The sequence below is a fragment of the Mongoliibacter ruber genome, from assembly GCF_003003005.1.
GTDB classification, from domain to species: Bacteria; Bacteroidota; Bacteroidia; order Cytophagales; family Cyclobacteriaceae; genus Mongoliibacter; species Mongoliibacter ruber.
The window spans coordinates 272,831-388,173 of sequence record NZ_PVTR01000002.1; the positions used below are offsets into that span (position 1 = coordinate 272,831).

97 protein-coding genes (1 of these 97 cut by a window edge) are annotated in these 115,343 nt (G+C 39.5%); 38 read left to right on the forward strand and 59 right to left on the reverse strand.

What is annotated here, in order from left to right; translation table 11 throughout:
* The first annotated feature begins 314 nt into the window (after positions 1–314).
* The 3 genes from CLW00_RS04465 to solA all read left to right on the forward strand — a co-directional run bounded on the left by CLW00_RS04465 (position 315) and on the right by solA (position 3,920).
* Entirely contained in the window at positions 315–2,021 is a 1,707-nt protein-coding gene (locus CLW00_RS04465) for a GMC oxidoreductase (RefSeq protein ID WP_106132449.1), read from the forward strand.
* A gap of 11 nt (positions 2,022–2,032) precedes the next feature.
* Complete coding sequence (locus tag CLW00_RS04470) at positions 2,033–2,626, forward strand: gluconate 2-dehydrogenase subunit 3 family protein (RefSeq protein ID WP_106132450.1); 594 nt, start codon at positions 2,033–2,035, stop codon at positions 2,624–2,626.
* Between the two features lie 139 nt (positions 2,627–2,765).
* Positions 2,766–3,920, forward strand: a complete 1,155-nt coding sequence (solA, locus tag CLW00_RS04475) for an N-methyl-L-tryptophan oxidase (protein WP_106132451.1) — start codon at positions 2,766–2,768, stop codon at positions 3,918–3,920.
* Between the two features lie 37 nt (positions 3,921–3,957).
* On the opposite strand, the gene CLW00_RS04480 is transcribed toward solA, so the two are convergent.
* Entirely contained in the window at positions 3,958–4,659 is a 702-nt protein-coding gene (locus CLW00_RS04480) for an NUDIX hydrolase (protein ID WP_106132452.1), read from the reverse strand.
* A gap of 228 nt (positions 4,660–4,887) precedes the next feature.
* On the opposite strand from CLW00_RS04480, the gene CLW00_RS04485 reads away from it, so the two are divergent.
* The 3 genes from CLW00_RS04485 to CLW00_RS04495 all read left to right on the forward strand — a co-directional run bounded on the left by CLW00_RS04485 (position 4,888) and on the right by CLW00_RS04495 (position 10,564).
* A complete protein-coding gene (locus CLW00_RS04485; RefSeq protein WP_106132453.1) occupies positions 4,888–6,522 on the forward strand; it encodes a carboxylesterase/lipase family protein in 1,635 nt (544 codons plus the stop codon).
* 269 nt (positions 6,523–6,791) lie between these two features.
* On the forward strand, positions 6,792–8,060 hold the full coding sequence (locus CLW00_RS04490) for a carboxypeptidase-like regulatory domain-containing protein (RefSeq protein ID WP_170073169.1): 1,269 nt from the start codon (positions 6,792–6,794) through the stop codon (positions 8,058–8,060).
* A gap of 11 nt (positions 8,061–8,071) precedes the next feature.
* Entirely contained in the window at positions 8,072–10,564 is a 2,493-nt protein-coding gene (locus tag CLW00_RS04495) for a TonB-dependent receptor (protein WP_106132455.1), read from the forward strand.
* A 188-nt stretch (positions 10,565–10,752) separates the two neighbouring features.
* On the opposite strand, the gene CLW00_RS04500 is transcribed toward CLW00_RS04495, so the two are convergent.
* The 3 genes from CLW00_RS04500 to CLW00_RS04510 all read right to left on the reverse strand — a co-directional run bounded on the left by CLW00_RS04500 (position 10,753) and on the right by CLW00_RS04510 (position 15,489).
* On the reverse strand, positions 10,753–12,411 hold the full coding sequence (locus CLW00_RS04500) for an FAD-dependent oxidoreductase (RefSeq protein ID WP_106132456.1): 1,659 nt from the start codon (positions 12,409–12,411) through the stop codon (positions 10,753–10,755).
* A 99-nt stretch (positions 12,412–12,510) separates the two neighbouring features.
* The gene (locus tag CLW00_RS04505; protein ID WP_106132457.1) at positions 12,511–14,844 is read right to left on the reverse strand and encodes a M1 family metallopeptidase; all 2,334 of its coding nucleotides are present in this window, start codon (positions 14,842–14,844) and stop codon (positions 12,511–12,513) included.
* A gap of 63 nt (positions 14,845–14,907) precedes the next feature.
* Complete coding sequence (locus CLW00_RS04510; RefSeq protein WP_106132458.1) at positions 14,908–15,489, reverse strand: HupE/UreJ family protein; 582 nt, start codon at positions 15,487–15,489, stop codon at positions 14,908–14,910.
* A 90-nt stretch (positions 15,490–15,579) separates the two neighbouring features.
* On the opposite strand from CLW00_RS04510, the gene CLW00_RS04515 reads away from it, so the two are divergent.
* A complete protein-coding gene (locus tag CLW00_RS04515; protein ID WP_106132459.1) occupies positions 15,580–16,068 on the forward strand; it encodes a DUF6702 family protein in 489 nt (162 codons plus the stop codon).
* A gap of 519 nt (positions 16,069–16,587) precedes the next feature.
* Here the strand turns inward: CLW00_RS04515 and CLW00_RS04520 are convergent.
* Positions 16,588–17,103 carry a 3-hydroxyanthranilate 3,4-dioxygenase gene (locus CLW00_RS04520; RefSeq protein WP_106132460.1) on the reverse strand — a complete coding sequence of 172 codons (516 nt, stop codon included), beginning with the start codon at positions 17,101–17,103 and terminating at the stop codon, positions 16,588–16,590.
* Positions 17,104–17,198: 95 nt separating this feature from the next.
* Between CLW00_RS04520 and CLW00_RS04525 the strand changes: the two genes are divergently transcribed.
* Complete coding sequence (locus CLW00_RS04525) at positions 17,199–18,191, forward strand: dipeptidase (RefSeq protein ID WP_106132461.1); 993 nt, start codon at positions 17,199–17,201, stop codon at positions 18,189–18,191.
* Between the two features lie 21 nt (positions 18,192–18,212).
* Positions 18,213–18,830, forward strand: coding sequence for a thiamine pyrophosphokinase (locus CLW00_RS04530; protein ID WP_106132462.1), 618 nt, complete (start codon positions 18,213–18,215; stop codon positions 18,828–18,830).
* Positions 18,831–18,927: 97 nt separating this feature from the next.
* Here the strand turns inward: CLW00_RS04530 and CLW00_RS04535 are convergent, their stop codons facing one another.
* The 4 genes from CLW00_RS04535 to CLW00_RS04550 all read right to left on the reverse strand — a co-directional run bounded on the left by CLW00_RS04535 (position 18,928) and on the right by CLW00_RS04550 (position 21,049).
* On the reverse strand, positions 18,928–19,455 hold the full coding sequence (locus CLW00_RS04535; protein ID WP_106132463.1) for a hypothetical protein: 528 nt from the start codon (positions 19,453–19,455) through the stop codon (positions 18,928–18,930).
* A gap of 96 nt (positions 19,456–19,551) precedes the next feature.
* Positions 19,552–20,385: a peptide chain release factor N(5)-glutamine methyltransferase gene (gene prmC / locus CLW00_RS04540; protein ID WP_106132464.1), complete on the reverse strand. Its 834-nt coding sequence runs from the start codon at positions 20,383–20,385 to the stop codon at positions 19,552–19,554.
* 23 nt (positions 20,386–20,408) lie between these two features.
* Positions 20,409–20,765 (reverse strand): magnesium citrate secondary transporter, encoded by a 357-nt coding sequence (locus CLW00_RS04545; protein ID WP_106132465.1) that lies wholly within the window; start codon positions 20,763–20,765, stop codon positions 20,409–20,411.
* On the reverse strand, positions 20,765–21,049 hold the full coding sequence (locus tag CLW00_RS04550; protein WP_106132466.1) for a hypothetical protein: 285 nt from the start codon (positions 21,047–21,049) through the stop codon (positions 20,765–20,767). The genes CLW00_RS04545 and CLW00_RS04550 overlap by 1 nt, the downstream gene beginning before the upstream one ends.
* 82 nt (positions 21,050–21,131) lie before the next feature.
* Between CLW00_RS04550 and CLW00_RS04555 the strand changes: the two genes are divergently transcribed.
* Positions 21,132–22,319, forward strand: a complete 1,188-nt coding sequence (locus CLW00_RS04555; RefSeq protein ID WP_106132467.1) for an RsmB/NOP family class I SAM-dependent RNA methyltransferase — start codon at positions 21,132–21,134, stop codon at positions 22,317–22,319.
* A gap of 538 nt (positions 22,320–22,857) precedes the next feature.
* On the opposite strand, the gene CLW00_RS04560 is transcribed toward CLW00_RS04555, so the two are convergent.
* On the reverse strand, positions 22,858–23,160 hold the full coding sequence (locus tag CLW00_RS04560) for a GIY-YIG nuclease family protein (RefSeq protein ID WP_106132468.1): 303 nt from the start codon (positions 23,158–23,160) through the stop codon (positions 22,858–22,860).
* A gap of 413 nt (positions 23,161–23,573) precedes the next feature.
* Positions 23,574–23,732, reverse strand: coding sequence for a hypothetical protein (locus tag CLW00_RS21335; protein ID WP_170073170.1), 159 nt, complete (start codon positions 23,730–23,732; stop codon positions 23,574–23,576).
* Between the two features lie 58 nt (positions 23,733–23,790).
* Here CLW00_RS21335 and CLW00_RS04565 point away from each other — a divergent pair, with 58 nt between their 5' ends.
* From CLW00_RS04565 to guaB, 3 genes are all read left to right on the forward strand, one after another.
* Entirely contained in the window at positions 23,791–24,225 is a 435-nt protein-coding gene (locus CLW00_RS04565; RefSeq protein ID WP_106132469.1) for an ABA4-like family protein, read from the forward strand.
* A gap of 68 nt (positions 24,226–24,293) precedes the next feature.
* Positions 24,294–24,968 carry a hypothetical protein gene (locus CLW00_RS04570; RefSeq protein ID WP_245917177.1) on the forward strand — a complete coding sequence of 225 codons (675 nt, stop codon included), beginning with the start codon at positions 24,294–24,296 and terminating at the stop codon, positions 24,966–24,968.
* Between the two features lie 138 nt (positions 24,969–25,106).
* A complete protein-coding gene (gene guaB / locus CLW00_RS04575; protein WP_106132471.1) occupies positions 25,107–26,585 on the forward strand; it encodes an IMP dehydrogenase in 1,479 nt (492 codons plus the stop codon).
* Positions 26,586–27,192: 607 nt separating this feature from the next.
* Here the strand turns inward: guaB and CLW00_RS04580 are convergent.
* Positions 27,193–28,326: a metallophosphoesterase gene (locus CLW00_RS04580; RefSeq protein WP_106132472.1), complete on the reverse strand. Its 1,134-nt coding sequence runs from the start codon at positions 28,324–28,326 to the stop codon at positions 27,193–27,195.
* 211 nt (positions 28,327–28,537) lie between these two features.
* Here CLW00_RS04580 and CLW00_RS04585 point away from each other — a divergent pair, with 211 nt between their 5' ends.
* Positions 28,538–29,536 carry an SMP-30/gluconolactonase/LRE family protein gene (locus tag CLW00_RS04585; RefSeq protein WP_106132473.1) on the forward strand — a complete coding sequence of 333 codons (999 nt, stop codon included), beginning with the start codon at positions 28,538–28,540 and terminating at the stop codon, positions 29,534–29,536.
* 163 nt (positions 29,537–29,699) lie between these two features.
* Here the strand turns inward: CLW00_RS04585 and CLW00_RS04590 are convergent, their stop codons facing one another.
* From CLW00_RS04590 to CLW00_RS04680, 20 genes are all read right to left on the reverse strand, one after another.
* Positions 29,700–30,308: a hypothetical protein gene (locus CLW00_RS04590; protein ID WP_106132474.1), complete on the reverse strand. Its 609-nt coding sequence runs from the start codon at positions 30,306–30,308 to the stop codon at positions 29,700–29,702.
* 277 nt (positions 30,309–30,585) lie between these two features.
* The gene (locus CLW00_RS04595; protein ID WP_106132679.1) at positions 30,586–31,107 is read right to left on the reverse strand and encodes a MepB family protein; all 522 of its coding nucleotides are present in this window, start codon (positions 31,105–31,107) and stop codon (positions 30,586–30,588) included.
* A gap of 8 nt (positions 31,108–31,115) precedes the next feature.
* Entirely contained in the window at positions 31,116–32,189 is a 1,074-nt protein-coding gene (locus CLW00_RS04600) for a serine hydrolase domain-containing protein (protein ID WP_106132475.1), read from the reverse strand.
* A gap of 149 nt (positions 32,190–32,338) precedes the next feature.
* Positions 32,339–34,126: a UvrD-helicase domain-containing protein gene (locus CLW00_RS04605; protein ID WP_106132476.1), complete on the reverse strand. Its 1,788-nt coding sequence runs from the start codon at positions 34,124–34,126 to the stop codon at positions 32,339–32,341.
* A gap of 88 nt (positions 34,127–34,214) precedes the next feature.
* Entirely contained in the window at positions 34,215–34,889 is a 675-nt protein-coding gene (locus CLW00_RS21510) for an ATP-binding protein (RefSeq protein ID WP_211300148.1), read from the reverse strand.
* Positions 34,890–34,963: 74 nt separating this feature from the next.
* Positions 34,964–35,383, reverse strand: a complete 420-nt coding sequence (locus tag CLW00_RS21515; protein ID WP_211300149.1) for an ATP-binding protein — start codon at positions 35,381–35,383, stop codon at positions 34,964–34,966.
* Positions 35,384–35,616: 233 nt separating this feature from the next.
* Positions 35,617–37,416, reverse strand: a complete 1,800-nt coding sequence (locus CLW00_RS04615) for an acyl-CoA dehydrogenase family protein (RefSeq protein ID WP_106132477.1) — start codon at positions 37,414–37,416, stop codon at positions 35,617–35,619.
* Positions 37,417–37,570: 154 nt separating this feature from the next.
* A complete protein-coding gene (locus CLW00_RS04620) occupies positions 37,571–38,746 on the reverse strand; it encodes a thiolase family protein (protein WP_106132478.1) in 1,176 nt (391 codons plus the stop codon).
* 105 nt (positions 38,747–38,851) lie between these two features.
* Positions 38,852–39,223 (reverse strand): four helix bundle protein, encoded by a 372-nt coding sequence (locus CLW00_RS04625; RefSeq protein WP_106132479.1) that lies wholly within the window; start codon positions 39,221–39,223, stop codon positions 38,852–38,854.
* Positions 39,224–39,376: 153 nt separating this feature from the next.
* On the reverse strand, positions 39,377–41,782 hold the full coding sequence (locus CLW00_RS04630) for a 3-hydroxyacyl-CoA dehydrogenase/enoyl-CoA hydratase family protein (RefSeq protein WP_106132480.1): 2,406 nt from the start codon (positions 41,780–41,782) through the stop codon (positions 39,377–39,379).
* An 11-nt stretch (positions 41,783–41,793) separates the two neighbouring features.
* A complete protein-coding gene (locus CLW00_RS04635) occupies positions 41,794–42,273 on the reverse strand; it encodes a MarR family winged helix-turn-helix transcriptional regulator (RefSeq protein WP_106132481.1) in 480 nt (159 codons plus the stop codon).
* A 215-nt stretch (positions 42,274–42,488) separates the two neighbouring features.
* Positions 42,489–44,246, reverse strand: a complete 1,758-nt coding sequence (locus tag CLW00_RS04640; protein WP_106132482.1) for an AMP-dependent synthetase/ligase — start codon at positions 44,244–44,246, stop codon at positions 42,489–42,491.
* Positions 44,247–44,704: 458 nt separating this feature from the next.
* A complete protein-coding gene (locus tag CLW00_RS04645; protein ID WP_106132483.1) occupies positions 44,705–46,474 on the reverse strand; it encodes an Ig-like domain-containing domain in 1,770 nt (589 codons plus the stop codon).
* On the reverse strand, positions 46,471–47,373 hold the full coding sequence (locus CLW00_RS04650; protein ID WP_106132484.1) for a class I SAM-dependent methyltransferase: 903 nt from the start codon (positions 47,371–47,373) through the stop codon (positions 46,471–46,473). Before CLW00_RS04650 ends, CLW00_RS04645 begins: the two co-directional genes overlap by 4 nt.
* On the reverse strand, positions 47,373–49,238 hold the full coding sequence (gene mnmG / locus CLW00_RS04655; RefSeq protein WP_106132485.1) for a tRNA uridine-5-carboxymethylaminomethyl(34) synthesis enzyme MnmG: 1,866 nt from the start codon (positions 49,236–49,238) through the stop codon (positions 47,373–47,375). The genes CLW00_RS04650 and mnmG overlap by 1 nt, the downstream gene beginning before the upstream one ends.
* 76 nt (positions 49,239–49,314) lie before the next feature.
* Positions 49,315–49,734: an rRNA maturation RNase YbeY gene (gene ybeY / locus CLW00_RS04660; protein WP_106132486.1), complete on the reverse strand. Its 420-nt coding sequence runs from the start codon at positions 49,732–49,734 to the stop codon at positions 49,315–49,317.
* Between the two features lies 1 nt (position 49,735).
* Entirely contained in the window at positions 49,736–50,134 is a 399-nt protein-coding gene (locus CLW00_RS04665; RefSeq protein WP_106132487.1) for an ATP-binding protein, read from the reverse strand.
* Between the two features lie 34 nt (positions 50,135–50,168).
* Entirely contained in the window at positions 50,169–50,933 is a 765-nt protein-coding gene (locus CLW00_RS04670) for an exodeoxyribonuclease III (RefSeq protein ID WP_106132488.1), read from the reverse strand.
* A 30-nt stretch (positions 50,934–50,963) separates the two neighbouring features.
* Complete coding sequence (locus tag CLW00_RS04675; RefSeq protein WP_106132489.1) at positions 50,964–51,326, reverse strand: hypothetical protein; 363 nt, start codon at positions 51,324–51,326, stop codon at positions 50,964–50,966.
* Entirely contained in the window at positions 51,319–51,675 is a 357-nt protein-coding gene (locus CLW00_RS04680) for a carboxymuconolactone decarboxylase family protein (RefSeq protein WP_106132490.1), read from the reverse strand. Before CLW00_RS04680 ends, CLW00_RS04675 begins: the two co-directional genes overlap by 8 nt.
* Positions 51,676–51,755: 80 nt before the next feature.
* Between CLW00_RS04680 and CLW00_RS04685 the strand changes: the two genes are divergently transcribed.
* Positions 51,756–52,451: a ComF family protein gene (locus CLW00_RS04685; RefSeq protein ID WP_106132491.1), complete on the forward strand. Its 696-nt coding sequence runs from the start codon at positions 51,756–51,758 to the stop codon at positions 52,449–52,451.
* A 172-nt stretch (positions 52,452–52,623) separates the two neighbouring features.
* Here CLW00_RS04685 and CLW00_RS04690 read toward each other — a convergent pair whose 3' ends face one another.
* The 5 genes from CLW00_RS04690 to CLW00_RS04710 form a co-directional block, all read right to left on the reverse strand.
* Positions 52,624–53,430 (reverse strand): TPM domain-containing protein, encoded by an 807-nt coding sequence (locus CLW00_RS04690; protein ID WP_106132492.1) that lies wholly within the window; start codon positions 53,428–53,430, stop codon positions 52,624–52,626.
* Positions 53,431–53,435: 5 nt separating this feature from the next.
* Positions 53,436–53,870 carry a TPM domain-containing protein gene (locus CLW00_RS04695; RefSeq protein WP_106132493.1) on the reverse strand — a complete coding sequence of 145 codons (435 nt, stop codon included), beginning with the start codon at positions 53,868–53,870 and terminating at the stop codon, positions 53,436–53,438.
* 5 nt (positions 53,871–53,875) lie between these two features.
* On the reverse strand, positions 53,876–54,466 hold the full coding sequence (locus tag CLW00_RS04700; RefSeq protein WP_106132494.1) for a LemA family protein: 591 nt from the start codon (positions 54,464–54,466) through the stop codon (positions 53,876–53,878).
* A 77-nt stretch (positions 54,467–54,543) separates the two neighbouring features.
* On the reverse strand, positions 54,544–57,843 hold the full coding sequence (locus CLW00_RS04705) for a PAS domain-containing protein (protein WP_106132495.1): 3,300 nt from the start codon (positions 57,841–57,843) through the stop codon (positions 54,544–54,546).
* A 296-nt stretch (positions 57,844–58,139) separates the two neighbouring features.
* The gene (locus tag CLW00_RS04710) at positions 58,140–59,396 is read right to left on the reverse strand and encodes an aspartyl protease family protein (protein ID WP_106132496.1); all 1,257 of its coding nucleotides are present in this window, start codon (positions 59,394–59,396) and stop codon (positions 58,140–58,142) included.
* A 202-nt stretch (positions 59,397–59,598) separates the two neighbouring features.
* Between CLW00_RS04710 and CLW00_RS04715 the strand changes: the two genes are divergently transcribed.
* A complete protein-coding gene (locus CLW00_RS04715; RefSeq protein WP_106132497.1) occupies positions 59,599–60,069 on the forward strand; it encodes a Fur family transcriptional regulator in 471 nt (156 codons plus the stop codon).
* On the opposite strand, the gene CLW00_RS04720 is transcribed toward CLW00_RS04715, so the two are convergent.
* The 4 genes from CLW00_RS04720 to CLW00_RS04735 all read right to left on the reverse strand — a co-directional run bounded on the left by CLW00_RS04720 (position 60,062) and on the right by CLW00_RS04735 (position 63,321).
* Positions 60,062–60,502 carry an SRPBCC family protein gene (locus CLW00_RS04720; RefSeq protein WP_106132498.1) on the reverse strand — a complete coding sequence of 147 codons (441 nt, stop codon included), beginning with the start codon at positions 60,500–60,502 and terminating at the stop codon, positions 60,062–60,064. The two genes, CLW00_RS04715 and CLW00_RS04720, sit on opposite strands and share 8 nt — an antisense overlap.
* A 250-nt stretch (positions 60,503–60,752) precedes the next feature.
* Positions 60,753–61,691, reverse strand: a complete 939-nt coding sequence (hflC, locus tag CLW00_RS04725; RefSeq protein ID WP_106132499.1) for a protease modulator HflC — start codon at positions 61,689–61,691, stop codon at positions 60,753–60,755.
* Positions 61,688–62,668: an FtsH protease activity modulator HflK gene (gene hflK / locus CLW00_RS04730; protein ID WP_106132500.1), complete on the reverse strand. Its 981-nt coding sequence runs from the start codon at positions 62,666–62,668 to the stop codon at positions 61,688–61,690. The genes hflC and hflK overlap by 4 nt, the downstream gene beginning before the upstream one ends.
* Positions 62,669–62,712: 44 nt before the next feature.
* Positions 62,713–63,321, reverse strand: a complete 609-nt coding sequence (locus CLW00_RS04735; protein ID WP_106132680.1) for a cytochrome c oxidase subunit 3 — start codon at positions 63,319–63,321, stop codon at positions 62,713–62,715.
* Positions 63,322–63,462: 141 nt separating this feature from the next.
* Between CLW00_RS04735 and mfd the strand changes: the two genes are divergently transcribed.
* The 4 genes from mfd (at position 63,463) to CLW00_RS04755 (ending at position 72,335) form a co-directional block, all read left to right on the forward strand.
* The gene (gene mfd, locus CLW00_RS04740; RefSeq protein WP_106132501.1) at positions 63,463–66,816 is read left to right on the forward strand and encodes a transcription-repair coupling factor; all 3,354 of its coding nucleotides are present in this window, start codon (positions 63,463–63,465) and stop codon (positions 66,814–66,816) included.
* A gap of 180 nt (positions 66,817–66,996) precedes the next feature.
* Complete coding sequence (gene gldJ / locus CLW00_RS04745; protein WP_106132502.1) at positions 66,997–68,220, forward strand: gliding motility lipoprotein GldJ; 1,224 nt, start codon at positions 66,997–66,999, stop codon at positions 68,218–68,220.
* A 693-nt stretch (positions 68,221–68,913) separates the two neighbouring features.
* On the forward strand, positions 68,914–71,337 hold the full coding sequence (locus CLW00_RS04750) for an alpha/beta hydrolase family protein (RefSeq protein WP_106132503.1): 2,424 nt from the start codon (positions 68,914–68,916) through the stop codon (positions 71,335–71,337).
* A 677-nt stretch (positions 71,338–72,014) separates the two neighbouring features.
* Positions 72,015–72,335 (forward strand): four-helix bundle copper-binding protein, encoded by a 321-nt coding sequence (locus CLW00_RS04755; protein WP_106132504.1) that lies wholly within the window; start codon positions 72,015–72,017, stop codon positions 72,333–72,335.
* Positions 72,336–72,893: 558 nt separating this feature from the next.
* Here CLW00_RS04755 and CLW00_RS04760 read toward each other — a convergent pair.
* Complete coding sequence (locus CLW00_RS04760; protein ID WP_106132505.1) at positions 72,894–73,601, reverse strand: head GIN domain-containing protein; 708 nt, start codon at positions 73,599–73,601, stop codon at positions 72,894–72,896.
* A gap of 429 nt (positions 73,602–74,030) precedes the next feature.
* On the opposite strand from CLW00_RS04760, the gene CLW00_RS04765 reads away from it, so the two are divergent.
* The 3 genes from CLW00_RS04765 to CLW00_RS04775 all read left to right on the forward strand — a co-directional run bounded on the left by CLW00_RS04765 (position 74,031) and on the right by CLW00_RS04775 (position 79,461).
* Positions 74,031–77,324 (forward strand): VPS10 domain-containing protein, encoded by a 3,294-nt coding sequence (locus CLW00_RS04765; RefSeq protein WP_106132506.1) that lies wholly within the window; start codon positions 74,031–74,033, stop codon positions 77,322–77,324.
* 180 nt (positions 77,325–77,504) lie between these two features.
* The gene (locus CLW00_RS04770; protein WP_106132507.1) at positions 77,505–78,563 is read left to right on the forward strand and encodes an IPT/TIG domain-containing protein; all 1,059 of its coding nucleotides are present in this window, start codon (positions 77,505–77,507) and stop codon (positions 78,561–78,563) included.
* 403 nt (positions 78,564–78,966) lie between these two features.
* Positions 78,967–79,461, forward strand: coding sequence for a very short patch repair endonuclease (locus CLW00_RS04775; protein WP_106132508.1), 495 nt, complete (start codon positions 78,967–78,969; stop codon positions 79,459–79,461).
* A gap of 109 nt (positions 79,462–79,570) precedes the next feature.
* Here the strand turns inward: CLW00_RS04775 and CLW00_RS21605 are convergent, their stop codons facing one another.
* A complete protein-coding gene (locus CLW00_RS21605; protein ID WP_245917167.1) occupies positions 79,571–79,822 on the reverse strand; it encodes a hypothetical protein in 252 nt (83 codons plus the stop codon).
* Between the two features lie 29 nt (positions 79,823–79,851).
* Between CLW00_RS21605 and CLW00_RS04785 the strand changes: the two genes are divergently transcribed.
* The 5 genes from CLW00_RS04785 (at position 79,852) to CLW00_RS04805 (ending at position 82,528) form a co-directional block, all read left to right on the forward strand.
* The gene (locus CLW00_RS04785) at positions 79,852–81,195 is read left to right on the forward strand and encodes an amidohydrolase (protein WP_106132510.1); all 1,344 of its coding nucleotides are present in this window, start codon (positions 79,852–79,854) and stop codon (positions 81,193–81,195) included.
* Positions 81,196–81,493: 298 nt separating this feature from the next.
* A complete protein-coding gene (locus tag CLW00_RS04790) occupies positions 81,494–81,721 on the forward strand; it encodes a helix-turn-helix domain-containing protein (RefSeq protein WP_106132511.1) in 228 nt (75 codons plus the stop codon).
* On the forward strand, positions 81,711–81,929 hold the full coding sequence (locus tag CLW00_RS04795; RefSeq protein ID WP_106132512.1) for a hypothetical protein: 219 nt from the start codon (positions 81,711–81,713) through the stop codon (positions 81,927–81,929). Before CLW00_RS04790 ends, CLW00_RS04795 begins: the two co-directional genes overlap by 11 nt.
* Before the next feature lie 24 nt (positions 81,930–81,953).
* Positions 81,954–82,328, forward strand: coding sequence for a hypothetical protein (locus CLW00_RS04800; protein WP_106132513.1), 375 nt, complete (start codon positions 81,954–81,956; stop codon positions 82,326–82,328).
* Between the two features lie 5 nt (positions 82,329–82,333).
* Positions 82,334–82,528: a helix-turn-helix domain-containing protein gene (locus CLW00_RS04805; protein WP_281257413.1), complete on the forward strand. Its 195-nt coding sequence runs from the start codon at positions 82,334–82,336 to the stop codon at positions 82,526–82,528.
* A gap of 31 nt (positions 82,529–82,559) precedes the next feature.
* Here the strand turns inward: CLW00_RS04805 and CLW00_RS04810 are convergent, their stop codons facing one another.
* The 5 genes from CLW00_RS04810 to CLW00_RS04830 form a co-directional block, all read right to left on the reverse strand.
* Positions 82,560–82,943: a response regulator gene (locus CLW00_RS04810; RefSeq protein WP_106132514.1), complete on the reverse strand. Its 384-nt coding sequence runs from the start codon at positions 82,941–82,943 to the stop codon at positions 82,560–82,562.
* A complete protein-coding gene (locus CLW00_RS04815; RefSeq protein WP_106132515.1) occupies positions 82,940–85,183 on the reverse strand; it encodes a sensor histidine kinase in 2,244 nt (747 codons plus the stop codon). Before CLW00_RS04815 ends, CLW00_RS04810 begins: the two co-directional genes overlap by 4 nt.
* Positions 85,183–86,262: an HpaII family restriction endonuclease gene (locus tag CLW00_RS04820; RefSeq protein ID WP_106132516.1), complete on the reverse strand. Its 1,080-nt coding sequence runs from the start codon at positions 86,260–86,262 to the stop codon at positions 85,183–85,185. The genes CLW00_RS04815 and CLW00_RS04820 overlap by 1 nt, the downstream gene beginning before the upstream one ends.
* Entirely contained in the window at positions 86,246–87,517 is a 1,272-nt protein-coding gene (locus CLW00_RS04825; protein WP_106132517.1) for a DNA cytosine methyltransferase, read from the reverse strand. The genes CLW00_RS04820 and CLW00_RS04825 overlap by 17 nt, the downstream gene beginning before the upstream one ends.
* Before the next feature lie 337 nt (positions 87,518–87,854).
* Positions 87,855–88,118, reverse strand: coding sequence for a hypothetical protein (locus tag CLW00_RS04830; protein WP_106132518.1), 264 nt, complete (start codon positions 88,116–88,118; stop codon positions 87,855–87,857).
* 819 nt (positions 88,119–88,937) lie between these two features.
* Between CLW00_RS04830 and CLW00_RS04840 the strand changes: the two genes are divergently transcribed.
* From CLW00_RS04840 to CLW00_RS04850, 3 genes are all read left to right on the forward strand, one after another.
* Complete coding sequence (locus tag CLW00_RS04840; protein WP_106132520.1) at positions 88,938–90,356, forward strand: phage tail sheath family protein; 1,419 nt, start codon at positions 88,938–88,940, stop codon at positions 90,354–90,356.
* Between the two features lie 254 nt (positions 90,357–90,610).
* A complete protein-coding gene (locus CLW00_RS04845; protein ID WP_146131367.1) occupies positions 90,611–91,015 on the forward strand; it encodes a hypothetical protein in 405 nt (134 codons plus the stop codon).
* A gap of 98 nt (positions 91,016–91,113) precedes the next feature.
* A complete protein-coding gene (locus tag CLW00_RS04850; RefSeq protein WP_106132522.1) occupies positions 91,114–91,611 on the forward strand; it encodes a hypothetical protein in 498 nt (165 codons plus the stop codon).
* Positions 91,612–91,868: 257 nt separating this feature from the next.
* Here CLW00_RS04850 and CLW00_RS04855 read toward each other — a convergent pair whose 3' ends face one another.
* Both CLW00_RS04855 and CLW00_RS04860 read right to left on the reverse strand, forming a co-directional pair.
* Positions 91,869–93,572: a GMC family oxidoreductase gene (locus CLW00_RS04855; RefSeq protein ID WP_106132523.1), complete on the reverse strand. Its 1,704-nt coding sequence runs from the start codon at positions 93,570–93,572 to the stop codon at positions 91,869–91,871.
* Positions 93,565–94,119, reverse strand: coding sequence for a gluconate 2-dehydrogenase subunit 3 family protein (locus CLW00_RS04860; protein WP_106132524.1), 555 nt, complete (start codon positions 94,117–94,119; stop codon positions 93,565–93,567). Before CLW00_RS04860 ends, CLW00_RS04855 begins: the two co-directional genes overlap by 8 nt.
* A gap of 250 nt (positions 94,120–94,369) precedes the next feature.
* Here CLW00_RS04860 and CLW00_RS04865 point away from each other — a divergent pair, with 250 nt between their 5' ends.
* Positions 94,370–96,610 (forward strand): TonB-dependent receptor domain-containing protein, encoded by a 2,241-nt coding sequence (locus tag CLW00_RS04865; RefSeq protein ID WP_106132525.1) that lies wholly within the window; start codon positions 94,370–94,372, stop codon positions 96,608–96,610.
* An 89-nt stretch (positions 96,611–96,699) separates the two neighbouring features.
* Positions 96,700–97,545 carry a hypothetical protein gene (locus tag CLW00_RS04870; protein WP_245917168.1) on the forward strand — a complete coding sequence of 282 codons (846 nt, stop codon included), beginning with the start codon at positions 96,700–96,702 and terminating at the stop codon, positions 97,543–97,545.
* 316 nt (positions 97,546–97,861) lie between these two features.
* Here the strand turns inward: CLW00_RS04870 and tnpA are convergent, their stop codons facing one another.
* Together tnpA and CLW00_RS04880 are read right to left on the reverse strand one after the other, a co-directional pair.
* The gene (gene tnpA, locus CLW00_RS04875; RefSeq protein WP_106132526.1) at positions 97,862–98,308 is read right to left on the reverse strand and encodes an IS200/IS605 family transposase; all 447 of its coding nucleotides are present in this window, start codon (positions 98,306–98,308) and stop codon (positions 97,862–97,864) included.
* A gap of 982 nt (positions 98,309–99,290) precedes the next feature.
* Complete coding sequence (locus tag CLW00_RS04880) at positions 99,291–99,854, reverse strand: LLM class flavin-dependent oxidoreductase (RefSeq protein ID WP_106132527.1); 564 nt, start codon at positions 99,852–99,854, stop codon at positions 99,291–99,293.
* A 131-nt stretch (positions 99,855–99,985) separates the two neighbouring features.
* Between CLW00_RS04880 and CLW00_RS04885 the strand changes: the two genes are divergently transcribed.
* Positions 99,986–100,717, forward strand: a complete 732-nt coding sequence (locus tag CLW00_RS04885) for a hypothetical protein (RefSeq protein ID WP_146131368.1) — start codon at positions 99,986–99,988, stop codon at positions 100,715–100,717.
* A gap of 472 nt (positions 100,718–101,189) precedes the next feature.
* Here the strand turns inward: CLW00_RS04885 and CLW00_RS04890 are convergent, their stop codons facing one another.
* From CLW00_RS04890 to CLW00_RS21345, 6 genes are all read right to left on the reverse strand, one after another.
* Positions 101,190–101,756: a hypothetical protein gene (locus CLW00_RS04890; RefSeq protein WP_106132529.1), complete on the reverse strand. Its 567-nt coding sequence runs from the start codon at positions 101,754–101,756 to the stop codon at positions 101,190–101,192.
* A 60-nt stretch (positions 101,757–101,816) separates the two neighbouring features.
* Positions 101,817–103,802 carry a cell shape-determining protein MreB gene (locus tag CLW00_RS04895; RefSeq protein ID WP_106132530.1) on the reverse strand — a complete coding sequence of 662 codons (1,986 nt, stop codon included), beginning with the start codon at positions 103,800–103,802 and terminating at the stop codon, positions 101,817–101,819.
* Between the two features lie 26 nt (positions 103,803–103,828).
* Positions 103,829–106,651, reverse strand: a complete 2,823-nt coding sequence (locus CLW00_RS04900; protein WP_106132531.1) for a TonB-dependent receptor — start codon at positions 106,649–106,651, stop codon at positions 103,829–103,831.
* A gap of 190 nt (positions 106,652–106,841) precedes the next feature.
* Positions 106,842–107,813 (reverse strand): AAA family ATPase, encoded by a 972-nt coding sequence (locus tag CLW00_RS04905; protein WP_106132532.1) that lies wholly within the window; start codon positions 107,811–107,813, stop codon positions 106,842–106,844.
* Between the two features lie 325 nt (positions 107,814–108,138).
* On the reverse strand, positions 108,139–108,795 hold the full coding sequence (locus tag CLW00_RS04910; protein ID WP_211300150.1) for a pseudouridine synthase: 657 nt from the start codon (positions 108,793–108,795) through the stop codon (positions 108,139–108,141).
* A gap of 88 nt (positions 108,796–108,883) precedes the next feature.
* Positions 108,884–109,060 (reverse strand): hypothetical protein, encoded by a 177-nt coding sequence (locus CLW00_RS21345; RefSeq protein ID WP_170073172.1) that lies wholly within the window; start codon positions 109,058–109,060, stop codon positions 108,884–108,886.
* 200 nt (positions 109,061–109,260) lie between these two features.
* Here CLW00_RS21345 and CLW00_RS04915 point away from each other — a divergent pair, with 200 nt between their 5' ends.
* The 3 genes from CLW00_RS04915 to CLW00_RS04925 all read left to right on the forward strand — a co-directional run bounded on the left by CLW00_RS04915 (position 109,261) and on the right by CLW00_RS04925 (position 113,886).
* The gene (locus CLW00_RS04915; protein ID WP_106132534.1) at positions 109,261–110,394 is read left to right on the forward strand and encodes an amidohydrolase; all 1,134 of its coding nucleotides are present in this window, start codon (positions 109,261–109,263) and stop codon (positions 110,392–110,394) included.
* 94 nt (positions 110,395–110,488) lie between these two features.
* A complete protein-coding gene (locus tag CLW00_RS04920; RefSeq protein WP_245917169.1) occupies positions 110,489–111,274 on the forward strand; it encodes a hypothetical protein in 786 nt (261 codons plus the stop codon).
* 434 nt (positions 111,275–111,708) lie between these two features.
* Complete coding sequence (locus tag CLW00_RS04925) at positions 111,709–113,886, forward strand: TonB-dependent receptor (RefSeq protein WP_106132535.1); 2,178 nt, start codon at positions 111,709–111,711, stop codon at positions 113,884–113,886.
* A 45-nt stretch (positions 113,887–113,931) separates the two neighbouring features.
* Here the strand turns inward: CLW00_RS04925 and CLW00_RS04930 are convergent, their stop codons facing one another.
* Entirely contained in the window at positions 113,932–114,969 is a 1,038-nt protein-coding gene (locus CLW00_RS04930; RefSeq protein WP_106132536.1) for a hypothetical protein, read from the reverse strand.
* Between the two features lie 234 nt (positions 114,970–115,203).
* On the opposite strand from CLW00_RS04930, the gene CLW00_RS04935 reads away from it, so the two are divergent.
* Positions 115,204–115,343, forward strand: partial view of a TonB-dependent receptor gene (locus tag CLW00_RS04935; RefSeq protein WP_106132537.1) — the beginning only. The gene runs 2,359 nt beyond the window's last position; 140 of the gene's 2,499 nt are visible here — the first part of the coding sequence; its start codon is at positions 115,204–115,206; its stop codon lies beyond the right edge, outside the window.

Here is a 115,343-nt window from a genome sequence, read left to right on the forward strand (position 1 = left end):
CGACCCTGAAAGGGTCAAACCTATCAATAGCCGCGGGTGAAACCCGTGGAAAACGATGATATCAATTTTGTCCATTTACGACCCTGAAGGGGTCGAATTTACTTTGATTTTTTTATATGTGCCTATCATCCAAATCTACAGAAAATACAAAACGTTCAGCCTGTAATTCTTAAATCATACTTCAAATTTTCCTCACATATATTCACATTTTATTTCGCTCAATTGACCATCCATACAATCTCCTTTTTTCCAATTGCCTTTTTCATTACATTAAGAGGTTCATAAATACGATTAACCTCTTAAACCCCCTACAAATGAGTAACCTCAATATCAAAGCAATGGCTGAAAACACCTACGATGCCATTGTTGTTGGTTCGGGAATCAGCGGAGGCTTCGCAGCAAAAGAACTCTGCGAAAAAGGCCTCAAAACCCTGGTCCTTGAACGTGGCCGACTGGTCACACACCTCCAGGATTACCCTACCATGAGCAAAGATCCCTGGGATTTTGAAAATCAGGGAAGGTTAACCCACCAAGAAAGGGAAGACTACTATGTCCAGGCCCGCTCGGGATTTATCAATGAAGACAACAAACACTTTTACCATAACGACAAAGCTGATCCTTATATAGAAAAACAGCAATTTGACTGGATCCGCGCTGACAATACCGGCGGGCGTTCCCTGATCTGGGGAAGGCAGTGCTACCGCTGGTCTGATCTGGATTTCGAAGCCAATGCCAAAGAAGGTATCGCCATTGACTGGCCTATCCGGTACAAGGACCTGGCCCCATGGTATGATTATGTGGAAAGGTATGTAGGCGTTTCCGGGGAAGCCATGGGTTTGTCCCATGTGCCTGACGGGCAATTTTTGCCTCCAATGGAAATGAACTGCCTCGAGAAACACATCAAAAAGGAAATTGAAGCCAAATTCCCCTTCAGGAATATGACCATTGGCCGGGTAGCAAACTTGACCCGTGAACATAATGGACGTGGTGCCTGTCAGTCCCGAAACCGCTGTCACCGTGGTTGCCCTTATGGCGCCTATTATAGCTCTGTATCCGTCGCCCTGCCTGATGCAGCCAAGACGGGTAATTTTACCCTCAGGCCAAATTCCGTCGTGCACTCTGTCATCTACGATGAAGAATCAGGTAAAGCAAAAGGTGTCAGGGTAGTAGATCGCGAAAGCAAAGAAATGATCGAGTACTATGCGCGTATCATTTTCCTTAACGCTTCTGCTCCGGCTACTGCACAGATCATGCTGAACTCCACTTCCAGCCGTTTTCCAAACGGTATTGGAAATGACTCAGGGGAATTGGGCCATAATATCATGGACCACCATTACCGATTGGGTGCTTCTGGCTCTTTTGAAGGTTTTGAAGATGTGTATTACAAAGGGCGAAGACCCAATGGCATCTATATCCCAAGGTTCAGAAATATCAATGAGCAGACGAAAATGAAGGAATTCGTCAGGGGTTATGGCTATCAGGGTTCTGCTTCCAGGGCCAACTTTGGCAGAGGAGCTAATATGAAGGAATTTGGAGCTGATTTCAAGGACAACCTCATGCAGGCAGGGCCTTGGACTTTCGGGATAACAGGTTTTGGTGAGGTATTGCCATACCATGACAATCAGATGTACCTCAGCAAAGACGAAACCGATGAGTTTGGCATTCCAAAAATGGTTTTTGATGCAGGGTATAAGGAAAATGAAATGACCATGCGTGAATTTATCAAATCCGATGCAGCTGAAATGCTAGAAGCCGCAGGTTTGAAAAATGTGCATACCTATGACAATAGCGGTGCAATTGGTATTGGTGTACACGAAATGGGTACTGCCCGCATGGGGAAAGACCCGAAAAGCTCAGTGCTCAACGGCAACAATCAGCTTCATGCTGTTCCAAATGTATTTGTCACTGACGGGGCATGCATGACTTCTTCAGGTACTCAAAATCCATCCATTACCTATATGGCCCTTACCGCAAGGGCAGTAGATTTTGCGATGAAGGAAATGAACCGTAACAATATCTAACAGTTATAGCCATGAACAGAAGAGAAGCCTTAAAAGGCACCGCGATGATATTTGGGTACGCTTTAACCGGTTCTACGGTAGCGGCCCTGATGCAATCCTGCGAGTCAGGTGCAAGTCTTGGTTGGACACCCAAAGTCCTGAACAAAGAGCAAGCGCAGATCCTTTCTCAAATAGTGGATAGGGTATTGCCGGCTACTGATAGCCCTGGAGCATTGGACGTTGGAGTAGATCAGTTTATTGATAGGATGTTGGCAAATGTATTCCCTGAAGTAATCCAAAATGGATTTGCAGGGGGAATCGACAGTTTCAACGATGTGGCCAAGGAACAACACGGTAAAGACTTCGTCAAACTGGAGGGAGAAAAACAAGATGCATTGATCCGTGAGTTTGAGGAAAAATCAGGTCCATTACCCGGATCTATGTGGGGATTTTCATTCGGTGAACCGACGGAGTTTCCATTTTACAGGATGATGAAGGAATTGGCCTTGATCGGGTATTTCCATTCTGAAAAAATCGGAAAGGAGTATTTGGCTTATAACCCTATTCCAGGTCCTTATGAAGGATGTATTCCATATTCGGATGTTGGGAAGAATTGGACGGAGTAAAATTGATATTTATTGATACTAGATATTGATAGATATTAGGAAACGCTACTTTTAATCAATTGGGCACGAATTAAGAATTTATATCGCCGAAGGCATATTTCAATTCTATTTCGCGAAGCTTATATCAGTTATCAATAATATGTCCAAAATCTACGATATAGCAGTCATCGGGCTAGGGGCATTGGGTTCCTCAGCCCTTTGGCATTTATCGAAATCCGGGAAAAGAATCCTGGGCATTGACCAATTTTCGCCTCCACATGAAATGGGGTCCTCCCATGGGGAAACCCGCATCACCAGATTGGCCGTAGGCGAGGGGATGGATTTTGTGCCTTTGGTAAAAAGGTCCCATGAAATCTGGAAGGAATTGGAATCTATTTCGGGTGAAAAAATCATGCACACCACAGGGGACTTGCTCTTTGATTCGGGAGTTGATACCTGGTCCAAACATGGTTCGGAAGGTTTTTTTGATCGAACGGTAAGGTTTGCCCGTGAAGGGAATATCCCGCATGAAATCCTCGATAGCAAAGAAGTGAAAAGCCGTTGTGGGGAATTCAATTTGGAACTAACAGGAAGGGCATATTATGAACCAAGTGCAGGGTTTCTCAAACCCGAGCTTGCCATCAAAACCCAATTGGCCTTGGCTGAAAGAAACGACGCTGTTATCAAAACCCACACCAAGGTACATGCAGTTGAACCTCATTCCGGAGGGGTATTGATCCATACCAACCATGGCACTTTTGAGGCTGGAAAGGTACTCTTGAGTGCAGGTCCTTGGATCAAGGACTTTCTTCCTGCTTTTCACAAAAGCCAATTCAAAATCTGCCGCCAAATATTGCATTGGTTGCCTGCGGAAAAAGGCTGTTTTGAAATGGGCAAAACCCCTGTTTATATGTGGGGCTTTGGTGCAAGTGCGGAAGATTTTATTTATGGTTTTCCTTCACTTGATGGGCAAACAGTCAAAATGGCCTCTGAGTCTTTTGTAGAAAGTAATCACTCCGATACACTCAATCGAGAAGTAAGTCAATCCGAGCAAGGGGCCTTTTTGGAACAAAAAATCATTGACAGATTCAATGGAATTGAAAAAAAGGTGCTCAAATCGAAAGTCTGCATATATACCGTAACAGATGACGCCAACTTCGTGGTGGATGAACTACCGGATTTTCCAGAAGTAATGGTAGCTTCTGCATGCAGTGGACATGGTTTCAAACATTCGGCTGCTTTGGGAGAGGCAATAGCGCAAAAGCTTTTGGAAAAAAACACGGAAGTAAATCTTCGTCCATTTCAGTGGAAATAAGGGAGATAAAACCTGGAAGGTTTAAGTTTATCAAAAACTATTCTTTAAAACTATACAAGAAAGGAGCCTTGTGGCTTTTCCCTGTGAAAAGTTTCTCATGCCTTTCCAGAATTTCCAATCCCAATATCTTTCTCTGAAAACTACTTCTCCTGATTTTTTCCCCTAAAATCGCCTCATACACTTGCTGAAGCTCTTTCATGGTGAATCTTTCAGGCAATAGTTTCCCGCCAATCAATTTTCTATCCAGATTTTCCCTAAGCGTCTGCAAAGCTTTATCCACAATTTTGCGGTGGTCCAAAATCAAATCCGGCAATGCATCTATATCATACCAATCTATGGAATCAGAAAGGGAGTCGGGAAGTAAAGTCACTTTTTCATAATCAATCAAAGCATAATAGGCAATGGAAAGAAATCTATCCAACAGCCAAAAATCGTCTTTAACCAAATACCCATTAGCGGCAAGTATGGTCTTCATGACTTCAGGATCATGACGGTCTAGGTTCCCAAAAGTATAAAACTGATCGAGATAGATATTTTCCAATCCAGTCCTTTCTTTCAAACCTCTCTGCACTGCATGATTCAGGTCCTCATTTTTCCCTACAAATCCACCTGGAAGAGCAAACCAACCCGTATCATGGTATTCCATCAAGAGGATTTTCAATTTTCCTTTAGAAAAACCGAAAATCACAGAGTCATATGCGATATGGGGGAGAAAATCTGAAGTAGTAGGTAAAGACATGTGCAATGTTGAGTATATAAATTTGGCATTGACAGAAAGGAAATGACAGTTGGTGAAGGATCGATCTCCTACCGTTTAGACTAGGAGACCCTTCTCCCGTATAGCTATCGGGATCATGGTGACGGTTCCTACAAACCTGTCATTGGTATTTCAGTCCTAAGTAAATAGGAATTTTGGAAACAAACAATTATTATTGTCTCAATATGTAACAATAGATCTCAATAACCTATGAAAATCAAAAGTCTCTTAAACCTATGCTTATTGTTATTGATCTCGGGCACTGTTGCTGCCCAAGAATCAGGTAACTATTATCTCCCTGTCCAAGCCACAATCAGCAATGGCACCATCGAAGGAAATTACGATGTAGATTCCCGAATTGCAAAATATTTTGGGATTCCATTTGCCAAACCTCCTGTGGGAGATTTGAGGTGGAAAGCACCACAGGCAGCGGACAATTGGGAAAATGTGAAGGAAACCAAAAAATTTGGACCAAGACCGGTTCAGGCCAATGTTTTCGGCGACATGAATTCCTGGTCTGATGGCTTGAGTGAAGATTGTCTTTACCTCAATGTATGGACACCTGCCAAAAGAGGTGAAAAAGGACTGCCAGTCTTGTTTTACATTTATGGAGGCGGTTTTGTGGCCGGTGATGCTTCTGAACCAAGATACAATGGTGAAAGTATGGCCAAAGAAGGTGTGGTCGTAGTCACTGCCAACCACAGGTTGAATATTTTTGGTTTTTTATCCCATCCCGAACTCAGTGCTGAGTCGCCATACAAGGCCTCTGGAAATTATGGATTATTGGATCAGGCCATGGCATTGCAATGGGTGAAAGACAATATTGATGCTTTTGGTGGAGATCCGGATAAAATCACCATTGCCGGAGAATCAGCTGGATCTATCTCGGTCAGTTACCAAATGGCATCCCCACTTTCCAGGAACCTGATCGCAGGTGCTATTGGAGAAAGTGGTGCGGGAATTTATCCAACCTTGGCTCCTGTAAGTCTGGAAGAAGCTGAAAAAACAGGAAAAGAGTTTTTGGAAGGTAAAGGCGTCAAAAGTTTAGCTGAATTGAGGAAAATGTCCACCAAAGATATTTTTGAAATGTATACTGAATCTGGCCGTTTTGGGTTTCCTGTGGTGTTGGATGGACACTTTCTGGACAAGAACCTTCCAGAAATTTTTGAAGCAAAGGAACAAGCACAGGTTCCCCTTCTTTTGGGTTGGAACACAGCAGAAATGAATGGAATGGCCTTTATGCAAGGCAAGCCATACACCAAAGAGAATTTCATTGAAAAAGTAAAGGAAGCCTATCCGGAAGATCATGAAGAAGTGCTGAAATTGTATCCGCATGCCACTGCTGATGAAGTAGCCCAATCCGCTACAGACTTGGCTTCTGACAGATTTATTTCATACAGTACTTGGAAATGGTTTGACTTGCACAGAAAAAATTCAGCGCAGCCGGTTTATAGATATTTATTTGGCAAATTGAGACCTCCATTGGTTGACAAATCCTTGACTTCAGGATTTGCTGGAGGTACTGTAAGAGCAGAAAATCCGGAACCGGCTCCAAAAGCCATAGGTGCACCTCATGCCATGGAAATAGAATATGCCATGGGCAACTTGCATTTGGTGAAAGATTACGAATGGACAGCTGAGGATTACAAGGTTTCCAACACCATGTTTGGTTACTTCACCAATTTTGTCAAAACAGGAAATCCCAATGGGGAAAACTTGCCTGAATGGCCAAAAGCAACTGATGCCAGCAATCCTGAAATCATCAATATTGATGTAGATACCAAGTCTGAAAAAGCAGAAAAAGATGCACGATTTAAATTTCATGACAGGTTTTTCAAGCAATGAAAACAGATATTAAAGTAAGTTTTGAGCCTGTATTGAAATAATGCGCCAACCTGTTAGCCAATTCGAAACTAACTGATATTGGATATTGGTTCTAAAATATGGTTAATGCTATGATAGCGGAGAACCATAACCGTAAAATACTATAAATGCATAAAGGGCCTCACCGGCCCTTTTTTTTGTCATTATTAATAAAGAATTTAAGAAATTATGCCAATTTTGATAAACTAAAGAATTTTTGTTCCGTAAGGATGCTATACCCCAAACAAAATATGAAGAAATCCATATTTCCCCTTTTTTCATTTGCCTTTTTTCATTTTTTATTCCTGCTAGTGTTTTTGTTGCCTGCGACAAAATCCTATTCCCAATTTGTAATTCAGGGAAAGGTAATTGATGCGGAGACCATGGAGCCGGTAGAGTTTGCCACCGTTTTTATCAACAACTCTACCTTTGGGGATATATCTGATGAGGATGGGCAGTTTTCCATCACTATTCCAGCTGGAAACCACGAACTCATCATCAGCTTTATCGGCTATCAGACTTTCAAATATGACTTCAATACACAAAACCTAAGGCCTAGCTATGAGTTCAGGATCTTGCCCGAACCTATTGAATTGGAAGAAACAGAAGTTGCAGTCAAAAGAGACCGGACCTGGTACAGGAATCTTGAGGTGTTCAAAGAAAACTTCTTGGGAAATAGCATCAATGCTGAGCGATGCAAAATCCTCAATCCTGAAGTACTGGTTTTAGATACTGAAACCAAAGAAGGTATACTTCAAGCAAGGTCTAGGGAAATATTGCTTATAGAAAACCGCAATTTGGGCTATACCATCCAATATGTATTGGAAGGTTTTGAATTGGATCTTGAAAGTGGCATCTCAAGGTATGCAGGTTACCCGTTTTTTATTGAGGAAGATGTACCGCGAAGAAGGCAACGCAGCCTGCAGACCAACAGAGACCGCGCATTCCAAGGAAGTATTGCACATTTTGTCCGGTCCTTATACAATAAAAATTTGGAAGAAGAAGGCTATGAATTGTATGCCATCGACATGCTTCCTCATCCTGACTTGGTGAGCGATGAAGTAGCAGATATGGCAACAGAAGAACTGAGAAGAAGCCTGAATCCATTGGTGCGGGATAGCCTTAAAAACATAATCAGACGCAGAGACCTTCCCAAGCAAATTGAAACTGTTACAGAAAATCAACTCGCGGAAGCTGACCTGATAGAGGTTTCAAGAAACGAGTTGACTTTCCTGACTTACGACAAACCTATTTACATTGTATTTTCAAAAGAACCGGAGGAACTGGCTTTTTCAAAAAGGAAGTATGAGAATGATAAGCAACTTCAATGGACCGGAATAAATGTTCAAGCCGCAGAACCCAACAAATTTCAGGTCTCCACCATCAGGATGTTGGGCAATGCTGTGCAACTCTTTGAAAACGGCAGCTATTTCCATCCCTTTGACCTTTTTATAGAAGGTTATATGGCTTGGGAAAAAATCGGCGACCTGATGCCGATAGATTATGATTTAGACAAATAAATTTGATAAAAATGTATCCGAAACTCCTTCTTTCCCTGCTCCTCTTTTTTTCATTCGGCCTTTTACATGCTCAGGATTATTCTTCAATGCTAAAAGAAAAAGTCATTCAGTACAGCGAAGCAAATCCTTATGAAAAAGTCCACCTCCATATGGACAAAGCACATTATTTTTTGAATGACACCATTTGGATCAAAGCCTATGGGACAATTGAAAACGGTGAAGAATTACCCGCCGCCACACCATCGGTGCCCCTTTATGTCAACCTGTACAACCACATCAAGCGTGAACCTGAGGCACAAATAGTCATCAAATTGGAGAAAGGTTCTGGTCAGGGAGATTTGGTCTTGCCCAGAGATTTGAACCCCGGAATTTATTCCTTGATCGCTTTTACCAAAAGAAGTGAAGTGTCGGGCGAAAAATACCTCTTCGCCAAAGATCTTTGGATTGGGGAAATCACGGATGCCTTTATTCCCAGAACCGATTTGGAAGGGACTTTAGAAGTCAGTTTCCTTCCGGAGGGAGGCGACCTTATCGAAGGTTTGAAAAGTAAAGTTGGTTTCAAGGCTACAGGAGACAAAGGACTTGGAGAGGAGTTTTATGGATATTTGATTCAGAACGAAAAAGACACGCTATTCCAGTTTGAGTCCAACCATTTGGGAATGGGCTCTTTTGATATTACTCCTGAAAAAAACCAACAATACCATGCACATGTCAAATCCCTAAGCAGCAAGTGGAAAAAGGTCAACCTGCCTTCGGCAAAACCGAGGGGAACGGTACTGAGGGTGGATGTCCTGAGCGAGGAAGAAACAGGTGTCATTGAGGTTGAAAGTAATGCCCATTCAGAAAAGGAAATGATGCTACTGGCCATTTCCGCAGGTAAAATCGTCTGGGAGAAAAATGTGGCCTTACAAGAAGGAAAGGCAGAGGTTCAGTTCGTAAAAGATGATATACCTCCCGGAATTGCGCAAATCACGCTCATGGAAAAAAATGGCCCTCCAGTGGCAGAGCGCTTGGTCTACCTCCACCCATATGCGCAGGCTCTGGTGGAGTTTGAATCCGACAAAAACACCTATTCTCCAAAGGAATGGGTAGAATTGGATATTGTAGTCAGCGATGAGTTTGGGGCTCCGATAGCTGGTGACTTTTCAATTTCTGTGACCGATGCCGGGCAGGTCTTCTCTGAGCCTTATGCGGCAAACATACTTTCACATTTTCGCTTGAGTTCCGAGTTGAAAGGTTTGGTCGAACAGCCTTCTTACTATTTTGACCTGGAAAATGAAAAAGCCGAAGCACATCTCGATGACTTGCTCTTGACACAGGGATGGAGGAGGTTCCGCTGGGAAAAACTGGCTGATGAGAACCGCAAAGGCCCTGAATTTGAAAGAGGCTTGGAATTCAGTGGTCAAGCCGTGCAACTGGGCGGAAAGTCCATCACAGAGCCGCATAAAGTGACAGCCATGGTCAACAGCTTTTATGACCTGCCGCAAATCTTGGAAGGGGAAACCGACGCTCAGGGCAGGTTTACCTTTACGGATTTGGATTTCTTTGATTCTGTGTCTGTTTTCACACAGGTGTATCTTGAGAAAGATGGTTCTTCCAAGGTCAGCAAAAAAAATGAATTGCAATTGATTCCCAGGGATGTGAAAGCAAGGCCGGATAAATTGATTTCGGGAATTCCTTTAAATCAAAAAGATAATATTGACTTTGAGTATGTGGTCAAAGTAGGAGAAGCAAGAAATATGCTGGAACAGTTTGTCTTGGGTCAGGAAGTAATGCTACAGGAAATTACAGTAGAAGCAAAAGACCTGAGTAAGCCAAATGATTTTCGCACACTTTTATACGGAGATAGTCCTGACGCTAGCCTCCCAGTCACTCGGGAAGATTTTGTTTATGCCAATGTCATTCAATTCCTTAGGGGAAGGGTTCCCGGAGTACAAGTAATTGGAGATGTTTTTGATTTTCAGTATCCACCGAGGGTGATCATAAGGGGAGGGGTGATTACCGGAAATGCCAGCGGAAGGACTCAAAATGATAGCAACCCAATTTTAATTGATGGTCAACCCACCGATGTATTGATGGCCATGAGTCTAAATATGATAGATGTAGAAAGGGTTGACGTGATCAAATCCCAAGGGAAAGCTGCGTTGATGAGTGGTGTGCCCTATATCAATATCCTGACCAAAACAGGCAACCCTCCAACTGATTTTGAAGATGATCCGAGATTGGGTCAAGGGAATGACTACTTATTTACCAAAGGGTATCAGGCGCCGAGGGAATTTTACCTCCCTCCGGCAGAGGTAGAAGACGATGGTTTTTTCTCGGTGGACTTTAGGTCTACCTTATTCTGGAACCCACAATTGCGCTCTCTTCAGGATGGGAAAATAAAAGTTTCCTTTCCTTTAAATGAAGGCTATACCCATGTCAATGTAGTTCTTGAAGGACTTTCTAAATACAAAGAACCAGTTTATGGGCAGTTTACTTTTGATGCGGGGGGAGGAAATTAGAAACAAGATGCAAGACAAAGACGAGATGCGGGAAACGAGAGATTAGAGGCGAAAAGCAAGACAGGTTAAATAGTGGAAAATTAGAATGTAGGAAGAAAGGATGATAAAAGGAGTTTATAGTTATTGGTGAATAGTGATCAAAATGGGGGTTGATTTTAGATTTGAAATGATGTAGGTTGTGGTTGGTCTTATAACTTGCCCTCCAAAACCAGTATCTGTCCGTCTTTTTTCAACCTTTCCCTGATTCGTTCATAAGAAAGGTCCTGTACCGCTAGGTTTTGCTCTATAGCCAAAGAGGCAGCAGTAGCAGCTGATTGGCCCAAAATCATAAAAACAGGCTCCATGCGGATTGATCCAAAGGCTGTATGAGAACTGGACACACAGACAGCTACCAGTAGGTTTTCACATTCTTCTTTTTTGGGAATGATAGTACCATAAGAGATTCCGTAGGGTTCTTTGGGTTTTACACCAATGTCTCCTTCATTTTGGACAAATCCTTCCGAGGTCACAATGCGCTGCACATTATGTGAATCGAGTGAATAGGATCCCATACCGATTGGTTGTGGAACATCCTTGGCACCCAATACATCGTGTTCTGTCATTACATAATCACCTACCATTCTTCTTGCCTCCCTGACATAAATCTGATGAGGCCAGTTGTCATTGTCCACAAACTCATCTTTGGCCAATCCCCATTGAGCCATTTCTTTTCTGATTTTTTCGGGCACTTTGGGGTCATTGGCAAGGTAATACAAAAGGCCTTTTTGATAATCCACGTGATCCTCGATTATGACTTTTCGCTCCTCATAACTGGCTTCCGGATAAGCATAGTTTTTTCCTATGTAATCAGTACTGAATGGGCCATGGTTATTCGTATCGGTTTTGAGGTTGGGAATCGGGTCAAATTTGTCAAAAGTTTCATCCCATCCTGAGGCATATACTCTTGCCAACAATTCATAACGTTTGGCGTCATAACCATCCGGTTTTGGAAAAGGTATCCTGTTGTCAGGGTGCTTACTGAAACACATCCTGAAATTGTAAGCTTGAACTTTATCGTCTCCAGTCCCATTTTCAGCCAATGCCTCGGCTGAAATCTCTGGCAAGAGCCCACTTGAAGGATCGTCTTCTACTACATAAGGACTGATCGGCTTATGGAAATAATGACCATGCTGGTAAACCCCAAACTGTACACCATTCCAAGTTTCACCATAAGTATCATTAGACTCTCTTCCCACATGGTAACTCACGCCTGCAGCTGCCATAAGGTCTCCCTCATAAGTAGCATCAATAAACATTTTTCCTTCGAAAACTTTCCCTGAAATGGTTGTGATAGACTTGATTCTGCCGTTTTCCATTTTCACCCCATTTTCCCTATCGAGCCACTCATTTCTATATACTTCGATGTCGTATTCTTGAACAAAATCCTCAAAAACCTTTTCAGCCACATGCGGTTCAAAAATCCACATGGTCCGGGCATCTCCATCAATAGCAGGAGTTCCCTGGCCAACATTTCCATAATCTTCTTTATTCTGCCATTTCCAGGAATCATTATCCTGATAATGCATATAAACCCGATGGTAGAACTCCCTTGCCAATCCACCGATCACTGTTTTATCGCCAGTGTCAGTAAATCCCAGTCCACCTGAAGAAAGCCCACCAAGGTGAATTTCAGGAGAAACGACCACGACTCTTTTGCCCATTTTTTTGGCTTGAATTGCTGCTGTAATAGCCGCAGAAGTCCCGCCGTATATAATCACTTCGGGTTCAAATTTGTTTTTCGTTTCATTCTGACAGCCTAGGCACACCAACAATAAGGCAAATGCAAAGAAATGTATCGTTTTGGACATGGGGATATCTTGATTTTTTTGAAGGATAAATCAATTTAAAAAAAAATCCCCTGTCTAATAAAAATTAGGCAGGGGATTTTACTTTAAATAAAATACAATTTATCTCTTTCTGGCTCTCTTCATAGGATTGTCTCCCATGGAGGCTCCCCTTACACCACCAGCACTTTTGAATAATTCAAATCTGCTTGGGGTAAATTGTCTTGGCCAGAAATTGTTTGACTCATCGATATCTGCTGTTTCCCTGTATGGATCCAACACGATATTTTTCACTTCTTTTTTCTTGGCAAAGACCTTGGTTACTTCCCACTCATTCAATCTCCAGATTTCGGCTGGAATTCTTTCAACCTCAGAAGTACCATCTGTATAATTGAACTGTATGATCAATGGCATCACCAATCCACCATGGTTCCTGAAAGTCATTTCGTAGAAGTTCAAACCTGAATTCAACAAGTCTTTTTCTTTTTGTGACAACCTGTCCATAAAATCCTTATACGCTTTTTCGTCTTCCGGAGTCACTGAGAAAGGGTTGTAGGAATTGTAAAAATCCCTAGCTGCCGGATCTGCCTCCACTACTGTTTGCGGAATGTCCTCTTTGTTGTAGTCTTGACTGATATGATAGGCTTCTCTTTCAGCTTCTTTTTGAAGGTCAGCCTTTTTCTGAGCAGGAGTCCTGTTGTCCAATTTGTACCAGCTTACATTTTCAATGGAGATATCTACAGGATCTGTACCGAAGAACCAACCCCTCCAGAACCAATCCAGGTCAACACCTGAAGCATCTTCCATAGTCCTGAAGAAATCCTCTGGTGTTGGATGCTTAAACATCCATCTTAATGCGTACTCTTTGAAGGCAAAGTCAAAAAGCTCTCTGCCCATAATTGTTTCTCTTAGAATGTTCAGTGCAGTGGCAGGTTTTGCGTAAGCGTTTGGACCAAACTGAATGATGTTTTCTGAATTGGTCATAATTGGCTCAAGCAGGTGTCTTTCACTAGCCATGTAAGGTACAATTTTGTGTGCTGCTCCTCTTCTTGAAGGGTAATCTCTATCCCACTCTTGTTCGGCTAAGTATTGCATGAAGGTATTCAGCCCTTCATCCATCCAAGACCACTGTCTTTCGTCAGAATTGACAATCATCGGGAAGAAGTTGTGTCCGACCTCATGGATAATTACTGAGATCATACCGTATTTGATCGCGTCAGAGTAAGTACCATCTTCATCAGGTCTGCCATAGTTGAAGCAGATCATTGGGTATTCCATACCATTTGTAGCTTCTACAGAAATGGCCACTGGGTAAGGATAGTCAAAAGTACGTGCTGAGTAAGATTTGATGGTATGGGCTACTGCTCTGGTAGAATACTGCTCCCAAAGTGGGTTCGCTTCTTTGGCATAATAAGACATCGCCATGACATTGTTACCGCCTTGTTTGACTGCCATTGCATCCCAGATGAACTTTCTTGAAGAAGTCCATGCGAAATCTCTAACATTTTCAGCATGAAAAACCCAAGTTTTCTTGTCTTTGGCTTTTTGCTTTTCCAATCTTTCAGCTTCCGCTTGAGTCCTGATGATTACCGGTTTGTCAAAAGTTGTTTTTGCTTTGTTCCACCTGTCCATCTCGGTAGCGCTAAGAACCTCATCAGCATTTTGAAGCACACCTGTTGAACCTACCATATGGTCAGCTGGTACAGTGATTTTTACTTTATAGTCTCCAAAAGTCAAGGCAAATTCTCCTCGGCCTACAAACTCTTTGTGCTGCCAGCCTTCAAAGTCAGAATAAACAGCCATTCTAGGGAACCACTCTGCCATCGTGTACAGGTAGTTTCCATCTTTTTCAAAATACTCATAACCCGGACGGCCACCGATAAAACTCATTCTATCGTGTACATTGAAGGTCCAGTCTACGGTAAATTCGGTTTGCTCTCCTGGCTTAAGTGCTTCAGGCAGGTCAACTCTCATCATCGTTTTCACAATGGTGACAGGAATATCATTTCCAGAGAGATCTTTAACTGAAAGGATTTTGAAACCCAAATCCTGGTCATGCCAAAGTATGCTTTCCAATTGTCTGAGGTTCATTCTGGGGTTGATACGGCTTTCAGCAATTTTAGGCGTGTTGGAATCAGCTGCTCTTTCATTTTGATCAAGCTGAATCCAGAGGTATTTCAATTCATCGGGAGAATTGTTGAAATAAGTGACTTTTTGCCATCCTTTGATAGACTGGTTTTCGTCATTCAGCTCAACCTCGATTTCGTGGTCAGCCTTTTGTTGCCAGTACATATGTCCAGGAGCACCGGAAGCGGTCCTGTACACATTTGGAGACCTAAGCATGGGCCCGAGCTGTTCGAACCTCTCGGCATGGTTCTGTTCAGTCCATTGGGCTGATACCGGAGCTGTTATTAACAGACCCAATAACAACGCAAATGCAGTAAATAGATGTTTCATAGGGGTGTTTATTCAATTAAAAAGCAAATGGTTTTATCACCACCTGCAGGGTTAAAGTTTAATTTACCAATATTTAGACTCTAGCATCATCATAAATGCCATGCCCAGGACGATGGAAGAAATCACCAAAGTCCAATCTTTTCTGTTTATTCCAGCTATTCCAATTAAGATACTTGAGGCAACCATAAATATAGCCACAATTACCAGCTGTCCAACCTCCAAACCTAAGTTAAAAGCCAAAAGAGGCTGGAAAATTGATGCTTCTTTACCCAAAAGAGAGCGTAGGTAATTGGAAAAACCCAATCCATGGATAAGTCCGAAGAATAGGGCAAAGAAATAGTTGACTTGAATTCCTCTCCCAGTACTTGGTTTGGGTTTGATAATATTACTCATTGCAGTGATGACTATGGTCACCGGAATCAGAAATTCAATGAGGTCAGCATTCACTTTTACCAACTGAAGCGTAGCCAAAGCCAAGGTGATAGAATGTCCGATTGTAAATGCCGTAACCAGGATAATGATTTTTTTCCAATCTCTGAGGACATACAAAGCACAAAGTGCTACAACAAACAAAATGTGGTCAAAACCCGCTAAATCTAATATATGCTGAATCCCTAATTGAAAATACAGTTGAAACTGTCCCATGTCACCCTAAATCATTTAATACCGAAATAAATTTTTCGGTATGGTCCTATATTGTCTAATTTGCAAAGAAAATAAAATATACCTTTCCACATGCAATTGAATTACATTTTAATGCTGTATTTGGGATGGAAGGTTTTTTTCCATCCATTCTATATCAGTCTTACAGAAATCAGGTACAATCCTGAAGCAAAGAGTCTGGAAATCGCCCAAAAGATTTTTTGGGATGACCTGGAAGTGGCGCTTGCTGAAATACATGGAGTAAAAGTGGATTTTCTAAACCCTACAGATACCGAAGCCTTGGAAGAAATGGCCAAGTCTTACCTTTTGTCAAAAAACGAAATCATCATCAATGGCCAAAAGGTAAACCCCCAATATCTCGGTTATGAAATCGAAGAGGAGGCGGCATGGTTTTATTTGGAGGTGAAAAATGTCGCCAAACCCCAAAAGGTAAAAATCCAGAATGAAGTCTTATTGTCCAACTTTGAAGGCCAGCAAAACATCATCAATTTCTACGTGGAAAAACGACCCAAAAGCCTGATTTTGTACAAGGGTAGGGAGAGTGGAGTGCTGGAATTTTGATTTTTGGTCACGCCTGTTTTTTTGCCATAAAGACCCGAAGGCACTAAGGTCCTAAAGACTACCAATGACAGATTTGTTTGGTACGTCACCATGATCCCGATAGCTATACGGGAGAAGTTCTCCTAGCCTAAACGTTAGGAGATTTCCCGCAATACGACGGGACAGGCTTTCACTACGTTACCAATGACAAATTTCAAGGTTGCGTCACCCTGACGGAGGAGGGGTCTCTTTCTTTCAAGCTTGGAGATCCTTCAGTCGTACCTCCTTCAGGATGACGCCGTAATGATGTAATTTCCTTTCTATCAAAGCCAAATTTAAATCCTCGAGATGACAAGGTGATGCTGATTTTATCTTTAAGCTGAAACTAAAATCCTTAATAGATTGCGTGTTTCAAAACTGTCGCTAAACCTCCGTCTTGTGTATTGATTCTTATTTCTTGACTCTTTTATCTCATATCTACCCCTATCGGGGCTTGTTTCTCGCCCTTGGCATCTCGTATCTAATCTCTCGCTTCTCCGTTCAACCTTTCTCCATCACCGTCCCGCACTGATCACATTTGGTGTTCGACGGATTGCTCCAAAATCGCTCCATAATAGGTGGCAGCTGATTGACGATATCTGTCACTTCATGGAATTCTTCGTAAAGCTTATTCCCACAATTTTCGCAATGCCAAATAAACCCGTCTTTCTCGCCTTCTTTACGGTATCTTTCCATCACCAACCCGATGGTATTTGCCGGCCTCCTTGGTGAATGTGGAACTCCCGCTGGCAACAAGAACATTTCACCGGGTCCTATTTTGATATCCTTTACTTCACCTTCCTCCACGATTTTTAGGGTGATTTCGCCTTCCACTTGATAAAAAAACTCTTCCCCCTCATTGTAGTGAAAATCTTTACGGGAATTGGGTCCACCGACTACCATCACAATAAAGTCATCATTTCCCTTATACATCACCTGATTGCCGATTGGCGGCTTGAGAAGGTGTCTGTTATCTTCAATCCATTTCTGAAAATTGATCGGTTTTGCCACTGGCATAGCTAATGAGGTTTGGTTTATTAAAAGGTAAACACCAATAAGCTTTAAAAGTATTAAAAAAACTGTCAAATTTGAGTTCAAAATTCCCATTTTCCATGAATATTCCTATCATCGACACGCATTGCGACTTACTTTCATATTTGGCAGTGGTTCCTAATGCTTCTGCAGACAACTCTGAAGACATTGCCTGCGCCATACCTTTATTGAAGCAAGGAAATGTCAGGATGCAGGTTTGTGCCATTTATACAGACGTGCGTTCAGGAAGTATGGCCCTAGCCACTCAACAAGCTAACAAGTATAGGGAAGTATTGATGCAATTTGAAAAAGAAGTGAGTCCTGTTGATGGAGACTTTATAGAAAACATAGCATCTTCTGAAAAAACAGGCTTGGTGGCTGCCGTCGAAAATGCTGCTGGATTGGCTGAAGAAAAAGTATCCATCAAAGCTGCTTTTCAACAATTGGACAGTTTGATTCAGTTGACAGGAAGATTGGCCTATATTTCACTTACCCACCATACCGAAAATCGCTTCGGAGGTGGAAACTATACTGAAGGCATTGGCCTTAAGGATGACGGAAAAAGACTTTTGGACTATATGTCTGGTAAAAAAATAGCCATTGACCTTTCCCATACATCGGACCTATTGGCGGAGGGAATTCTCAACCATATTGATACCGCTAAGCTTGATATTCCGGTGATTGCCAGCCATAGCAATTTCCGCAGTGTATGGAACCACAAACGAAACCTGACAGATGAATTTAGCCAAGAAATTGTGAGGAGAAAAGGTCTTATCGGGATCAATTTCCTTAGGGCATTTTTGGATAATGAGAAACCTGAAAGGGTGTTTGAACATTTACTGTATGGATTCGAAAATGGTGCCGAGGACCAAATGTGCTTTGGAGCTGATTATTTCTATACCAAAAATTTTCCTGACAAATCACGCTTTCCCTTCTATTTCCCTATCGTAGAAAATGCCAGCAAATATCCCTCTGTTTTGGAAACCCTTTCAGAAAAACTTAACCAATCACAATTGGAAAAACTTGCCTATAAAAATGCGCAAACCTTCTTTTCCAATCTATGGAATTCTTAATTTAAAGCTTTAAAAGAAACCATGTCTTCGCACCATTTTGTCAAAGAACAACAGGAACCCGCATTGCTGATTTTAGACACCAAAGACGTCAGCTATGATAGTATTGCTCCTTTGCTGGAGTGGGTACCGACTGTGATGGTAGCTCAGGATGAGGTCTTTGCAGTTATTTCTTGGGGGATCAAATTGGACTTGATTTTGGCAGAAATGGACTTCCAAAAAAACAACTACAGACTTTTGGAAGAACAGTATCCTGTGAAATTTTTGGGAGTAAAAGATGGTGCGTTTTTGGAAGAAGCCTTACAGTACCTTGTGGCAACCAAACATTCGGCAGTGAACATTATCGGTTATGATCACCTACATGTTTTTGAACTTCAAGAGAAGTTGAATTTCTTGGACATTGTAATCATAGACGGTCAGATGCGCTATTACCCGGTCAAATCAGGTAAGTTCAAAAAATGGTTTCCGGAAACATCAATACAACTTCACGCTCCAGAAGGAACACTTTTGGAAGTAATTACGACGGAAGGCGCTTCAATCACTGAAGTCAAATATGCCACCATGATCGACCTGCCTGAGGGAATTGTTGAATTTAAAGGCAAAGAAATCTTTTGGATAGGCGAGATGCTCAACCAACAGTAAACCTGATAGGGGATTGAATGATTACCCTAGATTTGAGGTAAAAAGTAAAAAAAAGACTGCAAAAAATATTTGGCAGTCTTTTAAAATCAGATGGTTATTACATTCCACCACCACCCGGCAAACCGGCAGGTCTTCCAGCTGGAGGAGTGGGCCTGTTTGGAGCTGGCGTATTTGGCCTACCTGCAGGTACATTCGGTCTTGCAGGGGGAATGTTTACATTAGGCCTTGCATGAGACGGAATTTCAGGTCTCACTTGAGAATTTGGCCTAGCCTGATTGGCGATTCCTCTTCCTCTTTCTGCGTTCGATGCTCCCATTGCAGCTCTTTCTCTACCTCTTTCTGAATTGCTTGCTCCCATTTCTGACCTTCGTGCCTCAGCATTTTCAGCACCTAACTGAGCCCTTTCATTTGTAAGACTGCTTCTCCTAGCAGCGCTGGAAATACTCATCCCTTTCTCTTTTCCTCCTTCAGTAGTAGTGGCAAGGTTCCTGATTTCCTGACCCTTTGATGCGTTTTCATTGATTTGCGCATTGACAGGGGCTACGGGGTTAGCATTTTCTTCAGTCTGGGCCTGTAATGACACAGTCCACACTAGCATTGCGGTAATCAATAGTAAATTTCTCATGGGTGTTAATTTTAAGTTCTGATACAAATAAATAACACCGAGATGAAGTTAAAATGAACAAACCAGTCTAACCCTCATATTCTCTGAAAAGTGATTTTATAAGAAAGCTGAAATAATCCTCTCCCTACCATTGAGGTCTTTCACTAGTTCTACTTGCTTAAAACCTTGGTCTTCTACTAACTTTTTGGTCTGACTGCCAAAAGCTTCATTGATTTCAAAATAGAGCTTGCCACCTGGTTTGAGGGCATTTTTTGCTTTTTCGGCAATCACTCTGTAAAAAATCAGTGGGTCCTCATCGTATACAAAAAGTGCCAAATGAGGTTCGTGATCCAAGACATTTTTGTGCATTTGCGATTTTTCCGAATGTCTGACATAAGGCGGATTACTCACCACAATATCCAAATCGCTGAATGGAATCTCTTCCTCCAAGATATTCAATTGGTGAAAAGTTACTTGAGCATTTAGCAATTCTGCGTTTTTTTGTGCTACTCCGAGCGCTGCTTCACTGATGTCTACACCATAGATTTTTGAGCCCAGTATTTCCAATTGAAGTGTAATGGGAATACAGCCAGATCCCGTTCCAATATCCAAAATGCGCAAAGAGGGTCTTTTATTTTCTTTGATAATGAGATGAACCAATTCCTCTGTTTCATTTCTTGGAATGAGAACAGAACCATCGACCATAAATTCCCTACCATAAAACGGAGCTTTTCCAGTGATGTATTGAATAGGTTTACCGGCCAAGAGTGAATCCAGCGCCTGTTCCATTGCAGAAGGAATACTCACAACCTCGCTGTTTTCCAATAGGTCTTTCCTTTTCACCCCAAGGAAATCTTCCATCAACCATTGACTGAGGGACTCAGCTTCATTTTTCCCATAAAGAGGCGTAAGTTTATCCGAATAGGATTTAAAAATTTCTCTGCTGCGCATTTTTTACTTTTCAGGATACAAATTTAGTTTCTTTTATTGATCAATAAATAAAAAGCCACAGATCCGATAGCATAACATACTATATCCCAAATATCCGCTGTATAAGTCTCCGACCATTTGGGTAGGAGGTATTCAAAGAGAAATGAAAAATAAACCCATGCCACTGCCACTTGTACTTTGGTAAAGATAAAGCGATTTTTCAAAGGGTGAATCCAACGGTATATCTGAAGGGTTAAGCCCAATACCACAGGCATAGCCATCAGGTCATCCAAATAAGCGTGCACAAAAGGAACAAAAATACCCAATACCTTTTCCACAAACTGATTGATCCAAAATAGGGTAAAGGCAATAATAAAATACGGGTTTTTGAGTACAGTCATCAGCCTGGCAAAATAGCAATTAGCCAAGCAAAGAAAGTCAAAATAGCCATGTAGATGGTATAGAATAGGTTACCTGCCGTTTTCAAGCCTCTCATCCAAGGGCCATCATGCTCTTTGATATGAAAAATCCAATTCTCTTTGTTTGTCTGAATATCTTCTTCCCTTTTTTCGTGATACTCCAAATCCCTTCCCCCCAATGTTTTTCCGCAATGTTCACAAATGTCATTCATATTGGTGGTCCACTTTGACCATTCCCCGCAATGGGGGCATTTTTTCTGTCCCATAATCAAAAATATAAAAGATTGTAACAGTATACACCTGTATGTCGAAGGAAAAGTTGCCCAAAGTATTCACTATCTTTGGGGCATGAAGCTTTTTCCAAATACAGTAAGAGGGGTCGTGTCGGCCATAGATGAGATTTTCAACAATAACAGGTATGCCGATAAGGTCATAGAAAAAACCTTGAGATCCAACCCAAAATGGGGTGCAAGAGACAGGGGTTTTGTGGCTGAGTCCGTCTATGAAATGGTCAGGTGGTGGCGCTTGATCGAAGCAGTAAGCCCTTCCAAGGACCATTATCACCGCTTCGGCACCTATTGGTTGCTACAGGGAAATAAGCTGCCTGATTGGAGGGAATTTAAGGGACTCGATCCAAGTGAGGTCAAATCCAAACTCAACAAAATACAGCAAAGGTCAGTATTGCAGTCCATTCCGGATTGGTTGGATGAAATGGGTGCCAGCCAACTGGGAGAAAAATGGGACAGGGAAATCGATACCCTCAACCAAACAGCCTCGGTGGTGCTCAGGGTAAACACCTTGAAAACTAGCAGAGAAGACTTGATGAACAGACTTGCTGCCGACGGAGTAGACACTTATGCTCCTAAAGGCTATAAGGATGCCCTTGTATTGGCTGAAAGGCAAAATATTTTCAAAAACCCAGCATTCAAAGAGGGGATGTATGAAATACAGGATGCTTCTTCACAACTTGTCGCTGCGGCATTGGAGGTCGAGCCTGGTATGCGTGTCATTGATGCATGTGCAGGTGCAGGCGGAAAATCCTTACACCTTGCTGCCCTGATGGAAAACAAAGGTCGCATCCTTTCCATGGATGTAGAAGCATGGAAACTGACCAATACCAAGCTAAGGGCAAGAAGAAATGGGGTAAGCATCATAGAAACCCGCTTAATCGAAGGTAATAAGACCATCAAAAGACTAAAAGACTCGGCAGATCGGGTATTGCTGGACGTGCCTTGTTCTGGTTTGGGAGTACTCAAAAGAAATCCCGATACCAAGTGGAAGTTAAGTCCTGAATCCATAGAGAAAGTACAAGTCATGCAACAAGAGATCATTCAGGATTATGCCTCAATGGTCAAGCCGGGAGGCTTGTTGGTCTATGCTACCTGCAGTATTCTGCCCAAAGAAAATCAAGATCAAGTGTCCAAGTTTCTAGCCTCAGAAAAAGGTCAGGAATTTGAGTTGCTAGAAGATCAAAAAGTATTGGCGCAGGAAAGTGGCTTTGACGGATTTTATATTGCGAAGATGAAGAGGAAGTAAGGTTTGGTAAAAAAGCTTGTAAAGCTAAATCCTGATCAAGAGTAATAAAACCTTCCCCTTGTCTTCTCGCTTGCCTGCCTTTGGTAGGAGTGAAGAGAGGGATTTGACTTTTGCTTACATAACTCACCAGAGTCAAGGGTTTTGTCTTTTGGGGAGTCCTTATTTAGATCTCTCCTGCGTCGAGATGACAAGGAGAAGTTATAATAAGTTCTCATTTTGAAAAATTAACAACGGTTTTTTTTACTATGTCAGTTCAAGAATAAAAAAAACTTTGCCTTGTCATCTCGCCTGCCTGCCTGCCTTTGGTAGGAGTGAAGCGAGAGATCTGACCTAGGCCTTATGCTTGAAAACCCGAGTCTTCCTCGATCTTTATCCTCGATAAAGGGCAGTTGTCAGTGAAGAGTCTTAAAATAGATCTCTTCCCGGCAATTGTACGGGATCAAGATGACAAGGCGAGGCCGTCCTAAGCCCTAATCCTGAATAATAAACAGAGGTTTCATTCTAAAAAATAGAAAAAGGTACCTTTCCCAAACATAGGCTAATTCCCCAAAACCTCTTCATTCAAAAACTTCCAACCTGGGTTATACTCTGCTATTAATGCTTCCTTTTTTGACCTTCTCCATTTTTTGATTTCCTTTTCACGGGCAATGGCTTCTCTAACATATTGATAAGACTCCCAATGAACCAAATGGCAACAATTGTATTTTGAAGTAAAGCTTTCAGGATTCAGTTTTTCATTGTGCTCTGCTAACCTTTTGGATAGGTTATTTGTCATTCCTACATAAAGGACTGTTTTAGCAAAATTCGTCAGGATGTAGACAAAATATTCGTGTCTTTTCATAAAAAAATGGTTTAATAGTCTTATAGAAATTTAGCCATTTACAATGAAAAATGCACTATTCTTAAAATTTAGATCTATGAACAGATCTCTCCTGCGTCGAGATGACAAGGTGAGGTCATTTTAAGTTTTCATTCTGCAAAATTAACAAGGGTTTCATTCGCTAAGTCAGTTCAAGACTAATAAAAACTTTGCCTGTCATCTCGCCTGCCTGCCTTTGGTAGGAGTGAAACGAGAGATCTGTTCATTGCTTACATAACTCACCAAGGTCAAGGGTAGTTGTCTGTAGAGAGTCCGTAAATAGATCTCTCCTGCGTCGAGATGACAAGGTGAGGTCATTTTAAGTTTTCATTCTGCAAAATTAGCAAGGGTGTCATTCACTAAGTCAGTTCAAGAGTAATAAAAACTTTGCCTTGTCATCTCGCCTGCCTGCCTTTGGTAGGAGTGAAACGAGAGATCTGATCATTGCTTACATAACTCACCAAGGTCAAGGGTAGTTGTCTGTAGAGAGTCCGTAAATAGATCTCTCCTGCCTGCCTTTGGTAGGAGTGAAGAGAGAGATCTAATCTTTCCATAGTGCCTATATACTTTTTAAGGATAATTCAGTAAATTTCTACGAACAAAACTCAACCCATGCCACTAGAAACAGTCTTCTCTATCGTCAGCAGTATTGCACTTATTTCATGGATACTGCTCTTTATTTTTTATTCACAAAATTGGGTATACACCTTTTTGTTCTCAGGGGTATTGTTGATTTTGGCATTGACTTACCTCAATTTTATCATTCAGGGAATGAGCGGAACAGAAGAAGGTGGTTTCAATAGTTTGGCAGAAGTGCGTGCTTTGTTTGGATCTGACCAAGCACTTTTGGCGGGTTGGATTCATTACTTGGCCTTTGATCTTTTTGTGGGCATGTGGATTGCCAAGGATGGATGGAAAAATGATATCAACAGGTGGATGCTTCTTCCTTGTCTTTTACTGACCTTTATGCTGGGTCCGGTAGGACTACTGACCTACTTTATCATCAGAGGTATCAAGACACAAACCATTCTCCAAAATCCATACTAGCCATGTGGGCCCTTCACAAAATATTCCGGCGTAACAGGTCTTTGGCTTGGTTTGGCTTGATAAATTTTGTGTGGGTTTTGATTTTTCTGATCCTCTCGCTGATTGATCAAAGGCAAGTATTGGGGTTGAATGTGTGGATCAAGCCGATGAAATTTGCCATTTCCATCGGTGTTTTTTCTTGGACGATGGCTTGGCTATTGGCTTATTTGCCACAGGCAAAAAGGGTGAAATTCATTTCCTGGGTTATCATCATTATGTTGGCACTAGAGCTTTTAATCATTGGCACCCAGTCTTTGAGGGGAGAAACATCCCATTATAATATCTCTTCTTCGTTGAACTTGTTTCTGTTCAATACCATGGGCATTGCGATTGTAATCAATACCATGATGGTATTCTGGGCTTTGTTGCTATTTAGAAAAGTGAGCTCCCTTCCACTAGGCTATAAACTTGGAATACAATTGGGCATGTTGATTTTTGTCATTGCCAGTTTGGAGGGTTTTGTCATGGTAGGACAAATGAGTCATACCGTAGGCGCACCTGATGGTCAGGAAGGAATCTTTTTTCTAAATTGGGCCAAAAAATATGGAGACCTGAGAATTTCCCATTTTGTGGGACTGCATTCACTTCAGGTTTTGCCTCTTTTTGCCTGGTATTTTTCCAGACACAAAACCACTTTGGTATGGGTATTTTCTTCGTTTTACTTTATACTCTCGCTAGGCACCTTTTGGCTGGCCTTTCAATAAGCCTGTTTACAGAAGAAAATTTTATTTACTGGGAAAAATTTAATCAAAACTGCAATTTATTTTTCATTCAGGTTGATTGGCATAACAAATTAATAGTATCTTTGACGGGCAAATAGGGTCACCAAACCAATATTTGCCATGAACAAAAATTCAGATAAATTTCTTTTCGAAGCGCTCACCTATGACGACGTGCTTCTTGTCCCAGGATATTCAGAAGTCCTCCCGCGCGACACAGATACTTCTTCCCAACTTACCAAAAACATCAGGCTAAACATTCCCCTCGTTTCCGCAGCTATGGACACTGTAACGGAAGCTGAATTGGCAATTGCTATGGCTCTGGAAGGCGGTTTGGGCTTCATCCACAAAAACATGCCCATAGAACTGCAGGCTGCACAAGTGCGGAAAGTCAAGCGTTCTCAATCAGGAATGATCCTGGATCCCATCACATTGAATATTGATGCCAAAGTTCGCGATGCGGAAAAAATCATGAGCGAGTACCATATTGGAGGTATCCCTGTGGTAGATGAAAACAGGACACTTATGGGAATCATCACCAACCGTGACCTGAGATTTATCAAAGACCTCAATAGAGACATCAAAGAAATCATGACCAAGGATAACTTGATCACTGCCAAAGCGGGGATCACCTTGGAGCAAGCTGAAGAGGTCTTGCAAGAATTTAAAATCGAAAAACTTCCTATAGTTGATGAAGACAACAAACTTACAGGTCTGATTACTTATAAGGATATCCTCAAGCGCCGTGACAAACCACATGCCTGTAAAGATGAATATGGCAGACTTAGAGTAGGTGCAGCCGTAGGGGTGACAGCTGACTTGGTAGAACGTGTAGAGGCCTTGAAAAACGCAGGTGTAGACGTAGTATCCATAGATACAGCCCATGGACATTCAAAGGGAGTCATCGAAGCCTGTAGGAAAATCAAACAAACATTCCCTGATTTGGATGTGATTGTTGGAAATATCGCTACCCCTGAGGCGGCTGTGGCATTGGCAGATGCCGGTGCAGATGCTGTCAAAGTAGGTGTAGGACCTGGTTCTATCTGTACTACCCGTGTGATTGCCGGTGTAGGTGTACCTCAACTTTCTGCAGTGTATGAATGTGCCAATGCCTTATCAGGCAGAGGGGTTCCTGTGATTGCTGATGGTGGTATCCGCTATTCAGGTGACTTGGTCAAGGCTATAGCAGCCGGTGCAGGTTCTATCATGATCGGATCACTTTTAGCAGGTACAGAAGAGGCACCTGGAGAAATGCTGATTTATGAAGGAAGAAAATTCAAAACTTACAGAGGAATGGGCTCTTTGGAGGCCATGGAATCAGGTTCTAAGGACCGTTACTTCCAGGATGCCGAAGACAATATCAAGAAATTGGTGCCTGAAGGCATTGTCGGTAGGGTAGCTTACAAGGGCTTGGTATCTGAAGTCTTGTACCAATTGGTCGGTGGCTTGCAAGCCGGTATGGGGTACTGCGGTACCAAGACCGTGGAAGACTTGCAACGTGACGGCAAATTTGTCAAAATCACCGCTGCCGGTGTGAAGGAATCCCATCCACACGATGTCAGCATTACCCGTGAAGCACCTAACTATTCTGCGAAGATGTAAATAGAGATTTTTATAAAAAATTTAAAACCCCTAAGAACTTTTGGATCTTAGGGGTTTTTTGTGGATTTGGCGTAGTGGGCTTGACAAAAAAAAGGTAATGCACAGCCAAGCATACTCTATTCTTGGTAGCACTTAAAAAAGATTGAGAACTACTTTAATGGATCAATTTTATTTAATGTTATTGGCACCTGAGTTTTTCAAAATTCTAATAATTGTATCGAGTTAGCAAGTCCTGCTTTCACTTAAGGGTATTACAAAAAACAACAAAATGACAAAAGAAAACAAAAGACTGTTATTCAAATACTTTTGTGACTATTGATTCCCTTTGTAGTAATAAAATTATATGATTATACGCAATCATGCCACTAATCAATTAAACGAGGGTTTATTGGCAAACGGATACTAATAGATATTGGATATTTTTAAACATACAAACTTGATATTGGTTCGAAATCACAGGTTAATTCTATTATTTAGATTCTACTGGTATGAAAGCGGATATACATTTAAAATTATTTCTTAATATTTCAAGAAATTAACTGGCTTACCAAAGAATCACAAATTGTAAGAAAAATAGATTTTCATTTAGTTGCTCCAGTGTAAAAATTTATTGGTCAAAAAACATCTGTTGTAATTCTTCCAGAGGCAACTCTTCCAAAACCTCTCTTTGGGGCTTGCCTGATTCGTCTTCATTCCAACAGATCAACCTAAACTTTCCCTCTTTGATTTCAATACCTGTCAGGCTGCCATCTGCGTAACAGCCGCAACCGGCATTGAAATAAGTGGGTTTGTACCTTGGCAGTCCATTGACCTCCTCCGTGCATTGACTTGGGTGTCGCTCGATTTTCTGGGTGAGCTCCTTTTCCAATTTTTTATCTCCTTTCTCTTTGGCTTCGATCAACAAGCCCTTGAGGTATTGAATATGGCTATAAGAATGAAAAATAGGTTGATGGGTGTGTCCTGTAACTAGGACGACGTTTTGCTGTTCTTGACTCCAGTCATACATGAGGCGATTGTGGAGTGTTTTTTCAGCATTCACCACCGCAGGGGTATTGATATTGATGCCTAAAAAACCTTGTAAGGGTCCCCAAATGTATGAGACAAACCAAATGGAAAAATTGTTACCATCGCTACGCCTGTCCCCTTGGTGCCCGTGTGTGCAAAAAACGTCAATATTTTTGCCGTCCTCATACGCGACCCTAATGACGATAGCTCCATAAATATTGATGGCCTTGCCATATACCTGCCACAGAAACATATTGGAAAATGGGTCGATTTTCCAAAAAAGGTCATGGTTGCCGTATACTTTATAGAAAGCTTTTCGGTCTACAAACTTTCGTTCTGCCTCAAAAGTCTTTTTGTTGTGTTGCATGATCTGGAAAATATTGAATTTCCAGAATTCTTCAGAGTCTCCTAAGTTGATGTAATTGGTACCATTCTTATCATAATGTTCGAGAGCAGCCAAATAGTTTTTTTCAGCAGCTTTGAATTCATCTCTTCGCCCTCTATTGCCTTTGTGTAAGTCAGAAAAGATGATGAAGTTATTGTCTTTAAAATCCAGCTTATAGAGGCTGCCGTGTTTTGACTCAGGATTAGAAATAATATCCTGATAGATCTCACTCAACCTTTCAAAGACCATTTGCCTATCCGGTGAAGAAGCCACCTTTTTGGCAAACCATAGAACAGGTCTCCGCAGAAGAAAAACAATAGGGGCCTTGAGGATATCTAGTATTTTGGACATGAGAGTTTTATAAAAAAGGAAATTAATAAAAAAATAATGGATGAGAGTCTGTTGCGGCAACTCTTAGCGGTATTTCATTTTTTGGAAATCAAAAGCATGCCAGAAAACTGGAGATTTTAGGTTTCAATTAGGTATCTTCATAATCCTTAACCCTACCAATTAAAAATGAGCTTTTTTTCATCAAAAAGAAGTAATTCAAACCCGATAAACCATGAAACCCATCCACTGCCTTCCCATCTTCATTATTGCCCTTGCTTGCACTTCCAAGCCTTCTACCAAAACTGATGCATACATCGAAATTTTAGATGATCGGGCTTTGGAGTGGCTGGATCCAGATACGGAGATCAGGATATTGGCAGAGGGGCATCAATGGACGGAGGGTCCCCTGTGGTGGGAACAGGGGCAGGTTTTGCTGTACACCGATATTCCCGACAATGCCATCTATCAAGTCAACATGCAGGGCGATAAGTACCTGTACCTTAAGCCTTCAGGTTATACTGATCCGGAACCTAGGGGAGGGGAAGTCGGTGCCAATGGCCTGTTGTTTTCTCCTGAGGGAAGATTGGTACTTTGCCAACACGGTGACCGCAGGATGGCTTATATGGACAGTCCTCTAGACCAAGCCAAGGACGAATTTGTCACCCTGGCAGACAGCTATGAAGGCAAAAGGCTCAATAGTCCAAATGATGCAGTGTATGACTTAATGGGAAGGCTATACTTCACCGACCCTCCTTATGGCTTGGAAAAGAACATGGATGACCCCAATAAAGAGTTGGATTTTCAGGGTTTATTTAGGTTAAGGACCGGTGGAGAACTTGAATTGCTTGACCGCCTTACGAGACCCAACGGTCTTGCTTTCAGCCCTGATCAAAGCCGCTTATATGTAGCCAATTCTGATCCTGATTTGGCAGTATGGTATGTCTATGAGGTGGATATGAAAGGAAACTTAACTGACAGAAATCTTTTTTATGATGCAACTACATATGTAGGACGGGATGGGTACAAAGGTTTGCCAGATGGCTTGAAGGTGCATACCTCGGGAATTGTTTTCGCGACTGGACCTGGAGGAGTTTGGGTTTTTAGTCCTGAAGGAGAAGTTTTGGCTAGGATTTATACAGGCGAGGCTACCTCCAATTGTGCTTTCTCGACTGATGAAAAAACCCTGTTTATGACAGCGGATAGTTATGTGTTGAAAATAGAATTGAAGTAGGAAAAAGCACCACTTTGTATGCCGATTCGAAACAGGACTTAATTTGCTATAAATTGACAAGCTAATAAATAGCGTATAACCATAATATATTTTATCGGTATAGGAAATTTTGAATAGCTCTATTTTTAATCTCGAATCCCGAAAACTGCGCTATCTCTACTATTTAATACCAGGGATAGGTCTTTTCAATCAATCCTTTCAAATGTAAATCCTTGGCCAATTCTTTTGAAAAGGCATTGTATAGGTCTTGGAAATCGTTGACTCCGGCACCTGAAGCCAGGGACTTGCCCAACCACACCATATCCATATTTTCTCTGTCCAAAATAAAGACATGGTATTCAGTATTCGGGCGGGTGACCCTTCCAGAATCGGTATATTCTTCGTCAATCCATTTTTCCCTTGTGTGTACCAGCAAAACACCTTCGTGGTCTAACTTCTCCACGGTTTCCTTAAAATCCTCAAAAGGAATTGGCCTATGGATGGGAAAATATTCATTTACAAACCGAAGCTGGACAGGGTGCATAAAACGCTTGAGGCTATTAGCAAGCATTTTCCTATCCTGATCATGGTCTAAGTCATTGAACTTCCCAAATAGGATATACTGATAGTTTTCTTCATTCCATTCGTAGAAAATATCCTCCGCGTTTGACTGAATCACCAAGAATGATTTGTAGGTTTTGGTGTCTTGACTCAACCTTTGCGAATTGATATTGACGGAGGCGCAGGAAACAAGGAGTAGGAGTGCGGGTATTGAAAAAAGAAGCTTTCTCATACCTTAGATTACTGTGTTTTTAGAAGAAAAGTTGTGTTCAAACTAAAACTTAACATTGACTTCAAAACTGGGTTTTGGTAACAGTTTGATTGTGTATTATTTATCAAAAGAGCATAAAAAATCATTTATGATTTTTTGATCCCCACAACCTGGAGAATTGTCAAAATCCTATGAATTTCAGATATTACAAGTTCACTTTAATCTTGACAAAGGCTCATAATAAAAGGTTAATCAATGTTCATCAATCAACTGAGATCACAAATCAAGTTGGGGATTATTAAGTTTTGTTTGCTTTCTCAAACAAGACTTTGACTAAAGCAATGTCCGATATGCTTCCACTTTCAATAAAATACTCGTTCTGCCAATCTTGTGTTTTTTTCCCTTGTTTACTAGTCACAATATCCCAAGGTGGATAGACTCTTATTCCACGTTTTCCTCCCTTTCCATTTTTTGACATTATTCCCTTTTGCACTAGGACTGATTTGGGAAAAATAAATTGTCCGAGATTTTCTCCGCTTTGGGAAGTGATTATGATAAATTCAATTTGGTCCAGAGTGTCAAATGGCTCGGTTATTCCGTTTTTGTTTCGTTTCCAAACAGTTACAAATTGACCTCCTTTTCTGGGTGTAATTTTGGAGACTCGATATTGTATTTTTTTCCCATCAAGTTCAAAACTGCAAGCACTATAATCTACACTTTCTGTACTCAGCGTAAGATTTTTCAACATCAAACCACATTTACCATAGATCAATTCTTGAAAGTATTTCAAATCAGAAAGTATTATGGTCTCCTTTGTCATCTCTGAATTTATAAATTTTCCCAAATGGTCTTGAATGAACCTACGTTATGTTTTGTCAAATCTTCATTAGCCATGAATATTTTCCCTTGCTTGGTTTCGGGATCAAAAAACATGGCAGTGGATACACCTGGGTCAGAACCTGTGTGTCCGATTGAACCACTTTTCGCATAGATGATAAAAATGCCACTATTTGGCTCGCTAGGATCCATTCCTTTGATAGGGTTAGTTTCTGAAAAGTTTTTAGCAAAAAACACTTTCCAAGATTCCTCACTTAACAGGTCTGAATCTCCCTGATAACCTTTGATGAGTGTTTGAAGCAGCTTACTCAAATCAAAAATATTGGTTTTAAGCCCTCCATCGGGATAGGTTGCAAGTGCATAAAAATCCAATGGATTGTCTTTTTCATCAAAGAGTTGAGAATAGGCTTCCATTTTCATCTCATTATAATGCCAATGTGTATACTTCAAGCCAAGTGGTTGGAACAGGTATTTTTCGGTAAATTTGTCGAAAGACATTTTTGAGGCGCTCTCAATTACATAAGCAGCCAATGCAGATGCAAAGTTTGAGTAACTATATTCTTCACCAGGCACACTTTTACCAAAATTCTTTTTTGAATATCTCTTACCTTTCTTACTGAAATATGAGTGGAGAAATTCTTCCAAGGAATAGGGTGATTTTAACTCTTTTACATACCCTTGTATGTAAAATTTTTCATTGTCTCTAATTCCTGAAGTATGCGTTGCTAAGTGTCTTAAAGTGATTTTTTGCTCACTTTTCAAGTTTGGATTAGCTATTTTGAAGTTGAGGTATTCATTGATATCGGTTTCTAGATCGACAAAGCCAAGTTCGACTGCCTTCATTATTGATAAACCTATGAAAACCTTGCTCACTGAAGCTATAGTTTGAATCGTAAGGCTATCATATTTGATTTCTTTAGCTTGATCTCGAAAGCCATAAGTGTGGACTTCAATTTTGTTGTGGTCGACTATGCTTGTTGCATATCCTGTAAAATCAGAGTCTTGCCCAAAAGATTGATTTGAATAGAAAAGTAAGGCAATGAATAGATATAAAATTTGTTTCATCTGTGGTTTTAATTCTGTCTAATTTAGTTCGATTAGTGAAAAAGAGCATTCAAAAACACTCAATAGAGTACCTGGCTAAAAGGATAATAAGAGATACCCTCCATTTAACTGTTCACAAAGCCTGCCAAGGTGATTCTTAGTGATTTTTTTTATCCATAGAGATCCTCCAGTTCCAGTTTTTTGATTCTTGACGTTATTGCTCCCCTTGTCCGTCCAAAGTGTAAAGCCATATCTTTCACATGTTTCCCTTCACAATACATCACGGTTAATTCATCGTCAAGCTCCTGTGTCCAAGGTCTATAAGCACCTTTATGTTTGCTTCTTACTTCTTCAACTGAATATGCTTTTTCTGTTTTACCAGCTTGAAGAGCGGTTTTTTGTACCGAAGTGGTTTTTCTTTGTTGTTCTTTTTCTTCCTCACTTGCTACTTTCACAAGGTGAATTTGTGAGGACTTGGGAAATTCGTAAGGGATTAATGTCTCGGGGATATGAATGCTGTTTTTTGTCCGTGTAACAGCAACATAAAGCAGATTGATTTCTTCATTGAGTTTCGTTAGGTTGATTTCATCAGCTTTCTTTTCTTCTATTAGTTTTTCTATTTTTTCTTCCGATACGAAGTCGTTGACAAGTTGCACTGCATCATATTCCATCCCTTTGCACCGGTGGACGGTTGAAAAAATCATTTCAGCTTTTTCTTTATCGTCATTATCAACGTGTTTTTCTTTGATTGCCTTAATGATACCAGGGATTTTATTGCCATACTCTTTTACGATTTCTACCATCATACCAAGCTGAACATCTTCTGTTTTTTTGATGTAATCATCCAACTCGTCGAGGTCCTTCATCGCCTTTATTAGTTTGTCTTTTATCATGTGACGTTTCCCGTTATAGAGGTTCAAAACATCATAAAGCGATGCTCCTTCGTCAGCGTAAGTGTAGGAGTTGATATTGCCTTCAAAATAGATATGCTTGACTGTCTTCTTTTCAGTTACAAATTCGATTGCTTTTAGCAAAAGTCCAAGATTGGTCCGTGCGAGAACAGCCTTGGTTTTGATTTCTTTGCTATTTCCTTTACCTGTGATTGGAATAGTTTGGTGTACGCCCAGATGTTTTTTGAACTTTAAAACTTCAATTGCGAGGTTTGCAATGTCTTGACTGAAGCGAAAACTTGTCGAAAGATGATAGGTTTTAAAGTCGGCTTTTTCCAATGAGTTTACTGCAAACCGCCAACCATAAATTTGTTGATGGGTGTCGCCAACAATTACCTTGGTAGCTTTTTGGTTGAAGAAAACATCAAGCATGGCGGGAGAAGCATCTTGTCCTTCGTCAAAAAGAATGAAGTCGTAATTCAGATTTGGGTTAGAGAGTTGAAATTTTTTTAGGTAAAAATCATGGGTAATTTCAATCTCTCCTTTGTCCATCTTACTCAATAAAAGCCGTGATTGAGAAACGATGTAATCATAAAATTTTGACACAAAGGTTTTTGCTTTTGGATCTCTTATTGTATCCAGGTAATTCAGGTCTTGGACTTTATGCCTGTCACTATTACAGAAATAAGCGATGAGTTTATTAATGTGGTTAGCAATAACATATTCTGTGTGCTTTTCCTCATTGCCCTCTAAGTTTAACAGTTCGGCAATTTCATTTGTCTTGTAGCCTTGTGATCTTACTCTGTATCCATTTCTAAAAACAATGTGTCGGTAGGCCAAAGAATGTGCTGTTTCAACTTTTACGTTGTTAAGTCCTTTGTCTGCAAATTTTTTTGCAGCTTCTAATTTTACGGATTTGTTGAATGCCAAATACAGGATTCTGCTTGTTGATGGCCTGGTCTTGGCATATTCGATTACAGTCGTAGTTTTCCCTGATCCGGCAACAGCATTTATTTTGATGTTGCCAGTCGAGTTGATGATGTCAATTTGTTGTTTGGTTAACTTCATTTTCGGTCGACTTTTGCTGTATCCGACGCTCTTTAAGCCTGATCGATAAGGGGGTTAAACTTAAAAATAGTGAATAAAAGTTGGCTATTTAATAATTTAGACCGAAAGCCCAAAGAGGAATAATATTGAGGTAACCAAATTCTATATCGTCTTTTACCACAAATGACTTACCCTCTTTCTCTATTTGTTTTTGTTGTTTATTACTTCCACCAATTTCAAACGTATAGTTATCTATCACAAAATCGGCTGTTTTTGAAGATATTACTTCATTATTTACCCGCATTTGATTAAAAAAGAAAGTTTCTCGTATATTTCCTATGTTTGATCTATTACCGACCAAATTATATATGATATTCGTATTATCCAAATATACTTTTTCTATCTTTCCAAGTCCCCTAATTCCATTTGTTTCATTTCGCAACTGTCCGATAAGTCCTGCATGCTCCATATATAGAAAATAATCGTCTAATGAATTACGGCTTACATTGATAATTTCAGCTATCTTGGTGAAATTGGGTTTAAATGGTACGCTTTCAGCAATAATTTTTAGTAATCGTTTTATTTTTCTGCTGGTTCCCACGTTTAAGTTGGCATATTGTGGTATGTCAGTTTCCAGTGTTTGCACAATTATTTGTCCTAAACGTAAATCAATTTCATTTTCAACACCGAAAGGATAATATCCACGTTTCAAGTAATCTTTGAACAGGGGTAAAGGGTGTTTTATTTGATCAAGTTTAAACTCATTATTTATAATCTGTTGCAAGGAATATACTTCAATGTCATAACCATGAAAAAAATTCAAGTATTCCCGAAATGAAAGTCCATGTAATTTATAGATTATCGCCGACGACTTAAATCAGAAGAACCTTTAAGAATATCTAACACAGAAGACCCTGTGAATACAACTTTTAATTCAGGAAATGAATCATAAATGTCTTTTAATTCTCGTGACCAGTTTGCGTATTTATGGATCTCGTCAATAAATAAATACTCTCCTGCATTTTTATAGAACTCATCTACTAAATCAATAAGTTTATTATCACTAAAATAAAGATCATCTGCTGATACATACAAAGCTTTCTTACTGTTTAGATTTTGCTTTATATATTGCAAAATCATGGTTGTTTTTCCTACACCACGAGGACCAATGATACCAATCATTCGACTTTCCCATGATACTCTATCATATAAATAACGTTTGAAATCCGTTGTCGTATTTTGCAAAAGAGTCTCAAATTTCTGGTATAATTTTTCCATTTTACTATTATACTATTTATACAAAGACACAAAACGCACAACAAAATAAGCAATTTTTAGTAAAAACGCACAATTAAAAGTGCACTATTTGAGAACTTAGTAGCGGTTCCATATTTCACAATTCCTTTAATTACTACCTGCAAAAAAACCCCTGATTTCTCAGAGGCTTTTTCCTTCTTTATTGCCTTTACTAGGCAGCTTTTCCAAAGTTCAGAACTTTGGAAAAGCAAAAATCAAGAAAAAGGATACTTCCCTTTCTCAATCATATAATCTGCAATCTGTCTCCTAAGCTCCTTGGTATTCACCAGGTCAGCTTTGGTCCAGCGCTTCAAGCCCATCAGCATTACCTTTTGTTCGTCCCCCTTGGCAAAAGCACCAATGGCTTCCTTGGCAGCTGTTTGGATTTTTTCGGCAGCTTCAAAAAGGTACACTTGAGACATGGCAATCTGATGCTTACAGGCTTCTTCTCCTTTGATAGATACCAATTTCTCGGTCCTCAAAATCGCAGATTCAGCGGCATAAATTTCTATCATCACATCAGCCAGATTCATCATGATTTCCTGTTCGGTATCAATCTTATCCTGCAGTGCCATTGCGGCTTTTCCTCCCACCATTAGGAATACTTTTTTCAACTTCTTGATTACTTCTTTTTCAGCAGCAAACAATTCTGAAGTATCGATACTTTCAAAACTAGGGACTGAAGTCAGTTCGTTTCCAACAGCCATTGCCGGTTCGAAAAGATTGACTTCCCCCTTCATGGCTCTTTTGAGCAACATCCCTACCATCAACATACGGTTGATTTCGTTGGTACCTTCATATATCCTGGAAATACGGGCATCTCTATAGGCTCTCTCCATCGGAGCATCTGCAGAATAACCCATTCCTCCGTATACCTGTACGCCTTGATCTACTACATAATCCAATACTTCAGAACCATGCACCTTGGCAATCGCTGCCTCTATGGCGTACTGTTCTAAGGCTTTCAATTTTGCTTCAGCATCATCGATGCCTTCACCTGAAAGAGCATTCATTCTGTCTTCGATGTCCTGACCTGCTCTGTAGCAAAGTGCTTCACAGGCATAGGTACGCACAGCCATTTCGGCCAGCTTTTGCTTGATTGCTCCAAATGTACTGATGGCCACACCAAACTGTTTTCTTTCTGTTGCATACTTGATGGCATAAGATGCTACTGTCCTACAGCCTCCCAATACTCCAGCACCTAATTTGATACGTCCGATATTCAGGATGTTTACAGCTATTTTGAATCCATTTTGTCTGTCAGAAAGCATGTTTTCTACAGGGACTTTACAGTCATTGAAAAAGACCTGACGGGTAGAAGAACCTTTGATACCCATTTTCTTCTCTTCCTCATTCATGGTGATACCACCAAAATCCTTTTCTACAATAAAAGCAGTGAGGTTTTTATCATCCTCAATTTTGGCAAAAACTATAAAAATATCAGCGAATCCTGCATTTGAAATCCACATCTTCTGTCCATTGATGACATAGTGTTTGCCATCATCTGTCAATACTGCTTTGGTTTTGCCACTGTTGGCATCAGATCCTGCATCCGGTTCGGTGAGGCAATAGCATGCTGCCCATTCTCCTGTTGCCAGTTTGGGAAGGTATTTAGCTTTTTGATCTTCATTGCCATAATACAAAATCGGCAAAGTACCGATTCCGGTATGTGCTCCGTATGTAGTGGAAAAAGAGCCTGCGCCACCGATGATGTCTGCAATAAGCATGGACGTATTGAAACTCATGCCCATACCACCAAATTCTTCGGGAACGGAAATTCCCAATAAACCCAATTCACCTGCTTTCTTAAAAATAGTCGGAACAAGATCCGGGTTTTTCATGCTATCGATTTCTTCCACTTTTGGGTGGATTTCTGTATCGATAAAGTCCTGACAGGCCTGAGCCATCATTTTTTGTTCTTCGGAAAACTCCTCAAAAATGAAGATATCCTGGGCTTCTGTTTCCTTAATCAGGAATTCACCGCCGTTGATTGATTTGTTTGCTATTGTTGACATGATGATAAGATTAAAGATGCAAGAGACAAGAGACAAGACTTGTAACACATCACTTAGCTATTTATTTATTAATTTGAAAAGAACCGTAACAAGGGCCCAATCCTTAATTATGAGGATTATCCTGTCTTGTTTCTTGATTCTATTTTCTTGATTCTTATTTCAGTAATTCAAAGACCCCAGCTACTCCCTGTCCACCACCAACACAGGCTGTGACCATTCCGTATTTTTTATTCTGTTTGCGGAGTTCATTGAAGAGCTGCACTGAAAGCTTTGCTCCAGTACATCCAAGTGGATGGCCAAGAGCCACTGCACCACCATTGACATTTACTTTATCAATATCCATGTCCAAGGACTTGATCACTGCCAAGGCCTGAGCTGCGAATGCTTCGTTCAATTCGATAAGGTCTATCTTGTCGAGGCTTAGGCCAGCTTGTTTAAGGGCCTTGGGCACCGCCTCCTTAGGTCCAATACCCATTATCCTTGGTTCTACACCAGCCACAGAATAAGACATCATCCTAGCCACCGGTTCAAGGTTGAGCTCTTTTACCATTCTTTCAGACATGACCACCACAAAAGCAGCTCCATCTGATGTCTGGGATGAGTTTCCTGCGGTTACCATACCACCTTGTTTGAAAGCTGGTCTGAGGTTGGATAAAGCTTCCATGGAAGTACCTTTTCTTGGTCCTTCGTCGGTATCTACTGTGTACTTTCGCGTCTTTCTTTTTCCTTTTTCGTCCAAGTATGTTTCTTCTACTTCAACAGGTACGATTTCGTCTTTGAATCTGCCTTCTGCAATGGCAGCTAAAGCCCTGTCGTGAGACCTTACTGAAAAAGCATCAGCATCTTCTCTGCTGATGTCGTATTCTTTCGACAATTCTTCTGCGGTGAGCCCCATGCTCAGGTAATAATCCGGCGTTTCGGAAGCAATCTTCCAGTTGAGCGCTGTTTTATATCCCATCATAGGCAGTAGCGACATGGATTCGGTACCACCAGCAATGATACAATCGGCCATACCAGCCTTGATTTTACCTACTGCCAAAGCGATGGCTTCCAAACCGGAACCACAGTACCTATTGATGATAAATCCAGGATTGTCCACCCCCAAGGCTAGCAGAGAAATCATTCTTCCCATCTGCATACCCTGCTCGGCTTCTGGTATGGCATTTCCCACGATAAGGTCATCCACCATTTTATTTTCCAATCCAGGCGTATTGGCCACCAAGTGCTTGATGACATCTGATGCCAGATCATCTGGGCGGTAAAACCTGAAGCCACCTTTTTTGGCCTTTCCCACCGCTGATCTATATCCATTTACTATATAAGCTTCCATAAGTGTATGTTTCTAAATTGAGGTTTATTGTTGATGTAATGTTTGTTGAAATATTAGAGTAAGATTGAAGAGACAAGAATCAAGAGACAAGATTTAGGGAATTCCCTAATAGGGGTTGGATTCTACCGTTGAAATTAATCCATTGATCATTCTTTGGACTTCACTGATCTCGGTATCAAGAGCTATAAACTCATCCTTATCTAATAAACCTACTAGATTGGCAATGATGGCTTGAGTTTCCAATTCGTAACTTTCACCAAGGCTAATGTCAAGAGAGTTTACAAAAGATTTAGAAGTGCTTTTGGCAGTTCCTTCGGCAATATTTGATGGAATAGAAACGCTTGCCCTTCGCATTTGGGAGGTTATTCCAAATTTCTCCTCACTGGGAAATCCCTTTGTGATTTTATAAACCTTCACAGCCAAATCAACTGATTTTTGCCATACTTTAAGGTTCTTGAAATTATGCCTGATCTTCATATCCAATTAAATTTGAGTTAATAATCATTTTTCTATTTCAACTCTTTAATCTTCTGAACTACTCTACTCCCTTCCACCTACTGCAACCTATCTTGCTTCTTTATTCTTGTTTCTAAAATTCGTCTCTCGCTTCTCGCTTCTAATCTATCGCTTCTAATTTCTCAGCGGTTTGCCCTTAAACAGAATACTATGTATCCTTTCCAAGGTCTTTTTCTCTCCTGTGAGACTCAAGAAAGCTTCGCGCTCTAAGTCAAGCAGGTATTGTTCGCTTACCAATGTCGGTGAAGAAAGGTCTCCTCCTGACATCACCCAAGCCAGTTTTCTGGCGATTTTGGCGTCATGCTCTGAGATATATTTTCCATAGAGCATTCCCGTAATTCCTGCTTCAAACAAGGCTAGGGAAGTTTTTCCTAACACTTTGATATCTGTACGCTCCATCGGTTGAGAATATCCTGCATCATACAAGGCAAGAACTTTAGCTTTCGCCTCAGCCAACTGTCTCTTTCTGTTGAGTGTGATAGCATCTTTCACCTGTAGGTAACCTAATCCTCTTGCTTCAGCAGCTGAGGTAGATACTTTGGCAGTGGCGATGTTCATAAAATATTCCTGCAACCTGTTGAGTTCTACATCACCATCTTTGCTTTCCTGAGAGAATCTCAAGGTCATTTCTTTGGTACCTCCTCCGGCAGGAATCAATCCTACCCCGAATTCAACCAAGCCCATATATAGTTCGGCGTGTGCCTGAACAGCATCAGCATGAAGTGACAGTTCACAACCCCCACCTAAGGCCATATTATGCGGTGCTACTACCACCGGAACGGAAGAGTATCTTGCACGCATCATGGTCTTTTGGAATCCGGCTATCATCAAGTTTATTTCATCATACTCTTGATCTCCAGCAAACATAAACAACATGGCCAGGTTGGCACCCGCTGAAAAATTAGGTCCTTCATTGCCTATAACAAGACCTTTGTAGGATTTTTCTGCCATAGCAATAGCTGTATTGATACCCTCTATCACTTCCTGACCCAATGCATTCATTTTGGTATGGAATTCCAATCCTATCACATCGTCTCCCATATAATAAATGGAAGCCCCTGCATTACCCCAAAGCTTTTTGTCCGCAGCCTTGAGGGTCTCTAGGATAACAAAATCTTCCACACCAGGAATTGCCTTGTATGACTTCGAAGGAATATCATAGTACATCCTTTGTCCACCTTCTACTTTATAGAATGACTCGTGTCCTGCCTCCAACATTTCATGCACCCAAGCTGCAGCCTTTTCGCCTGCCGCTTCCATTTTTTCTACTGTTTCTTTGACACCAAGGATATCCCAATTTTCAAATGGTCCATATTCCCAACCAAATCCAGCCGAGACAGCCTGATCTATGCGATACAATTCATCAGATATTTCCGGAATTCTGTGTGAACAGTATTTGAATAAATCATAAAAAGTTGCTCTATAAAATTCACCTGCTTTGTCTTCAAAGTTGACCAAAAACTTGATCCTCTTTTTCAGGTTATCTATTTCCTTAGAAGCTTCAAGAGCCTTGAATTTTGGTTTTTCAGCATCTTTGTATTCAAAGGTTTCAAAATCAATTTCTTTCAATTCTTTACTGCCATCCTTATGACGGATCATTTTGAAATAGCCTTGCCCTGTCTTATCTCCCCACCACTTGTTCTCATAAAGTTTTTCAACAATCTTTGGGAGCTTGAATTTATCACGTGACTCATCGTGTTCAAGGGTTTTGTAAAGGTTGTTGGCCACATTCACCGTGGTATCCAGTCCAACGACATCCATGGTGCGGAAAGTGGCTGATTTAGCCCGTCCGATAATGGTTCCTGTTAATTTATCCACTTCAGATACACCCAAACCCATTTTTTCTATGGCATGCATACCAGATATGATGGCATATACACCTATTCTGTTAGCAATAAATGCAGGTGTATCTTTACATAAAACAGTTTCTTTACCCAAAAACTTGTCACCATAATCCATCAAGAAATCAATGATTGCAGGATCCGTTTTTGGACCTGGAATGATTTCCAATAACTTCAAATACCTAGGAGGGTTGAAAAAGTGAGTTCCTGCAAAATTGGTTTGAAAATCTTCAGATCTACCTTCGCACATCATGTGCATAGGAATACCCGAAGTATTTGAAGTAATCAAAGTTCCTGGAGTTCTGTGCTTTTCTACTTTTTCAAAAAGCGACTGCTTGATATCAAGCCTTTCCACGATTACTTCCAAAACCCAGTCATAGTCTTTGATTTTGGGAAGATCATCATCGAAATTTCCGGTAGTAATCCGGTCAACGTAAGATTTGTCATACAGCGATGATGGTTTTGCTTTCAATGTGCTTTGTAAGGCTTCATTGACAATCCTGTTTCTAACAGGTTTATCGGAAATACTTAGGCCTTTTTTTGCCTCTTCTTCTGTCGGTTCTTTGGGAACGATGTCGAGCATCAAGACCTGCACGCCAATATTGGCAAAGTGACAGGCAATTCTTGATCCCATGACCCCTGAACCTAAAATGGCTACTTTTTTAATGGATCTTTGCATAAAATTTTGGTTTAGAGTTCGTAGACTTTTTTATTGTCGTACGCTGTAGGGTTTAAAGTTTCTGAATTAATTGAGTCTATTACTTGATTGATTTTTTGAAATACTGAAAAAAACATGTTCAGCTCTTCTTCACTGACGTGTTCTCTTACCAAGAGGTTAAAATTTTTGATTGTTTTCACAGATGTTTCCTTTTTCTTTTTCCCCTCATCTGTGAGAAAAATCCTAACAGACCTCTTATCTATTGGGTCCGGCTTTTTATATATCAGGCCCTTTTCTTCCATACTTTTGAGCATTCTGGTGAGACTTCTTGCCTCTAATCCCATCAATGGAGCAATCTTGGTCGCAGGAGTACCTTCTTTCGAGTTGATATTGATCAATACAAATCCTATCGAAGTAGTGAAATCTTCCTGAGCAGCTTTTTGATTATACATCCTTGAAATGGCATGCCAAGCACTCTTAATATGGTAATCAACTGTTTCTTCTCGCTTCATGGGCAAATTAATGAATGACTAATTTACAAAAAATAATGTATGCATGCATACTATATTGAAAAAAAGTTATGCATGCATAAGAAATTAAAAGCTTAAGAAATGGGTATAAAAAAAACTATATTCTGATTTATGTCAAAATATAGTTTTATAGTTGTGAATAATTTTATAGAAACTGATATTATCAAAATTAGTTTCTATAAACAAAATTCTTAAGATTAAGAATAAAGGGATTCTATTTCTTTTGCATACTTCTGATGAATCACTTTTCTTTTGAGCTTCATGGTTGGTGTCAACTCTCCTGTTTCAATATTCCATTGGTTATTGAGGATTTTAAATTTCTTGACTTGTTCCCACTTTCCAAAATATTTATTGAGCCTATCTATTTCCTTTTGATATTTGTCCAAGATTTCAGGTTTGGCTAACATTTCATCGTCTGTAGTATAGGGGATGTCTTTATGTTTGCACCAATCCTGTAAACCTGTAATGCTTGGAACAATGAGCGCAGAAGGATAATTTTTATTCTCACCTACTACAAGTACCTGTTCTATCAGAGGAGATTCTTTAAATTTATTCTCCATGGGTTGTGGAGCGATATATTTACCACCGGAAGTTTTAAACATCTCTTTTTTCCTATCTGTGATTTTGAGATAATGTCCTTCGTGTATTTCACCAATATCACCCGTGTGAAACCATCCTTCCTCATCGATTACCTCAGCGGTAAGTTCAGGCTGCTTGTAATACCCTTGCATGATATTCGGCCCTTTGGCCAAGATTTCTCCATCCTCTGCAATCTTAACTTCCACCTCCTTCACGATTTTCCCTACCATACCTATTCGTATATCTTCAAGGTTGCATATAGAAGCAGACACCACAGGAGAGGTCTCTGTCAGGCCGTAACCTTCGCAGACAGGTATCTGCGCTGACCAGAATACACGTGCAAGCCTTGGTTGTAATGCGGAAGCACCTGAGTTGATCTGTTTGATATTGCCACCTAATGCTTCTCTCCATTTACTGAAGATAATCTTATTGGCCATTTTAAGTTGGAAATTATACCACCAACCCTGATTTTTATTGGGTTCGTAATTCAGACCAAGATTCAAAGCCCAGAAAAACAGTGACTTTTTGATTCCTGTAAGTTCATAACCTTTAGAAACAATCTTGTCATATACCTTTTCCAGTAGCCTTGGAACTGTATTGAATATATGTGGCTGAATTTCTTTAAGGTTATCACCGATAGTTTCCATGCTTTCTGCATAATAAATAGAAACACCCATATACATAAAGCAAAAAGAGCCAGTCCTTTCATAAATATGGCACAATGGCAAAAAGCTCAATGCAGAGGAAATGCCTTTTTCCACCACTATTCTATCTTCAACAGCAAAGACATTGTGTATGACATTGCCATGTGTCAACATCACACCTTTTGGTCTGCCTGTCGTACCTGAGGTATAAATAATGGTGAATATGTCGTTGATCTGAATTGCTTCTTTCTTTTCTTCTAAAATTGCCAAGTCGCCCGTTTCCCCTGAAACAAGAAACTCTTCCCAGTTTTCGCAGCCTTCAATTCTATCAAAAGAAAAAATCCTTATATCCGTACCAGCTGCAGCTGTCAAGGCTTTTTGATAAATTTCTTCATCTCCTACAAATACTTGCTTGACCTCAGCATGTTCGAAGATATACTTATAATCATCAGCTGATATGGTTGGGTACATGGGTACAGAAATAGCTCCTATTTGCTGAAGTGCCAGGTCTACGAAATTCCATTCAGGCCTATTATTAGATATGATGGCGACTTTTTCATCTTTTTCTATTCCAGAAGCCAAAAATGCGAGTCCTAAATTGTCAACTATTTTTTTTAAATCCCTGGAAGAATAGGTTTTCCATTTTCCATCAATTTTTTGAGCTAGAGCAACTTCTTTGTCAAATGTTGCTATTTGATGATTGATGATTTCAAATAATCTTGTGATGGTCATATTGAGTTAGGGTTAAGACAGTTTTCAAATTATGAAAAAGGTCTCATTAATCCAATATCCTTTTTTCCGAAGGTTATCCACCTCCTATTTAATTAAAATTGGTTTTTTAAATTAAGGAAATTATGGTTCTTATTATAGTGTGGATTTGTTGATAAGAATAGGTTCATTTTTAGTCCACACTTGTAAAGACCTAATTCCACATCTTATGCACCGATTATCCACAGGCTTAAAAGTCTTAATGTATTGGTATCTTGATATATGAATTTTTAAGTCCAAGTATTGTGGTTAAGTTTGATTTTACAAAAAGTTGAGAACTTTGTGTTGACGTAAATGTTGACAAGTGTGGATGATTCTGTGGTTATCCCCATAGTTGGTTGATATTTGAATTTCACTTTTTATCAGTGAGTATAAGTCAGTCTTTATACCCAAGTTGTCCCCACTAATCCACATATTTATTACTACTTATCTACAGTGGTTTTTATGCTGTATTTATCCATTAATTCTTCGATAAATAAATTAATATCCTTTTCTAGTTCTTCCATTTCGTCGTCTTCTGGTATTGTTTTTTTACTTATTCCCATTGGTTTTGTTGGTTGAATAGGGACTTCTAAAGTCCATCCTCCTCTTACCGTAGTTTCTTTATTATTGTTGTCATTTGGGTTTTCCAAGTAATACACCCTTTCAGCTTGTCTATTTTCAAGCATGTTATGAGTATCCCATCGTTTGTTTTTGTTGGAATCTACTATGGCTCGGATCAGGTATGTTGATGCCTCGATATTTCTGAATGTTGCGACGTTGGATTCCGTTAAGTATTGTTCTGCCATCAGTTCTTCTCTTTTGTTGAGTACTTGAACGATCAAAGGCAATTCATCAGTATTAACTGTTATTTTCAATTCCTCAGCCAAGGTTTCCTTCTTTAGTCTTCTAAAGGCAGTTTCCTTCTTATCTTTATTAAATTGGCTTTCAACATCAATGAAAGTGCTATCTCCTGCATATACAATAAAGTTTTCTATGCTTAATGTATCTGGAACTTTCCATTTTAATACCATCCTTGTACGCATCAAGCTATCTTCAAATGATAGCCACTCTTGTTTGATAGGTACTATTGATGCTGAATCATACTTTATTAAAAGTGAATCATAGTTTATTGTAGTTACCGGTTTGTTGAATTTGAACTCCGCTTTCAATATGTCAACAAAGTTTTTTTGTCCTTCAATGTTTACCTCTAGACTTTCCTTGTTTCTTTCGCTTTCTTCAAATTTTGCGTAGATCAATGTATCAATGGCAAATCCTACTGAGTCTTTCAAGTTTAATTGGACTGGAAGACTATCATTTACCATTTCTGTATGGTAGAACCTTAAGGTTCTTTCATTTCTTCTGAAGAAAAGTTTTTCCCCTAAATCTTCAGCTTCTAATGTGATGTCTAAGGGAAATTTACTTAACACTATATCAAAGTTAGATCCTGTTGGTGAGGATCTGTTTACTTTAAATTCTGATAAATTAGATTTATCTAGATAAAACTGTACTCCTGAAATATTTCTGTCTATTAGGATAGTATCTCCTAAAAAGGAATAGGCTTCTGATTTTTCTTCAACTTTTAGTGAATTGTTATCATCATGCCAGGCATATGCGAGATATTCTCCTTCTTTGATATTGGTCAAAGTAAAATTTCCTGCTGTATCTGCGGTTCCAATATAATAAGGAGGTGCAGTAAGGATGTTAGTCGTATCTTCCTTTGTATATAGCCCTACTAATACGTCCTTCATTTTCTTTTCCTTCTGGGGAAATGTATAGGCCACATTGCCTGAAAATGTAAGGCTGTCGATTTCCGGACCTGTAGAAAACACTAATTTTAAATTTTCTGGAACGTTACTTTCTGTGATGTCAGTAATCGATTTCTGGAAATTAAAGACATAAGTAGTGCTGTCTTCCAATTCTTGGTTGAGTTTGATGACAACTCTATTTTTGAGAGCTGTCACTTCCATTTCATCCTTCTTGATCCTAGGAGTAATGATAATGGATTTATTGGGATTTTCTACTTTGACATATTCATCGAATAAAAGCTCTATTACACTGGGTTTGGTGTTTAAAGATTCATTTTCGGGACTTATAGACATTAATTTTGGTGGATCCTCATCTTTAGGACCACCCATCGGTGTACTTTGTTTAGCACAAGAAATTAATGCTATAAAAATAATAATTGATAATATTTGTATTGAATATTTCATTTTTTCTTTAAAATAAACAATAAGCTTGAGTAGTTATTTCCATTTTTTTTGGCCCAATGGTTTGATTTTAAGCCATTATATACACCTGACAGAAGATTTTTTAACGGTGATTTGCTGGTTTTGATATATTTTTCTGAAAGAATTGATACATAATAGCTATCAAAATACATAGGCACTGTATCCACTATTTTGAAATCGAATTCTTCCGCAAAGTATGTGATTGATTCTTTATTGAAATGGTACAAATGTCTGGGAACATCCCAAGCTGCCCAGTATTCATTGTAATGTGCTGCATCAAATGAATCCTTATTAGGCACAGCGATAATAAGTGTTCCTGAATCCTCGAGGAGTTTATATATTTTTTTTGCTGTTTTTCTCAGTTCGTGAATATGTTCAAGTACGTGAAATAAAGTTATTACGGTAAATTTTTTACCCTTCTTTATCTCTTGTAGGTTATTGTAGGTTTTAATTCCTTTTTTTTTGAGAATTATTCTAGCTTCTTGGTTTGGTTCTATTCCGTATGTCTTCCAGCCACCCTTAGATGCTGTTTCCAGAAAATGACCTGTACCCGCACCAATATCAAGAATCCTCCTTTTTTCAGAATGTTGTGCATTGACCAATTCCAACTTCTTTTTCAGAGTTATTTTTCTTACTTGTTTGTATAAGGTATTGATTAGGTTGTTAGATTGATCTTTGTGGGATATATAATCTTCCGATTCATAGTAATACTGTATTTCGGATTCTTTGGGTCTTGGATTTGTGAACAACAGTTGGCAATTGCTGCATTGGCATACCAAGAACACTTCTTTACTTATGGAATGATCCTTCAGCTGTGTATGATTAAGAAAAAGCCCACTTTTACAAAGTGGGCATTTGGTTAATCTTTCTTTTTTACTCATTATCTGCCAAGGTAGACGGTTAGAATTGATAAATCAGCAGGAGATACACCACTTATTCTTGATGCTTGACCAAGTGTTTCTGGCTTAATTTTATGGAGTTTTTGTTTGCCTTCGGCTGATAGCGCAGGAATTTTTAAGTAATCGAAAGTAATTGGAATTTTGTAATCTTCCATATTATTGAGTTTTTCGACCATTTGCTGCTCTTTGATAAGGTAGCTTTCGTATTTGATTTGGATTTCAGCTTGTTCTAAAGTTTCCTTATTATACTTGGAAAGATACTCTTTAGTATCTGTATCTAATTCCATTATTTTTTGAAGTCCTATTTGAGGTCTCTTTAGCAATTTTTCTATTGAAATCTTTTCTCTAATTGTTGCTGTATCAAATTCTTCCAAGCCCTCATTGATTTGATCAGGAGCTAACCTTTTTTGTTTTAGGTCATTTATCAATTTAGCAGTATCATTTTTCTTATCCAGCATGTTTTCAAGTCTATTATCATCTGCTAGACCGATCTTATGCCCCATTTGTGTGAGTCTTAGGTCAGCATTGTCTTGCCTTAGGAGTAACCTAAACTCAGCTCTTGATGTAAACATCCTATAAGGTTCTTCTGTACCTTTATTAATAAGGTCATCAATCAATACGCCTATGTAAGCATCTGATCTTTTGAGTAAAAAAGGATGTTTTTCTTGAATTTTAAGGGCTGCATTTATTCCAGCAACTAGACCCTGTGAAGCCGCCTCTTCATATCCAGTGGTACCGTTTATTTGTCCTGCGAAGTATAAATTCTCTATTAATTGAGTTTCTAAGGTCAGTTTAAGCTGAGTTGGAGGAAAGAAATCATATTCAATGGCATATCCTGGCCTGAACATTTTAGCATTTTCAAATCCTTCTATTTTTCTTATTGCAGCATATTGAACATCTTCAGGTAGAGAAGTTGAAAATCCATTGACATATATTTCAACTGTGTTCCAACCTTCAGGTTCTACAAATATTTGGTGCCTTTCTCTTTCTGCAAATCTGTTGATTTTATCTTCGATTGATGGACAATATCTAGGACCAAGACCCTGAATCCTGCCATTAAACATAGGAGATCTGTCGAATCCTGTTTCCAGAGTCTCATGCACTTGTTTATTCGTGTATGTAATCCAACAAGGTCTTTGCTCTTTTAAAGGTGCTGTTTCGTTTGAAAAAGAGAATTTCTCAGGATTTTCATCTCCATGTTGAATTTCCATTTTGGTATAATCCAAAGATCTTCCATCCACTCTTGGAGGTGTTCCAGTCTTCATTCGACCAGCTTCAAAACCTAATTTTACCAGTTGTTCCGTTATACCTTTTGCTGCTGCTTCACCTGTTCTTCCACCTCCAAATTGCTTTTCGCCTATATGAATAATTCCGTTCAAAAAGGTACCATTGGTTAAAACAACCGATTTAGCCTTGATTTCGATACCTATCCCTGTTTTGACACCAATTACTTTTTGATCTTTTACAATTAATTCAGTAATCATTTCTTGCCAAAAATCAACATTTGGTGTCTGTTCTAGGGCTAATCTCCATTCTTCAGCAAACTTCATTCGGTCATTTTGCGATCTTGGTGACCACATTGCCGGCCCTTTTGACCTATTGAGCATACGGAATTGAATCATCGATTTATCAGATATGATACCTGACATGCCACCAAGAGCATCAATTTCCCTTACTATTTGCCCTTTTGCCACTCCTCCCATTGCTGGATTACATGACATTTGTGCAATAGTATTCATATTCATAGTGCATAGTAAAACCTTTGCTCCTATTCTTGCTGCGGCATGTGCAGCTTCACATCCTGCATGCCCAGCCCCCACTACTATAACATCATATTCTGGAAACATATATTATATATTATTTTAATGTTCCACGTGAAACAGTTGGCTCTGTTTTACTAGTGTTTCACGTGGAACATTCTTCTTATTTAAATTCATCAATAGATCTTTCTTCCATCTGCCTCATGACTTTTTGCTCTTCTGTGGTTTTATCTTTAAAACCCATCAGGTGTAAAAGTCCATGACTTAGTACTCTTTTTAATTCTGACTCAAACTCAGTATTCGAGTTCTTTGAATTTTCTCTTATTCTTTCAATACTGACAAAAATATCTCCTTCTATTTCGAATTCTTTTTCGGAATTGTCAAAAGTGATGATGTCTGTATAGGTGTCATGATCGAGGTATTCTAGATTAATGTTGTAAAGATATTCATCTGAGCAAAATATGTAGTTCAAGTCTTTTACTTTATATCCTTCCGTAGAAGCTATATTTCTAAGCCATGCTTTATATTTATTTTTTGGTGTTAACTCAAATTTAATGTCTTCCTGAAAAAAGAGAATTGCCATCTTACATATAGAAAGTTAAAATTGTCTTTCTTCCTTCATCTTCGAATTTAACTTCATCTGAGAGGTGTTTTATAATGTAGATTCCCCTTCCACCTGTTTTTTCAAGATTTTCGGGAGAAGTTGGGTCAATCAGATTTTCATGATCAAATCCATTTCCTTGGTCTGTTACAGTAAACATTATTTCATTGTCACCCAAAGCTAGTTCAAGTTCGACCTTCTTGTTACTATCCATATTGTTCCCATGAATGATGGCATTGGTGACGCATTCAGTCACTGATATCATGATATTTCCATAGATGTCTTCATCGATTGTGTACTTTTCTCGAGCATTATCAATAAAGCTTTCTATTATTTTAATATTATCCATCAGAGATGGGATTGAAATTTTAATGGATTTCATAAAGTTAATATGGATAAATACATTTATTATTTCATTAAATATCTAACTGCAATACTATAGGACAATGATCCGAATGGTGGACATCTGCCAATATTCCTGCACTTTTTATTCTGTCTTCAAAAGGCTTATTGACCATATGGTAGTCTATTCGCCAACCTAGGTTTTTGGCCCTTGATCCTGCCCTGTAACTCCACCAAGTGTATTGGTGCGGTTCGGGGTTTAATTTTCTAAAACTGTCTACAAAACCTGAACTTGTGAATTTATCCATCCAAGCTCTTTCTTCCGGTAAGAAACCGGATGAATTTTTATTGGATATAGGATTATGAATATCTATTGCTCTGTGACAAATATTATAATCTCCACTCAAAATCAAATTAGGGATTTTTTGAGTTAAATCCTGAGTGAATCCGTAAATATCATCTAGAAACTGGTATTTGAAATCTTGTCGGATACCACCTGTTGTTCCTGAAGGGAAATAAGAGGAAATAAATGAAAATGAATCCAAATCTATCCTTATCATCCTCCCTTCAGCATCATAAGTTGGCATATCCATTCCATATACTACATTATTAGCTTTTATTTTACTCAGAATAGCTACTCCACTGTATCCTTTTTTTATCGCCGGATACCAATACACATGGTATCCAAGATCTTCAAATACCGTTTTGTCTATTTGATTTTCCATGGCTTTCACTTCTTGCAAGCCGATAATGTCTGGATTTTCCTCTTTTAACCAATCAACAAAACCTTTATTGATTGCTGCTCGGATACCATTGACGTTATAGGATACGATTTTCATGAATAATGGATGGTTTTTAGGTGATTTGTTTTATTTGATTTCAATTTGATATTCCTGTTCAAAGTATTCCAATACCTGAATTTTCAATAGTTTTTCTTGTTCTAAGATATCAAAATGAGGGAGTTTCTTGATCAGTTTCCAATGCGGCCAACCTTCTTGGTCGATATAATCTAACTCATAAAAGTCGGCTAAGCTCAAGACCTTGCATATTGCAATATGCATTAAATCCTGTTTTTGCTCTTTAGAGAAGTTCTTGTTTCCTTGTCCGAGTTCTTGTACTCCTATCAAAAAAAGGACGGCATTTAAGTCTTTTGGTTTTCTGCCAATTACCTCTTCCAAGCCGTTCAATAGCTTGCCCCATCTTTTTTCTAAATCAAAATCTTTTTTAAACATCTTTGTTTCCTTCTTTCTCCAAGAGTTCCCAATATTCTACAGCTCTTCTTAAATGCGGTATCACAATAGATCCTCCAATAACTGTAGCAATAGAAAACACTTCGAAAATCTCTTTTTTACCTAAACCAGCTTCGTAAGATTTTCCTAGGTGATATTTTATACAATCATCACACCTTAAAACCATAGAGCAAGCCAAACCTATCATTTCTTTGCTTTTAACATCTATGGCACCTTCTGCATAGGTATTCGTGTCTAAGTTGAAGAACCTTTTGATTACTTTATTGTCTGAAGCCATGATTTTTTCATTCATTTCGCTTCTGTAAGTGTTGAACTCTTCTATTAAATTCATTAAATTTTGAAAGGTTATGTTTAACCTGCAAATATAACAGGTATTTTACTGTAGATCAGTTAATAAAAACCCTTTTTGATATGCATCTACCACTAATTGATGATTTTTTGGCTTTGGTGTTTCCAAAAACCTGCTGCCTTTGTAAAAGAAGTTTATTTGACTTTGAAGATCAGCTCTGCAAAGTCTGCATATCAAGACTTCCTATTACCAATTATCACCTCCGACCGCAGAATAATGACCTTGTGACCAAAATTCTTGGTTTGACCAAACCGAATTTGGTGATGTCATTTCTCAGGTTTACCAAGAAAGGAGATAGCCAAAAGTTACTACACCAGCTCAAATACAGAAACAAACCTGAAATTGGGGTGGAGCTCGGCAGGATTTATGGACAGATCCTCAAAACTTCGGGTTTTCAGGATAACTGGGATGAGATCACTCCAGTTCCGCTGCACAGCACAAAAAAGAAAAGAAGAGGTTATAATCAAAGCGAGCAGTTTGCTAATGGCCTGCACCAAAGTCTTCAAATTCCTGTGGTACTTTCTATTCATAGAAAGGTTTACACAGAAACCCAAACACAGAAATCGCGACTAGAAAGGCTTCAAAATGTATCTGATGTATTTGGAGTTGCTGATTCCAATTTGATAAAAAACAAGCGGATACTACTTGTGGATGATGTCATGACTACAGGAGCTACCTTGATTTCCTGTTGCAATTTGTTGCTTGAAAATGGGGCTCGAGTTGTTGACTTGATTGTGATTGCGGCAGGTAAAACCTAATTTCATTTTGATGAAAATATATGCATTGATAGATAAGTCACATAAGTATGGCTTACATGTGTGTCTGAATCTTCACAGAGCACCTGGAATTTGTATCAATGCCGGTTTTTTACAGCCATTCAACCTCTGGAAAGATCAGGAATATTTGAATTTGTTACAGAAATATCATTGATTACCAACTTCCTCCAGCTCCACCACCTCCAAACGAACCTCCGCCAAATCCACCAAAACTTCCTCCTCCAAAGGAACCACCTCCAAAGGAACCCTTTCCTGATGAAAAATCTCCGAATTTTCCACGACTTCCACCTTTAAGCATGTTGGCTAACATGATGGTGGTAAAAAGGTCAACATTGCCACCTTTACCGCCCATATGGTTGTTGTTGTCTTTTTTGTTTTTGATCATTGGAATGATCACAAAGATGACAATCATGAAAAGGAAAAAGATCACCGCACCGCCATTTTCTCCAGAAGAAGTGACCTTCTCGGCCTTATATTCACCAGAAGCAAGCTTGAAAATCATATCTGTAGCTTTGTCCAACCCAGTGTAATATTCTTCCATTCTAAAATTGGGAACAATTAATTGGTTCACAATACGTTTTGTAAGAGCATCTGGCAAAACCCCTTCCATTCCATATCCAGTTGCAATAAAGACCTTTCGATCTTCCATGGCAGCCAGGATCAATACGCCATTATCCCGGTCTTTTTGGCCAATGCCCCACTTGTCTCCAAGCTGAAAGGTATAATCACTGATATCATAAGGACCAACTGACCTGATCATGACAATAGTCACTTGGGTCGAGGTACTGTCATTATAAGCCCTTAATTTCCTTTCCAAATCCGATTCTTGTTGGGAAGAAAGTGAATTGGTAAAGTCGTTCACCAGCCTTGGAGGGCTTGGGACTTCGGGAAAGTCTGTTTGGGCAAATGTTTGCGCAGTAAAAAAAAGAAATAAAAGAGGTACTAAATATTTTACTTTCATATCAATTATCCGAAGGATATTTCATCGGGCAACTCGTTAATGTCCCCTTTTCTTTCAAATGGAAAATGCTCTTGAAGGGCTTTGCCGCTCATTTCTATGCCTTTACTTAGCCCTTGGGTAAATTCATTTTTTTTGAAATGGCCAAGCATGGTGTTTTTAATTTCTTCCCAGAAGTTATCAGGAACCACTGCATTGATTCCCATATCTCCCAAAATGGCAAATTTGTGATCTTCGATCGCCAAATAGAATAATACGGCGTTTCGATCCTTAGTCTTGTGCATCTTAAGGATTTCGAAAACCTCTGCAGCCCTATCCATTACGTCTTCCGCACAGTGGTTTTCGATATGGACTTGAATTTCTCCAGAGGTTTTCCTTTCAGCAGATTTGATAGACTCTATGATCTGGGATTTGTCTGAAGCTGAAAATAATTGTTCAGGCATAGTATTTAGAATTGTACGTTTGGAGCTGTTTCTGCACCCTGAGCGGCTTCAAAATACCCTTTTCTTTCAAAACCATACCAACCAGCAAACATATTGTTCGGGAAAGTTCTGAGATTGGAGTTGTAGGATTGAACAGATTGATTGAAGTTTCTTCTGGCTACAGCGATGCGGTTTTCTGTTCCTTCTAATTGTGCTTGGAGCTCAAGGAAATTCTGATTGGCTTTGAGCTCAGGATATCTCTCTACTGATACCAATAATCGACTCAAAGACCCACTCAACTGGTCTTGTGCTTCCTGAAATCTAGCGATGTTTTCAGGTGTGAGGTCATCAGCATTCAAGTTGATGGAAGTGGCTTTTGCACGTGCTTCGATTACTTGAGTCAGGGTTTGTTGTTCGAAATCAGCATAACCTTTTACAGTATTGACAAGGTTTGGTATCAAATCAGCCCTTCTTTGGTATTGAGTTTCCACTTCTGCCCATTGGCCATTTATTGTTTCTTCATTTTGTACAAAAATATTGTAGACACCTACGGATTTGGTGTACACAAATAGGGCAATCAGACCGATTACCAAAATGGGAATCCAAGCTTTTTTCATAGTTTTTCTAGATTTAAATAACCTTGTGTATTACGTGAATTGATTTTTGAAAGTTGAAGAAATCTTCTTTCTCAAGACTAATTTTTATTTATTGTCTCAAAGGTAGGAATCTTTAGGTTTCTAAGGAAAATTTTAAAAGTCGTCCCTTTTCCCACAACACTTTCTATGGTAAGATTTCCATCATGGGCTCGGATTTGTTCTCTGACAAGGTATAACCCCAGGCCTTTGCCCTCTACATGTGAGTGAAATCGTTGGTACAATCCAAAAAGACGGTCTCCGTACCTTTCTAGGTCTATTCCGATACCATTGTCCTTGTATTCCAAAACGGTGAATTCGTTTTCACTCCATGTTTTTATTCTTATTTCAGGGTCTCTGTCGGGATGTTTGTATTTTAAGGAGTTGGTGGTAAGGTTGATAAGAAAATTTTCTAAGTGGGAATAGATATAATTCATGTTTTCTACCTCGCCAAAATCTTTCAATATGACTGCATTTGCCTCTGAAATCTGCTTTGCAAGACTTTTTTCTACATTTCTTACAATTTTGGCAAATTGAATAGTCTCAATTTTGGGCAATTTATTTTTCTTGATAGATACTACTTCTATGAGGTCTTGTAAGGTACCATGTAAAATTTTCGTGGACACTTTCAAGTTTTCCATCACCTCTTCATTTTCAAGATTAGAAGGATCTTCCATGTCATACAGATCCAATAGTGATGAAATATTGACAATAGGGGCCCTCAAATTATGGGATATGATGTATGCAAAGCGCTGCAATTCCTCGTTTTGAGACTTAAGGTCTCGGATAAGTTGCTCTCTTTCCTCCTCTGCATGCTTGGTTTCAGTGATGTTTTGGGTAAATAATAATATCCTGTCAATTTCTCCCTCTTTGTTTTTTAAAGGTACGCCACTTTTTAGGTAGTACTGATTGCCAATGACCACCTCGAACATGACTGATTCTCCTTTCAATACTTTGTCAAGTTGCATCCTTACCTCATTGACAATGTAATTTTCGTATTTGGCCAAATGAGGTGTACCGATCAGTTCTTTTGGATTTATTCCCTTGTTTTGATATTCTTTACCATCTGTGTGGATGTAAATCAGGTTTTTGTCTAATACTTCAATGGTACCTTTAGGGAAGTTTTCAGCAATACTTCTGAAAAGCAGTTCCGAAGACAATAGTTTTGTTTCATAATTTAGCCTATTGAGTTCGGCACCTATCCGGTCTGAAAGAATGGTCAGCAGTCCAGCCAGCCTTTGACTGTAGGGTTTTGGTCTTTCATCCATGATGACCAAGATCCCCAATCTATTCATATCCAAGTCCACGATGGGCACGCCTAGGTAAGTTGAAATGTTCATTTCAACCAGCATAAGATCTTCTTTGAACTCTTCGGACGCATCCCTCTGTATGATAAGAGGTTCGTTGCTGTTGAGGCATACCTGACAAGGCGTATGCTCAAGGCTATAGTCGAAATTTTCTGAGATTTTACCATTTCTGGTATATGAAAGTACCTCTGCAGTATGTCCGTCTTCTCTAATTTCAGCGATAAAACAATGGTTTATATCCAACTTTTCTGAAAGGAGCTGCGTGAGTTGGTCAAAATACTCCTGTCCACTGTATTTTGAAGTGTTTTCGGTGAGCTTGGAGACTGTATTGTGTACAAACTCCTGTTCTGAAATATCCTCTAGTATTGCCTGATAGTATTTACCTTTTTCAATTTCCTTGGCGTTGAGTCTGAGGTGGAAAAGCTTACGGTTAAAAACACTAATATATGGACCTTCATAAAAGCCATAGCCCTTGGAAATACTATCTCGGTAAGCATTTTTGATTGGGTTGTCCCCCACTAATTCAAAAATATTTTTGCCCAGCAACTTACTTGTATCCGTAAGGTCAATTTTTTCGATAAAACTGTTGTTGGCATCCAGAATATTCCCCTCGTTGTCATATTGAAGCGTAGGCAAGGGGTTTTCTTCGAAAAGTGTTTTGTATCTATTCAGGTGAATGGTGGACTCCTTTTCTTTTTGTTTGGTGTAGGTGAAATCTACAAAAAAGCCAGCCCAGATAGAGTCTCTTTTGTATTTTTTGAGTCGGTCTGAAGTACCATAGATCCACTTGGTCTCGCCATTTGGAAGAATAATTCTGAAATACGCCTCAAACTTGCTGTCATTTAGGAAAGCTTGGCGGTCTGCATCGTAGATGACTTGTTTGTCATCAGGATGGATGAGACGGTCTATGCTTTCCTCATTTTGCAAGATTTCTTCTGGATTGAGGCCCATAAGGCTTTTGCATCCATCGCTGACGAATAAAAACTTGTGCGTATGGTCAGGAAATGCCTGTAGCAAATATACCATTCCCGGAACCACTCCTGTTAGTTCTTCCAACACCGACCTGTTTTTCATGAGGTCTTTTTCTATCTCTTTTAGTGCCGTAATGTCAGTAATGATACCTAATACCAGCTCACCACTCTCTTTTCCATTTTCGAACTTCCTGATTTCATCCTGAACAAAAATGTAGTGTCCGTCTTTGTGCAAGACTCTATAATTCAGTTTAGTATTATGTTCATAATTGACCTTATAACTGTGTCGGTCATCTGGATGAATGAGTTTTTTCCAGTCTTCTCCACTGAAATTTTCAAAATAAGAAGGGGAATAACCCAAAACTTCCTCGATGCTTCCCGTCCAATTGACCTTATCTGTGACTCGAGAGTAGTCATAATACAGCAGCCCTCTTTCTTTTTTCTTAGGTTTTAAAGGAGTGTTTTGGTCGGGGTTGAATCCATTGAAAAACTCCAACTGTATTAGTTCAACTCTATTACCTAGGATTTTTCTAGTCAGGTAAAGATGGCCTGGGAAAATTTCCAAAAATGTCAAATCAGGGCTTTCGATAAAATTGATAATATTTGACTCGGAAATAAAATCAAATTTCTGCCTTACAAAAGCAACCCATTCTTTTGAAGAATCTAAATAGCCTTCATTTAAGTTTCCTGGTATGATCAGACTTCCATTTTCATAGTTGAGCCAAGAATACCTGACACTGCTTTTCCAGGCTGAAGGAGAAATTAATGCATTGACCAGATAAGATTGGTCTTCCTGTGCAATTACATAGCCTTCTATTTCTACAAATTGAAAAGTTTTTTTATTGATAATGATAGGACAGTAGATCTTGTCTCCATTTCCCAGTCTTTTATACAAATACTCAAAGATTTCAGAAGGGAGGGTAGGAAAAAGTGATTGAAAGAAGGTCTCCTCATAGAATTTGTCGCCTTTCTCTAATATCTTTTTGATTTCTGAGGAAATGTACAAAAGTTCATAATTACCCTCTTTGTACCTTTTGAGGGTAAGTAAAATGTTTTGAAAAAGGGCGGCGTTTTTTCCTGGCATTTGACTACATGTAAAAGTAAGGCCTTAAAATCAACAATTCACAAACGCGAACAGTTTGCTTTATCAAATATAACAATTCAAACCACAAAAAATGAATTTAGACCACAGTATCAATGAGATATACCAAAGATATAATTTGGTGTTTACCGCCTAACTATTGCGTTTATTGTCTGTAAAGCTTAAGTTTTTACCATTTTTCATTTAAACATTCGGAGTAACTTTACGATCAGAATAAGCTTTTTTCCACATCAAAGGAATAGTGTTAATCTGCCCAAAAATTTTGATAGCCCAAGTTTTTAAATCTGCCTTTTAAGTTCGAAGGATACATTGATCAATTCAAAGTCCTCTGGGTCTGAACTCCTGAATCTTTTTAGAGAAATCCGAATCTCCCGTCCGGCATCAGATCTAAATAGCTTCACAATATCAGAAAGCTCCCAAAAATCCGAAGGGATGCCATTGATGCTCAGAATTTCATCACCAGCTCTCACTCCTGCATCATGTGCTGGCGAACCTTCCCTCACACTGTTGGCTACATACCTGACGTCCTCGGTAGGCATCATTCTTGGAATAATTCCACTCATATCGTAGTCAAACGGCACATTGAATTTATTGCCTTTTTTAAACAGCATTCTCTCGCGCCTGTAATCGAGGATAAGCTTGGTTTTTCCTAGTAGTTCCGAACCTAGGCTTCCTTGCCGGCCACTTTCCTTGATGACATAGCTGAATTCTGTTTCTTCGGGAAAAGATGTGATGACATCTCTGAATTTCAGTCCGCCCAAATTGGTCGATCGGGTACGTCCTATGTACCCATACAAATCACCACCCAAAGAGCGACCTAAGTCTGATTCGAGATATTTTGGTGGTAATTGGATCTTTTCGGAAGTTTCCATATTGAGAAGAAGACCATGATTGGCACCTAAGTCTATTAATAATTTGGCATCGAGATCCTCTCCGGTTATCTGCTTTATCGCTCCTTCTACATAAGGTTTACCGTTATCTATAGACAAAGGAATTTTTCTGTAGCCAAAAGGCCGCCACCTCATTGCATCAGACCTGTAGAAAGTGATGGTGTTTTTGTCATAGTCAATTTTAACAGGATTGTATTTGAAGAATTCATAGCCCAAGACACCGAATACCGGTATTCCAATGACAGCCTCCAATTCAAAAAAGTCCGAATCCAATACCAAAACAGTCTGCATAATGCCCTCAATTGGTCCTAAATCCAGGTGATTTGTTGGAGAAACATTCGCAGTAAGTACCGTTTTGCCATCGGCTCCCATTAAGTTTAGCTTGCGTGTATAATTCATCTCGAGCTGATCGCCGAGTGTCTTGCTAAAGAGTATATTGGTTTTTACCCCTGTGTCTATTAAGAAATTAATCGGTGGGCTATCATTGATCGAAACCGGAACTATGATCAAATTATTGGAAGCCATAAAAGGGAGTTCGGTTTTTTTGGCCTCTTCCTTCACATAGAAGCCCGGCACCTGAGCCAAGCTTGCTAATAAGAATAAGAGATTGAGTAAAAAACCGTTGAATAGCGATTTAATAATCATGAAAATCGGGTAAAATGGGTTATTAAGATAATATAGGCAATTTTTTCTATTATTTATCTATACTCCTGATAAGCAGACTTGTTATGAAAAAAGAGGAATATTTTAAAATTCAAGCAATTAGCCACTATCAAAGTGGATGTTGTACGGTTTTTTTGAAAAAATCTAAAAAATCCTGCATCTTTAATATTTAGACAACATGAGCATGGCCGAAAAATCAGTGGTAGAAAAAGCAAAGAAGATTTTTGAAAACTTTCTAAACCGTCAAGGAAGCAGGAAAACCCCAGAAAGGTTTTCTGTCATTGACGAACTGTATGGTCTACCCCAAGATGAGCATATTGATGTGGAAGGTCTTTTTCTTTTGATGCGAAATAAGGGTTATACCATCAGTAGGGCCACTATTTACAATACACTTGACCTGCTTGTAGAATGCGGTCTTGCGGTAAAACACCAATTCAAAGACAAAGTAGCTCTTTATGAACAAGCCCTGACATATAAGCATCATGACCATCATGTCTGCAATCAATGCCGTAAAATCAGGGAGTTTTCAGATGACCGTCTTTCCCTTATCAAGGAAGCGATGGGGCGTGAGTTTAAATCTGCTATCAGTAGTCACTCTTTGGTATTGTATGGTGACTGTCAGATTGAAGATTGCGATAATCTTCGCGTTATTTAATGCGGAATATTTTCTTGTAAATAGGTTTCCTATACAAAAATTGCAGGTAAAGGGCTGGATATAGCAATGCCGTCATCAAAGGATTTGGACCTTCGTATTCAATTTCGTCTTTGATTTCGGTTCCTGTATTACTTTTGATGATTCGGTGGCGGTGCTTCCACTTACCCAAGAAAAAAGGCAGTTTTACCCCTTCATCCACAAAGTAAAATTCTTTAGTGTCAGTATTGTCTTCAGTGATTTCTGAAATCCACGTTTGTTTGAAAAAAATAAAATTAAGCTCCAAACTCACCATATCCCCTTTTGAAGAACCATCAAAGCGAAGGAGCTTTACAGGTGGAAAAGGAGGGCTCAGTTTTTTGAAAAGGCTCTCATTAAATCCTTCCTTTACGGAAAGGTAATCTTGTTCTACAATTGTGCTTAGGTTGATTTTCATGTGTTCGTAATTGTTTTTTAGCGGTTACCCCGATTAGTCGGGGCAGGCTATGGAATCTTCGCTTTGCATCCCATTTTTTGTCGCTTTCTTATTATCTGTCTGTCACAGGCAGGTAGGTTCGATTTCATGAGATAAATAGATTCTGGCAAGCAGAATGATTAAACCCGAATAGTGCATAAGTTCTTTGTCGTAGAAGCTTAAACAAAATCCGGGTTCAAACAGCTCCGTTTTTAGGCGGAGCTCTAAAGGATTAATTTATTTTTTTCAGGTATTTGAAGAATTCAGAATCTGAAGAAAATATCAGACTTGTATTTTCATCAAGTGCTTTTTCAAAACTCTCCATAGAACGGACAAACTTATAAAACTCTATGGATTGCCTGTTTTTGTTATAGGCAGCTGCATAGGTGTCTGTCGCTATCGCGTCGGCGCGTCCTTTGATTTCCTCAGCTTCTCTGAAGGCTTCAGATTGTATCTGCGCTAGATCCCTTTCCTTATCACCTTCAATTTTTCTGGCTTCTCCTTGTCCTTCGGAGCGAAACTGATCAGCGATCCTGTTTCTTTCACTTATCATCCTGTCGTATACCCTGTCACGAACTTCATCTACATAATTCATTCGCTTAAATCTAAAGTCCAATATCCTTACCCCTAAATCAGAGGTTCTTTCGTTGGCTTTTTCCAATACGATTTTCTCAATATTTGCCCTGCCTACAGATATATCTTCCAGGATTTCAATTTCTTCCATAAAATCTTCTGTGATTTCAGGAGCACGGTTTCTCGACCTTACCAAATCCAAAAGGTCATGACTTGCCACGGCATTTCTGGTTTCACCGTCTAGGATATCATCCAATCGGGATTGAGCAGACCTTTCATCTCTCAATCTGATAAAGAACTGTAGAGGATTGGTAATCTCCCATCTTGCGTAGGTATCTACGAAAATAAACTTTTTGTCTTTGGTAGGCACCTGATTTTGGTCGCCATCCCATTCCAAGTATCTTTTGTCAAAGAACTGTACTTTCTGCAATACAGGAACTTTGAAATTAAGACCAGGGGATGTTCTAGGTTCTCCTACAGGTCTACCAAACTGCGTGACTATTGCTTGTTGAGTTTCATCTAAAATGAAAATGCTGCTGTATGCGACTATGGCCACTACAGCTATTAGAATCAATGTGATTGTCTTGGCTGCGTTCATGGTGTTGTAGCTGGTTTTACTTTATCAATATTCAATAAAGGCAACACATTGTTTCCTTTATCATCCACTATTATTTTGTTGCCCAATTTTGGGAGGACCCTTTCCATGGTTTCCAGGTAGAGTCGCTGTTTGGTTACTTCAGGAGCTTTGATGTATGCTTCATATAGGTTATCAAACCTCGTGGATTCACCTTGTGCACGGTTGACCCTGTTGAGAGCATATGCTTCAGCAAGCTGTATGGTCTCTAAAGCCTCACCTCTTGCACGTGGAATAACCCTGTTGTACTCAGCTTCTGCCTGATTAATAAGTGTTTCCCTTTCTTGTTGGGCCTCATTTACTGCATTGAAAGAAGGTTTGACTGGCTCGGGAGGGTTGACATCCTGCAGTACTACTTGATCGATTCGTATTCCGTTTTCGTATTCATCACACATTTCCTGAAGCAATACTTCCACACTTGAAGCCACTTCCTGACGGCCTACTGTCAGTACTTCGTTGACAGTACGGTCTCCAACAATCTTTCTCATTGCAGCTTCAGACATGTCCCTTAGAGTCTTGTCCGCATTTCTTACACGAAATAAGTATTTGTAAGAATCTACAATCCTATATTGGACTACCCATTCCACATCAGTGAGGTTTAAGTCTCCTGTCAACATCATGGATTCTTCTCCATAGGTGCTTTTGACATACTCAGATTGTCTACCTGCGCTGGTTGTTCTAAAACCAAACTCCTGCTTCAACTGTCTCTGTACTGGAATTTTGTACATACTCTCTAATCCAAAAGGCAAAATGAAGTTCAATCCCGGTTGCACTGTCCGGTTATATTCGCCGAGTTGTACGACAACTCCTTCTTCTTCGGGTCCTACCGTCTTGGTACTGGTCACGGCTCCAGCCAAAAGTAAAAACCCAATCACAATCCGTAGGGCATATTTTTTTACCCAATCAGGATCAATATTGATTTCATATCGGTTATCTGACATTTTTTATTATTTATTTTAACTATTAATTATTGCTTGATTCGAACTCAAAAGGTAAGGACAAAAATCATAAAGAGCACCAACCAAATCAAATCCATGAAATACCAGTAGAGCGTAAAAAGCTGTATCCTCATCTTTTCGAAAGGGTTTGTCAGCATGATAATTTCCTGAATCTCATCCTTTTCCTTTTTTTGATATTGCAGCACCATGATAAGCGCAAAAACCATAGCCCCGCCAAGGTGAAATAAATGAATGCCGCTTAAAACATATAAAAAACTTCCTTTTGGTAGGCCAGCAAAGTCTATCCCCATTGAAGTCAATTCCTTCCACCCTATCACTTGAAGTACGCAGAAAGCCACTCCCAGCCAAAAAGTTAACATCAGTGATTTGCGAAGCTCTCTGATTGATTCCTGCAAATAAAACTTAAGCATCTTTGAAACGGTGTACCCTGAAATCAAAATGATAAACGTACTCATTATAAAAGACTTCGGCATCCTAAAACCAATTGCATCCATATTGGTCGGGCCTGTAGCTAGGAAAGCGATTGTCATGAACAAAAAGATCAACCCACTACCAAACATGCCCAAGTACATCAAGGTCTGATAAGGGTGTAAATTCTCAATTTTTTGAAACCAAGTTTGCTCCGTTTTTTCCATATTTGCTTTGCTACAATCTTTAAACATTTTAATCCGTACTAGGTTCAGCTTTTTTAAATACAATTTGGTAATGGGCTCCTGCAGGTAGAAAATGAATCATTTTTCTAACTTTACGCCTTCATATAGAAATTCACGCATATTTTGGAAAAATCAGCCTTTCTTTCCTTATACGAATCAGATCCTTTTATTCAGACGCTCATCTCTAAACTCAACAAAGGTGTAGCTTCATCCTTTCAGTTTAAGGGAATGTCGGGCAGTCTGGACCTCATTCTTTTTTCTACTATTTTCAGAAAAAAAGGAGGTTTCCACCTTATCGTAGCTCATGACAAAGAGGAGGCAGCTTACTTGAACAATGATTTGCAGGAACTCCTGGGAGCTCAGACTACTCTCCTTTTTCCCTCCAGTTACAAAAGGCCGTATCAGTATGAAGAGATAGAAAACGCCAATATCCTCATGAGGGCAGAAATCCTCAATCGAATCTTGGCCAGGGAAAAAGATTCCGAAATCATCGTGACTTATGCTGAAGCACTCTATGAAAAAGTAATCAACAAGCGCTCTCTTTCAGAAAATACCCTCAAAGCGAGAGTGGGTGAAAAAGTAGACTTGGAATTTATATCCGAACTGTTGTCCACCTATGATTTTGAAAAAACAGATTTCGTATTTGAGCCAGGCCAATTTTCGATTAGAGGGGGAATTGTAGATATATTCTCTTATGCCAATGAACAGCCGTTTAGGTTGGAGCTTTTTGGAAAAGAAATAGAAAGCATCAGGACTTTTGATCCTGAGACGCAGCTATCTATCGAGAGTATTGATCAAATCAGTATCATTCCCAATATTCAGACTAAGTTTCTTCAAGAAATTAGACAGTCTTTCTTAGATTTTCTTCCAGAGGAGACTTTTGTCTGGTTCAAAGATTATCAATTTAGCCTCGATACTTTAGATGAGCATTTTTCTAAAGCAGAACAGTCGTTTCATCAAATTGTCAAGGCTCATAACAGTGCTAAATTATTGTTGAAACCTTCAGACTTATTTGATGATTCGGGGTCATTTTTAAAAAGTGCAGAGAAATTTATCAAGGTTGAGTTTGGCCATAAGTTTTATATAGAAGAGGCTGAGGTGTTTGAGTTTGATTCTCAGCCGCAGCCTTCATTCAACAAAAACTTTGAGCTTTTGGTGGAAAACCTTGTGGCAAATGAGCGGAAGGGATGGTTAAACATTGTCTGTTCGGAATCAGATAAGCAAATCAACAGGCTTGAAAACATTTTTCAGGAATTGGATCCTACGCTTCAAGTTCAGTCTTTACTCATAGGTCTAAGGGAAGGGTTTGTAGATCGAAATCTTCGCATAGCATGCTACACAGACCATCAGATTTTTGAGCGCTACCACCGCTACAAGACCAAAAGCAAGGCGAGCAAATCAAAAGCCCTTACTCTCAGGGAAATCAAAGCCTTACACCCGGGCGATTTTGTAGTCCACATAGATTATGGCGTGGGTCGTTTTGCAGGATTGGAAAAGGTGGATGTAAATGGTAAGCTGCAAGAGGCTGTGAGGTTGGTGTTCAGGGACGATGACCTTTTGTATGTCAATATCCACTCTATACATAAGATTTCGAAATATTCCGGTCAGGAAGGCACAATTCCCTCCATGTCCAAACTGGGATCGCCTGAGTGGGAAAACAAAAAGAAAAAGGTAAAAGGCAAAGTCAAAGACATCGCCAAAGAGCTTATTGCCCTTTATGCCAAAAGGAAAAGTGCCCCCGGATACCAGTTTTCCCCGGATTCGGTTTTGCAGGTGGAACTTGAAAGTTCTTTTGTATTTGAAGATACACCTGATCAGGCTTTGGCGACGGCAGATGTCAAGACCGATATGGAAAAACCATACCCCATGGACCGCTTGGTTTGTGGAGATGTTGGTTTTGGAAAAACAGAAGTCGCAATCAGGGCAGCTTTCAAAGCACTGAATGATAGGAAACAGGTCGCCATTCTCGTGCCTACTACCATTTTGGCCATGCAGCATTACCAGACTTTCAAAGAAAGACTAGGTGATTTTCCGGTAAAAGTTGAATACATCAATAGGTTCAGGACAGCCAAAGAAATCAAGGAAATAGCCAAGCAAGTCAATTCAGGTGAAATAGACATCCTTGTAGGCACACACCGTATCGTCAACAAAGATGTCAAATTCAAAGATTTGGGTCTTTTGGTGATAGATGAGGAGCAAAAGTTTGGTGTAAAAGTCAAAGACCAGCTCAAGGAAATGAAAGTCAACGTCGATGTGCTTACTTTGACGGCAACACCGATTCCTAGAACCCTGCATTTTTCACTTATGGGAGCCAGGGATTTGTCTGTAATAGCCACTCCTCCTCCCAATAGGCAGCCGGTTACCACCGAAATTCACACTTTTGAGGAGGAGGTCATCCGTGATGCTGTTGCTTATGAATTGAGGCGGGGAGGTCAGGTCTTCTTTGTTCACAACCGAGTCGCTGAGATAGATTCCATCGCCAATTTAATCATGCGCTTGGTTCCTGATGCCAGAATCGCCGGTGCCCATGGACAGATGGATGGCAAAAAGCTGGAGAAAATCATGGTGAAATTTATAGAAGGTGAATATGATGTGCTGGTGTCTACCAATATCATTGAATCAGGACTGGATATTCCCAATGCCAACACCATTATTATCAACAGAGCGCACATGTTTGGCCTCAGTGACCTGCATCAGATGAGGGGACGAGTAGGCCGAAGCAATAAAAAAGCTTTCTGTTACCTTTTGACAACACCCACATCGGGACTTACTCCAGAGGCCAGAAAGAGGCTTCAAACATTAGAGGAGTTCTCGGATCTTGGAGATGGCTTCAAAGTGGCGATGAGAGATTTGGATATCAGAGGGGCTGGAAATATGCTTGGAGCCGAACAAAGCGGGTTTATTACCGACTTGGGTTTTGATATGTACCATAAGATTTTGGACGAGGCTGTTCAGGAACTGAAAGAAAATGAGTTTGCAGAATTGTTTGAGGTAGACCTCAAAGAAAAGGTCGAAATACTTGTGCAGGATTGTGTGATAGAGACCGACTTTGAGCTCTTGATTCCTGAGACTTACGTTTCCAACATTTCCGAAAGGCTAAACCTTTATTCAAAGTTGGACAATATCAAGACCGAAGATGAACTTCAGCCTTATATCAAATCTATAAAAGATAGGTTTGGACCAATCCCCGATGTAGTAGAGGATTTGTTTGAAACAGTCCGCTTGAGATGGATTGCTGAGAGCCTTGGTTTTGAAAAACTTGCCTTGAAAAATGGTGTGATGAAATGTTATTTTGTGCCTTCGTCAAAAGAAAGTTATTATAAGTCAGATACTTTTGGCAAAATCATTCGTTTTGTTCAGACCCAACATAAAAGTTGTAAGATGAAGGAATATAAGAACAGGCTGATTCTCAATATTTCAGGGGTAGATAGCATACAAAAAGCAAAGAAATGGCTGGATGACATGAAAAAAGGGTAAAAAATATGAAAATTTTAATGGCAGGATAATTGCTTTTAGGGGAAAGATATTTGTATTATCCTGGGAATTTTAGCCATATCCATCTATTTCAAGCTTTTGGCTATAAAAAAAATTCTTTGGGATAAGATATTAATGATTATATATTAGCGTTCTCATTGTGCACAAAAAACAGTAATGTAAATGGTTTTTCGAAAAAGTAATTTAGGGATGATAGCAGCAATGTTGCTGATCGTTGGCGGTGCCATCCTTTCTTCCTGCAACAGACAACCCGGCTATGGCCGAAGAACCGCAAATAAACCTGGCAAAGCAAGTGCTTCTACAGGTTCTGATTTCAGTAAAGACATCAACGATAGCTCCAAGTTTTATGTAGCTAAATTTGCAGAACAAAAAATTGGTCCAAGGTTGAAATATATCCAAGGTGGCCGTACAGTTTTGGGTTCTCAGGAACAAGATGTCATGGGATTCAGGGATAACCTGGAAAGAACTGTAACCATCGCTTCTTTTTACATGGATGAAACAGAAGTCACCAATGTGGATTACAGGGAATTTTTGTTTTACATGAGCAAAAATGTGAGTGCTGATTCCATCCAAAAGCTTGAACCAAAAGAGCATGTTTGGGCTGGTGCCATGAACTACAACGATCTTTACGATACCTATTATTTCAGATTTCCTGGATTCAACTTTTATCCTGTAGCAGGTGTTTCTTGGACTCAGGCCAATTCTTATTCTAAGTGGAGAACTGAATTCGTATCGAATATCATCAGAGAACAAAATAATGTAGATTCTACCCTTTCCAAAAGACAATTGGTCGAAAGAGGTGTAGCTATCGCAGAGTATAGACTTCCAAGTGAAGGTGAGTGGGAATATGCTGCAAAAGCCATGATCGGTACACAGTATATGGACGAAAACCAAGAAAATGGAAGAATCTATCCTTGGGATGGCAGAGGTGTTAGGAATCCATACAATATCAAGAGAAAAGGTAGACAAGGTGATTTCCTTGCCAACTTCAAAAGAGGTAGAGGTGATTATGCAGGTATAGCAGGTAGCAAAACCAATGATGGTGAAATCCTTCCAACCAACGTATATGACATGCCTCCGAATGATTTTGGTCTTTACCACATGGCTGGAAATGTGAATGAGTGGGTAAATGATGTTTACCGTCCACTTTCCTTTCAGGATTTTGATGACCTCAACCCATCCAGATATGATGGTATTTATGATGAAGAAGAATCTTATACTACTATGCTGATCACAGATGAGTTTAGGGTATTCAAAGGAGGTTCTTGGAGAGATGTTGCTTATTGGTTGACTCCAGGAGCGAGAAGATTTACTCATCAGGATTCAGCGACCAACCATATTGGTTTTAGGTGTGCGATGATCTCAATTGGCGCAAAAGGAAAATAATCCAAATGAATAGTATAAAAAAAGGAAGCTCAAAAGGCTTCCTTTTTTGTTTATAGGGGCTTGTGAAAGGAGAAAGGATGAGGGAGGAAAGAGGAAATGGTGTATGTAGATGGAGGGTGGTGTTCAAGATACGAGAAGCGAGAAGCGAGAAAAGTGAACCTTAGGTGAAAGTTGGTTTTTCAAGGTCAAAGGTAGAGGGCAGACCCTGCCAAAGCACCAACTTAACTTTTAACATTTTTAACCTTTAACAAATTTTTTCTGACGCCTGAACAGCGGAACCTATATGAAATCAGAATATAGCAATCCTTTCCAAAGCAAAAAAGGCAACACTCTGGCATACTTTTATTTATAGCCATTACGGTTAAAAGTTTCCTTCTGTCTTACCTCCTACCAATGACAAAATTGTAGGGATCGTCACTCTGGGTAAAGGGAAGAGTCTCCTAGTCTAAAAGATAGGAGATGCCCAGCAATGCTGCTGGACAGGCTTTCAACTCCGCAAGCCTGCCTACACGAGGTAGGCTCCGTTCAGGATGACGTACACCAACTGTCATTCCCTTTTAGTAAATGCCTAATTACTTCTCAATGACCTCTATTTCCCCCGACCACCTATTTTTTTAAACCAAAAAGATAATTTCGGGCTTTTATATAAATAAGATCATGTAATTTCAAGCTAGATTCAAAATTTAAAACCCAATGAAAAATATCTTTAAGATCAGCTTCTTTGCAAGCTTTTTTTGTTTCCTCGCTTTTGCTGAGGCACTTGCCCAAGAGCCACTAAGCTATCAAAAACCCCCAAAGGAAATTGAAGAACTTGCAAATGCACCACTCACTCCTTTTGTCAACTTTACACGCTCTGGAGATAAAATGCTCCTACTGGAAAGACCTGGCAGTCCTTCTATTGAAGAACTGGCTCAACCAGAATTAAGACTTGCAGGTATCCGAATCAATCCTGCGACAAATGGCCCGAGCCGTTCTACATCAGTGGATAATGTCAAAATTAAAAATGTCTCTTCTGGAGAGGAAACTGAAGTCAAAGGACTTCCTTCTAATCCACGTTTGGGAAGTTTTTCCCTTTCTAAAGATGAAAGATTCCTTGCTTTGACCAACACCAGCAATACAGGAATCAGCCTGTGGGTGGTCGATATAGAAAGTATGGAAGCTAAGAAACTTACGGATGAAATTGTAAACGGCGTTTACGGAAGTGATATTTCTTGGACGGCTGACAATCAGATCATATTCAAAGGCATCAACCCAAACAGAGGAAATAAGCCGGATTCTCCATTGGCGCCTGTAGGCCCAACCATCCAGGAGACTGCAGGAAGTGCTGCTCCTTCCAGGACATACCAAGATCTTTTGGGCAATCCATATGACGAAGCTCTTTTTGCATTTTTTATGGACTCTCAGGTCATGAAAGCTGATTTGGACGGCAATTTGACTGCTATTGGCAACAGTGGTTTGATCAAATCAATCAGCACTTCTCCTGATGACCAATATATCATGGTGGATTTGATACAAAAACCATTTTCGTACTTGGTGCCTGCTTCTAGATTTCCTTATCATGTGGAGGTGTGGGACCAAAATGGAAACAAAGTCAAAACTATCGCCGAAGTTCCACTTGATGAAGTCCGACCTACAGGATTTGATGCCACAGTGACAGGTCGAAGATCTATCAATTGGAGGGCAGATAAGCCCGCCACTTTGTATTGGGTAGAAGCCCAAGATGGTGGTGATCCAAAGATGGAAATGGAAGAAAGAGAAATTGTTTACATGCAGGATGCCCCTTTTACCTCCGATCCAGTGAAGTTGGCAAGTTTGGGATACAGATATAGAGGTATCTATTGGTCTGACGATAACTTTGCCTTGCTCAACGAAGGCTGGTTTGCCAGCAGACAACAAAAGATCTCTCGTATCAATCCATCCAAGCCTGGAGAAAAAGGAGATGTGATCATTGAAAGGTCTTCAGATGATATTTACAATGACCCAGGTTCGCCGGTATTTACCAGCAATCAATATGGAAGAAATGTGATTTTGAGAAAAGGAGATGAGGTATATATGACTTCCGAAGGAGGTTCGCCGGAAGGAAGTATGCCTTATTTGTCTGCATTTGATACTAAAAAGAAAAGTGAAAGAATTCTGTGGAGGTCTCAGGCACCTTATTATGAAAGGGTAGTGAAAGTATTGAGTCCTGATGCTACAGAGTTTGTGACACTGAAAGAAAGCACTGACATTCAGCCTAACTATTGGGTTGTCAATACTAAAAGAAGAATAGCACCAAGACAACTTACCGAGTTTGCCCATCCATACGAGTCTATCAAGGGGATCAATAAGCAATTGGTACAGTACAAAAGAAATGATGGCCTTAACTTATCCGCTACAGTGTACACACCTGAAGGTTATGAGCCAGGAAAAGATGCACCTTTACCGGTTGTGATGTGGGCATACCCTAGAGAATACAAATCTGCCGCTGTCGCAGCACAAGTCAGAGGTTCCAAATATACCTTTACCCGCATCAGTTGGGGATCACCTATTTTCTGGGTCACCCAGGGATATGCTATCATGGACCAAACAGAAATGCCGATTGTTGGCGAGGGTGATGAAGAACCGAACGACTTCTTTGTTGAGCAGCTTGTGGCAAATGCCGAAGCGGCTATTGATTTTATCGTGGATGCAGGAATAGGGGATAGAAACAAAATTGCTGTTGGAGGTCACTCCTATGGAGCATTTATGACAGCTAACCTGCTTTCTCATTCAGATCTTTTTGCTGCAGGAATCGCCAGAAGTGGAGCCTACAACAGGACCCTGACTCCTTTTGGATTCCAGTACGAACAAAGGACATATTGGGAAGCGCCAGAGGTGTATAATACCATGTCACCATTTATGAATGCCAATAAAGTGAAAACGCCTATTTTGTTGATTCATGGAGAGGCAGATAACAATTCGGGTACTTTTCCAATCCAATCAGAGCGATATTACAATGCTTTGAAAGGCCATGGAGCCACTACCCGATTGGTATTTCTTCCGCATGAAAGCCATGGCTATGCTGCCAAGGAATCCACGTTGCACACCCTTTGGGAACAGCATCAGTGGTTGGAGAAGTGGGTTAAGGGGAGAGAGTAGAGGTTAGAAAGGATGAAGGATGAGGGAGGAAGGATGAAGTGGGCGAGATGTAGGTTTAAGTTTCGGTTTGTGAAGACACGAACCGAGGCCTTGCCATTGTAATGACCCTGAAAGGGTCAAATATCTATTAGCCCCGGGTTGCTACCCGGGGTTTAAAAGGTATAAAAGCGTTTTGATTTTGGCTGAGAAAATGATGAAACTGGAAAAAGCTTTCCGCCAAAACAGGTATGGGATAGAAATGCAGGATACTTCATCCGTAATTTAAGGTTTAAGTTTCGGTTTGTGAAGACACGAACCGAGGCGTTGGGATGAAGGTGAGAAGCGAGAGATTAGAAATAAGAAAAAAGAGCCAAGAAACAAGATCAAAGTCGGTCTTGGTTCTTGGCTTTTTTTGCTACATGAAAGAAACAAAGTTGAAATACAATAGAAATGAGGTTCTATTTTTTTTAAGTTGTGGCCATAGAGTCCATTTATTGATAAAGGTGAAGCTGTCTTCTAGAAAACTATATCTACTGCATTTCTACATTAATTCTATTCTCAATTAGGGGAAATTATGCCTATTTGTTTGAATCTACCATGTCTACCTATGCATAAATCCATATTTAGGCAATGGAATGGTCTTTGCAATTATTTGGTGAATTAATGAATAGATTTTTAAACTCAAAAACACAATCACCATGAAACGTAACGAATTGATTACCAAACTTCAGGAATGTGCTAACGCATGTTTTCATTGTGCAGATGCCTGTCTTCAAGAAGAAGATGTGAGTCATATGAGAGACTGTATCCAAACAGATCAAGTCTGTGGATCAGTATGTCTGACTACAAGCAAAGTACTATCCGGCAGTTTCAAGGAAGTAAATGACCTGATTAAATATTGTGCAAAAATCTGTGGAATATGTGCCGATGAATGTGCCAGTCACTCCCATGATCATTGTCAAGCTTGTGCCAAGGCTTGTCAGGAATGTAAAGAAGCTTGTTTGGCTTATTTGAATTGAGGATAAATGGATACAAGCTTCGCGATATAAATGGATATATGCCTTCGGCGATATAATTTCCCAGCATCATACCGTATTTGATAGAGATGAGACGTTGGCTAGAAACAACAAGAAGCAAGATGGATTTTCTTGCTTCCTTGTTATTTTTTATAGATTACAGTCATTGATTGAAATTTTGTACAAATACACTTCGTAAAAAATGCCATGCCTACGCCAGGTAATCCTACGGTGATATAAATCCTTAGACTATAAGACCTGATTTATAGGATTGAAGCTGTCTTCTATAAAGTTATTTCTACCATATTTCAATTTATATCTATCGTATTTCTATTCCACACGGTTTTTCTAAAGTCAAACCTGTTTTGATTGCATTGAAGCTGTCCTATAGAAAATTATTTCAACTGGGAAATATCCCAAAACTGCCAAGTGCCAAATTCATCCTTCATCCTTTTCTAATCCCTGCTACCCACTCGATCTCAAATCTAAATTCTAAAATCTAAAATTTCTCGTCACTCGCTTCTTGTTTTCATCCCTCTTCCTTCCTCTTTCATCCTTGCTTCAGTTCCTACTCACCTTCCCTATACCATTCACATTTTCGTGTATCACAGTTGGGTTGCCGGTGTAGCTTACCTGGCCGATACCGTTGACTTCTAGAGAAAGCTCATCTTCGCAGTGTACGGAGACTTTTCCGATGCCCGAACTGATTAGGTCTACTTTTTGGACGATGAGCTTGGAAGCATCAATATTGCCGATTCCCTCATTGAGCAGAGACATTTCTCGGGCAGCACCTTTCAGTGTCAGGCTGCCTACAAAATTGAGGTCTGCATCCAAAAACTCAGCTTCCAGTTCAAGGTGAACTTTTCCTACACCTCTGCCTATCAATCTGAAGTCTTCCAAATCGAGGGATCCTACTGTGGTGATATTTCCAGCTCCCTCAAACTCCATTTCGCTGAGATCAGCAACAGTCAGGTTTACCTTGGCTCCTTTTTTATTGAATGTGCGGCTGTCTTTTTCGCTGATGTTAAGTTCTAAAAGGTCACCTCTTTGCCTTACCTCAATCAGGGAAATCAATTCTGGATTGCCTTCAATAGTCAGAGATTCTTGATCCCCTTGGCTGATATGCAGGTTGAAAACTCCATTGACCTTCAATCGGGATACCCCTTCAATATCAAAGGATTCGGTGGTCTGTTCTCCCTTTTCCTCCGATGACTCACAGGCCATCAGTGAAAGCGCCAAAAAGGCTACTAAAATTAGGTTAAACTTCATAAGTGTACGGGTTTGATACGATTACAAGGTAATTTAGAAAAAAGCAGGAAAAAGCAATATGTCATCTCCTGAAATTACTTGATACTTTTTTAATTGTTTTTTGTCACTTTTTCAAATTGAATATCCCTTATAAATAAATATGATTATCCGCAATCATGCCACTAATCAATTAAACGAGGCTTTTTTGGCAAAGGGATACTAATAGATATTGGTTCGAAATCAGAGGTTAATTCTATTAATTAGATTCTACTGGTATGAAAGCGGATATACATATAATTAAAATACCCATCCGAATACAAAATCAGGTGTAAACAATTTTTTAACACCAAACATGTCACCAAACCGTTTACCACAAATTTGGCGATTTTTTGATCCCATTGATCTAGATTAAAAGAACTGTAATGTAAGTCTTACCAAAACCAACAATCTATGAGATACTCTAAAAAACACTTTTCTTGGCTCATGACCTTTATACTTTGTGGGTTAAGCACTGTATTGTTTGCCCAAAGAAGAGAAAGCACTACTCCTGCTGCTGTAGATGAACTCTTTTCCGAGACAACTTTTCGCGGGCTGCAGCTCCGTGGCATTGGTCCGGCATTCATGTCAGGGAGGATAGCGGATGTGGCTATTGACCCGACCAATGAAAGCACTTGGTATGTAGCGGCTGGTTCCGGAGGCGTTTGGAAAACGATCAATGCAGGAGTGACATTTACTCCAATTTTTGATGAACAAGGCTCGTACTCTATTGGCTGTGTAACCATTGATCCATCTGACCCGATGATCATTTGGGTGGGTACCGGAGAAGAAGGTGGAGGACGACACTTTGGATTTGGTGACGGTATTTACCGCTCAGAAGATGGTGGTACCACGTGGGAAAAACGTGGCTTACCAGATTCTGAACACATTGGGAAAATCATCGTCCACCCAGACAATAGCGACGTGGTATTTGTGGCTGCGCAAGGTCCCTTATGGAGTGCCGGTGGTGAAAGAGGCTTTTACAAAAGTACGGATGGTGGTAAAAACTGGAAAAAGACCTTGGGTGACGATCAGTTCACAGGTGTAGGGGATATCGCCATAGATCCAAGAAATCCTGACAGAATCTATGCGGTTACCTGGCAACGCCAACGTACCGTTGCGGCCATGATGGGTGGAGGAGTTAAAAACGGCATTTTCAGAAGTGAAGATGGTGGAGAAACATGGATACAATTGACCAATGGTCTTCCTTCCGGTAAAATGGGAAAAATAGGACTGACTATCTCGCCGCAGCAACCGGATGTGGTCTACGCTGCCATAGAACTTGATCGAAGAACAGGTGGTACCTGGCGATCTGCTGACCGGGGTATGAATTGGGAGAAAACATCGGATGTGGTGGCCAGTGCCACAGGTCCACACTATTACATGGAGCTCTTTGCCTCTCCTCATCAATTTGACCTGATCTATATGATGGATGCCAGTATGAAATACTCTTCCGATGGAGGGAAAAATTGGCACATCGTCAACAGGGATCATATCCATGGTGATTTCCATGGCATGGCATTCAAAAAAAGCGATCCCAACTATGTGATGCTGGCGACTGACGGCGGACTTTATGAAAGTTTTGATCTAGCCAAAAATTGGAGATTCATGCCCAACTTGCCGATTACCCAGTACTACAAAGTCTCTCTCGATGATGCTGAGCCATTTTACAACATCTACGCCGGGACACAAGATAATGGAACGCACGGAGGACCTTCGCGTACGGACAATGTGCAGGGAATGCAAAACTACGACTGGAAACTTGTACTCAATTGGGACGGTCACGCCACAGCCACCGAGCCAGGCAATCCGGATATCGTCTATGCCGAACGCCAACAGGGTACCCTCAGCAGATTGGACATGTCTACCGGTGAAGTAGTGGATATTCAGCCTCAGGCCGGTGAAGATGATCCGCATGAGCGGTATAACTGGGATGCGCCCATTCATGTGAGTCCGCATTCTCCTAGCCGACTGTATTTTGCATCATACCGTGTATGGAAATCCAACAACCGTGGCGATAGCTGGGAAGCGATTAGTGATGACCTTACCAGGGGTGAAGATCGCATGAGTTTACCTATTATGGGGGCCACCCAAAGTTGGGACTCGCCATGGGATGTTTTTGCAATGTCAAATTACGGGACCATTACAAGTTTATCCGAGTCGCCTTTGGTGGAAGGACTTATCTACGCAGGCACAGACGATGGGCTGTTACAAGTCACCGAGGATGATGGCAAAAGCTGGCGTGCGGTAGAAGTAAGCAGTATGGGTGTTCCTGAAAGGGCCTTTATTAATGACATCAAAGCAGATTTACATGATCCAAATACAGTATATGTTTCTTTGGATAATCATAAATATGGCGACTACCGTCCGTTTGTGGTAAAAAGTACAGACCGTGGACGTACCTGGCAAATGATCAAAGGAAACCTGCCTGACAAACTGATGGTTTGGCGATTGGTGCAGGATCATGTAAAACCTGAACTGCTATTTATCGCTACTGAGTATGGCTTGTATTTTACCATCAATGGTGGCGGACAGTGGACCAAGCTTGAAGGAGGCGTTCCAACAATCTCTTTTCGGGATTTAGCAATTCAAAAGCGAGAGAATGATCTGGTGGGAGCATCTTTTGGACGAGGGTTCTTCATTTTCGATGATTATAGTGTCCTTAGAGAAGTCAGTACTGCTTCACTTCAAAAAGAAGGCTCACTTTACTCTACCCGTAAAGCATTGTGGTATATCCCTCGCTCACATTTGGATTTCAGCAAGCCAAAAGGTACGCAAGGCGCTTCCTATTATGTTGCCCCAAACCCTGACTTTGGTGCTGTTTTTACCTACCACCTGAAAGATGGTTTGCAAACCAAAGCGGAAATGAGACAAGCCATAGAAAAACCCCTTACGGCTGCCGAACGTGACGTACCTATGCCAAGTTGGGAGGAAAGAGCAGCTGAAGAGATTCAGGTAAAACCCGGCATTTTCATACTTGTCCAGGATGCCGCTGGTAATGTAATCAGGCGTGTAGAAGGTCCGACAAAAAAGGGCTTTCATCGCATCTCATGGGACTTGCGGTATCCGGCACCTACTGCATTAAGCATCCATGGCGGCCAATCGAATGAAGAAGGTCTTATGGTCGCCCCTGGAACTTACACGGCTACACTCTACAAAAGTGAAGATGGTGTCACTACGGCTTTGGATGACCCAATCACCTTTGAAGTTGAGAGATTGTATAAGGGAGCGCTGGAAGGGGCTCCAGAAAAAGAAGTGGCGGATTTTTGGCGTTCGTATGAAGCAACAGCAAAAAATGCTTCAGCACTTGACATCAATATAGACCGAAGTATAAAAACAGTGGATGCCATGCGCAAGGCCTTGCAGCATTCTACTGCCAAACCTGGCCCTATCGATCAGAAACTCCATGACTTGCGAAATGAACTCTACAATTTACATATGGAGGTATATGGCAATCCGGCGAAACTACAAGTCGGTGAAAAAACCCCGCCTACTATCGGTGAGCGGCTATTTGCAGTAAACCGGGGAATTTCGACTTCTCTCTATGGACCTACCGAAACTTCCAAACAAACCCTGCAAATTGCCAACAAGCAAATTCAAAAAGCAGCTGAACAATTAAGCAAGCTCAATGAGTCCCTAGCAGATATAGCATCAGAAATGAAAAATGCAGGTGCTCCTTATATCGAAGGCATGAAGTGGCCGAATTAATGTTTGTGTTAACTTAAATGTTGATAAAAAGGCCTCTCAAATTTGAGGGCCTTTTTTTTATGCTTGGCGGCATAAGAATATCATTATCCTTTTTAAAAGCTTAAAAATATTTTCCCTCTGGGTAGATACAATGGATTCAAAAAAAATATACATTTAGCGGGTTTTATTTTCCTCTAATTTATGCGCCTTAAGCTTCTCTTTGCCGGCATGTTATGCTTGCTTTTTGTCTCCTGTGAAAATGAAATCGATGAAGTACAAAAGGAGCCAAAGGTCCAGACCTTGAATGCAGATGTGATTGTAGAGGGTGGCGTAATACTTCACGCAGAATTAAGCAATCCTGCAAAGATTTCAGATCATGGCTTTCTTATTTCTGAAGACGGCATCACCTGGAATTTAACACTTTTCAAATTACGGTTAGGTAAACCTGCACAAGCGGGAGCGTATCGTTATGAACTCGACAATCTTATTTATCCGGGTAAAAAGTATTTCTACAAAGCTTTTATTGATACAGATCAAGGGCTGAAATATGGTGCAATTAAGTCTTTTGCTTCCCAAGGTAGTAAAGATCCTATCATTCTTAAAGTAGACCCTGAAATGGCCCATTTGGAAGACTGGATAAGCATACATGGAAAAAATTTGGGCGTAGACCCTTCGTTTACCAATGTACTCTTTGGTGATATTGCCACATTTTATTGGAATGTTGTTTCAGACACGCTCATCGAAGCCTTAATTCCTGCCAAAAGTTGGAACACGATCAACTACGAGGATCTCTACGAATACAATACGAATACTAATACATGGAAAAAACTATCCAATCTGCCACAGGGTCTAAATAGTAGGTCTAAGGCTTCAGCAGTAGTTCTGGGTGAATATGCTTATATCTTCGGCGGAGCTCTGGATACTGGTATGACGGGGCTTTATCGCTATGAAGCAGCAAAAGACAGTTGGGTTATTTTAGCCCAAGTTCCTGATGCGATCTCATCTCAAACTGGTTTTACTTTGAATAATAAAATATATTGTGCAACTGGCTCCCCTGTTGGAGGTGGAGCCAGTCCGGATGTTTGGATTTATGATCCACTCAGCAATACTTGGGAAATGGGTGCTACAGTAGGTAAAATAGGAAGATACCGCGCATTTTCATTTGTAATCAATGGTCAGGCTTATGTAGGAGGAGGAGAAGGACAAGGGCAAGGGTGGAATGCCTCCTTCATCAAAGAGTTTTTCAAATTGAAAAAGTAGCTTCATAATCAAGTTTTGATTAGAATTTAGCAGAAAGAACCCATTCAAAACATTCAATGCCTAGGTGCAATCAAGAGGATACTCATATAATGTATTAAAAACAAAACACATGGTAATATAGGTAGCCTTAGTCCTCACTTGTTGAAGCTCAATCTGGAAGTCGACAGAATTCATTAGCCAATGAAAAAGCATTATTACCGACCCCTATCAATACGAAGTGAAATCGACCTTTTTAGCGAGTGATTGGCTGTATCCGAGAGCCTGAAATGATTCTGGATGTATTGAAGTGGATGATTGGTGATTAATTCAAGTCGACCACATATTAGTCGTCCCTGGCTGCCAAAAGAAAGAGTTCATCCAACATCCGTCACTATTTTTTCTTAAATTCACTTTCCTCAAATCCATGCCCAAAAAGTCTAAGCCCATAGTAATAAAATCTTATCCGGAACCAAAAATCAAGGTACCCAGATTTTCGGAGGAAGCAGGGTTTTATACCACCAAGCAGCGCTCTTTCAATATGGCCAGGGTCAAGGGCAAAGACACCAAACCCGAAAAACTGCTCAAAAAAGCCCTTTGGCATGCCGGTGTAAGGTATCGAAGCAACAAGCAAAAACTCCCTGGAAAGCCTGACATCAGCCTGATCAAATACAAGTTGGTGATTTTTGTAGATGGGGCATTCTGGCATGGATATGACTGGGAAAACCGCAAATCCACCATCAAATCCAACCAGGATTTCTGGATTCCAAAGATCGAGCGCAACATGCAAAGAGACCGGGAAATCAACCACTACTACCGATCCAAAGGCTGGACAGTACTTCGGTTTTGGGATTTTGAGGTGAAGCAGGAGTTGGGGAGCTGTGTGAAGAGGGTGGTGGATGTATTGGTTTTGTCCATATAATCAAAAATCAATAGATTTAAACATGGGCAACCTAAACCAGAAAACTACGCTTTTCCCAATCTTAGACCTACAAGAGTTCCAGGCCAATAACCTGGAAGGGCTTTGCATCTTAGATCATAGCATTCAGGGCAAGCATATTATTGAAACTCCCCATAAACACGATTTCTTTGGAATCCAGACGCTTACTTTCTATCAGCAGTATCTCAGTTAAGGAGTTGGCCTTTGAATTAGGCTTTCGGGATCCAGCCAATTTCTCCAAGTTTTTCAGGGAAGAAACAGGGCTTTCACCAAGCGATTTTCGAAAAAAGTGATAAAATTCACCTGATTTGGCCTGAATTTTATCACTCGTTTTCTTCTTCAATTCCTAATTTTGACTATAAACTTTCCATTATGTCAAACAAGCAGCTCAACAGAAGAAATTTCCTTTCGCAGACCATCGCACTTACAGGTGCAGGTTTACTTTCTCCTACTTTTGGATTTGCCGACAGTAACAGCCACAGGCATCCAAACCATCCACTTTCCAAAATCACTTTTAAAAATGTAAAGCTGGAAACTGGCTTTATCAGGGATGAGGTCGAAGTCATTGCCACAGAAACCAAGCTTTTCCTGGTAGTGGTGGAAAATGGAAAAATCACTGAAATTCTTCCGAATAATTCTGCGGCTGATGCCATTGACGCCCAAGGCTATTTGATGTTGCCCGCTATGAAGGACATGCACATCCACTTGGACAAAACCTATTACAGCGGACCATGGAAGGCAAGGGAAAGTAAATTCCGAACTGTCAAAGAGCTGATCGAACATGAAAAGGAGGTAATTCCCACACTTTTGCCCCATTCAACGGAGCGGGCCAAAAAACTGGTTGAACTGCTGCATTCCCAAGGAACCGATTTCGCCAGAAGCCATGTCAACATAGAGCCTACCTCTAAGTTGGATTCTTTGAAAAATCTCCAAAAAGCCTTGGAGGCCAAAGAAGCTGGTTTTGGGGCGGAACTGGTAGCATTTCCCCAGCATGGCGTATTTTACTCAGGTTCGCAGGAACTGATGCGTGAAGCAGCAGGCATGGGCATAGACTTTATTGGTGGAGTGGATCCCTATTCTATAGATGGCCAAATTGAAAAGACGATGGACTTTACCGTACAATTGGCATTGGATTATCATAAAGGCCTAGATATCCACTTACATGAAACGGGAGAATCCGGTCTGAAAACAGTGCAGTATTTGATCGATAAGGTAAATGAAAACCCAAGCTTGAAGGGGAAGACTTATTTAAGTCATTGCTTTATATTGGGAGCCGTGGATAGCAAAACACTTGAAGCTACCTGTGAAGCCCTTGCAGAAGCGCAGATAGGAATCACCACCACGGTACCAATAGGTTACAATGTGATGCCCATACCCAAGCTGTTGGAGCATGGCATTCCTGTAATGGCAGGTACAGACTGTGTGACAGACCACTGGCAGCCATTCGGGACCGGCAGCATGTTGGATAAAGCCAAGACCATGGCTGAGTTGTATCGATACAACCATGAATTTGGATTGTCACGCTGTCTGGGCATAGGCACCAAGGGAGTTACGCCATTGGATAATGAAGGAAAACAAGTCTGGCCCAAGGTGGGGGATGAAGCCAGTTTTAACTTGATTGCTGCCTCCTGTTCTGCTGAAGCCGTGGCCAGGTTATCCCCGGTAAAGCAATTGTACCATAAAGGCAATTTGGTTTTTGAAAGCGGAGGTTGCTAGTGGGAAAGGGTTTTTTTGCTGTGAAGATTGAGCGCAATAGGCAAAGAGACCGGTAGATCAACCATTGCTAGCGATCCAAAGGTTGGACAGTGTTGAGGTTTTGGGGAGCTGTGTGAAGCGGGTTGTGGATCAAATTTCTAGGATTTAAAGATTTTTTGTTCAATATATTGAACATTTATTTTCTTTTTCTTAACTTTAGTAAATCAATTCAGCTATTAACTGTTCAAACTTTAAGTCAATCCTAGAGACTTAAATTCAATTAACTATTTTCGATATTCTTCAATTTTGACTAGAATTTATGACGAATATCGAATCTTTAGAAAAGAGGATAGCCTTAGCAGATGAAATAAGAAAAATTAGAAAAGCGAATAAGCTTTCACAAATGGAATTGGCTGAAAAAATGGGAATTGCTAGATCTACAATTTCAAAAATTGAAAACGGGGAATTTGCTTTCAGTGTAGATTATTTGATCAAACTAGCTGATCACCTAAATTTTAAAATCAAACTTGAAAAAAATGAAACTTGATTTATGGTTCAGAAGATTCCTTGATTTACCAGAAAATGAATTGAAGGAAAGCATTCATCAACTTTCAAGAGATGAAATAATCAATTGGCTATGCTGGAATGACAAAAATGGAATATATCGCGACAAAGACTCTCTTGCCGAATTTGGAAACATGATGACATTGGAAGAAGGTAGAGAAATTATGATAAGACAGATTTTACAAGGATAAATTTCAAAAATCAAATCAAAACCTATGGACAATCTAATTCAAAAAATAGAAACAATTTGTAAGATAGATCATGAAAATGAAGAAATCATGGTTTTCGAAAAGACAATTATTGATCTTTTTTCATTTGTAGGAGAAGGTATTTACGATTTCCAGACAGAAAGCCATATAAAGCCATTTTGGTATGGCACGTCCTATTCTAAAGAATGGCATAATGAGGTAAAATTAAGGTTTGATGAAGAGGCTTGGGCTGGAATATTTTTATCAAAGTGGACTAAGGCTGAGGAAATATTGGAGAATATAAAAGAGCAGAATATTGGACTAGAAGATTATGTAATTAACCCATCTCAAAATTGGATACAATTGGAATTTGATGTTAAGTATCAGATGGGGATTTATTAAATATCATCAACCCCCATTTTCAATTTTTTTTCCTCAAAAAAGAAAAAGGCCTGTCCCAAGAAGAACTGGCCGAAAGGTCCGGATTAAACAGACCCTATATCTCAGGAATAGAACAGGGGAAGAGAAATGTATCGTTGGAGGTGATGGAGAAGTTGGCGGGGGCGCTGGGGGTAGGGATTGGGGAGTTGGTGGATTTTTAAAATAAATTTTGACAATAAGAAATGTTTGATTTTAAATATTGGGAAAAATAAACTCTTTTATTCTATCTTCCACAGAAGCTCTGTTTGTTACGTATACATTTCGCATACTTCCAATCAAATTATTCAGATCTACATTTTGGTCTTGAGAGTAAAAGAGAATCGGAATGTTATCTAAATGTTCCTCCTCCCTGATTTGTGCGATATATTTATCACCGTTAAATGGTTCCATATGATAATCCATCACAATTAAATCAAAAGGATACATCATAAATATTTGTTCTAAATCCTCACCATTTAATTGAGGTAAAACAACTAAATTGATATCGTATTTTGTCGCAAGGATAGATAAGTTACTTGTAACTATATGCGACCAATTCTGCATATCGTCAATCCAAAGAATAAATTTGTGTCTCATATTATTATTTTAAATGTTATACCATTATCTGAATTATTTTGAACATCAATATTTCCCTTTAAGTTACTTACAATTTGTTTAACGTGATAAAGACCTAATCCTGAACCATCTGTTGTTGTATACCCAAAGTCAAAAATACGCTTGATGTCTTTCGGATTAATTCCTATTCCATTGTCTTTAAACTCAAAAATTAATTTACCCATATATTCAGTTAAACTAATTAATAACCTATCTGACTTAGCTTTCCTTGAGTTAACTACAAGATTATCAATAAGAATATTGATTTCTATAGGTTTGAATTTTTTTACAATTTCGTTCTTGACATTGTTTTCAAATACGATTTCTAAACTTTTATTATTAACAGAAGGTAAGATATTAGAAATATATTCTGCAAGATAGTTGACAATGTCTACTTCTAATTCTTCTGTTTTTAGTCGGAAATTAGCTTTGGTAGCAAATTCTGAGATGTTTTGGATTTTATTGGCTTCAAAGCTTATTGACCTAATTATCTCTATTAAATCATCTCTTGTGATTTCAATATTTCTGCTGAGTTTTAAGGAGATGTTTTTTAAATAAGAATTAATTGTCTGTGCATAAATTCCTGCATGATGCATAAAACTTAAAAGATCATCAAAATCTTGTGAACGAACAGATTTTAAAAAAAGATTTTGGGTTTCTTTTTCTTTAATTTCCTTTTCTTTCTCTTTTATCTCTTCTTCTGCTATTTCAGCAATAATTAATGCATCATCCAGAGTAGATTTTACTTTCTTAATTTTTGAGATTAATTCCTTATTATCTGTTTCTCTCGCAATATTTTCAATTGATTTTATTAGCGTTAAAGCATTTTCATTTTCATTTTGTGTATCTGTTAAAAGTGATATTAAATTTGAATTGAAATCAAAAGTAACATCTTCATCAGAGTTTTTAATCTTTAAAAGAGACCTGATTATTTTGATTTCTAAATTCTCAATGTCTGAATAACCCTTTGTATCAATTCCATACTTGTAAATACTTAACCAAAATGATTCAAGCTTTTCAACTACATCAATAAAGTAGTCTAATAATTGATGGTAGGCTTGGTTCTTTATTAAACCACCATCTCTACTTGTTGTCTCTTTAAAATCTTCATTCTCACCAATTATTTCTATTCTACCAATTAATTGTTGGGTACCAAGTCTGTCTCCAATACGAGACTGTTGTCTTTTATCAAGTTCAAAAGGGTCGGCTCCTGGTTCTCCATAAGGGTAAACTCTTATCCCGTTTTTATACAAGAAAACCGAACCATATTCAGTATTTCTAATCCCCATTGTTCTGGTAAAATTATTCTTGGCACTTCTATTTAAGTAGAACAATTCCACAAACAGATTATTTAGTAAAGGGTAGTTTTCATTATTTATTAATATTGAAAATAGCCATATTCCATTATTTGTAATTTCTGTCTTAATTTGCTTTCCATTTTGTGCGATTTCGGAGCGTATCTTAATTGTTTTTTCATTAAGAATATTTAATAAATTATTTGTGACTAGCCCATTGACCTTTCTGTTTGGAGCTTCTTGTTTTTGATCTAAATCAAGATATTCTTCAGCATTAATTTTTATTTCAAAAATTCTTTCTTCATTATTTTCAAAAGGATTGATTAGTTTTGATAAAGAATTTTTTAAACGTATAAGTTTTTCATAAGACCATTCCGAATCTGGTCTGATACCCGAAATCTCCAACAATGTACCGGAACTAAATATCAATGGGTTTTCATGTAATGTAGTATGACTAACCCCAATATTGATAAATTCATCTTTCGTATCTTGTTCAAAATTATCCCAATCAACTTGGATTTGTTCTGTTTTAGAGTTCTTTTCATCTTTTGTTGTTATCAAAAGAAGCTTTGAACCTAATTTATCACAAGAAAAACGACCAATCCCTTTTGCTCCTGCATAAAAAGTTTTACTCTGTATTCTATTTCTGTAGTCAATATCTTCGGTTCCATCTTTTTTTGCTGAATAAGCTACAAATAGCCACTTATTTAATAGGTCGTCATAATTCATCCCCTTACCATTATCGGTAATTCTTATTATGGCGTTAGATGTATTTATTTTTTCAAATTCAATTAAAACTTTTGTCGCATGAGCATCATATGAATTCTTAACAAGCTCAAAAATTGCAATGAAATCATCAGTAATTAAGTCTCGCCCAATTATATTCTTTAATCCCGAACTTATTCTAAATTGTAACTGATTTTCCATTATCTTAAAAACCTGATTTGTAAATTTAATTTAAACAATATTTTTTCACCTTCTCTATATAGAATGCCAAAATCATGTCTGGTACTACTTGCTGTTTCAAGCTTTGTATTATTTAACAAATAATCTTCAAATTCATTTCTATTATAAATGTGGTAACAAAGGACTTCGCCATCATCTTTGACGACTAAATATCCGCCTGTGGAATCCAATTGACCTGTCCACACTTTTGACGGCATCATTCCAAGAGCAACATCAGTTAAAAAACGTTTGATTTTATATGAATAGAATGGGTGTTTTGTTTCTGTATTAAATCCAAGTGGATTAATTTTTGAAACTTCATTTACCAAATCCAAAGTTTTTGAAAGCCCCGAAGTAAAGAAAAGATAAACTATTTCGGAAAGAATAATTGGCAATCCACTATCAATCAATGTTAAGTTGTTACCGAAGACAGAGCTTTCAGTTTCAATAAAAACCAGTGAACCAAAAATCTCCTTAATCTTTTCGATTCTATCTTTTATTTTACTTCTAGTATTAATACTGTTTACAGCTTCAATTTGGGCTTCAGATAAATCAACATTTTCTACTTGGTAAATAAAATTTGTAGTTCTGCCAGCATTTAATAGTGTTGAAGCATTTCCAAGTTGAGACTTTATGCTGAATCCCAGTTCAGGCATAGTACCTGTTCTTTGGTCGTGTATAACTATTCGAATATCACTTTTTACGGAGGATTTTGCTTTTAAAGAAAGGCAACTAAATGAATTTATAAAAGTCTCAATCTCAGGAATGGAAAATGTTGAAGAAGTTGTTTCTTTTAACTTGGAGAGTAAATAGAAGGCTTTCTCTTGAAATTCTATTAAAGGAATTCTAAATTCCTCATTAGCACCTCTAATTATCACCAAATCACGTTCATAACCATATTCATATGTTCCGTTTGATTCGTCACGTAAAATTTTAATGATAGGAAAAATAAGGCTTTCAATCTTTTTTAAGTTGCTGTCCCCAGCAAAGAGATTCTTATCCGATATAATTTTCAAAAGAGTGTAAATTTCACTCCACTCACCTTTATTTCCTGTTAGCATAAATTAATAATTTATCTATTATTTCTTTAGCCGTTGCCCTAATTGCGGGCACTGCAACGGAATTTCCAAATTGCTTGTATGCCGAGGCATCTGCTACAGGAATTAAAAATTCATCAGGAAAACCTTGCAATCTGGCCCATTCCCGAGGTGTCATTTTTCTGATGCCTTCTCTATTTACTTCTCCTTTAATGTGGGTAACAGGAGTAAAATCTTCCAACCTGTCATCATAGACAAGGTTTCTCTCTCTTCCCATTCCACCGCAGACTACCGCATTAGCAGTGCCATCATCTGGAATGATCTCATATCCAAATCCATTTCCCTTTGATAAATGTCTGTTTTTATGCTCCTTCAAAGTTTTAAGGTATTGAGTAGAAAGAAAATATTTAACAGAAACAGGTTCTACTTCCTTAACATCTTCAAAAGCAACTACCTTATCTAAGGGTTCGGGGTATTCAAAATGATCAATACCTAAATCACTTCTAAATCCTACTATAAAAATTCTTTCTCTATTTTGAGGAACTCCAAAATCTCGAGCATTCATTATTTGAGGTTCAGGAACATAATAACCCAAATCTTGCCTCAAGACATTTAGAATTGTGGCTAATGTCCTTCCTTTATCATGATTTCTTAAACCTTTCACATTTTCAAGAAAGAAAGCTTTTGGTTTTTTTCTTTTAATTATTTCGGCGACATCAAAAAATAAAGTTCCTCTTGTATCTTCAAAACCTCCCCTTCTTCCTGCAATAGAAAATGCCTGACAGGGAAATCCTGCACATAAAACTTCAAAGCCATCAGGTATGAATTGCTTAGTTTCTTCTTTTGTAATATCTCCAAAAGGCACCTCTCCAAAATTTGCAAAATATGTCTTTTTAGCTTGCTCATCCCATTCACTTGAAAAGACACACTTTCCTCCAAGGCTTTGCATAGCTAATCGAAAACCTCCAATTCCTGCAAAGAGGTCAATAAATCTGAATTGAGTATTCCCTTCCGGTTCTGCAAAAGTGGCTTCATTTCCGAATAAGGAATATTGGACAGCTTCTTCCGCTACTTCCCAGGAAAATTTTTCACCATGGACAATTTCAGAATATTCTTTATAGAACTTTACTGCTTCATTCTTAAACAACTGTTTGTCTAAATCATTAGACTGTAAATAATGAGTGAAGGCTGCTTTGCCAATGGCACCATTTTCAGCCTCATTTAACTTCATTTTTTTACCGAACACGTCATCAATTTCAAACTTCCTTTCTAATTCCATATTGGCAAATACTCTGAATTTATAACTAGACTAATAATTGACCAAGTGAGTCTTACTTCTCAAAATTAAACCAGGTCTTGTAGACTATAGTCTACAAAATCAAAAATGAATAGTTCCTCTTAGTATTCCAAAAATTTGGCACAAGATGTCGCAAAAAAGATTTTTGATTTTTGAAAGTAATTCTTGTTGAATAAAAGAAGTACAAAGGAATGTAATTGATAAAACCATTAAAAATAGAGGCAAACAAGACTTTAATCTAAAAAATCTACTTCAAAAAAGAAGGTATACAAAAAGCAAAAGAAGCCATTATAGAAGAGTTTGAAAAGCTAGCTTCGGTTCACCCATTCTCCACATAATCCCTCACATAACCCCTCAAGCTCTCCCACTCTGGATCATATTTCATTACAATCCTTGAAGTCAGGCTATCGATATGTTGATGGATGGCTTTTTCGTCTTCCAGATTTTCAAAAAACGCCAGCATAGGATTGCCTTCTTCAAAATCACCCATAATACAATAGATTTCCCCCTTAAAGCTATCGGCATAGTTTTCGGACTGGCTGAGATAATTCTCTAAGACACTGATTTTCTCATTGCATTCCATCTCCGAAAACTCTCAATTCCAACAAAGACGTGCAAATAATTGAAGCAAACTGTCGGAAATTAACTTCAACCCCTTTTCCCCTACTCCCCCTCTTTTTCCGTAAACAGACCTACATCAAAAAACCTTCTTCAAAAACCATCTTCTCGATCTTCACAGCGGTCATTACCGCAATGTAATCGGCGTGATAGGTAGTGGTCAAGTGGAGACTTTCTTCTGTTTGTTCCAAAAAGTCTATCCAATTTTGATATAATAATGTTGCTCCGTGTCATGGAGATCCTTCATCATATGGGTGATGTCCTTTTTTCTTGATAGGTCAAAAAATCGGGTTTCATAAAGTATGTAACCTTCAAAATACTCAGACTGAGAATATCCAGACTGCAGGGTGAATTCAAGGGCTAACACAAGGAGAAATAAATGCTTCTGCTTCACAAGTAACTATATGTCCAGTAAATACACTTATAAAATTTGTAAAGATATGAGCCTTTGGTCTGCAACTATTTTAAATCCTTGCAGAAAACTCACTTATCAAATCCATAAAATCATTTAATAATTAAATTTTTAATTGGTGACAACCTCAAGACTTGGACTTGAGTATAACCCATCATATATGAAACACATCTACGCTTAAGTCCTGCATTGCAAAACATTATATTTTGTCTCTTTGAGGGCTTCGCAGGCACCAATTGCTTTAAATTATTACTACTAAATTCAGGAAAAGCCTCTATAAGGGGCTTTTTTTATGCTGCCCTGTCCTGCCAACCGACTCCCTTTCCTTTGAAAATTTCTTAACTTTAGCTACATCCATCAAACCAAAGAAAAATGGACAAGTCCAATCCTCGGCATCGCCTAAAGTTCCGTAACCCTGGAGTATATGTAGAAGAGGTGTCTTTGCAACCTAAATCCATTGCTGAGGCGGAAACAGCAATTCCCGTTTTTATCGGTTATACCCAACTGAGTGAAGGAAAAGCAGGTGCCGATTTGAAGGGTGTGCCTCAATTCATTTCATCCGTTCAGGAATATGTAGATTTTTTTGGTACTGCCGGTAAGGAACAAGGGCTGTCGCTGAAAATCACCCAATCCCCAGGCGGAGCGGAATCCATTCAGGCACAGGTTAGCAATCCTCATGCATGTTTGCTTTACTATAGCATTCAGGCCTTTTTCGCGAATGGAGGGAGTAAATGTTTTGTGATTTCTGTGGGAAATTCGGGCCAAAAGCCTCAATTGCGAGATTACATGGCTGGGTTTCTCGAGAGCAAAAAAGAAGCACGAATTACCATACTTTGCTTCCCGGATGTCGTTGGGCTTTTGGAGGAAAGTGATTATTACCAGCTGATGGGGGAAGCCATGTTGCAATGCCATAAGTTGAGAAACCGGTTTTTGCTGGTAGACCTGCACAGTCCGGAGGCCGATAATTTGCAGACCTTGGACCGGTTTAGAAATTTAATGACCCAAACTGAGGGAAGGCAATTTTCCACAGCTTACTACCCTTATATAAACAGTCAGTTGGACTATTCCTTCCAGCCAGAAGATGTGCTTGTCCACCTTTTGGGAAATAAAGGCCACAACCGCCCACAAACTATTAACCTGTTGGCCCTGAGGAGGCAAAATGAATCCAAATTCAATGATTGTATTGCAGTAATCAGGAAAACGCTCAGGCCTGTACTTCCTCCCTCACCTTATGTGGCCGGAGTATATGCGAGAGTAGATAGGCAAAGGGGGGTTTGGAAAGCTCCAGCCAATGTCGTGCTAAAGGCTGCGCAGGGTTTGACAGCAAATGTAAATAATCAAGAACAAGCACGCTTCAATGTAGATTCGATCGGAGGAAAATCTGTCAATGTAATTAGGGAGTTTCCAGGCAGGGGGATTTTGGTATGGGGAGCCCGTACCTTGGCAGGCAATGACAATGAATGGCGCTACGTGCCGGTTAGGCGATTGTTCATCATGATAGAGAGCTCCGTGAAAGCGGAGTTAAAAAAAATGGTTTTGGAACCAAATGATACCAATACTTGGATTAAAGTCCGATCTATGACGGAAAACTTCCTTCAAGAATTATGGAGAAAAGGAGCGCTTTTCGGGATGAAATCAGAAGAGGCATTTTTTGTAAGAATCGGTTTAGGCCAAACCATGACCACTCAGGATATCATAGATGGTAAGATGATTATGGAATTAGGTTTGTCTGCCATCAGGCCTTCTGAGTTTTTGGTACTAAGGATTACCCAAAACATGAAAGCAACCTGATTTTTTTTCAGGAATTGTAATCCACATCGCTCATCCCTTGGATTTCCAATCCCAAAAATCATCTGTGTCCATTCGTGAAATCAGTGGTTAATATTGACCACCGATGTACGCATATAATCACTGATGTACAACCCAACCCTCAACCTATTCGGACCCAAATCTAAAATCTAAATTCTAAAATCTAAATTTTTATTCCCTTCCACAACATCTTCCAAAAAACCTGCGTCTAGGAACCGAATCCAAACAATCAAACCATGAAAAAAATCTACGCTTTTTTGCTTCTTGTACTTTCGCTTTCGGCTTGTATGGACCAAGACAGCATGGACTTGGCAGAGGGACAATTTCCACTTGGGATCTGGACAGACCTCCGCTACGAACAGGACGCTTTGGTACTCAATAGGAGTAATGAACTGATTAAGAATACCATGGGGTATGTTTTTAAGGCTGATGGTACTATGATTGTCAGAGATATAGCGGGATGGTGCGGTACTCCTCCTATCGTTACAGATGATTTTTCGGGTACTTGGCGAATCAAGGGTAATATCCTGAAAATAGAAAGGAAATATTGGGGAGGTACTTTTGTGCAGGAATGGGAAATCCTTGGTGCGGATAACAATCAGGCATCTATCAAACTGCTTAATTCTGAATCAAAATCATAACTGCTAAATCCATACACTTAAATAATGGAGACTTTATAAGCCTTTCTCAACAATAACTTTGACATTCACGTCATAACTTTCACTCAAACCTATCAATTATGAAAAAAGCATTACTTGCCCTTGTTCCCATTATCTTCCTTTTCTCCTGTGTGGATTACAGTGAAGAGTTTTCTTCCCAGACGCTTCAGGGTAAATGGCTAAACAAAATAAGCAATGATTACGAGAGCATGGACAATGTGCTTGTTTTCCAGACAAATGGATCTTACGAAGCATTCTTTATCAGAACAGAAAACAGTGAAGGTTTTGCGCCTGGAATAGTGGGTTATTATAAAGGCAATTATGCTGTCACAGATGATAAACTTGTACTTTCTGACAGGAAATATTACTATCCCGAAGATTTTGAAAATCCACCTACAGAAGCCGGTGATATGATAGAGCAAGCCAATTTTCCCATGCCAAACCAAAGCGCTGAATTATCCTTTGAAGAAAATAAAACAGTGATGGTTTTGGTGTTTGAGTGCATTGATACATTTGGTGGATTTGCTGCTATGTGTATGGAGCCTGAACCAACTTATTATGATAAAGTGATGGAATAAAGAAGTATGTAAAATGAAATATGATTATCCGCAATCATGCCACTAATCAATTAAACGAGGCTTATTTGGCAAAGTGATACTAATAGATATTTGTTCGAAAACAGAGGTTAATTCTATTAATTAGATTCTTCTGGTATGAAAGCGGATATACATAAATTTAAATATGCCTTCGGCAATATTTTTCCAGCATCAAGCCCTATTGGATAAAATTGGGGCTTGATTTCTTCATTTTATTTATACAATATTTCTATCTATATCTAGCGGTTTTTCATAGCATGATGTGCAGCTCTTGCAGCAAAGGCCATATAGGTCAAAGAAGGGTTTTGGGTGGCAGTAGAGGTCATACTCGCTCCGTCTGTCACATATACATTCGGAACAGCATGTAGTTGATTGTCAGCATTGAGCATGGAAGTTTTTGGGTCTTTGCCCATTCTTACCCCGCCCATTTCATGGATGTCCAATCCAGGTGCACGATGGTCGTCTCTTGTTCGGATATTTGTAAAGCCTGCTTTGTCAAACATCTCTGTCATCTGTTCCAGATAATCTTTGATCATCTTTTCGTCATTGTCATCATAATCCACATTTACCTTCAACTGTGGAATACCCCATTCATCCTTGAGATTAGGGTCAAGGGCTACATAATTGCTCTCTTTTGGAATGGTTTCTCCCATCATGTGGGAACCGATTCTCCAAGGGCCCCACTTGTCAGGGTTGAGGATATTTTCTTTTAGCTCCATGCCTATGCCGCTTTGATCGGCATATGGACCTCTGCTGGCACTGAACCCTGCGGCATAACCTCGGAGAAAATCAGTTTCTTGGCTGAGTACATTTCTAAATCTTGGGAAATAGCCCGAAGTTGGTCTTCCACCCTGAGTAGTGTATTCTAGGTGTCCTTCATGATCAGCTGAGACACCCGCCCGGTAATTGTGGAAGGCTACATATTTGCCCAACACACCACTGTCATTGCCCAATCCATCTGGAAATCTGCTGGAGGTGGAGTTCATTAATATCAGGTTTGTATTGAGGGCTGCGGCGTTGACAAATATCACATCGGCATAAAACTCTTCCATTTCCTTGCTCAACCTGTCCACTACCCTTACACCTGTAGCCTTGCCTTTTTCCTCATCATAGATAATAGAATGTACTACCGAATCAGGTCTCAAAGTCATGTTACCGGTTTTCTCAGCCCAAGGAAGTGTGGAGGAATTTGCCGAAAAATAGCCTCCAAATGGACAACCTCTTTGGCAAAGGTTACGGCTTTGACATTTTGCCCTTCCTTGTTGTGCATAATAGTCGAAATTACCGTTGATATGGGCGCAGCGCGCTAAGATCATGTGGCGGCTGTCGCCATAATGTTTCTTCATTTGTGCCTGAAAATGCTTTTCCACCACATTGAGTGGATAGCCAGGTAGGAATTCTCCATCAGGGAGGTTTGGCAGACCGTCTTTATTGCCCGATACACCGGCAAATTTCTCCACATGGCTGTACCAAGAGGCTAGGTCTTTGTACCGAATAGGCCAATCCACTGCGAAACCGTCTCTTGCCGGACCTTCAAAATCAAAATCAGACCAGCGCTGAACCTGTCTTGCCCAAAGCAAAGATTTACCTCCTACCTGATAGCCACGAATCCAATCAAATGGTTTTTCTTGTACATAAGGATGTTCTTGGTCCTTGACGAAAAAGTGTTGGGCATCCTCTCTGAAGGCATAGCACCTGCTTACCACGGGATTTTCTTTTCTCACGTCTTCTGTAATCTGACCCCTATGCTCAAATTCATAGGGCAACATATTGGTAGTCGGGTAGTCCTTGATGTGTTTGACATCCTTTCCCCTTTCCAAAACCAAGGTCTTGACACCGTGTTCGCAAAGCTCTTTAGCAGCCCAGCTACCACTGATTCCTGACCCGATTACTATTGCTTGATAGGTTCTATCTTCCTTTGCGTCTATATTGAAATTAGCCATTGAGTTTTTCTTTTTTTAGTGATTCGATGAGGACCTCTCCTTGATAATCTCCGGGAATGAGAGAATAAGATTTTACTTCTGTCTGCATGTACTCGGAAAGTAAAAATCCCTGAATGGTAAATCTTTTGGTAGTCCCTAAAAATCCCCTTAGGTCATTTTTATCCTCACTTTCTTCATGAAGCCCGGTTTGGACTACTTCCTCTTTTTCCATTCTTTCCAAATCACTGAACTTTTTACCCTTCTTGTCCTTGCTGTAGGCATCAAAGGAATTGAAGCCTTTCATAAATGATTTCTGAGCATCTTCATCCATGCAGTCGTTGACCATTACTAGGATAAAATCCTGAATATCTAAATCTGAAGCTCCTTTTAGATTGCCGCTGGGAATGATGGTGTCGGTAATTTGGCCTAAGAGTTCTCTCATGGATGAACTGACCTTAAGCCTGTCGTAAGCACTTAGGATTTCTTCCTCCGAAAAATCACAGGAAGGCACCAGTACAAGCCCGCCTGTCAACAGGGCAAGGCTGCGAAGCGCATCTCTTCTTTTCATGGGTTGTATTGTTTTATGGATCAGTGATGGCTAATTGAAAATCAATCAATTGCTAATTGTGGAAAAAGGTAAAAGGATATAAGCAGAAATCATAAAAATTTTATCCATTTGGTCAATTCAGTATTTAAGGCATCGTCTTTTCACATTCATCCGAAAAATCCTGCCTCTATAACCAATATACAACCAACTGTGATAAATGGAGTTTTATCCATTGAACAATACACGTACCTTTCGCAAAACTTGATTAATTATGCGACATATTTTATGGATTTTTCTTCTAATGTCAACCAATCTTTTTGCACAGACCACCATTACTATTTCAGATGGCAATAGTGGAGAAAGTATTCCAGGGGTGCTGGTCAAAATACAAGGACAGGAAAATAAAGTTTCTGACAATAATGGAAAAGTTATAATCAACTTGGATAAGTCTAGTATTCTTGTCTTTTCACATGTGGCATTTGAAACCCTTTCCATGCAAGTCGCTCCGGAAAGTGATGTAGAAGTGAGCATGCAGCCTTCCACCAATGCTTTGAGCGAGGTGGTAGTAAGTGGATTTGAATCCGAAAGGCCATTGGTGCATCAGGCAGGTGCTATTTCCAAGGTTTTGGAAAATGAGCTTTATCGCTTCAATGAAAACTCGATCTTGAGTGCCTTCAATACCAAACCGGGTATCAGGATAGAACAACGCGCGCCGGCCAGTTATAGGGTTTCGATCAGGGGGAGTTCTTTACGCTCTCCTTTTGGTGTAAGAAATGTGAAGGTGTATTGGAACGATATTCCTTTTACTTTTCCTGATGGCACGACAGACTTGAATATCCTTGACCTTGCCAATATCCAAAATACAGAAATCATCAAAGGTCCTGCGGGGAGTATTTTTGGAGCAGGAAATGGGGGAGTGTTCAGCTTTGAAAGTAAAAAGAAAATCACAGAGAACTACTTTTCTTCTGATATTGGAGTTGGGGATTTTGGCTTGTTGCGCTACCGGATTGGGGTAGACCAAAAATTGGAAAAAGGCAGTGTCAGCGCCTCTTATGTCAGACAGACATCCGAAGGTTTTCGGGAACATAGTGCTGTGGATAGGAAAGTTTTCCAACTGGCCTTGAATTCTGATATTTCTGACAAACAATCTCTTTCAGCTCAGGTCCTGTACTCAGACCTGGATTATCAGATTCCGGGAGCCCTCACGACTGCACAACTCGAAGAAGATAGAAGACAAGCAAGGCCGGGATCTGTGGAGCAAAATAGTTCGATTGCTCAAAAAACGGTTTTTGGTACATTGAATCACCGTATTGAATTGGGAACTAAGTGGGAAAACAATACTGCCTTGTATCTAAATAGCAAGGAGTTTGAAAATCCCTTTATTTTGGATTATAAAAGAGAAACAGCCTTAAGTTATGGAGGAAGGACCAAATTTGTCTTGGAAGATACTTGGGGGAATTTTCCAGTCAGGCTTTTGCTTGGTGGAGAGTATCAGTATGGCAATACTACTGCCCAGAATTTCGGCAATAGAAATGGACAGGCAGATACAGTGAGGTTTAGTGATGATTTGGTGACGACCCAGGCTTTTCTTTTCCAACAGTTGGAGATAGAGTGGACATCAAAGTTGCTCATGACCTTGGGGTTTTCTGAGAATTTTTCACGATATGACATCAACAGGGCCATTGATGCAGGACCAAATGAACCATCAGAAAACCAGAGGAGATTTGATCCGATATTGATTCCCAGAATTGCCTTGGTATATAAAGTCAACGAGCGCTCGGGAATACATGGCAGCATCAGTTCGGGCTTTTCTCCTCCAACTATTGCGGAAGTCAGAACCAATGAAGGCAGTATCAATCTAGATTTGGAGGCAGAAAGAGGCATCAATTATGAGGCAGGATACCGGAGTCAATTGGGGATTTTCAACTTGGACTTTACTGCCTTTTATTTCAAACTTGATCAGACCATTACCACCTTTACCAATGAGCAGGGAGTGGTTTTATTCAGAAATGCAGGGGCCACAGACCAAAAAGGGCTTGAAGTCAGCATAGACTATGCACCGTACAGAAGTCAGGGGAGTTTGATTGAGGAAGTCAAATTGAGTCATGCATTCACAGGGCACTATTTTACTTTTGCAGATTTTGAAAGAGCTGGCAATGATTTTTCAGGAAATCAACTGACAGGTGTTTCTCCCAATACCTTGGTCAATTTGCTGGATATTAGGAGTAAGATTGGGTTTTATCTGAATTTTACCCATCAATATGTAGATGAAATCCCTTTGAATGATGCCAATACAGTGTTTCAAGAAGCTTACAACCTTGTCGGTTCGAGAGTAGGTTGGAGAAATACTCTTGGAAGTAGGTGGGATGTCGAGGTGTATGGAGGCGTAGATAACCTGCTGGACGAGACCTATAGTTTGGGAAATGACCTTAATGCTTTTGCCAACAGGTTCTATCAACCAGCCCCAGGAAGAAATTTCTATGGAGGATTAAAAGTGGGGATGAGGTATTAGGCGTTTGATTTTCGTATTCATTGCTTTGATTCGTATTCTATTTAAATAAAAGAAAACCGACATATTTGCATTACAAAAATATGAGGAACATGCTGATTGCTATCACCCAGTATCAAAAACAAGCAAAAGACTTCCTAAATCTTCTGAAAGATTACCGAAATAATAAAGCCGGACTGATTGTTCTAATTGCCCTGTTTGCCTTTGGTTTTCAACAAGGAGCAATAGGACAAGACACTGATAACATCCATTTTCGGGGAAATATCAGTGTCACCAATAATGGTCTTTCTCTGATTCCAGCCTTTTCATTGAATGCGCCTGCGGCAATATTTGAATTATCTTTTGGTGGGGAGCGATTGAGTTTTGACCCAGAAATGCGTTTTGCCATTGATGGGCAGCCTTGGTCTTTTATCCTTTGGTGGAGGTATAAGATTATCAAATCCGAAAAATTCAAGCTTCATGTAGGTGCTCACCCTGCTTATATTTTCGAAACCATCATGGTGGAGGACGATAATGGGGATATGGTGGAGACCATGAAGACAAACAGGTTTTTTGCAGGTGAGATTTCCCCAAGTTATCATTTCAATGCTGACAACAAATTGACTTTTCTTTATCTCCAAGGCAGGAGTTTGGGTAAGGGACCTTTAGCCATCAATCAGTTTGTAGCCTTTGGATCATCGCATACCAACTTGAGGCTTTCAGAGAAGTTTTTTCTCAATGCCAAGCCTCAGCTTTTTTACCTCAAGATGAATGAAAAAGACGGGTATTTTGCAAGTGGCTCATTTTTGATTGGTAAAAAAGACTTTCCGATTTCTATAGGATCCATCATCAGCAAAAAAATTATTTCTGAAATAGAAGTAGACAACTGGATCTGGAACATCAGTCTGGTGTATTCCTTCAATAATGAGTTTGTAAAAAGAAGCAATCCTGTGCTTTAAAGTTGGAGCGAAGATTCAGAGAACGGCTAAAAAAACCAGGGTTTAGTGATTTTTCACAGGTTGATTATGGACAAGCTTTAACAAGAATATGAAACTACAATCACGACCCAGAAATGCTTGTCCCTAGAATCGGGAGGCCGAATTTTTGAATAACCCTAGGTGAAAATTAAGGCAAAAGTTTGAGTCCGGAATAATGACCATGAAATGGTCAAACTTTTCAATAGCCCTAGGTGAAACCTAGGGTAATGGTGAAAGATGATGCGTGGCATCAACCCTGAAAGGGTTGAACTAATTTAGCACTATTGGAAACCCAAACCTATAGCAAAAACTTCGGATCAAATTTGATTTCGTATTCCTCAAGTAAGGACTTGTACTCTTCCAAGAACGACACATCCTTATGATGAATCTCCTGATTTTTGATGTATTTGACCAATCTTTCCTTGGCCTTGATGGTTTCGGAAAAAGCGCCATAACCATCTTGCCAACCATTGAATTTCGGGAATATTCCTTCTTTTGTAATAAAATCGTTTGAAGCAAGTTTGATGTCCTTGATTAAATTCGAAACGGGGATTGTTGGATGGATATGCGTCAAAATGTGGATGTGGTCTTCTACACCATTGATCCGGTATAGATGGCATTTTTTGTTTGTTAGCAAATGATGGATATAGGCGTAAAGCCTCTTTTTTTCATGGTGAAGTAGTGTAGGTTCACGGTGTTTTGTTGAAAAGACGATGTGGTAAATAAACTGTGTGTAGGGGCTCATAAAAAATGGAAGTTAAAAGTGAAAACATAATTTCAGGAAAAATGGATTGAATGTCAATATGCTTCGGCTTTCTCAGGCCTTTCAGGGGTAAATAAGTTCGACCCTTTCAGGGTCGAGAGAGTATCGCCTTAAGATTCCTTATCCACGGGTTTCACCCGCGGTTATTGAGAGGTTTGACCCTTTCAGGGTCATATAGGACATCGGAACTATCGTTTCAGTGTCGGGAGGAGGTTTGAGTTTCTTTTCAACCTATGGTTTTCTCTTGGGGTTATACAAAGGTGGCAAGCAGGAATTTCATGGTTTTTTCCTGAATTTTCCCTTGGCTTGCATTAGTGAAATTGGGAGATTAAACCTCCAGTAATCACTTCATTCGTCGGGATGAACGTTTCTTTTATTTTGATGATAATTTAAATTTGAGAAGTCATTATGAAGTGGTCAAACTTTTCAATAGCCCCATATGAAACTTAGGGTAAAGGAGAATGATGAAAGGTGAGGCAACAATTTTGAACATCCTGTTCTGAATAGATCACTATCGGCACCGAAGCTTGATATTCTGAAGATTGAATCCAGTTAAACGACCATGAAATGGTCAAACTTTTCAATAGCTCCATATGAAACTTAGGGTAAAGGAGAATGATGAAAGGTGAGGCAACAATTTTGAACATCCTGTTCTGAATAGATCAATCGGCACCGAAGCTTGATATTCTGAAGATTGAATCCAGATAAACGACCATGAAATGGTCAAACTTTTCAATAGCCCCATATGAAACTTAGTGTAAAGGAGAATGATGATAGGTGAGGCAACAATTTTGAACATCCTGTTCTGAATAGATCACTATCGGCACCGAAGCTTGATATTCTGAAGATTGAATCCAGGTAAACGACCATGAAATGGTCAAACTTTTCAATAGCCCTAGGTGAAACCTAGGGTAATGGTGAAAGATGATGCGTGGCATCAACCCTGAAAGGGTTGAACTCTAATTTACCTTTCCTCATTTATTGCCATCATAAGCTCTGCAAATAATTTTGTAGATTTTATCCGGTCTTCTAGGGCATACATGGTAGACACGGCTATAAGTTCATCCACCCCAGTTTTTACAACAAATTCCATTATTTGATTTTTTACAGTTTGCTTGCTGCCTACAAAAGAATATTTCAGGAATTGATGCATAGCAGGATGGTTCATGACTTCCTTTAATTCCTGGTTCATTTCCGTTGGAGCTTGTAGCGGTTCCTTAGTACCTGTCAACACACCAAAAAACATCTTAATCAAGATAGTAAATAACCTTTCAGCTTCTTCATCAGTATCCGCAACAAAAACATTTATCCCTGCAAGGGTATATGGCTGTTTGAGAAATTCAGAAGGCTTAAACTCTTCCTTGTAAATTTTTAAAGCATTGAATAAATGAGTAGCCGCAAAATGACTTGCAAAAGCATAAGGCAACCCGTTTTTGGCTGCCAGATGCGCACTATCCGTACTGGAACCTAAAATATAAAGTGGTACATCTGTGCCCTCAGCTATGGTAGCCCTTACTTTTGAACGCATACTCAGAAACTCAAGACATTATCATTATTCGACAATATCATGAGGAAGGAATCAATTTTTGGTGAAAAATAAATGATGAGATAAGATTGGAATAGAAGTTGGTTATGCGGCACTGAACAAACTGACCAATTATGATTAAATCAAAATTAATTTATTTAATGGGATGTCTTGGCTTTATCGCCTTGATGACATCCTGCCAAGAAGAAAATGATGGATTCCGTCCTGGTGATGCTCCTGCTATTGGGATAGCATTTAAACTATCATCGGATCAAACTGGTACAAATGCAAACGCACGGGTGTTGGAGTCTGCTGTTGTAATTGAAAGTGGTTATTTTCATGTAGAAGAGATTTCATTAGAAACAGAGGGTAGGACTGCCAATGGAAGGTTCGAGAAGGAATTTGAAATTGAATATGACCAACCTAAGAAAATCACCTTGGATAGATTTGACGAAAACGCAGATTTTTTTATTGAAATCGCTGAAGGTGAGTATGAGGAAATAGAATTTGAATTTGAGCTAGAAAATGCCAACGATGAGCCAGCGATATTTCTGGCGGGTACTTTTACAGACCCCGATGGAAATTCCATCCCGCTTCAGTTTGAATATTTTGATGATGACTTCGAATTTGAAGTAGAAATTGAGGCTGCAGAGGGAGAATATTTTCAGGTTGACCGGGTAAATAACCCCCTGTTTTTATTTGAAATGTATCCTTCTAACTGGTTTTCGGGTCTTTCGAGTGCTGAATTAGAAAATGCAGAAATCACCAATGGGGTACTTTTGATCAACAGTGAAGTCAATGAAGCTTTATTTACCAAAGTAAAAAGGAAAATGAAGGATGATGCTGAAATTGAAATCAAAATGTAAAAAAGAGAACCTAGTTTAAGGTTTTTTGGAACAATAGTATTGAGGAACAAAACCCTTAGTTCAGCAACAGCTGGATCAAGGGTTTTTTTATCTTTTTTAAAGTTTAATATTTTTTTAAGATTGAAAACCTATTTCTTCAGTTATAGGAGTACGAGAAGTAAGCTACTTGAGGGTAACCTTAATTTAAGTATTGGTCTTAACTTTTAACCTTTAACAAATCCACTTTTAACAACAATATCATAAGACCTTTACCTAGGTAAAATTTCAAGCGCTTTGCAAGAATCTATTTTTGCCTAAATTACCAAAAAAATAACGGTGGAGGTTTAAGAGTGTTGATCGAGGTATCGTTTGCTGTACATTTACCTTAAAATCGATCAGTACTTCCTTCCCCCACCGTATCCGTCTATAGCCATTTTGCAAGGTAAATTCAAAAAGAAAACCATGGCAGACGAATTACAAATGACTTTAGTCCTCAGAGTTCATTCAGCTTTTCGTAAGTCCATTCATGTTTAGATTTGTCATATCTAGTTCTCTCATCTGGAAACTCAACAAACTGCTTATTCAGATAATACCTATCCACATTTTTGTAGTACATAAGATCCTCCCACAGAAACTCTCCCTTTTCTAGGATTTCTTCCTTTGCCATCATTGGGGTTACAGCTGTTTCTTCAAAATCAACAAGTTTTAGGTTTTCATCGACCTTGAATTTTCCCAAGACCCCTCTTTTATGACCTTTTTCATTTCTGGCAGGTCTAATTAGGTAAAAGAAGTGTAAACTGTCTTCTGGCTCTATATGGAAATAAACAAATTCAAATTCAGGAATTTGACTTACATACAAGCTCCTGTATTCTAAGTCATGTTTTCTTTTTGGGTCAGCTCCGCGAGGGACTTTATATATGTGGGTGATAATATTGGCCATAATGGTATCTTGCTCACTTTGGCTATAAAAGTTTTCAACGTTGTATTTCTGTTGTGTTTTCTTGCAAGAAGTAAAAGTCAAAATGGAAAGTACAGCAATGATTGATAGTATTATTCTCATACAGCAAGTAAATAAATAGAGCCAAGCCTGCAGTACAGACTTGGCTCTTAAAGGAATAAATTAGTCTCTGTAAACAGTGTTTCTGCTAAAGTTGGCCCAACCTTCGGTCCAGTCTCCAGAAGTACCGAAAGCACCTACGAATGGAACTTCTTCGAAAGATCCAAACCAACTACTCTTAGTGCTTGACTGAGCGAATGGTACATTGTTCCAAGCTGCACCGGTAGCAGCTGCACTTTCAGATTCAATTGTGAAAGTTGGCACACCAAGATCAAATACGGATGAACTGATTCCAATTTCATCCCAAGCGCCAAAGAACTGATTGCCAAAGCTAGGAGTGTTAAACCAAGATACTGCATCAAATTCAGCTAGGTTCCATCTGATTGAATGTCCTCTAGGTTCTGCACCAGGGTGGTTTCCTCTTGCGTTTCCGTTTGCATCTAAGAAAGGAAGTCCTTCTGCCTGAAGATCTGGATAGCTTGCTGCATTGACAGCACTTTGATGGTCAAAAGCTCTGTTTGGATCATATGCTTTTCCAAAACCATTTCCTCCCCAGCCTCTAACACCGGCAAGGATTACATTTCTTAGTTGAAGTTCATCATTTTCGGCAAACTGTGCAGTACTGTTTCCGTCAATGAAAATACCCATAGGATATCCTGTAATGATAGAGTTATAAATTTTAAGCTTGCTGCTTCTTCTTAGCTGAGCTGCGTGTTGAAATTCAGCTGAAATTGATGTTTCTCTAACTTTTTTAGGACCAATGATAGTAATGTTTGAAAACACAGAGGAAGTAAAAGGCTCTCTAAGTTCGCCACTTCCATTGTTATCTACCTCAAAACCATTAGAACCTGACTGATCTGCGTCTTTCGCATCTCTGATTCCAATTCCAAACTGAATGTTTCCGCTATGTCCCAAATCAACATCAAAATCATCATCCAAGCCTCTGTATGCAATCAAATATCTTCCATCAACAGTACCACCAAACCACTCGAATTGATCATCAAGACCAAATGAAGCCTGAACGTATTCTATGACAGTAGTTCTTCCTACACTACCCATTGTCAGGGTATTGACTTCTTCATTCGGGTTGATAGGAATACCTGCCCACTCAATTCTTACATATTTGAAAATACCGCTATCATCATCATCGTCAGAACCACCGTGCCAAGCACCATATCCACCTTCTAATTGAACATTTGGTCCTTCGTTATTTTTTGCTCTACCACACATAACTACACCACCCCAATCTCCAGGAGTTCTTTCACCAGGAGCATTTGCTGAAGTGAATACAATAGGGTTTTCACGCTCACCTTCGGCGATAATTTTTCCACCTCTTTGAATTACCAATGTACCTTTGGTAGCTTCATCACCAAAAATTATTGTTCCTGGTTCGATAGTGAGGACACCTTCAGTTCTTCCATCATCATTTTGTGGAGTTTGGCCGGCTGCAGGTATTGGGCCCACTCTTACAAATCCAATTAGGTAGTAATCTTTATCAGCGGTAAGTGTGACATTTCTTTCTTCTAGATAAGAACCTTCAATACCTGTTACTGCGATACCTGGTATATGTTCGTCATATCCGGCTAATCTAGTTACTCCGCCCAATTGTACCCTCGGCTTAGGAGGCAGAGCAGATACCGTAACGGTAAATGGATCACTAGTTGCGGCTCTATCCAATAAGTCAGTAACGACAAATGTGAAATTGACTTGAGCACCTTCCTGTAGACTAGGTTCGATAGTATAAGCCAAATCATAGGTTGAACTGGTTCCTGTAAGGTTTACATCAGGATAAGCGGCATTTGGTGCGCCATTTTTCAAAATTCTCAAATTCTTGATTCCAGCTGGGGCATTGATATTGACCTGCGTGGAAACTTCCGCTCCTATGATGCCGGATGCAGAAGGAGGGCTTACTGATACTGAGGGAGGAGCACCTACTGGTGTTTCGTCCTCTCCGCAGGAAATCAGAAACATGAATGACGCCATTAACGTCACCATCGATAAAGCTTTCCATCCTAGATTGAAAGCATTTTTCAAATCATTTTTTTTCATTGGTTGATATAAAGTTTAGTAATTTGTTAGAATTCATATGATACACCTAAAGAGTATTGGGTTCCAGGTTTAAATCTTCTAAATGCCTGATCATTATTGCGGTCAAATTTTCCATCTTCGTTTCCATCCTGTAAAAGGAGGAACTCCTGATTAAAGATGTCTTTAATGCCGGCCTTGATGGAGATTTTCGGAGTAATTGATTTTTTGACAGAAAGGTCAAGCACATTTCTTGGCATTTCGTAGGTATCTGGAATAGCACCAGCTCCTACTAGCAAAATTCTTTTTCCGATTACATTGTAATTCAGGTTGACTTGAAGTCCGGAAAGTTCGTTGTCATAGTAAATTCCTGAGTTAACAATAAAATTAGATTGGCCTTGTAGCGGTCTATCCACTGCTCTTAAAAGTTCCGAAAGTTCATCACCTAAAGTGACTCTTGAGTCAATTAAAGAGATGTTTGCGAGGAGGCTAATTCTGCTTAAGAATCTGCTTCTAAATACATTTGCCAAGGATTTTCTCATATCCATTTCAATACCACGGGCATAAGCTCTTTCGGTATTTCTGAATAAGAAGGTGGATTGCTCAGAGCCAAAGTTTCCGTACAGAGACTCTATTGGATCCTTAAAGTCTTTATAAAAAAGCGCAAAAGATATAGTTTCTGTCAAGCTAGGATACATTTCCCACCTCAAATCAAAGTTGTGTATTTGGGCATTTTTCAAAAATGAAAATCCTGTTACAGTTGCGTCAAATATGAAGTCATAAAATCCAAATGGTGCAATCTCTCTAAATTCAGGTCTGTTTAGTGTTTTTCCATACACACCTTTCAGAACCATCTTGGGATTTATGTTATAAGCAAGGGTTACTGAGGGAAGAAGATCGACTTGATCTATGATCACTGGTTCAATTGGGGGTGTAGGGGTTCCAGGTTGGAACCTATCAGGGCTTTGAAGCCTCTGATCGTTATCTTCTATACGAAGTCCGCCAGATAGATTAAATTTACCTAAAGGTAGGTTCAGGGATAGGTAGTATGCGCGAAGTACATTGGAAGCATTATAGAAGTTGCTAGTGGCAAAATTTTCTCCGAGCCTGATTCCATTCAACACGCTGATATTCGAAGGATCAAAAAGTTCTCCTATACCTATTTGAGTAAGCTCTTCCGAGAAATTCACACCTCTACTAAAGCCAAGGTTTCTGGCAGAAAATGTTCGATCTCTGTTTTCAAAATAAATACCAGCCTTCATAATAGGCTTGAAAGCGGTATTTTTATTAAGGTTGAATCTTTCTTCAAAATTCAGGCTAAAGGAATAGATGTTTTCTCTCATTGAGGAATAGAACTTTCCTAAAAAGTCAGGCGTCTGACCCCTAGGAATAAAAAGAACTGATTCACCGGTAGCTGCGTCCACTACATTGGTTCTGTACCTCCTGTAATCAGGCATCTCATTATAAGAAAGACCGTAACCTCCAACCCATTCAATTTTGGCACTTTCATTCCAAAATTGATGTGTACCTACCAATTGACCAGAATATATTCCACGGTACTCGTTGAAAAAAGCAAAATTATTTTGCGTAAAACCTTGTGCAATTTGATCTCCAAATCGATCAATAAAATCATGGGTAGTTAGTCTTTGATAAAGATTCTTAAGTTCAATCGTGTTGTTGTCATTTATTTTTAAAGCCCAGTTGAAAACAGCTCCTGCCATGATTTCTTGGCCGTATTCTACATCCATAAATGAATACCGTAATTTTGGTTGGTTGGCTTCAAAATCAAAGGCCTCAAATGCATTGTTTTCTACATTGAAAATGGTCTTGGTGTTGGAATATTGCAAGCTGGTTGTGTTTCCGAGTTGCATACCTTTTTTCCCCAGATCCTTTCTAAAGTTGTGGGTAACGGCCCATCTGGAATCCAATCCAGAGTTATAGTTCATCTCTTCCCAATTGTTAGGTAAAGACCTTCCAGCTTGGTCAATTTCATTGTTTGAGAGACCTGTAAGTCTCTCTGGAAAATCTGATGGAAGATCATTGGCACCATCATTGAATCCTAACCAATGGTTTTCTCTCCTATTTTCCCCTCTAAAATTGCGAAGTGAACTGCCCTTTCTAAAGCCAGTAGATATATCTACGGTTGTTGATGTGCCATCAGGAATACTCTTTGTAAAGACTTTAACCATTCCACCTGAAAAATCTCCAGGCAATTCAGGAGCTGGGCTTTTATAAATCAATATTTGATCAATGATATTGCTGGGAACAACATCCAATGAAAAAGACCTAACATCTGCTTCCATACTTGGGGCATTGATGTTATGCAACTGAACAGTATTGTATCTTTCGTTTAGACCCCTGATTACTATAAACCTGTCTCCAACAACAGTGACACCTGGAATTCTTTTGACCACTTGTGAAGCGTCACTGTCCAAAGTTCGTTTTATTGATTCTGCTGAGATCCCACTTACAACTTGCAGACTTTCTTTGATATTTTTTAAGAGTGTAATATCTGATGAAGTCTCTCTTACCGCTGTGATTGTAAAAGTTTCAAGATCTGAAATATCTTCTTGAAGTTCTATCTTCAGATCAATAGTTTGACCCTCCAATATTTCTGTCTCAACCGCCTGAGAAGAATAGGTTATAAAAGAGACAATAACTGTTTTTTTACCTACGGGTATATTTTTAATTTCAAAATCTCCGTCAAGGCCTGTGGCTACTCCCATGGAAGTACCTTCAATCCTGACATTGGCACCGATGATGGTTTCCCCGGTAACGGAGTCAAAGACGACTCCTCTTATCGATCCTGATTGGGCCATTGCAATACCCGATACCAATAGACCGATTAAAGTGAAGTAAAATTGTTTTTTCATGTTGATGATATTTGTACAGCTAAGAACTGCACAAAGGTCATCACACAATGTTAAGTGAGAGGGTCAGAAAAATTATCAATTCATTAAATAGATAGGTCAAAAAGTAAAAGGGCTATCACAATAAATTAATATTGAAATAGCCCTCAGGTGCATTATGTTGAATTTGTATCGAAATCCTGTGTATTTCAGCTTATTTCAATGTTACGGATTTATTAATTGGTATTTTATCCAAAAATATCCGAATCAGGTCTCTTGTTGAGATATTATCTGCCTCTGCCTCATAGTTGAGGATTATCCTGTGGTTGAGCACATCTTCGGCCACAGCCTTGATATCCTCAGGAAGCACAAAATCTCTGCCTTGCATAAATGCAGAAGCCCTTGAAGCAAGGTTGAGGTTGATACTTGCCCTTGGAGATACACCGAATTGTATGTATTTCGCCTCATCTGCCAATCCGTATTTCTCAGGAAACCTTGTTGCAAAAACAAGTTCTATGATATAATGCTCTAATGGCTCGGCAATTTTGACCTCATTGATAGCAGACCTGATAGCAAAGATGTCTTCTTTGGAGAGAATGGCATTTACTTCACTGCTAAACTGCATATTGGCCATTCTTCTCATAACCTCCATTTCATCTGCTTTGCTCGGATAGTCAATATGTACCTTCATCATAAACCTATCCACCTGTGCTTCTGGAAGTGGGTAGGTTCCTTCTTGATCTACCGGGTTTTGTGTAGCCAATACCAAAAAGGGCCTGTCCAATTGGAAAGTGGTTTCTCCGATGGTCACTTGCTTCTCCTGCATAGCTTCCAATAGTGCTGATTGCACTTTGGCCGGTGATCGGTTGACCTCATCGGCCAAGATAATATTCGAAAAAATAGGGCCTTTTTTTACTTCAAAACTGGCCTCTTGTTGATTGTAGATCATGGTACCTACCAAGTCAGAAGGTAAAAGATCGGGCGTAAATTGAATCCTTTTGAAATCTAGGTGAAGGACTTTGGCGAGGGTGTTGACAGTCAAAGTCTTGGCCAAACCCGGTACACCTTCCAATAAAATATGTCCATTGGTAAAAAGGCCTATGAGTAACCTGTTGACCATCCTGTCCTGACCAACTACCACTTTCTTTACCTCTTCTATTACCTGTTGGATTTTTTCCTGATGCATGTTGTTTTAATTGATATACAGTTGAATTAATTATCAACCGTGGTTATGGTTTCAGTACGCTATTGTTATTTTTTGAATGAAATATAGTAGATATATGGTTGAAATAAATGGATATTAAAATCAGCATTCAACCTTGGTTCCTTATCCTCTTTGCAATTTTTTTTATTGATGATTCAAAGTTACTTAAACCAATCCCTTAGAAAGCACCTCGTAAATCGTAAATCATCATTCGTAAATTCTTTTCCTCGGGCTAAATTAAAACAAAATACCCCGTATCCCAATTTCTGATTTTTGTAATTGATAAATGGCTAAACTCAGGGTTAAATCACTTTCGCTTTTTAACGTAAGACTTAGAAAAAGATTTCTGGTTTGATGTTAAATTTTGTTGGTTGAGCAATCTTGTGTTGACCTGAAGTAAGCGGTATATTTCCTCTTGTTCAAGCTCTCTCACTTCTCCAACATCATACCCTGCGATATCCAAACTCTCCATGGACCAACGTACCAAGCGAAGAGTAGGAAAGCCTACTGCGGCTGTCATTTTTCGCACTTGCCTGTTTTTTCCTTCAATCAAACTCAGTTGAATCCATGTGTCAGGAACAGATTTCCGGAACCTGATTGGAGGGTTGCGTGCAGGTAGTTCAGGCTCGGTGCTCAGAATTTTAGCTTTTGCTCTTTTGGTATAATAGGTTCTTCCATCTACATTGATTTCTACACCATTCTCCAATTGGGAAATGGCTTCCTCGTCAGGTGTTCCTTCTACCTGAACAAGGTAGTCTCTGTCATGGGAAAATTGAGGGTTGAGAAGGTAATGGTTGAGCGCCTTGTCGTCTGTTATCAACAACAAACCTTCGCTATCCTTATCCAAGCGCCCTACCGGATATACATCTTTTGGGAATTCGAAAACATCTTTAAGGGTGTTTTGATCGCCGCTAAACTGGCTTAAGATTCCAAAAGGTTTGTAAATGACAAAGTATCTGGGCATGATTTCACTTTTAAAATATGTTAGGCATTCAATAAAAAACCCTGTCGGATTGACTGCGACAGGGCTATATTTTTTGATTTTGGTATGATCAACTACCGCAACCTATGCAGTCAATATGGCTGTCCATAGGTTTTACGCCTTTCAGCTGCATTTCCAAATTGTGGATTTTGTCTCTGGTTTCCATGTCTTGAAACATGTCTCCTGTCAGGGAGGCCTTTAAGTTTTCAACTTCTTTTTCGAGTGTTGTTTTCTGTTCTGTCGTCATTTTTCAAATGGATTTAAAAGTTAGCACATTTCAATATAAAAAAGTTCTTTGAAATCTGTAAGGTATTTGTGCCTCAAGAGGAAAAATTATACCAATTGAATAATGAGATGGTTGAAAACCGGGCATAGGAACAATCATTGCTTTAAATTTGTCATTACAAAAGCGCATCAATTAATTTGACGATCAAACCACACCTTTTCATGAACAAATCAGAACTGAATCAATTAATAGATTTAAGAAAAACACTTCATCAAAATCCTGAACTATCCGGTGAGGAAAAAGAAACGGCCAAAAGGGTTGTGGAATTTTTTAAAGACCTCAAGCCTGACGAAGTAATCGAAAACCTTGGTGGAAATGGTCTGGCATTTATCTACAATGGTCAGGAAGAGGGCTTGACCAGTATGTACCGTTGTGAACTGGACGGTCTTCCAATCTGGGAAGAAAACAATATTCGGCATAAAAGTAAAGTTGAAGGGAAATCCCATGTCTGTGGCCATGATGGGCATATGGCTATCATAAGTGGATTGGGAATGAAGCTTTCCAAAGAAAGGCCAAAAAAAGGAAAAGTGGTCTTGCTTTTTCAACCAGCAGAAGAAACCGGAGAAGGTGCGCTAGCCATTGTGGAGGACAAGAAGTTCCATAAGCACAACCCTGATATTGCTTTTGCGCTCCACAATTTGCCTGGCTATGAAAAAAATCAGATTGTCATCAAAAAAGGCGCATTTGCAGCGGCATCGGTGGGTTTGAAAATTAGGTTGAAAGGAAGAAACTCTCATTCAGCTCATCCAGAAGCAGGCAACTCGCCCGCGGAGGCTATGTCCAAGTGTATTGTAGCCTTGGAAAAGCTTCCGGATGCGATGAAAAAATTTACTTTGGTGACCGTCATCCATGCCAGGTTAGGCGAAATGGCATTCGGTACTACTCCAGGAGAAGCACTTATCTGTGCTACCCTCAGGGCATACGAAAACGAGACCAGGGATCTTTTGGTAGCCTATTCTGAAAAACTCTGTACTCAGATTGCCAAAGAGTATGGACTTGAAATAGCCTTTGAGTATACAGAGAGCTTTACTGCCACACATAATGATCCAGAAGCTTGGGAATATGGCAATGAAGCAGCAAAAAAACTGAAATTAAAAGTAAAACATATCCGTATTCCTTTTAGATGGTCAGAAGATTTTGGCTTGTTTTCCAAGCATACCAAGACCTTACTTTTTGGATTGGGATCGGGCAAAAAACAGCCTCAGCTCCATGAACCAAACTTTGATTTTCCAGATGAATTGATAGAAACAGGAGTCAATATGTTTTGGGAAATTGCCAAAGATATTCATGGTTGATTCTATCTAGGTAAATGCGATAAAGTTCAAATGTATTTTTACCAAATAGCTAATTATCAATTACTTCGTGGTAAAAAACTATTAACTTTATGTTATGAAGCGCATCCAACTTTTTGAATTTGAAGATCAGCCATGGTTTCCTGACTGGATCAGGGTATTGATGACGAGGTATATCAGTAACTTTCATAAGCTGTTAGATTCTGCAAATCTGATGAAGCCCCTCATCGAAAAAGGACTTTCCCATACCAAAGAAAAAGTCATTCTTGACCTCTGTTCTGGAAATGGTGGCCCAATGCCAGATATTTTTCATGATTTACAACAGAAAAAGCCAGGTCATAAATTGCTTTTGAGCGACTTGTATCCAAATAAAAAAGCAGCTGATAAATTTAACGCAGACACCGCCAACAATATTCAGTACTTGACTACTTCTTTAGATGCCACCAAGGTATCTCCTGAAATCAAAGGGCTGAGAACCATGGTCAGCAGCTTACACCATATGAAACCTGAAGTTGCCCACGAAATACTCTCCAATGCCAAAATTTCCGGCCAGCCGATTCTGATTTATGAAATCAGTGACAATTCCCCACCAATATTCCTATGGTGGCTTGCCATCCCTTTTGCATTGATTGCCACACTGATTTTGACTCCGATGATCAGGCCACTTTCCTGGCAACAAGTGGTGTTTACTTACCTCATTCCCATCCTGCCTTTACTTATCGCTTGGGATGGTGCAGTCTCTAATGCCAGGACTTATACCCTCGAAGATATGGCTCAATTGATAGAAGGCTTGTCTGATGAAAAGTATGCTTGGGAAATGGGTAAAATAGATGGAAAGGGTGGAAAAAAACTGTTTTTGCTTGGAAAGCCAAGTGATGTTTAAAGTTTATGATTCAGTCTCTAATAATGAAGATATTTATATTTTTCAAAACATACCCTTATATTTCAAGTATGAAACCGGGAAGTTTTTTGCTTTTGATCTATTTACTTCTGCTTATGGCATTCCCAATCCATAACATGGAAGATTGTAATCATCATGAGCATGATCATCAAGAAAGTACTTCTGGGGAAGTACCGGACTGTTGTCCCCCCTTTTCATTCTGCAAATTATGTTCTCACTTTGTTAATGAGGAATTCAGTACGTTAAAGTTGGAACTACCTCAGCCACTATTTACAATTGAGCGGTTAGATCAAATACAGCTCAGATACATAACCGTAGAAGTACCTTTTTGGCATCCTCCCAAGATCTCCTGATTTTTTATTGAGCCCTTAAAAGGCAACACATTTTATCATTTACCATTTTTAACAATTTAAACCATGATCTTAAGAATCATCGGTGTGCTCCTATTGCTAGGAGTCACCAATTTTACTGTGGCTCAACAGGAAATCCATGTCCTTGTATTGGATGAGCACAGTGAACAACCAATACCAGGAGCGACAGTTCAAATGCTCAGAACCCAAATCGGTGCTGTTACGGACCAAGATGGAGTGGCTGTTTTGAACCGCATACCGTCTGGAAATATCACTTTACGTATCAGTCTGATTGGTTTCGAGAAAAAAGAGCTCAACCTGAAGGAAGAGGATATACTCATTTCTCCATATCAGGTGGCTGTGTACCTGCATGAAGCACACGGAGACCTCGAAGAGGTAGTGATTTCTTCAACCAGAAGCAGCAGAACCATTGCTGATATTCCCACAAGGGTGGAGTTTATCGCCGGAGAAGAGCTGGATGAGAAAGTCAATATGAAGCCAGGGGATATCAGGGTTTTGCTGAGTGAAAGTACCGGAATTATGGTGCAGACTACCTCGGCTACCTCTGCAAATGCCAGCATTAGGATTCAGGGACTTGACGGTCGCTACACACAATTATTGAGGGATGGATTTCCACTGTATTCGGGTGCGGCTTCAGGACTATCACTGTTGCAGATTCCACCACTTGACCTGCAACAAGTAGAAGTCATCAAAGGCTCTTCTTCTACCCTTTACGGTGGAGGTGCCATTGCAGGCCTGGTCAACCTTATTTCCAAAAGACCTACTCAGGAAGGAGAACTGAGTTTTCTGTTGAATGGCACCAATGCCGGGGGATTTGATGCTTCCACATTTTATGGCAAGAGAAATGACAAATGGGGAACTACCCTATTTGCAGCCTTTAACACCAACCAACCTTATGATCCGGCAGGAATAGGCCTTTCTGCTATTCCCAAATTCAACAGGTTCACGTTCAACCCAAGATTGTTTGTGTATCCGACTAGTCAAACAGAAATAGACTTTGGGCTTAATTTCAATTATGAAGACAGAAAAGGAGGGAATATGGTTTTGTTGAGGAATGAGTCATCGGCAAGCAACCTGTTTTTTGAAAACAACGAAAGCGGAAGAATAAGTTCGCAATTTTCACTCAGTCATTCCGTAGGTGAGCATAAAAAATGGGTGGTAAAAAATGCCGTGAATTATTTTGAAAGAACGCTTACAACCAATGCATTTACTTTTGATGGAGCACAATTGTCAAGTTTTACAGAGCTCAATCACCAAATCAATCATGATCAGATGGACTGGGTGCTGGGAGCAAATCTCTGGACAGAACGGTTTGAAGAGATAAATTCTTCATCAGATCGGGATTACAACTTGACCACCGTTGGGGTTTTTGCACAAAATACTTGGTCCTTGAATCCATCATGGATTTTGGAAAGTGGCCTTCGCAGCGATTATGTAGTTGAGTATGGTTGGGCAGTACTTCCCAGGTTGGCTTTGCTCTGGAAGCAGTCAGAGCGATTTTCATCCCGTTTGGGTGGTGGATTGGGCTACAAAGCACCAACAATATTTACTGAGGAGAGTGAAAGATTGCAATACAGGAATATTCAAGGTATTGATCCTGATAGGAATGTGTTGGAAAAAAGTTATGGAGTCAATTGGGACTTCAACTTTCGCCAATCTTTGTTTGATGATAAACTCTTTGTCAGCATCAACCATATGTTTTTCTATACCTACCTGGACCGGCCTCTCTTTTTGGAACCTTTGGCAGTCAGTTCTTTTAGGTTTGTCAATATTGAGGGTTACAGCGATACCAAAGGTGTTGAGACCAATGTCAAGTGGGAATGGAAAGATTTCAAATGGTTTATGGGATATACCTATACCCATGCAAGGATCGTAGAAGAAAATCAGGTTAGGGAAAATCCACTTACACCTAGACACAGGATCAATTCGGTACTTTTCTATGAGGTGCATAACAAATGGAAAGTGGGATGGGAATCCTACTATTTCAGTGCCCAGCAACTTAGCGATGGCAGTGTTGGCAAAAGCTATTGGATCATGGGCTTTATGGCTGAAAAAATCTGGGAACATGTCTCGGTGTATATCAATTTCGAGAATTTCCTGGATGCCAGACAGACCCGATTTGATTCGATCTTTACAGGAAGACTTGACCAACCCAATTTTAGGGAAATTTATGCACCTCTTGACGGTTTTGTAATCAATGGAGGAGTGAAGATTAGAATTTGAACTTAGGCTTTTCATCACTTTAAAAAACAAGTTTTTGAATCGTGATCATTCTTCGACCACCAAAAAACCTGTCTTTGGAGTGATGAAAAGCTTTTGACACTTATCAGGATCACCCAGCATAAAGCCTCTGCCGGGTATTTGAGGCAAAATCTCAAAGGATTCGGCTGGGATAAAATATTCCTCCCAAACATCTAAATATTCTCTTAACCTGTATAGCACTATATCTTGGGGCGTATTGTTAAAAATCAGATAAAAATTCAAACCACTGAAATTTCTTTCGCCATCTACCTGATCGGAGTTGCAGGGGATTTCTATCATTGGAATCAGGCCAAGTGATTCGAAAAATGATCCCCAGTCATCTGGTGAATTATTGTTTAACCTTTGGATTTCACCCATTATTGCGGCTCTGATTGACACCAGAGCTGTAATATGTGATATTTGGGAGTTGAATTCCTTCCTGTACAGCGCAAGGCGGTTTTTGTAAAAACTATCATTTAGAATATATTCTATTTTTTGAGTTTGATCAGCCTTGGTATTTCCGCTAAACCATTCAAAACTCTCCGCCATTATTTTGTCATTCCAGCTGGAAAGTTGATTCAGTTCATCTACAGTGTTTTCCAAATCGTCAAGCCTTGATTTGAAGTTTTTGATCAAAGCAAAAAGGGCATTGTACTTGGGGCTGAAATCCCTTTCTTTTTGAAGAATTGTCAAGATATTTTCATCCTTGAGCCAAGAGTACTGTGTATTGATGGACATCAAATCATTTAAGGTCCTGTTTCTTACAAAGCTTTCCTCATTGAGTTTATTATCGATCAGCAATGCGATGATAGAATCCTGAGTGTATATCCTGTTTGTAAACCTTTCGAGTAAAAACTGATTGGATACCAAGCCCTTTTCAAGATCCGATATTAACCTTTGGTTTTCTTTTTCAGCTTGTTTTTCACTATTCAAATTATTGAGATACAAGGCTATCAGGATTCCTATTACCACCAACGCGATTTCTCCAAGGGCATAGACAAGGTAACGGGTAAACCTATTTTCTCTCAAAAACTTCTTTCTGATATTTCTAAAGATTCTCGACATGCCTACTGTTGATTTAAAGTTTAAAAATATCGTTTGCCAATTGGATTTATTTTGACATAAAGTTACAGGAATCGCAAAAATCTCAAAATTTTTCCATTTTAGGCTTTTTCATTCGTCTTCTCAAATGGTGGTTTCGTCGGTGTTATGTATGAATCTGTCAGGTACGATGCTTGGAACATTAAACCTTCAGTGTGCAATCCTTTCTAACATACGAAATCACAAAATTTGAAAGACATGAAAACCTTGAATTTTAGAGCTATCGCAATTTTATTTTTTCTATTTACCATACAGCATACAGCTGTAAGTCAGACTCAAGCAAATCTTGAAAAGAATATAGTTACAGGTAAAGTAGTTGAAAAAAGCTCCAGCGAACC

What these genes read in the sequence shown, in the direction of transcription:
- CLW00_RS04855 (WP_106132523.1), bottom strand. Translation starts at nt 93,572, where the DNA reads ATGGCTAATTTCAATATAGACGCAAAGGAAGATAGAACCTATCAAGCA.
- CLW00_RS04515 (WP_106132459.1), top strand. Translation starts at nt 15,580, where the DNA reads ATGCAATTGAATTACATTTTAATGCTGTATTTGGGATGGAAGGTTTTT.
- CLW00_RS04680 (WP_106132490.1), bottom strand. Translation starts at nt 51,675, where the DNA reads ATGAATTTAATAGAAGAGTTCAACACTTACAGAAGCGAAATGAATGAA.
- CLW00_RS04620 (WP_106132478.1), bottom strand. Translation starts at nt 38,746, where the DNA reads ATGGAAGCTTATATAGTAAATGGATATAGATCAGCGGTGGGAAAGGCC.
- CLW00_RS04870 (WP_245917168.1), top strand. Translation starts at nt 96,700, where the DNA reads ATGCTGATTGCTATCACCCAGTATCAAAAACAAGCAAAAGACTTCCTA.
- CLW00_RS04815 (WP_106132515.1), bottom strand. Translation starts at nt 85,183, where the DNA reads ATGGAAAATCAGTTACAATTTAGAATAAGTTCGGGATTAAAGAATATA.
- CLW00_RS04640 (WP_106132482.1), bottom strand. Translation starts at nt 44,246, where the DNA reads ATGACCATCACAAGATTATTTGAAATCATCAATCATCAAATAGCAACA.
- CLW00_RS04895 (WP_106132530.1), bottom strand. Translation starts at nt 103,802, where the DNA reads ATGAAAAAAAATGATTTGAAAAATGCTTTCAATCTAGGATGGAAAGCT.
- tnpA (WP_106132526.1), bottom strand. Translation starts at nt 98,308, where the DNA reads ATGAGCCCCTACACACAGTTTATTTACCACATCGTCTTTTCAACAAAA.
- CLW00_RS04825 (WP_106132517.1), bottom strand. Translation starts at nt 87,517, where the DNA reads ATGGAATTAGAAAGGAAGTTTGAAATTGATGACGTGTTCGGTAAAAAA.
- CLW00_RS04470 (WP_106132450.1), top strand. Translation starts at nt 2,033, where the DNA reads ATGAACAGAAGAGAAGCCTTAAAAGGCACCGCGATGATATTTGGGTAC.
- CLW00_RS21515 (WP_211300149.1), bottom strand. Translation starts at nt 35,383, where the DNA reads ATGGAAAAATTATACCAGAAATTTGAGACTCTTTTGCAAAATACGACA.
- CLW00_RS04530 (WP_106132462.1), top strand. Translation starts at nt 18,213, where the DNA reads ATGTCTTCGCACCATTTTGTCAAAGAACAACAGGAACCCGCATTGCTG.
- CLW00_RS04765 (WP_106132506.1), top strand. Translation starts at nt 74,031, where the DNA reads ATGAGATACTCTAAAAAACACTTTTCTTGGCTCATGACCTTTATACTT.
- CLW00_RS04920 (WP_245917169.1), top strand. Translation starts at nt 110,489, where the DNA reads ATGAAGCGCATCCAACTTTTTGAATTTGAAGATCAGCCATGGTTTCCT.
- CLW00_RS04700 (WP_106132494.1), bottom strand. Translation starts at nt 54,466, where the DNA reads ATGAAAAAAGCTTGGATTCCCATTTTGGTAATCGGTCTGATTGCCCTA.
- CLW00_RS04720 (WP_106132498.1), bottom strand. Translation starts at nt 60,502, where the DNA reads ATGAAAATCAACCTAAGCACAATTGTAGAACAAGATTACCTTTCCGTA.
- CLW00_RS04910 (WP_211300150.1), bottom strand. Translation starts at nt 108,795, where the DNA reads ATGCCCAGATACTTTGTCATTTACAAACCTTTTGGAATCTTAAGCCAG.
- CLW00_RS04840 (WP_106132520.1), top strand. Translation starts at nt 88,938, where the DNA reads ATGGACAAGTCCAATCCTCGGCATCGCCTAAAGTTCCGTAACCCTGGA.
- CLW00_RS04550 (WP_106132466.1), bottom strand. Translation starts at nt 21,049, where the DNA reads ATGGGACAGAAAAAATGCCCCCATTGCGGGGAATGGTCAAAGTGGACC.
- CLW00_RS04520 (WP_106132460.1), bottom strand. Translation starts at nt 17,103, where the DNA reads ATGCCAGTGGCAAAACCGATCAATTTTCAGAAATGGATTGAAGATAAC.
- CLW00_RS04685 (WP_106132491.1), top strand. Translation starts at nt 51,756, where the DNA reads ATGCATCTACCACTAATTGATGATTTTTTGGCTTTGGTGTTTCCAAAA.
- CLW00_RS04820 (WP_106132516.1), bottom strand. Translation starts at nt 86,262, where the DNA reads ATGCTAACAGGAAATAAAGGTGAGTGGAGTGAAATTTACACTCTTTTG.
- CLW00_RS04790 (WP_106132511.1), top strand. Translation starts at nt 81,494, where the DNA reads ATGACGAATATCGAATCTTTAGAAAAGAGGATAGCCTTAGCAGATGAA.
- CLW00_RS04585 (WP_106132473.1), top strand. Translation starts at nt 28,538, where the DNA reads ATGAAACCCATCCACTGCCTTCCCATCTTCATTATTGCCCTTGCTTGC.
- CLW00_RS04810 (WP_106132514.1), bottom strand. Translation starts at nt 82,943, where the DNA reads ATGAGACACAAATTTATTCTTTGGATTGACGATATGCAGAATTGGTCG.
- CLW00_RS04755 (WP_106132504.1), top strand. Translation starts at nt 72,015, where the DNA reads ATGAAACGTAACGAATTGATTACCAAACTTCAGGAATGTGCTAACGCA.
- CLW00_RS04645 (WP_106132483.1), bottom strand. Translation starts at nt 46,474, where the DNA reads ATGAAATATTCAATACAAATATTATCAATTATTATTTTTATAGCATTA.
- CLW00_RS04770 (WP_106132507.1), top strand. Translation starts at nt 77,505, where the DNA reads ATGCGCCTTAAGCTTCTCTTTGCCGGCATGTTATGCTTGCTTTTTGTC.
- CLW00_RS04795 (WP_106132512.1), top strand. Translation starts at nt 81,711, where the DNA reads ATGAAACTTGATTTATGGTTCAGAAGATTCCTTGATTTACCAGAAAAT.
- CLW00_RS04565 (WP_106132469.1), top strand. Translation starts at nt 23,791, where the DNA reads ATGCCACTAGAAACAGTCTTCTCTATCGTCAGCAGTATTGCACTTATT.
- CLW00_RS04490 (WP_170073169.1), top strand. Translation starts at nt 6,792, where the DNA reads ATGAAGAAATCCATATTTCCCCTTTTTTCATTTGCCTTTTTTCATTTT.
- CLW00_RS04710 (WP_106132496.1), bottom strand. Translation starts at nt 59,396, where the DNA reads ATGATTATTAAATCGCTATTCAACGGTTTTTTACTCAATCTCTTATTC.
- CLW00_RS21345 (WP_170073172.1), bottom strand. Translation starts at nt 109,060, where the DNA reads ATGACGACAGAACAGAAAACAACACTCGAAAAAGAAGTTGAAAACTTA.
- CLW00_RS04915 (WP_106132534.1), top strand. Translation starts at nt 109,261, where the DNA reads ATGAACAAATCAGAACTGAATCAATTAATAGATTTAAGAAAAACACTT.
- CLW00_RS04860 (WP_106132524.1), bottom strand. Translation starts at nt 94,119, where the DNA reads ATGAAAAGAAGAGATGCGCTTCGCAGCCTTGCCCTGTTGACAGGCGGG.
- CLW00_RS04600 (WP_106132475.1), bottom strand. Translation starts at nt 32,189, where the DNA reads ATGAAACAAATTTTATATCTATTCATTGCCTTACTTTTCTATTCAAAT.
- CLW00_RS04845 (WP_146131367.1), top strand. Translation starts at nt 90,611, where the DNA reads ATGAAAAAAATCTACGCTTTTTTGCTTCTTGTACTTTCGCTTTCGGCT.
- CLW00_RS04605 (WP_106132476.1), bottom strand. Translation starts at nt 34,126, where the DNA reads ATGAAGTTAACCAAACAACAAATTGACATCATCAACTCGACTGGCAAC.
- CLW00_RS04785 (WP_106132510.1), top strand. Translation starts at nt 79,852, where the DNA reads ATGTCAAACAAGCAGCTCAACAGAAGAAATTTCCTTTCGCAGACCATC.
- hflK (WP_106132500.1), bottom strand. Translation starts at nt 62,668, where the DNA reads ATGTCAGATAACCGATATGAAATCAATATTGATCCTGATTGGGTAAAA.
- prmC (WP_106132464.1), bottom strand. Translation starts at nt 20,385, where the DNA reads ATGCGCAGCAGAGAAATTTTTAAATCCTATTCGGATAAACTTACGCCT.
- CLW00_RS04675 (WP_106132489.1), bottom strand. Translation starts at nt 51,326, where the DNA reads ATGTTTAAAAAAGATTTTGATTTAGAAAAAAGATGGGGCAAGCTATTG.
- CLW00_RS04905 (WP_106132532.1), bottom strand. Translation starts at nt 107,813, where the DNA reads ATGCATCAGGAAAAAATCCAACAGGTAATAGAAGAGGTAAAGAAAGTG.
- CLW00_RS04850 (WP_106132522.1), top strand. Translation starts at nt 91,114, where the DNA reads ATGAAAAAAGCATTACTTGCCCTTGTTCCCATTATCTTCCTTTTCTCC.
- CLW00_RS04880 (WP_106132527.1), bottom strand. Translation starts at nt 99,854, where the DNA reads ATGCGTTCAAAAGTAAGGGCTACCATAGCTGAGGGCACAGATGTACCA.
- ybeY (WP_106132486.1), bottom strand. Translation starts at nt 49,734, where the DNA reads ATGGCAATTCTCTTTTTTCAGGAAGACATTAAATTTGAGTTAACACCA.
- CLW00_RS04560 (WP_106132468.1), bottom strand. Translation starts at nt 23,160, where the DNA reads ATGAAAAGACACGAATATTTTGTCTACATCCTGACGAATTTTGCTAAA.
- CLW00_RS04545 (WP_106132465.1), bottom strand. Translation starts at nt 20,765, where the DNA reads ATGACTGTACTCAAAAACCCGTATTTTATTATTGCCTTTACCCTATTT.
- CLW00_RS04525 (WP_106132461.1), top strand. Translation starts at nt 17,199, where the DNA reads ATGAATATTCCTATCATCGACACGCATTGCGACTTACTTTCATATTTG.
- CLW00_RS04625 (WP_106132479.1), bottom strand. Translation starts at nt 39,223, where the DNA reads ATGAAGATCAGGCATAATTTCAAGAACCTTAAAGTATGGCAAAAATCA.
- CLW00_RS04555 (WP_106132467.1), top strand. Translation starts at nt 21,132, where the DNA reads ATGAAGCTTTTTCCAAATACAGTAAGAGGGGTCGTGTCGGCCATAGAT.
- CLW00_RS04635 (WP_106132481.1), bottom strand. Translation starts at nt 42,273, where the DNA reads ATGAAGCGAGAAGAAACAGTTGATTACCATATTAAGAGTGCTTGGCAT.
- hflC (WP_106132499.1), bottom strand. Translation starts at nt 61,691, where the DNA reads ATGAACGCAGCCAAGACAATCACATTGATTCTAATAGCTGTAGTGGCC.
- CLW00_RS04690 (WP_106132492.1), bottom strand. Translation starts at nt 53,430, where the DNA reads ATGAAAGTAAAATATTTAGTACCTCTTTTATTTCTTTTTTTTACTGCG.
- CLW00_RS04865 (WP_106132525.1), top strand. Translation starts at nt 94,370, where the DNA reads ATGCGACATATTTTATGGATTTTTCTTCTAATGTCAACCAATCTTTTT.
- CLW00_RS04665 (WP_106132487.1), bottom strand. Translation starts at nt 50,134, where the DNA reads ATGAAATCCATTAAAATTTCAATCCCATCTCTGATGGATAATATTAAA.
- CLW00_RS04500 (WP_106132456.1), bottom strand. Translation starts at nt 12,411, where the DNA reads ATGTCCAAAACGATACATTTCTTTGCATTTGCCTTATTGTTGGTGTGC.
- CLW00_RS04800 (WP_106132513.1), top strand. Translation starts at nt 81,954, where the DNA reads ATGGACAATCTAATTCAAAAAATAGAAACAATTTGTAAGATAGATCAT.
- CLW00_RS04760 (WP_106132505.1), bottom strand. Translation starts at nt 73,601, where the DNA reads ATGAAGTTTAACCTAATTTTAGTAGCCTTTTTGGCGCTTTCACTGATG.
- CLW00_RS04705 (WP_106132495.1), bottom strand. Translation starts at nt 57,843, where the DNA reads ATGCCAGGAAAAAACGCCGCCCTTTTTCAAAACATTTTACTTACCCTC.
- CLW00_RS04925 (WP_106132535.1), top strand. Translation starts at nt 111,709, where the DNA reads ATGATCTTAAGAATCATCGGTGTGCTCCTATTGCTAGGAGTCACCAAT.
- solA (WP_106132451.1), top strand. Translation starts at nt 2,766, where the DNA reads ATGTCCAAAATCTACGATATAGCAGTCATCGGGCTAGGGGCATTGGGT.
- CLW00_RS04670 (WP_106132488.1), bottom strand. Translation starts at nt 50,933, where the DNA reads ATGAAAATCGTATCCTATAACGTCAATGGTATCCGAGCAGCAATCAAT.
- guaB (WP_106132471.1), top strand. Translation starts at nt 25,107, where the DNA reads ATGAACAAAAATTCAGATAAATTTCTTTTCGAAGCGCTCACCTATGAC.
- CLW00_RS04900 (WP_106132531.1), bottom strand. Translation starts at nt 106,651, where the DNA reads ATGAAAAAACAATTTTACTTCACTTTAATCGGTCTATTGGTATCGGGT.
- CLW00_RS04580 (WP_106132472.1), bottom strand. Translation starts at nt 28,326, where the DNA reads ATGTCCAAAATACTAGATATCCTCAAGGCCCCTATTGTTTTTCTTCTG.
- CLW00_RS04505 (WP_106132457.1), bottom strand. Translation starts at nt 14,844, where the DNA reads ATGAAACATCTATTTACTGCATTTGCGTTGTTATTGGGTCTGTTAATA.
- CLW00_RS04750 (WP_106132503.1), top strand. Translation starts at nt 68,914, where the DNA reads ATGAAAAATATCTTTAAGATCAGCTTCTTTGCAAGCTTTTTTTGTTTC.
- CLW00_RS04480 (WP_106132452.1), bottom strand. Translation starts at nt 4,659, where the DNA reads ATGTCTTTACCTACTACTTCAGATTTTCTCCCCCATATCGCATATGAC.
- CLW00_RS04615 (WP_106132477.1), bottom strand. Translation starts at nt 37,416, where the DNA reads ATGTCAACAATAGCAAACAAATCAATCAACGGCGGTGAATTCCTGATT.
- CLW00_RS21335 (WP_170073170.1), bottom strand. Translation starts at nt 23,732, where the DNA reads ATGGAAAGATTAGATCTCTCTCTTCACTCCTACCAAAGGCAGGCAGGA.
- gldJ (WP_106132502.1), top strand. Translation starts at nt 66,997, where the DNA reads ATGGTTTTTCGAAAAAGTAATTTAGGGATGATAGCAGCAATGTTGCTG.
- CLW00_RS04890 (WP_106132529.1), bottom strand. Translation starts at nt 101,756, where the DNA reads ATGAGAATAATACTATCAATCATTGCTGTACTTTCCATTTTGACTTTT.
- CLW00_RS04495 (WP_106132455.1), top strand. Translation starts at nt 8,072, where the DNA reads ATGTATCCGAAACTCCTTCTTTCCCTGCTCCTCTTTTTTTCATTCGGC.
- CLW00_RS04775 (WP_106132508.1), top strand. Translation starts at nt 78,967, where the DNA reads ATGCCCAAAAAGTCTAAGCCCATAGTAATAAAATCTTATCCGGAACCA.
- CLW00_RS04590 (WP_106132474.1), bottom strand. Translation starts at nt 30,308, where the DNA reads ATGAGAAAGCTTCTTTTTTCAATACCCGCACTCCTACTCCTTGTTTCC.
- CLW00_RS04595 (WP_106132679.1), bottom strand. Translation starts at nt 31,107, where the DNA reads ATGACAAAGGAGACCATAATACTTTCTGATTTGAAATACTTTCAAGAA.
- CLW00_RS04485 (WP_106132453.1), top strand. Translation starts at nt 4,888, where the DNA reads ATGAAAATCAAAAGTCTCTTAAACCTATGCTTATTGTTATTGATCTCG.
- CLW00_RS04715 (WP_106132497.1), top strand. Translation starts at nt 59,599, where the DNA reads ATGGCCGAAAAATCAGTGGTAGAAAAAGCAAAGAAGATTTTTGAAAAC.
- CLW00_RS04735 (WP_106132680.1), bottom strand. Translation starts at nt 63,321, where the DNA reads ATGGAAAAAACGGAGCAAACTTGGTTTCAAAAAATTGAGAATTTACAC.
- CLW00_RS04535 (WP_106132463.1), bottom strand. Translation starts at nt 19,455, where the DNA reads ATGAGAAATTTACTATTGATTACCGCAATGCTAGTGTGGACTGTGTCA.
- mnmG (WP_106132485.1), bottom strand. Translation starts at nt 49,238, where the DNA reads ATGTTTCCAGAATATGATGTTATAGTAGTGGGGGCTGGGCATGCAGGA.
- CLW00_RS04930 (WP_106132536.1), bottom strand. Translation starts at nt 114,969, where the DNA reads ATGTCGAGAATCTTTAGAAATATCAGAAAGAAGTTTTTGAGAGAAAAT.
- CLW00_RS04695 (WP_106132493.1), bottom strand. Translation starts at nt 53,870, where the DNA reads ATGCCTGAACAATTATTTTCAGCTTCAGACAAATCCCAGATCATAGAG.
- CLW00_RS04510 (WP_106132458.1), bottom strand. Translation starts at nt 15,489, where the DNA reads ATGGGACAGTTTCAACTGTATTTTCAATTAGGGATTCAGCATATATTA.
- CLW00_RS04650 (WP_106132484.1), bottom strand. Translation starts at nt 47,373, where the DNA reads ATGAGTAAAAAAGAAAGATTAACCAAATGCCCACTTTGTAAAAGTGGG.
- CLW00_RS04465 (WP_106132449.1), top strand. Translation starts at nt 315, where the DNA reads ATGAGTAACCTCAATATCAAAGCAATGGCTGAAAACACCTACGATGCC.
- CLW00_RS04830 (WP_106132518.1), bottom strand. Translation starts at nt 88,118, where the DNA reads ATGGAATGCAATGAGAAAATCAGTGTCTTAGAGAATTATCTCAGCCAG.
- CLW00_RS04630 (WP_106132480.1), bottom strand. Translation starts at nt 41,782, where the DNA reads ATGCAAAGATCCATTAAAAAAGTAGCCATTTTAGGTTCAGGGGTCATG.
- CLW00_RS04885 (WP_146131368.1), top strand. Translation starts at nt 99,986, where the DNA reads ATGATTAAATCAAAATTAATTTATTTAATGGGATGTCTTGGCTTTATC.